105 protein-coding genes and 3 tRNA genes (1 of these 108 running past the window's edge) are annotated in these 112,408 nt (G+C 61.7%); 75 read left to right on the forward strand and 33 right to left on the reverse strand.

Translation table 11 applies throughout. The features are described from left to right. Positions 1–213: 213 nt before the first annotated feature. The gene (locus MJ639_RS01400; protein ID WP_243368054.1) at positions 214–2,367 is read left to right on the forward strand and encodes a molybdopterin-containing oxidoreductase family protein; all 2,154 of its coding nucleotides are present in this window, start codon (positions 214–216) and stop codon (positions 2,365–2,367) included. Between the two features lie 227 nt (positions 2,368–2,594). Next, positions 2,595–2,957 (forward strand): hypothetical protein, encoded by a 363-nt coding sequence (locus MJ639_RS01405; protein WP_243368056.1) that lies wholly within the window; start codon positions 2,595–2,597, stop codon positions 2,955–2,957. A 249-nt stretch (positions 2,958–3,206) separates the two neighbouring features. Here MJ639_RS01405 and purN read toward each other — a convergent pair whose 3' ends face one another. Both purN and purM read right to left on the reverse strand, forming a co-directional pair. Next, entirely contained in the window at positions 3,207–3,851 is a 645-nt protein-coding gene (purN, locus tag MJ639_RS01410; protein WP_243368058.1) for a phosphoribosylglycinamide formyltransferase, read from the reverse strand. Next, positions 3,851–4,918 carry a phosphoribosylformylglycinamidine cyclo-ligase gene (purM, locus tag MJ639_RS01415; RefSeq protein WP_243368060.1) on the reverse strand — a complete coding sequence of 356 codons (1,068 nt, stop codon included), beginning with the start codon at positions 4,916–4,918 and terminating at the stop codon, positions 3,851–3,853. Before purM ends, purN begins: the two co-directional genes overlap by 1 nt. Positions 4,919–5,160: 242 nt before the next feature. Between purM and MJ639_RS01420 the strand changes: the two genes are divergently transcribed. The 9 genes from MJ639_RS01420 to MJ639_RS01460 all read left to right on the forward strand — a co-directional run bounded on the left by MJ639_RS01420 (position 5,161) and on the right by MJ639_RS01460 (position 14,032). Then, positions 5,161–6,108, forward strand: a complete 948-nt coding sequence (locus MJ639_RS01420) for an alpha/beta hydrolase family protein (RefSeq protein ID WP_243368062.1) — start codon at positions 5,161–5,163, stop codon at positions 6,106–6,108. A 139-nt stretch (positions 6,109–6,247) separates the two neighbouring features. Beyond that, on the forward strand, positions 6,248–6,778 hold the full coding sequence (locus tag MJ639_RS01425; RefSeq protein ID WP_243368999.1) for a CDP-alcohol phosphatidyltransferase family protein: 531 nt from the start codon (positions 6,248–6,250) through the stop codon (positions 6,776–6,778). A gap of 31 nt (positions 6,779–6,809) precedes the next feature. Further along, positions 6,810–7,922 (forward strand): AI-2E family transporter, encoded by a 1,113-nt coding sequence (locus tag MJ639_RS01430; RefSeq protein ID WP_243368064.1) that lies wholly within the window; start codon positions 6,810–6,812, stop codon positions 7,920–7,922. Further along, positions 7,915–8,607 (forward strand): P-loop NTPase family protein, encoded by a 693-nt coding sequence (locus tag MJ639_RS01435; protein ID WP_243368066.1) that lies wholly within the window; start codon positions 7,915–7,917, stop codon positions 8,605–8,607. The genes MJ639_RS01430 and MJ639_RS01435 overlap by 8 nt, the downstream gene beginning before the upstream one ends. Positions 8,608–8,714: 107 nt before the next feature. Beyond that, positions 8,715–10,922, forward strand: a complete 2,208-nt coding sequence (locus MJ639_RS01440) for an RNA degradosome polyphosphate kinase (RefSeq protein WP_279306505.1) — start codon at positions 8,715–8,717, stop codon at positions 10,920–10,922. Between the two features lies 1 nt (position 10,923). Next, complete coding sequence (gene ppx, locus MJ639_RS01445; protein ID WP_243368070.1) at positions 10,924–12,447, forward strand: exopolyphosphatase; 1,524 nt, start codon at positions 10,924–10,926, stop codon at positions 12,445–12,447. A gap of 108 nt (positions 12,448–12,555) precedes the next feature. After that, complete coding sequence (locus tag MJ639_RS01450) at positions 12,556–12,702, forward strand: hypothetical protein (protein ID WP_243368072.1); 147 nt, start codon at positions 12,556–12,558, stop codon at positions 12,700–12,702. A 131-nt stretch (positions 12,703–12,833) separates the two neighbouring features. Next, on the forward strand, positions 12,834–13,178 hold the full coding sequence (locus MJ639_RS01455) for a 2OG-Fe(II) oxygenase (protein WP_243368074.1): 345 nt from the start codon (positions 12,834–12,836) through the stop codon (positions 13,176–13,178). Positions 13,179–13,309: 131 nt separating this feature from the next. Next, positions 13,310–14,032, forward strand: a complete 723-nt coding sequence (locus MJ639_RS01460) for a calcium-binding protein (protein ID WP_243368076.1) — start codon at positions 13,310–13,312, stop codon at positions 14,030–14,032. Between the two features lie 40 nt (positions 14,033–14,072). Here the strand turns inward: MJ639_RS01460 and rnd are convergent, their stop codons facing one another. From rnd to MJ639_RS01475, 3 genes are all read right to left on the reverse strand, one after another. After that, positions 14,073–15,227 carry a ribonuclease D gene (gene rnd, locus MJ639_RS01465; RefSeq protein WP_243368079.1) on the reverse strand — a complete coding sequence of 385 codons (1,155 nt, stop codon included), beginning with the start codon at positions 15,225–15,227 and terminating at the stop codon, positions 14,073–14,075. 410 nt (positions 15,228–15,637) lie between these two features. Beyond that, positions 15,638–16,036, reverse strand: a complete 399-nt coding sequence (locus MJ639_RS01470) for a hypothetical protein (RefSeq protein ID WP_243368081.1) — start codon at positions 16,034–16,036, stop codon at positions 15,638–15,640. A 69-nt stretch (positions 16,037–16,105) separates the two neighbouring features. After that, entirely contained in the window at positions 16,106–16,813 is a 708-nt protein-coding gene (locus MJ639_RS01475; protein WP_243368082.1) for an alpha/beta fold hydrolase, read from the reverse strand. 149 nt (positions 16,814–16,962) lie between these two features. Between MJ639_RS01475 and aspS the strand changes: the two genes are divergently transcribed. Together aspS and MJ639_RS01485 are read left to right on the forward strand one after the other, a co-directional pair. Beyond that, the gene (gene aspS, locus MJ639_RS01480) at positions 16,963–18,771 is read left to right on the forward strand and encodes an aspartate--tRNA ligase (RefSeq protein ID WP_243369000.1); all 1,809 of its coding nucleotides are present in this window, start codon (positions 16,963–16,965) and stop codon (positions 18,769–18,771) included. 163 nt (positions 18,772–18,934) lie between these two features. Beyond that, positions 18,935–21,238, forward strand: coding sequence for an NADP-dependent malic enzyme (locus tag MJ639_RS01485; protein WP_243368084.1), 2,304 nt, complete (start codon positions 18,935–18,937; stop codon positions 21,236–21,238). 68 nt (positions 21,239–21,306) lie between these two features. Here the strand turns inward: MJ639_RS01485 and MJ639_RS01490 are convergent, their stop codons facing one another. Then, positions 21,307–23,199 carry a hypothetical protein gene (locus MJ639_RS01490; RefSeq protein ID WP_243368085.1) on the reverse strand — a complete coding sequence of 631 codons (1,893 nt, stop codon included), beginning with the start codon at positions 23,197–23,199 and terminating at the stop codon, positions 21,307–21,309. Positions 23,200–23,287: 88 nt separating this feature from the next. Continuing rightward, entirely contained in the window at positions 23,288–23,614 is a 327-nt protein-coding gene (gene erpA / locus MJ639_RS01495) for an iron-sulfur cluster insertion protein ErpA (protein ID WP_243368087.1), read from the reverse strand. 143 nt (positions 23,615–23,757) lie between these two features. On the opposite strand from erpA, the gene MJ639_RS01500 reads away from it, so the two are divergent. The 14 genes from MJ639_RS01500 (at position 23,758) to MJ639_RS01565 (ending at position 37,907) form a co-directional block, all read left to right on the forward strand. Further along, positions 23,758–24,972, forward strand: a complete 1,215-nt coding sequence (locus tag MJ639_RS01500) for a deoxyguanosinetriphosphate triphosphohydrolase (protein ID WP_243368089.1) — start codon at positions 23,758–23,760, stop codon at positions 24,970–24,972. A gap of 48 nt (positions 24,973–25,020) precedes the next feature. Then, a complete protein-coding gene (gene argS, locus MJ639_RS01505) occupies positions 25,021–26,778 on the forward strand; it encodes an arginine--tRNA ligase (RefSeq protein WP_243368091.1) in 1,758 nt (585 codons plus the stop codon). 107 nt (positions 26,779–26,885) lie between these two features. Then, positions 26,886–28,364, forward strand: coding sequence for an SPOR domain-containing protein (locus tag MJ639_RS01510; RefSeq protein ID WP_243368093.1), 1,479 nt, complete (start codon positions 26,886–26,888; stop codon positions 28,362–28,364). A gap of 71 nt (positions 28,365–28,435) precedes the next feature. Further along, the gene (gene nagZ / locus MJ639_RS01515) at positions 28,436–29,455 is read left to right on the forward strand and encodes a beta-N-acetylhexosaminidase (RefSeq protein WP_243368094.1); all 1,020 of its coding nucleotides are present in this window, start codon (positions 28,436–28,438) and stop codon (positions 29,453–29,455) included. A gap of 40 nt (positions 29,456–29,495) precedes the next feature. Next, positions 29,496–30,305: a segregation and condensation protein A gene (locus tag MJ639_RS01520; RefSeq protein ID WP_243368096.1), complete on the forward strand. Its 810-nt coding sequence runs from the start codon at positions 29,496–29,498 to the stop codon at positions 30,303–30,305. After that, positions 30,302–31,036, forward strand: coding sequence for an SMC-Scp complex subunit ScpB (gene scpB / locus MJ639_RS01525; protein WP_423790737.1), 735 nt, complete (start codon positions 30,302–30,304; stop codon positions 31,034–31,036). The genes MJ639_RS01520 and scpB overlap by 4 nt, the downstream gene beginning before the upstream one ends. Next, a complete protein-coding gene (locus tag MJ639_RS01530; protein WP_243368099.1) occupies positions 31,033–32,157 on the forward strand; it encodes an ABC transporter ATP-binding protein in 1,125 nt (374 codons plus the stop codon). The genes scpB and MJ639_RS01530 overlap by 4 nt, the downstream gene beginning before the upstream one ends. 57 nt (positions 32,158–32,214) lie before the next feature. After that, on the forward strand, positions 32,215–32,454 hold the full coding sequence (locus MJ639_RS01535) for a twin-arginine translocase TatA/TatE family subunit (RefSeq protein ID WP_243368100.1): 240 nt from the start codon (positions 32,215–32,217) through the stop codon (positions 32,452–32,454). A 63-nt stretch (positions 32,455–32,517) separates the two neighbouring features. After that, positions 32,518–33,048 carry a Sec-independent protein translocase protein TatB gene (gene tatB / locus MJ639_RS01540; protein ID WP_243368102.1) on the forward strand — a complete coding sequence of 177 codons (531 nt, stop codon included), beginning with the start codon at positions 32,518–32,520 and terminating at the stop codon, positions 33,046–33,048. Next, the gene (gene tatC, locus MJ639_RS01545; protein ID WP_243368104.1) at positions 33,048–33,854 is read left to right on the forward strand and encodes a twin-arginine translocase subunit TatC; all 807 of its coding nucleotides are present in this window, start codon (positions 33,048–33,050) and stop codon (positions 33,852–33,854) included. The genes tatB and tatC overlap by 1 nt, the downstream gene beginning before the upstream one ends. A 90-nt stretch (positions 33,855–33,944) precedes the next feature. After that, the gene (gene serS / locus MJ639_RS01550; RefSeq protein WP_243368106.1) at positions 33,945–35,306 is read left to right on the forward strand and encodes a serine--tRNA ligase; all 1,362 of its coding nucleotides are present in this window, start codon (positions 33,945–33,947) and stop codon (positions 35,304–35,306) included. A gap of 1 nt (position 35,307) precedes the next feature. After that, on the forward strand, positions 35,308–36,069 hold the full coding sequence (gene surE, locus MJ639_RS01555) for a 5'/3'-nucleotidase SurE (protein WP_243368107.1): 762 nt from the start codon (positions 35,308–35,310) through the stop codon (positions 36,067–36,069). Positions 36,070–36,079: 10 nt separating this feature from the next. After that, a complete protein-coding gene (locus tag MJ639_RS01560; RefSeq protein ID WP_243368110.1) occupies positions 36,080–36,760 on the forward strand; it encodes a protein-L-isoaspartate O-methyltransferase family protein in 681 nt (226 codons plus the stop codon). A gap of 124 nt (positions 36,761–36,884) precedes the next feature. Continuing rightward, positions 36,885–37,907: a M23 family metallopeptidase gene (locus MJ639_RS01565; protein WP_341482608.1), complete on the forward strand. Its 1,023-nt coding sequence runs from the start codon at positions 36,885–36,887 to the stop codon at positions 37,905–37,907. 267 nt (positions 37,908–38,174) lie between these two features. On the opposite strand, the gene MJ639_RS01570 is transcribed toward MJ639_RS01565, so the two are convergent. Then, positions 38,175–39,050: an ATP-binding protein gene (locus MJ639_RS01570; RefSeq protein ID WP_243368113.1), complete on the reverse strand. Its 876-nt coding sequence runs from the start codon at positions 39,048–39,050 to the stop codon at positions 38,175–38,177. 273 nt (positions 39,051–39,323) lie between these two features. Between MJ639_RS01570 and yajC the strand changes: the two genes are divergently transcribed. The 5 genes from yajC (at position 39,324) to MJ639_RS01595 (ending at position 43,493) form a co-directional block, all read left to right on the forward strand. Continuing rightward, entirely contained in the window at positions 39,324–39,608 is a 285-nt protein-coding gene (gene yajC / locus MJ639_RS01575) for a preprotein translocase subunit YajC (protein ID WP_243369002.1), read from the forward strand. 91 nt (positions 39,609–39,699) lie between these two features. Beyond that, positions 39,700–41,307 (forward strand): protein translocase subunit SecD, encoded by a 1,608-nt coding sequence (gene secD / locus MJ639_RS01580; RefSeq protein WP_243368115.1) that lies wholly within the window; start codon positions 39,700–39,702, stop codon positions 41,305–41,307. A gap of 12 nt (positions 41,308–41,319) precedes the next feature. Next, positions 41,320–42,258, forward strand: a complete 939-nt coding sequence (gene secF / locus MJ639_RS01585; RefSeq protein ID WP_243368117.1) for a protein translocase subunit SecF — start codon at positions 41,320–41,322, stop codon at positions 42,256–42,258. Between the two features lie 4 nt (positions 42,259–42,262). Then, complete coding sequence (locus MJ639_RS01590; protein ID WP_243368118.1) at positions 42,263–42,649, forward strand: Mth938-like domain-containing protein; 387 nt, start codon at positions 42,263–42,265, stop codon at positions 42,647–42,649. A gap of 1 nt (position 42,650) precedes the next feature. Continuing rightward, positions 42,651–43,493 (forward strand): phytoene/squalene synthase family protein, encoded by an 843-nt coding sequence (locus MJ639_RS01595; RefSeq protein ID WP_243368120.1) that lies wholly within the window; start codon positions 42,651–42,653, stop codon positions 43,491–43,493. Between the two features lie 23 nt (positions 43,494–43,516). Here MJ639_RS01595 and MJ639_RS01600 read toward each other — a convergent pair whose 3' ends face one another. Beyond that, a complete protein-coding gene (locus MJ639_RS01600; protein WP_243368122.1) occupies positions 43,517–43,738 on the reverse strand; it encodes a hypothetical protein in 222 nt (73 codons plus the stop codon). A gap of 20 nt (positions 43,739–43,758) precedes the next feature. Next, complete coding sequence (trmFO, locus tag MJ639_RS01605; RefSeq protein ID WP_243368124.1) at positions 43,759–45,177, reverse strand: methylenetetrahydrofolate--tRNA-(uracil(54)-C(5))-methyltransferase (FADH(2)-oxidizing) TrmFO; 1,419 nt, start codon at positions 45,175–45,177, stop codon at positions 43,759–43,761. A gap of 84 nt (positions 45,178–45,261) precedes the next feature. Here trmFO and MJ639_RS01610 point away from each other — a divergent pair, with 84 nt between their 5' ends. After that, a complete protein-coding gene (locus tag MJ639_RS01610; RefSeq protein ID WP_243368126.1) occupies positions 45,262–46,020 on the forward strand; it encodes a glucose 1-dehydrogenase in 759 nt (252 codons plus the stop codon). Between the two features lie 118 nt (positions 46,021–46,138). On the opposite strand, the gene MJ639_RS01615 is transcribed toward MJ639_RS01610, so the two are convergent. Together MJ639_RS01615 and MJ639_RS01620 are read right to left on the reverse strand one after the other, a co-directional pair. Continuing rightward, on the reverse strand, positions 46,139–46,294 hold the full coding sequence (locus MJ639_RS01615; protein ID WP_239353705.1) for a DUF1127 domain-containing protein: 156 nt from the start codon (positions 46,292–46,294) through the stop codon (positions 46,139–46,141). A 347-nt stretch (positions 46,295–46,641) separates the two neighbouring features. Continuing rightward, positions 46,642–47,526 carry a calcium-binding protein gene (locus MJ639_RS01620; RefSeq protein ID WP_243368128.1) on the reverse strand — a complete coding sequence of 295 codons (885 nt, stop codon included), beginning with the start codon at positions 47,524–47,526 and terminating at the stop codon, positions 46,642–46,644. Between the two features lie 249 nt (positions 47,527–47,775). Here MJ639_RS01620 and MJ639_RS01625 point away from each other — a divergent pair, with 249 nt between their 5' ends. Next, positions 47,776–48,492 (forward strand): hypothetical protein, encoded by a 717-nt coding sequence (locus tag MJ639_RS01625; RefSeq protein ID WP_243368130.1) that lies wholly within the window; start codon positions 47,776–47,778, stop codon positions 48,490–48,492. A gap of 43 nt (positions 48,493–48,535) precedes the next feature. Next, complete coding sequence (locus MJ639_RS01630; RefSeq protein ID WP_243368133.1) at positions 48,536–48,853, forward strand: hypothetical protein; 318 nt, start codon at positions 48,536–48,538, stop codon at positions 48,851–48,853. 57 nt (positions 48,854–48,910) lie between these two features. Here MJ639_RS01630 and MJ639_RS01635 read toward each other — a convergent pair whose 3' ends face one another. Then, the gene (locus MJ639_RS01635) at positions 48,911–49,204 is read right to left on the reverse strand and encodes a porin (protein WP_243368135.1); all 294 of its coding nucleotides are present in this window, start codon (positions 49,202–49,204) and stop codon (positions 48,911–48,913) included. 175 nt (positions 49,205–49,379) lie between these two features. Between MJ639_RS01635 and MJ639_RS01640 the strand changes: the two genes are divergently transcribed. Next, a complete protein-coding gene (locus MJ639_RS01640; RefSeq protein WP_243368137.1) occupies positions 49,380–50,549 on the forward strand; it encodes a GGDEF domain-containing protein in 1,170 nt (389 codons plus the stop codon). A 7-nt stretch (positions 50,550–50,556) separates the two neighbouring features. On the opposite strand, the gene MJ639_RS01645 is transcribed toward MJ639_RS01640, so the two are convergent. The 3 genes from MJ639_RS01645 to uvrA form a co-directional block, all read right to left on the reverse strand. Further along, a complete protein-coding gene (locus tag MJ639_RS01645) occupies positions 50,557–51,366 on the reverse strand; it encodes a class I SAM-dependent methyltransferase (protein ID WP_243368139.1) in 810 nt (269 codons plus the stop codon). Positions 51,367–51,520: 154 nt separating this feature from the next. Beyond that, positions 51,521–53,650 (reverse strand): hybrid sensor histidine kinase/response regulator, encoded by a 2,130-nt coding sequence (locus MJ639_RS17865; protein ID WP_243368140.1) that lies wholly within the window; start codon positions 53,648–53,650, stop codon positions 51,521–51,523. 184 nt (positions 53,651–53,834) lie between these two features. Then, positions 53,835–56,801, reverse strand: coding sequence for an excinuclease ABC subunit UvrA (gene uvrA / locus MJ639_RS01655; RefSeq protein WP_243368142.1), 2,967 nt, complete (start codon positions 56,799–56,801; stop codon positions 53,835–53,837). Between the two features lie 273 nt (positions 56,802–57,074). Between uvrA and MJ639_RS01660 the strand changes: the two genes are divergently transcribed. From MJ639_RS01660 to MJ639_RS01680, 5 genes are all read left to right on the forward strand, one after another. Then, on the forward strand, positions 57,075–57,596 hold the full coding sequence (locus tag MJ639_RS01660; protein WP_243368145.1) for a single-stranded DNA-binding protein: 522 nt from the start codon (positions 57,075–57,077) through the stop codon (positions 57,594–57,596). Between the two features lie 54 nt (positions 57,597–57,650). Beyond that, on the forward strand, positions 57,651–58,043 hold the full coding sequence (locus MJ639_RS01665; RefSeq protein WP_243368147.1) for a hypothetical protein: 393 nt from the start codon (positions 57,651–57,653) through the stop codon (positions 58,041–58,043). A gap of 106 nt (positions 58,044–58,149) precedes the next feature. Then, entirely contained in the window at positions 58,150–59,262 is a 1,113-nt protein-coding gene (locus MJ639_RS01670) for a M20 family metallopeptidase (protein ID WP_243368149.1), read from the forward strand. Further along, entirely contained in the window at positions 59,262–59,720 is a 459-nt protein-coding gene (locus MJ639_RS01675; RefSeq protein WP_243368151.1) for a GNAT family N-acetyltransferase, read from the forward strand. Before MJ639_RS01670 ends, MJ639_RS01675 begins: the two co-directional genes overlap by 1 nt. Further along, positions 59,717–60,226: an RNA pyrophosphohydrolase gene (locus MJ639_RS01680; RefSeq protein ID WP_243368153.1), complete on the forward strand. Its 510-nt coding sequence runs from the start codon at positions 59,717–59,719 to the stop codon at positions 60,224–60,226. The genes MJ639_RS01675 and MJ639_RS01680 overlap by 4 nt, the downstream gene beginning before the upstream one ends. Positions 60,227–60,243: 17 nt before the next feature. Here the strand turns inward: MJ639_RS01680 and MJ639_RS01685 are convergent, their stop codons facing one another. Together MJ639_RS01685 and MJ639_RS01690 are read right to left on the reverse strand one after the other, a co-directional pair. Continuing rightward, a complete protein-coding gene (locus MJ639_RS01685; protein ID WP_243368155.1) occupies positions 60,244–60,435 on the reverse strand; it encodes a hypothetical protein in 192 nt (63 codons plus the stop codon). A 27-nt stretch (positions 60,436–60,462) separates the two neighbouring features. Then, entirely contained in the window at positions 60,463–61,101 is a 639-nt protein-coding gene (locus MJ639_RS01690) for a MarC family protein (protein ID WP_243368158.1), read from the reverse strand. A 69-nt stretch (positions 61,102–61,170) separates the two neighbouring features. Here MJ639_RS01690 and MJ639_RS01695 point away from each other — a divergent pair, with 69 nt between their 5' ends. From MJ639_RS01695 to gyrA, 3 genes are all read left to right on the forward strand, one after another. Beyond that, on the forward strand, positions 61,171–62,028 hold the full coding sequence (locus tag MJ639_RS01695; RefSeq protein ID WP_243368160.1) for a protein phosphatase 2C domain-containing protein: 858 nt from the start codon (positions 61,171–61,173) through the stop codon (positions 62,026–62,028). An 86-nt stretch (positions 62,029–62,114) separates the two neighbouring features. Then, positions 62,115–62,885 carry an SIMPL domain-containing protein gene (locus tag MJ639_RS01700; RefSeq protein WP_243368163.1) on the forward strand — a complete coding sequence of 257 codons (771 nt, stop codon included), beginning with the start codon at positions 62,115–62,117 and terminating at the stop codon, positions 62,883–62,885. Between the two features lie 1,115 nt (positions 62,886–64,000). Further along, a complete protein-coding gene (gene gyrA, locus MJ639_RS01705; protein WP_243369003.1) occupies positions 64,001–66,682 on the forward strand; it encodes a DNA gyrase subunit A in 2,682 nt (893 codons plus the stop codon). Between the two features lie 87 nt (positions 66,683–66,769). Here the strand turns inward: gyrA and MJ639_RS01710 are convergent, their stop codons facing one another. Both MJ639_RS01710 and MJ639_RS01715 read right to left on the reverse strand, forming a co-directional pair. Continuing rightward, positions 66,770–67,351 carry a hypothetical protein gene (locus MJ639_RS01710; protein WP_243368165.1) on the reverse strand — a complete coding sequence of 194 codons (582 nt, stop codon included), beginning with the start codon at positions 67,349–67,351 and terminating at the stop codon, positions 66,770–66,772. 241 nt (positions 67,352–67,592) lie between these two features. Then, positions 67,593–68,150, reverse strand: coding sequence for a hypothetical protein (locus tag MJ639_RS01715; protein WP_243368167.1), 558 nt, complete (start codon positions 68,148–68,150; stop codon positions 67,593–67,595). A gap of 86 nt (positions 68,151–68,236) precedes the next feature. Here MJ639_RS01715 and coaD point away from each other — a divergent pair, with 86 nt between their 5' ends. Genes coaD through MJ639_RS01735 form a run of 4 tightly spaced genes read left to right on the forward strand, consistent with a single transcriptional unit; the run spans position 68,237 to position 70,344 of the window. Further along, positions 68,237–68,737, forward strand: a complete 501-nt coding sequence (gene coaD, locus MJ639_RS01720) for a pantetheine-phosphate adenylyltransferase (protein WP_243368169.1) — start codon at positions 68,237–68,239, stop codon at positions 68,735–68,737. 30 nt (positions 68,738–68,767) lie between these two features. Continuing rightward, on the forward strand, positions 68,768–69,316 hold the full coding sequence (locus MJ639_RS01725) for a peptidylprolyl isomerase (RefSeq protein ID WP_243368172.1): 549 nt from the start codon (positions 68,768–68,770) through the stop codon (positions 69,314–69,316). A 4-nt stretch (positions 69,317–69,320) separates the two neighbouring features. Then, positions 69,321–69,827: a hypothetical protein gene (locus MJ639_RS01730; RefSeq protein ID WP_243368174.1), complete on the forward strand. Its 507-nt coding sequence runs from the start codon at positions 69,321–69,323 to the stop codon at positions 69,825–69,827. A 49-nt stretch (positions 69,828–69,876) separates the two neighbouring features. Further along, the gene (locus MJ639_RS01735; RefSeq protein WP_243368177.1) at positions 69,877–70,344 is read left to right on the forward strand and encodes a peptidylprolyl isomerase; all 468 of its coding nucleotides are present in this window, start codon (positions 69,877–69,879) and stop codon (positions 70,342–70,344) included. 65 nt (positions 70,345–70,409) lie between these two features. On the opposite strand, the gene MJ639_RS01740 is transcribed toward MJ639_RS01735, so the two are convergent. Continuing rightward, positions 70,410–70,868, reverse strand: a complete 459-nt coding sequence (locus MJ639_RS01740) for a hypothetical protein (protein WP_243368179.1) — start codon at positions 70,866–70,868, stop codon at positions 70,410–70,412. 180 nt (positions 70,869–71,048) lie between these two features. Here MJ639_RS01740 and queA point away from each other — a divergent pair, with 180 nt between their 5' ends. The 4 genes from queA to MJ639_RS01760 all read left to right on the forward strand — a co-directional run bounded on the left by queA (position 71,049) and on the right by MJ639_RS01760 (position 76,712). Further along, the gene (gene queA / locus MJ639_RS01745) at positions 71,049–72,125 is read left to right on the forward strand and encodes a tRNA preQ1(34) S-adenosylmethionine ribosyltransferase-isomerase QueA (protein WP_243368181.1); all 1,077 of its coding nucleotides are present in this window, start codon (positions 71,049–71,051) and stop codon (positions 72,123–72,125) included. Positions 72,126–72,183: 58 nt separating this feature from the next. Further along, on the forward strand, positions 72,184–73,365 hold the full coding sequence (gene tgt, locus MJ639_RS01750; protein WP_243368184.1) for a tRNA guanosine(34) transglycosylase Tgt: 1,182 nt from the start codon (positions 72,184–72,186) through the stop codon (positions 73,363–73,365). Between the two features lie 128 nt (positions 73,366–73,493). Beyond that, positions 73,494–73,569, forward strand: a tRNA-Lys gene (locus MJ639_RS01755). A gap of 275 nt (positions 73,570–73,844) precedes the next feature. After that, positions 73,845–76,712: a sensor domain-containing protein gene (locus MJ639_RS01760; protein WP_243368186.1), complete on the forward strand. Its 2,868-nt coding sequence runs from the start codon at positions 73,845–73,847 to the stop codon at positions 76,710–76,712. 16 nt (positions 76,713–76,728) lie between these two features. Here MJ639_RS01760 and MJ639_RS01765 read toward each other — a convergent pair whose 3' ends face one another. The 4 genes from MJ639_RS01765 to MJ639_RS01780 form a co-directional block, all read right to left on the reverse strand. Further along, on the reverse strand, positions 76,729–77,487 hold the full coding sequence (locus MJ639_RS01765; protein WP_243368188.1) for a LuxR C-terminal-related transcriptional regulator: 759 nt from the start codon (positions 77,485–77,487) through the stop codon (positions 76,729–76,731). A gap of 38 nt (positions 77,488–77,525) precedes the next feature. Further along, complete coding sequence (locus tag MJ639_RS01770) at positions 77,526–77,885, reverse strand: DUF1236 domain-containing protein (RefSeq protein WP_243368190.1); 360 nt, start codon at positions 77,883–77,885, stop codon at positions 77,526–77,528. Between the two features lie 94 nt (positions 77,886–77,979). After that, complete coding sequence (locus tag MJ639_RS01775) at positions 77,980–78,711, reverse strand: anti-sigma factor family protein (RefSeq protein ID WP_243368192.1); 732 nt, start codon at positions 78,709–78,711, stop codon at positions 77,980–77,982. Positions 78,712–78,743: 32 nt separating this feature from the next. Further along, positions 78,744–79,262: an RNA polymerase sigma factor gene (locus MJ639_RS01780; protein ID WP_243368194.1), complete on the reverse strand. Its 519-nt coding sequence runs from the start codon at positions 79,260–79,262 to the stop codon at positions 78,744–78,746. Between the two features lie 1,206 nt (positions 79,263–80,468). Between MJ639_RS01780 and MJ639_RS01785 the strand changes: the two genes are divergently transcribed. Then, positions 80,469–81,482: a S8 family serine peptidase gene (locus MJ639_RS01785; RefSeq protein ID WP_243368198.1), complete on the forward strand. Its 1,014-nt coding sequence runs from the start codon at positions 80,469–80,471 to the stop codon at positions 81,480–81,482. Positions 81,483–81,504: 22 nt separating this feature from the next. On the opposite strand, the gene pepT is transcribed toward MJ639_RS01785, so the two are convergent. After that, positions 81,505–82,740 (reverse strand): peptidase T, encoded by a 1,236-nt coding sequence (gene pepT / locus MJ639_RS01790; protein WP_243368201.1) that lies wholly within the window; start codon positions 82,738–82,740, stop codon positions 81,505–81,507. A gap of 205 nt (positions 82,741–82,945) precedes the next feature. On the opposite strand from pepT, the gene MJ639_RS01795 reads away from it, so the two are divergent. The 4 genes from MJ639_RS01795 to MJ639_RS01810 all read left to right on the forward strand — a co-directional run bounded on the left by MJ639_RS01795 (position 82,946) and on the right by MJ639_RS01810 (position 84,681). Then, complete coding sequence (locus MJ639_RS01795; protein ID WP_341482609.1) at positions 82,946–83,467, forward strand: transglycosylase SLT domain-containing protein; 522 nt, start codon at positions 82,946–82,948, stop codon at positions 83,465–83,467. 143 nt (positions 83,468–83,610) lie between these two features. Then, complete coding sequence (locus MJ639_RS01800; RefSeq protein WP_243368203.1) at positions 83,611–83,904, forward strand: hypothetical protein; 294 nt, start codon at positions 83,611–83,613, stop codon at positions 83,902–83,904. 86 nt (positions 83,905–83,990) lie between these two features. Next, positions 83,991–84,368, forward strand: a complete 378-nt coding sequence (locus MJ639_RS01805) for a response regulator (RefSeq protein WP_341482610.1) — start codon at positions 83,991–83,993, stop codon at positions 84,366–84,368. Positions 84,369–84,432: 64 nt separating this feature from the next. Continuing rightward, positions 84,433–84,681 carry a hypothetical protein gene (locus tag MJ639_RS01810; RefSeq protein ID WP_243368206.1) on the forward strand — a complete coding sequence of 83 codons (249 nt, stop codon included), beginning with the start codon at positions 84,433–84,435 and terminating at the stop codon, positions 84,679–84,681. Here MJ639_RS01810 and MJ639_RS01815 read toward each other — a convergent pair. Then, the gene (locus tag MJ639_RS01815) at positions 84,678–85,157 is read right to left on the reverse strand and encodes a YidB family protein (protein WP_243368207.1); all 480 of its coding nucleotides are present in this window, start codon (positions 85,155–85,157) and stop codon (positions 84,678–84,680) included. The two genes, MJ639_RS01810 and MJ639_RS01815, sit on opposite strands and share 4 nt — an antisense overlap. Before the next feature lie 240 nt (positions 85,158–85,397). On the opposite strand from MJ639_RS01815, the gene MJ639_RS01820 reads away from it, so the two are divergent. The 7 genes from MJ639_RS01820 (at position 85,398) to MJ639_RS01850 (ending at position 93,160) form a co-directional block, all read left to right on the forward strand. Then, complete coding sequence (locus tag MJ639_RS01820) at positions 85,398–86,111, forward strand: sigma-70 family RNA polymerase sigma factor (RefSeq protein WP_243368209.1); 714 nt, start codon at positions 85,398–85,400, stop codon at positions 86,109–86,111. A gap of 191 nt (positions 86,112–86,302) precedes the next feature. Further along, complete coding sequence (locus tag MJ639_RS01825) at positions 86,303–86,725, forward strand: hypothetical protein (protein ID WP_243368211.1); 423 nt, start codon at positions 86,303–86,305, stop codon at positions 86,723–86,725. A gap of 300 nt (positions 86,726–87,025) precedes the next feature. Next, positions 87,026–88,408 carry a M10 family metallopeptidase gene (locus tag MJ639_RS01830; protein ID WP_243368213.1) on the forward strand — a complete coding sequence of 461 codons (1,383 nt, stop codon included), beginning with the start codon at positions 87,026–87,028 and terminating at the stop codon, positions 88,406–88,408. Positions 88,409–88,528: 120 nt separating this feature from the next. Further along, complete coding sequence (locus MJ639_RS01835) at positions 88,529–90,181, forward strand: M10 family metallopeptidase (RefSeq protein ID WP_243368215.1); 1,653 nt, start codon at positions 88,529–88,531, stop codon at positions 90,179–90,181. A 132-nt stretch (positions 90,182–90,313) separates the two neighbouring features. Next, positions 90,314–92,029 carry an ArnT family glycosyltransferase gene (locus MJ639_RS01840; protein ID WP_243368218.1) on the forward strand — a complete coding sequence of 572 codons (1,716 nt, stop codon included), beginning with the start codon at positions 90,314–90,316 and terminating at the stop codon, positions 92,027–92,029. A 41-nt stretch (positions 92,030–92,070) separates the two neighbouring features. Continuing rightward, positions 92,071–92,802, forward strand: a complete 732-nt coding sequence (locus MJ639_RS01845; RefSeq protein WP_243368220.1) for a glycosyltransferase family 2 protein — start codon at positions 92,071–92,073, stop codon at positions 92,800–92,802. Positions 92,803–92,815: 13 nt separating this feature from the next. Beyond that, positions 92,816–93,160, forward strand: coding sequence for a lipid-A-disaccharide synthase N-terminal domain-containing protein (locus tag MJ639_RS01850; RefSeq protein ID WP_243368222.1), 345 nt, complete (start codon positions 92,816–92,818; stop codon positions 93,158–93,160). Here the strand turns inward: MJ639_RS01850 and metC are convergent. Then, positions 93,157–94,341 carry a cystathionine beta-lyase gene (gene metC, locus MJ639_RS01855; protein WP_243368224.1) on the reverse strand — a complete coding sequence of 395 codons (1,185 nt, stop codon included), beginning with the start codon at positions 94,339–94,341 and terminating at the stop codon, positions 93,157–93,159. The two genes, MJ639_RS01850 and metC, sit on opposite strands and share 4 nt — an antisense overlap. Before the next feature lie 226 nt (positions 94,342–94,567). Here metC and MJ639_RS01860 point away from each other — a divergent pair, with 226 nt between their 5' ends. The 5 genes from MJ639_RS01860 to MJ639_RS01880 all read left to right on the forward strand — a co-directional run bounded on the left by MJ639_RS01860 (position 94,568) and on the right by MJ639_RS01880 (position 99,762). After that, positions 94,568–95,587, forward strand: coding sequence for an amino acid ABC transporter substrate-binding protein (locus MJ639_RS01860; RefSeq protein ID WP_243368226.1), 1,020 nt, complete (start codon positions 94,568–94,570; stop codon positions 95,585–95,587). 152 nt (positions 95,588–95,739) lie between these two features. After that, entirely contained in the window at positions 95,740–96,942 is a 1,203-nt protein-coding gene (locus MJ639_RS01865) for an amino acid ABC transporter permease (protein WP_243368228.1), read from the forward strand. A 9-nt stretch (positions 96,943–96,951) separates the two neighbouring features. Next, a complete protein-coding gene (locus MJ639_RS01870) occupies positions 96,952–98,271 on the forward strand; it encodes an amino acid ABC transporter permease (protein WP_243368230.1) in 1,320 nt (439 codons plus the stop codon). 5 nt (positions 98,272–98,276) lie between these two features. Continuing rightward, positions 98,277–99,065 (forward strand): amino acid ABC transporter ATP-binding protein, encoded by a 789-nt coding sequence (locus MJ639_RS01875; RefSeq protein ID WP_423790738.1) that lies wholly within the window; start codon positions 98,277–98,279, stop codon positions 99,063–99,065. 94 nt (positions 99,066–99,159) lie between these two features. Continuing rightward, positions 99,160–99,762 carry a hypothetical protein gene (locus MJ639_RS01880; RefSeq protein ID WP_243368234.1) on the forward strand — a complete coding sequence of 201 codons (603 nt, stop codon included), beginning with the start codon at positions 99,160–99,162 and terminating at the stop codon, positions 99,760–99,762. Between the two features lie 26 nt (positions 99,763–99,788). Here MJ639_RS01880 and sseA read toward each other — a convergent pair whose 3' ends face one another. The 4 genes from sseA to MJ639_RS01900 form a co-directional block, all read right to left on the reverse strand. Further along, positions 99,789–100,646, reverse strand: coding sequence for a 3-mercaptopyruvate sulfurtransferase (gene sseA / locus MJ639_RS01885; protein ID WP_243368236.1), 858 nt, complete (start codon positions 100,644–100,646; stop codon positions 99,789–99,791). 40 nt (positions 100,647–100,686) lie between these two features. Continuing rightward, a complete protein-coding gene (locus MJ639_RS01890; protein ID WP_243368238.1) occupies positions 100,687–101,409 on the reverse strand; it encodes an alanyl-tRNA editing protein in 723 nt (240 codons plus the stop codon). Positions 101,410–101,492: 83 nt separating this feature from the next. Continuing rightward, on the reverse strand, positions 101,493–102,950 hold the full coding sequence (locus MJ639_RS01895) for a cryptochrome/photolyase family protein (RefSeq protein ID WP_243368240.1): 1,458 nt from the start codon (positions 102,948–102,950) through the stop codon (positions 101,493–101,495). A 137-nt stretch (positions 102,951–103,087) separates the two neighbouring features. Next, positions 103,088–103,162, reverse strand: a tRNA-Asn gene (locus tag MJ639_RS01900). Positions 103,163–103,361: 199 nt separating this feature from the next. Here MJ639_RS01900 and MJ639_RS01905 point away from each other — a divergent pair. The 5 genes from MJ639_RS01905 to MJ639_RS01925 all read left to right on the forward strand — a co-directional run bounded on the left by MJ639_RS01905 (position 103,362) and on the right by MJ639_RS01925 (position 109,218). After that, a tRNA-Cys gene (locus tag MJ639_RS01905) sits at positions 103,362–103,435 on the forward strand. 24 nt (positions 103,436–103,459) lie between these two features. Next, a complete protein-coding gene (locus MJ639_RS01910) occupies positions 103,460–104,122 on the forward strand; it encodes a protein-L-isoaspartate O-methyltransferase family protein (RefSeq protein WP_243368242.1) in 663 nt (220 codons plus the stop codon). A 243-nt stretch (positions 104,123–104,365) separates the two neighbouring features. Continuing rightward, a complete protein-coding gene (locus MJ639_RS01915; protein WP_243368244.1) occupies positions 104,366–105,742 on the forward strand; it encodes a TolC family outer membrane protein in 1,377 nt (458 codons plus the stop codon). Between the two features lie 155 nt (positions 105,743–105,897). Next, positions 105,898–106,410: a PopZ family protein gene (locus tag MJ639_RS17790; protein WP_279306467.1), complete on the forward strand. Its 513-nt coding sequence runs from the start codon at positions 105,898–105,900 to the stop codon at positions 106,408–106,410. A gap of 99 nt (positions 106,411–106,509) precedes the next feature. Beyond that, positions 106,510–109,218 (forward strand): valine--tRNA ligase, encoded by a 2,709-nt coding sequence (locus tag MJ639_RS01925; protein WP_243368246.1) that lies wholly within the window; start codon positions 106,510–106,512, stop codon positions 109,216–109,218. A gap of 219 nt (positions 109,219–109,437) precedes the next feature. On the opposite strand, the gene MJ639_RS01930 is transcribed toward MJ639_RS01925, so the two are convergent. After that, positions 109,438–110,784 (reverse strand): Nramp family divalent metal transporter, encoded by a 1,347-nt coding sequence (locus tag MJ639_RS01930; protein WP_243368248.1) that lies wholly within the window; start codon positions 110,782–110,784, stop codon positions 109,438–109,440. Positions 110,785–111,095: 311 nt separating this feature from the next. Here MJ639_RS01930 and MJ639_RS01935 point away from each other — a divergent pair, with 311 nt between their 5' ends. Continuing rightward, positions 111,096–112,408: the 5' portion of an acetyl/propionyl/methylcrotonyl-CoA carboxylase subunit alpha gene (locus MJ639_RS01935; protein ID WP_243368250.1), read on the forward strand. Its footprint extends 667 nt past the window's final position; the window shows 1,313 of its 1,980 coding nt (coding positions 1–1,313); it begins with the start codon at positions 111,096–111,098; its stop codon lies off the right edge, out of view.

Consider the following 112,408-nt stretch of genomic DNA (forward strand, 5'->3'; position numbering starts at 1 on the left):
GGGAGAGGGTGGCTGCGTCAGCAGCCGGGTGAGGGCAGGACCTTCATTCAGTAAATTCTTGAAATGGCCGGGCTCGTCCCGGCCATTTGCTTTTGAGCTGTTCCGCTATCTCGCGAGGCGATATTCCCTCACCCCGGCCCTCTCCCAAACGGGAGAGGGGGATGAAGAGGCGGCCTTTTCTTTGTCTTGCCCATCGGTCATGATGCGCCCGCCATGAACCAAGCTCCCCGCATCGAACGCCGTTCGTCCGTCTGTCCGCACGATTGCCCGTCTGCCTGCTCCCTCGATGTGGAAGTGGTCGACGGCAAGTCCATCGGGCGCGTGCATGGGGCGAAGACCAACACCTACACGGCGGGCGTGATCTGCGCGAAGGTCGCGCGCTATGCGGAGCGCATCCACCATCCGGAGCGGCTGCTCTATCCCATGAAGCGTACCGGTCCGAAGGGATCGGGCCAGTTCGAGCGCATTTCCTGGGACGAGGCGCTCGACATCGTGGCGCGCGAATTTCTCAAGGTCGAAGAAGAATTCGGTTCGCAAGCGGTTTGGCCCTATTACTACGCTGGCACCATGGGCTTCGTGATGCGCGACGGCATCAACCGCCTGCGGCACGTCAAAAAGTATTCCGGCCAATATTCCACCATCTGCACGCCCATGGGCTGGACCGGCTATGTGGCCGGCACCGGCAAGCTCGCGGGCTCCGATCCGCGCGAGATGGCGGTGTCCGATTGCGTGGTGATCTGGGGCACGAACCCGGTTCACACGCAGGTCAACGTAATGACCCATGCGATGCGTGCCAGAAAAGAGCGCGGCGCGAAAATCGTCGCCGTCGACATTTACATGAACGCCACCATGAAGCAGGCCGACATGGCGCTGCTCGTGAAGCCAGGCACCGACGGCGCGCTCGCCTGCGCGGTGATGCATGTGCTGTTCCGCGATCGTCTTGCGGATTGGGACTATCTGGAGCGCTACACGGACCATCCGCGCGAGCTGGAAGCGCATCTCAAGACCCGAGATCCCGTTTGGGCCTCCGCCATCACCGGCCTGTCGGTGGAAGAGATCGAGGCTTTCGCGAAACTCGTCGGTACCACCAAGCGCACTTTCTTCCGTCTCGGTTACGGCTTCGGACGTCAACGCAACGGCGTGGTGAACATGCATGCTGCCGCCTGCATTCCGGCGGTGACGGGTGCATGGCAACATGAGGGCGGTGGCGCGTTCCATTCCAACAGCGGCATTTACAAATGGAACAAGGCGCTGATCGAAGGGCATGAAACCATCGATCACTCCATCCGTAAACTCGATCAATCGCAGATCGGGCGCGTGCTCACGGGTGATGCCGAAGCGCTCTATAACGGCCCGCCGATCAAGGCGATGCTGATCCAGAACACCAATCCCGTATCCGTGGCTCCCGAGCAGGAACTGGTGAAGCAAGGCTTCGCCCGCGAGGATCTGTTCGTCTGCGTGCATGAGCAGTTCATGACCGAGACGGCGATGATGGCCGATATCGTTCTGCCCGCGACCATGTTCATGGAGCACGACGATCTTTATTCCGGCGGCGGTCATCAGCATTTCCAGGTCGGCCCGAAGCTCATCGATCCGCCCGGCGAGTGCCGGTCGAACCACGAGGTTTTCCGTGGCCTCGCCAAGCGCCTCGGCGCGGAGCATCGCGCCTTCGACATGGAGCCGCGCGAGATCATCGACTGGACGCTCCGCAATTCCGGCTGGGGCTCCCTCGAAGAGCTGGAGGCTGCGATCCACAAGGATGTGCAGCCGCCCTTCGAGGAGGCTCATTACCTGAAAGGCTTCGGCTATCCGGACGGCAAGTTCCGCTTCAAGCCGGATTGGACGTCGGTGCCGTCCTACAACAACGGCCCGATGGGGCCTTATGCGGATATGCCGGAATTCCCCGATCATTGGGGCGTCATCGAAGCCGCGACCGAGGAATACCCGTTCCGTCTCGCCACGAGTCCTGCGCGCAGCTTCCTGAACTCCACCTTCACCGAGACGCCTGGCTCCGTTGCCAAGGAGGGCAGGCCCGAGGTGATGATCCATCCGCTCGATGCCGAACGCCAAGGCATTGCCGATGGCGATTGGGTGAAGCTGAAGAACCATCGCGGCGAGGTCTTCATCCGCGCTAAACTTTTCGATGGCGTGCGACGCGGCGTGCTGATCGCGGAAGGCATCTGGCCCAACAAGGCGCACCCGATGGGACGCGGCATTAACACACTGACCGGTGGCGATCAGGTCGCGCCCTATGGGGGCGCCGCGTTCCACGACAACCGCGTGGCGCTGGAGAAGGTCGATGCCGATCTCGTGGTGGAGACGCCACTCGTGACTGTTCGCGAGCGGCTTGAGCCAATTCCCGGCTGACAACGAACATAACCTCATCCTGAGGAGCAGACGCAGTCTGCGTCTCGAAGGAGGTTCCAGTGCGCTCTGGATCCTCCTTCGAGACGGTCGCTCGCGCGACCTCCTCAGGATGAGGTCGCGTTGAATTGGTCAGACCTTTTTAATCCTGTTTTCGCGTAACCCTTGATCCTGCCGCTTCGAGCCTATTCTTAAGCTCCGACGTGACCTGTGTTTTTGGGGAACCTTCTATGATCTCGACCTTTCGCACGCTGCTGACGGCGGCCTTCATCGCTGCCGGCGCAACGACGGCCTTCGCCGCCTCTTCCAGCATGCCCACGCAATATGAGCCGGATCCGGCCCTGAAGACTGCCAGTATGTCCGATCTGCGCGCACGGGTGAGCCAGGCCTGCTCCATCGTCCAGGCCAAGCAGCAGAACGCCAGCGAGGCTTCCTTCGCGACGAAGTGCGGCTGCTATGCGGGCCGCACCATGCGTTCCCTGAACGCGGAAGAGGTGCAGGCCTATCGCAATACGGGCGTGTTCAACGACACCGCCCGCGAGAAGGCGCTCGCAGCTCTCGACGCCTGCCAGCTGCAGCGTCCGCGGATGTAATTGAATGAGGCGGTCATCCCGGACGGCGCAGCCGATCCGGGATCGCGTTCAGAATGTAGCGCCACTTCACCTCTCCCCAGTGGGGAGAGGTCGAGCGCAGCGAGGGTGAGGGGGATGAGACCTTTCCGGATAAAGCAGTAACCCCTCACCCGGACCTGACGGTCCGACCTCTCCCTCAGGGAGAGGTGATTAACGCCACTCTCGTCACACGATCCCGGGTTCTGCTCCGCAGCCCCGGGATGACGTGTTTCAGGAGGGCGAGCGCAACGCGCCTTCGCCGCTCCAGCCTTTCGAAAACACCACGCGACCGCCTTCAAGCCGCGCACTGCCGTCGCTGATCATGCGCAAAGCCTGCGGGTAGAGCAGATGCTCCTGCACGAGAATGCGCGCGGCGAGACTCTCTTCCGTGTCAGTGGGGATTACCGGTACGGCGGCCTGGGCGATGATCGGGCCCGCATCGAGTTCCGGCACCACGAAATGCACCGTGCAGCCGTGAACGAGAACGCCTTCCTCCAATGCCCGGCGATGCGTATGGACGCCCCGGAAGAGCGGCAACAGGGACGGGTGGATGTTGATCATCCTGCCTGCCCAGCGCTCCACGAACCAATCGGTGAGCACGCGCATGAAACCGGCGAGGCAGATGAACTCGATGCCGTGCTGCTGAAGCACCGCATCCATCGCCTGCTCGAAATCCTCGCGAGTCGGATGATCTTTATGATCGATGATCGCCGTCGCGATGCCTGCGGCTTTGGCGCGCTCAAGGCCTCCTGCATCGGGGCGGTTGGACAGTACGAGCGCGATCTCGGCGGGAAAACCGGAGACTGAGGCAGCCTCGATCAGCGAGACCATGTTGGACCCGCGCCCGGAAATCAGAACGGCGACGCGGCGGGTCATCAGATCTTCAGAGCGCCTGCGGTCTGCACGGGCTCTCCGCTCGTATGCGCGATGGTCTCACCGATGCGCACCGGGCTTTCGCCGGCCTGACGCAGACGCTCCATCACCGCATCCGCCTTGTCGGCGCTCGCCACCACGATCATGCCGATACCGCAATTGAAGGTGCGCAGCATCTCCGCTTCCGCAACGCCGCCAGTCTTGGCAAGCCAGCCGAACACAGGCGGAACGTCGATGGCGTTGAGGTCGAGACGCACGCCGACGCCGTCGGGCAGCACGCGCGGAATGTTGTCGGGGAAGCCGCCGCCGGTGATGTGGCAGAGCGCATTGATGCCGTCGCCGCCCTTCAGCACCTGGAGCAGGGCCTTCACATAGATCCGGGTCGGCTCAAGCAGGGCCTGGGCCAGCGTCTTGCTGGAAGCGAACGGGGCGGGTGCATCCCAGGCAAGGCCGGAATGCTCGACGATACGGCGCACCAGCGAGAAGCCGTTGGAATGGACACCGGAGGAGGGCAGGCCGATCAGCACGTCGCCCACCTTCACGTCCTTGGGGAGCAGCGTGCCGCGCTCGGCCGCGCCCACGGCAAAGCCCGCGAGGTCGTAATCGCCCTTGGCGTAGAGGCCCGGCATTTCCGCCGTCTCGCCGCCGATGAGGGCACATCCCGCCTGGAGACAGCCCTCGGCGATGCCCTTCACGATATGGACGCCGACATCGGGGGAGAGCTTTCCGGTGGCGAAGTAATCGAGGAAGAAGAGGGGCTCGGCGCCCTGGACGATGATGTCGTTCACGCACATGGCCACGAGGTCGATGCCGATCGTATCGTGGATGCCCGTATCGATGGCGATCTTCACCTTGGTGCCCACGCCGTCATTGGCGGCCACCAGGATCGGGTCCTTGAAGCCTGCGGCCTTCAGGTCGAAAAGGCCGCCGAAGCCGCCGATCTCCGCATCCGCGCCGGGGCGGCGGGTGGACCTCACGAGGGGTTTGATCTGGTCGACCATGGCATTGCCCGCGTCGATATCGACGCCCGCTTGGGCATAGGTCAGGCCGTTCGTCTGCTTCTCGGTCATGGCTCACCCCGTGTTGGGGTCGGAGTAAGGCGAAGGGGGCTGGGTGGCAAGGAGATTTCGTGATTTTGGAGCTGGGTCCCTCTTGCCATCCCCATGAACGCGGAGACAAAGTAACATCTCACAGCCTACCGCAGGAGCCGGGGCCAATGTCACTTTATCGGATTGGGGCCGCTGCGCTCATATTCCATGCGATTGTCAGCGGAGCCAGCGCCGCTCCTGAGTACAGGGTCGGAGTGCGCTCCATGACAACATCGGTGCCGACCCGGAGCCAACCGATCGAGCTCACGGTTTGGTATCCTACGGCTTCCGTAGGACAACCTGAGTTGATCGGTGAGAACAAGATTTTCAAGGGAGTATCTGCATTACGGAATGCACCCGTTGCCGATGGCCATTACCCCGTCATTGTGATGGCGCATGGCGGTTTCCGCGCTGCGCCATTCCATGCGGGCTGGGTCGCTTCCAACCTGGCATCTCGCGGGTACATTGTGGGCGTAGCGCGACCGCCCGCTCTCGGGCCGCGTGACGCGCAAGCGGCTGTTCAGGAAATCTGGCTGCGCCCTGCCGATCTCTCTGCCACGCTCACTGCAGTCGAGGGAGACCCAGAGCTTTCTGTGCGGATTAAGTCTAATAGCGCTGCTGTCGTAGGTTTCTTTCTCGGTGGCACATCTGCATTGGCGCTCGCTGGAGGGCGTCTCGATGCTCAAAACTACATGCGCTCATGTGACGACCCTGAAGCAGGGATAGATTGTGCGTGGTTTGCCAAAAATGGTGTCGATCTGAAGAAGGCCGATGTTTCTCAGCTGACCCGATCTCACCATGACCAACGGATCAAAGCTGTGGTTGCTATCGATCCCGAGCTGAGCAAGAGCTTTGCTCCTGAGAGCTTGACAAAGATCAAGATCCCTGTCGCCATCATCAACCTTGGGCGGCCGGATGAAAGAGTCCCAGCTCTTGATGCATCCAGCTTGGGAAAAGCTATTCCGGACACTCATTACGACATCGTGCCTGATGCTGTCTCCTACAGCGCATTCAGTGAGTGCACGCCAAAAGGGCCAGCTCTTCTTCGAGAGGAGGATGGCGATGACACGATTTGCCGGGATGGTGGCAGCCGATCGCGCGAAGAAATCCACGGCGAGATAGCCGGGAAGGTTGAGGCCGCACTCAATCGTGGTCTTTCGGCGAAGCCGTAATCAGAGTGGCCGCGCCGTTCTTGTCATGCGATCCCGGATCGGCTTCGCCGTCCGGGATGACGCTGTTTGGGGCATGCTTATCCCCAGCTCAGCCGCAGACATTGAACTCCACCACCCGACCCGGCATCATCTTCCCACGATGACCATCCCGAACCTCATTACCATCGCCCGGCTTATCATGGTCCCCATCGTGATCGTCATGATCATGCAGCATCGGTGGGGCGCGGCCTTCGTTCTGTTCGTTGTGGCGGGCGTCTCGGACGCGGTGGATGGGTTCATCGCCCGGCATTTCGACATGAAAAGCGAGTTCGGGGCCTATATCGACCCCATCGCCGACAAGGCGTTGCTGGTCTCGATCTATGTGGCGCTTGCCGTGGTGGGGGCCATCCCGAGCTGGCTTGCCATCGTGGTGGTGTCGCGGGACGCGATGATCGTCTCCGCCGTGCTTCTCTCCTGGGTCATGAGCCGTCCCGTGGAGATCAAGCCGATCATGCTGAGCAAGCTCAACACGGCGGCCCAGATCGGTTTTGCGGCCTTCGCGCTCGCCGCCAATGCCTATGGACTGAACCTGGGTGGGTTCGACGATCTCGTTATGTTCGCCGTGGCCACCTTGACCGTGGCGTCGGCTGGTGCCTATCTCGGAGGCTGGCTGCGGCACATGGCGGCTTAAGGCCTTTCTCGTTTCAGGGTATGGAGTACCGATGACGATCCAACGGCAGATCGGATTCTGGATTGCGGCGCTGGTCGTGGCGGTGCTGTTGCTGTTCATCCTTCGCGGCATCCTTCTGCCGTTCGTGGCGGGTTTCGCGCTGGCTTATCTGCTCGATCCCCTGGCGGACAAGCTCCAGAAGGTCGGCATCGGGCGCCTGGGGGCGAGCCTGCTGATCCTGGTGCTCTTCGTCCTCGTCTTCATCGTGACCCTCGTGATCCTGGTTCCTTTCGCGGTCCAGCAGGTCGGTGCTTTCGTGGAGCGAGTGCCGAGCTATGTGGCGAGGCTTCAGGAACTGGGGAACGAGCAGCTGAAACCTCTGCTCGACCGGCTCGGCGCCAACGGCACCCTGCCGGAGATGCAGACCTCCGTGGGCAACCTCATCAGCCAGGGCATTGCCTGGATCGCCACCTTCCTGCAGGGGATCTGGTCGGGCGGGCAGGCGCTGCTCGGCATCTTCTCGCTTCTCGTGGTGACGCCGGTCGTGGCCTTCTACATGCTCGTCGACTGGGACCGCATGGTGAAGACCATCGATTCCTGGATGCCCGTGCGCCAGCGGGAGACCATCCGATCCATCGCCCATGACATCGACCGCGCCATTGCGGGCTTCGTGCGCGGTCAGGCCCTGGTCTGCGTGATCCTCGGCACCTTCTATGCCGTGGGACTGACCGTGATCGGCCTCAACTTCGGCGCCCTGATCGGCATGACGGCAGGCCTTTTGAGCTTCATCCCCTATGTGGGCTCGCTCACCGGCCTCATCATTTCCATGGGTGTCGCCATCGTGCAGTTCTGGCCCGACTGGACCATGATTGCCGCGACGCTCGGCATCTTCGTGTTCGGCCAGTTCGTGGAAGGCAACATCCTGTCGCCGAAGCTGGTGGGCGATTCCGTCGGGCTTCATCCGGTCTGGCTCATGTTCGCGCTGCTCGCCTTCGGCGCGCTGTTCGGCTTCGTGGGCCTGCTGCTTGCCGTGCCGCTTGCAGCCGCCATGGGCGTGATCGCACGCTTTGCCCTGCGCCAGTATCTGGCAAGCCCGCTTTATCGCGGCACGGGGCCGGCGATCCTTCATCCTCGGGTCGAGGACAAGGCCAATCTCGATGCCTGATGCGCCCAAGCAGTTGGCCTTCGATCTGCCCCTCGATCCGCGCTACGGGGCGGAGGACTTTCTCGTCAGCCCCTCCAACGAGCAGGCCTATGGGCTGATCGAGAGCTGGCCGGAATGGCCCGATACGATCCTCCTGCTCGTCGGCCCGCCCGGCAGCGGCAAGAGCCATCTCGCTTCCATATGGGCCACCAACGCCCGCGCCTGGACCGTGGATGCCCGTGAGATCAGTCACGACAAGGTGCCCCATCTCGTCTCCAACGGGGCGCTCGCCATTGAGGACATGGACCGGGGCGAGCGGGACGAGGCGGCCCTGTTCCACCTCCTCAACCTGGCTCGCGAGAAGAAGACCGCGCTCCTCATCACCTGCGAGACACCGCCCGACCGCTGGGGCCTGACGACACCGGACCTGCTCTCCCGCCTGCGCCTCGCGCCGAGCGTGACCATCGAGGCGCCGGACGACGCCCTGCTCAAGGCGGTTCTGGTCAAACTGTTCGTGGACAGGCAGCTCGTGGTCGACACGTCGGTCGTGGACTATATCTCTCTTCGGATCGAACGCTCGCTCGCCAAGGCTTCGGAACTGGTGGCGCTTCTCGACAAGGAAGCGCTCAGCCGGGGTCGTCGCGTCTCGCGGGCGATTGCCGCCGAGATTCTCGGAGCCTCGCAGGAAACGGATGACATCGAGTGAAGCCTGATCCTACCGCCTTGTCGTCGAAGCGTCGTGAAACCGTCACGAAGCCCAGAGCAAAACGGACGCCGAACAAGGAAGCGGCGGAGATCGAAGTGCGCGACGCGATGGCTCTGAGGGATGTGGAGACGGTGAGCGAGGCGCCTCTGCCGAAGGCTCCGCCGGATATCGAGCTCGATGGCGCGGTGCTGCGCCAGTTCCCGCAGCGTTTCATCAATCGCGAACTCTCCTGGCTGCAGTTCAACCGGCGCGTCTTGGAGGAGGCCTCCAACCGCAATCATCCGCTTCTCGAAGAGCTGCGCTTCCTCTCGATCTCGGCCGAGAACCTGGACGAGTTCTTCATGGTTCGCGTAGCAGGCCTGCGGGGCCAGGTGCGCTCGGGCGTCGCTACCATGTCGCAGGACGGGCTCACTCCGCAGGAACAGCTCGCGAAGATTTCCGTCGAGGTCTCGAACCTCGCCTCCGACCAGCAGCGGCGCTGGCGTGAGCTGCGTGACATGGTGCTAGAGGAAGGCATCGTTCTCGTCGAGGGCTCCGGCCTGACGAAGGCGGAAGCCTCCTGGCTCGAAGACTACTTCCTCAACCACATCTTCCCGGTGCTCACGCCGCTCGCCATCGATCCGGCGCATCCGTTCCCGTTCATTCCCAATCTTGGCTCCTCCATCGCGCTCAAACTCGTGCGCCAGAGCGACGCGAAGGTGCTGAACGCGCTGATCCGCCTGCCATCCCGCGCGGATCGCTTCATCCGCCTGCCGGATTTCGCCGAGACCGGCGCCACCCGCTTCATCGCCCTCGAACAGATGATCGTGCTCTACACGAGCCGCCTGTTCCCCGGCTACGACGTGCAGGGGCAGGGCGCTTTCCGCGTCATCCGCGATTCCGATATCGAAGTGGAGGAAGAGGCCGAGGATCTGGTGCGTCTCTTCGAGACCGCGCTCAAGCAGCGCCGCCGCGGCAGCGTGATCCGCCTCGAAGTCGAGGCCGCCATGCCGGAAGACCTGCGCCTTTTCGTGGCGGAAGAAATGGAAGTGACCGCCGACGAGGTCTTCGTCGTCGAGGGCATGATGGGCCTGCGCGATCTCTCGCAGCTCGTCGCGCTCGAACGTCCGGACCTCAAGTTCAAGCCCTATAATCCGCGTTTTCCCGAGCGCATCCGCGAGCATAGCGGCGATTGCTTCGCCGCCATCCGCGAGAAGGACATCATCGTCCATCACCCGTATGAATCCTTCGACGCGGTGGTGCAGTTCCTGCGCCAGGCGGCGCGCGATCCGAACGTGGTGGCGATCAAGCAGACGCTCTATCGCACTTCCTCGGATTCACCCATCGTCGCGGCACTCGCCGAGGCGGCGGAAGCAGGCAAGTCCGTTACCGCGCTCGTGGAACTGAAGGCTCGCTTCGACGAAGAGGCGAATATCCGCTGGGCGCGCGACTTGGAGCGTGCGGGCGCGCAGGTGGTGTTCGGCTTCATCGAGCTGAAGACCCACGCCAAGCTCTCCATGGTGGTGCGTCGCGAGGGCAGCCAGCTCATCACCTATTGCCATGTGGGCACGGGCAACTACCACCCGATCACCGCGCGCATCTATACGGACCTGTCCTTCTTCACTGCTGATCCGGTGATCGGCCGCGATGTGTCGCGCATCTTCAACTACGTGACCGGCTATGCGGAGCCCGCGGAACTGGAGCGCATGGCGGTGTCGCCACTGACGCTGAAAAAGCGCCTGCTTCAGCACATCGCGGAGGAGGTCGAGCATGCCAAGGCAGGGCGGCCCGGTGCGATCTGGGGCAAGTGCAATTCGCTGGTGGATGCCGACATCATCGATGCGCTCTACGATGCGAGCGCTGCCGGCGTGCAGGTGGATCTCATCGTGCGCGGCATCTGCTGCCTGCGTCCCGGCATCAAAGGGCTATCCGAGAACATCCGCGTGAAGTCCATCGTCGGACGCTTTTTGGAGCACACGCGCATCTACGCCTTCGGCAATGGGCTCGGGCTGCCGAACCCCAAAGCGCATGTCTATATCTCGTCGGCCGATCTCATGTCGCGCAATCTCGACCGCCGCGTCGAGGCGCTTCTGCCCATCATCAATCCCACGGTTCACCAGCAGGTGCTCGACCAGATCATGCTCGCCAATCTTCTCGACAACGAGCAGAGCTGGAATGTTCTCCCCGACGGCACGAGCCAGCGTGTCACTCTGGACAAGGGCGAGGAACCGTTCAACGCCCACAAGTATTTCATGACGAATCCAAGCCTGTCCGGCCGCGGCAAGTCCCTCAAGACATCGAGCCCTAAGGCTCTCGCGAAACGGGGATTGCGCTGACATGCCCGCCATCAGCCGAGACGCTCAAGGCCGCCTCAAGATCGGCGATCCGGTCGCCATCATCGATATCGGCTCCAACTCCGTGCGCCTTGTCGCCTATGAGGGCATGTCCCGCGCGCTGACGCCGATCTACAACGAAAAGGTTCTCTGCGGTCTCGGCCGCCACGTGGCGACCACGGGCCAGCTCGATCAGGACGCTGTGGATCGGGCGCTGCGCGCGCTCGCCCGCTTCCGCGTGCTCTGTGAGACGATGCAGGTATCCGAGGTCTTCGTGCTGGCCACCGCCGCCGCGCGCGATGCCTCCAACGGCCCGGCTTTCCTCGAAGCCGCGGAGAAAGCCTGCGGGCGTCCGATCAGTCTTCTGTCAGGTGCGGAAGAAGCGCATTTCTCCGCGCTCGGCATCATCGCCGGCTTCCACGAGCCTGACGGCATCGTCGGCGATATGGGCGGCGGCAGCCTCGAACTCGTGGACGTGAAGGGTACGCAGGTGGGGCAGGGCACCACCATGCCTCTTGGTGGCCTCGCGCTTCAGGATGTCAGCGGCGGCTCGCTCAAGAAAGCGCAGAAGATCGTGCGCGCCGCTCTCGAACGCGCGCCGGAATATCTCGAAAACCTCCATGGCCGCACCTTCTACGCGGTCGGCGGCACGTGGCGCGCCTTGGCGAAGCTCCATCAAGCAGCGACCGATTATCCGCTCCACATCATGCATAGCTACATCCTCGATCCGAAGGACGGGCTCGACTTCCTGCATCTCGTGGAGGAAGCCGATGCCAAGACCCTGAAGGACATCGAGACCATTTCCGAGGCGCGCCGTCCGCTGCTCGCCTATGGCTCCATCGTGCTGGAAGAAATCATCCGTCTCGGCGAGCCGAAGGAGGTGGCGATCTCCGCCTTCGGCGTGCGCGAAGGCGTGCTCTTCGACAAGCTCGATGCCGAGACGCAGAAGCGCGATCCGCTGCTCTCCGCCGCGAGCGACCTGAACCTGCTGCGCTCCCGCTCGCCGCGCCATGGCGTGGAACTATGTGAGTGGACGGAAGGCTTCATGCAGAGCCTCGGCCTTACGGAGACTGAAATCGAAAGCCGCCTGCGCCGCGCAGCATGTCTTCTCGCCGATATCGGCTGGCGCGCGCATCCGGATTATCGCGGCGAACAGAGCCTCAACCTCATCGCCTATGGCGCCTTCGCGGGTCTCGACCATCCAGGCCGCGCCTATCTCGCGCTCTCCATTTTCTTCCGGCACGAAGGTCTCTCACCCGACAAGGTGGGCTCGCGCATCAAGTCGCTCGCCGGTCCGCGCTACCTGGAGCGCGCGCGCCTTCTCGCCGCGCTCATGCGCATTGCCTATCCGGTATCCGTCTCCATGGAAGGCATTCTTCCGCAGGCGCCCCTGCGCGTGCGGGGCGGCCAGGTGGTGCTTCAGCTTCCGTCCCACATGCAGGATCTCGCCAACGAGCGTCTTGCAGGCCGTATGAGGGCATTGGGCAAGCTCCTGAACCTGGAGCCGGTGATCGAGATCGTGGGCTGAAGGAGACTCTGAAGAGGTATAGATTTTCTAGAAGGCCAATGCAGCTTTAACCGCGCTCGATGCGAACCTCTCATGACATAAGAGAGAGGGAGAAAGCTGGAGTGAGCCATGAGCCTCATCAATCTGTCAGCCGTCCAGAATGCGCAGCATTCACAAGAGCCTTACGATCATCTTCTGGCATCAGGCTTCTTGAAGGAGGAAGTCATTGAGGAACTTCGGCGTGATTTCCTCAAATCGATAAGCCTGGCTACCTGACCGTCGATGAGGTCAAGCTCCATGGCCGCTTCAAGCAACTCATCGAGGAGCTCGAAGGTCCGGAACTGACGGAAGCCCTGTCGAAGAAGTTTGGGATCGACCTGAGCCCGTACCCGCGCCTCACCACGATCATGAGGCGCTCGCAGCCCAAATATGGCGCTATTCATACCGACGGCCCGTCCAAGGTCATGACCATGCTCGTCTACATGAACGATGAATGGCAACAGGACGATGGTGGACGTCTGCGTGTGCTCTACGATGGCAAGAATTTCGAGCCCTACAAGCTCGAGGTGCCGCCGGTGATGGGCACGATGTTCGCTTTCCTACGCTCAGACAATTCCTGGCACGGCCATCTGCCGTTCTCAGGCGAGCGCCGCGTCGTCCAGATTGCCTGGGTAAAGAGCCAAGCGGACGTGGATCGCAAGAAGAAGCACAACAAGCTCGCTCAGTTCTTCAAGGGCATCTTCGGGCGGTAAACGCTTTCCCTCGGAGCATCTTATCTGCTGCAGACCGGCATCCTGGCGGCATGATTGTGCTGTGCGTTTTCACACATGGACCCTTCTCAGAACGACCCTACAAAATAACGTAGCGAAACCGGAGAAGGCCTATGACAGACCTCACTACCTTCCGCCTCGATCCGCTGGACGATGCGATCTTCGACACGACCCATATCCGCGCCACCTTGGTGTCTCAGCCGGAGGCGAATACCCCGCGGGCTTCGGCCTTCATGGCACTTGCGACCGGCAGAACGATCAACGACAGCAATGCCAGCCATTTCATCGAAGGCACCGACGGAAGCGACACGATTTACGGCAATGGTGGCCATGACGAGATCATCGACGATCTCGGCAACGACAAGATCTATGGCGGATCCGGCAACGACACTCTCGATAGCGGTTTCGGCAGCGACTATCTCAATGGCGGCACGGGCAACGATGTGTTCCGCGCCCTTGAGGCGAACGATACGATCATCGGCGGAGCCGGCAACGATTTCATCGAGACCGGTTCGGGACGTGACACCGTCATCTTCAATGCTGCGCTCAACAGACTCAGCAATGTGGATCGCGTCGTCGACTACAGGCCGGCCTACGACTCGATCAAGCTCGAGAATGCCATCTTCACGAAGCTGACGAAGACGGGCGTTTTGGCTTCCAGCGCCTTCTGGGTCGGCAGCAGGGCGCACGATACGTCCGACCGGATCATTTATGACAAGGCGACGGGCGCACTCAGCTACGATCCGGATGGTTCCGCGACCAGGTATGGCCAGATCAAGTTTGCGCAGCTGCCGAAAAATCTCAGCATGCTCGCTTCGGAATTCATCGTGATGTAACGGGAAGGGGCGGTGCCGCCGGGTGCCGCCCCCTCTGTCGTCAGTCGATCGTCCGCAGCTTCACCCGCCCGCGTTCCAGCACGAGGCCGAGTTGGCCGTTCTTGAGGGCCAGCGCCTTCTCGCCGAACAGTGCGCGCCGCCAACCGTGGAGCGAGGGCACGTCCGCATTGTCGTTCTCGGCAATCGCTTCCAGCTCCTCGACGGTGGCGACGATCTTCGGCGCAACGCCTTCCTGTTCGGCCACCGCCTTCAGCAGAACCTTCAGGAGATCGACCACCGCGCCGGTATTGCCGCGACCACGGCTGCGTTCCGGCATCGGAATGGTGGCAGGATCGCGGGCGATGCCACGTTCCACCGCTTCCAGAATGTCGCCGCCTGTGCGGGAGCGCTCGAAACCGTTGGGGATCGAGCGGAGACGCCCCAAGGCCTCTACGGAGCGGGGAGCGGAGGTGGCGACGTCGATGAGAGCGTCATCCTTGAGGATGCGTCCGCGCGGCACGTCGCGGCTTTGCGCCTCGCGCTCGCGCCAGGCAGCGATCTCCATGAGAACCGCGATCTCCTTCGGCTTGCGCAGGCGGCCCGCGAGCCGACGCCAGGCATTGTCAGGATCGGCCTGATAGGTCTCGGGTGAGGTGAGGATGGACATCTCTTCGCCGAGCCAGTTGAGGCGGCCGTTCTTTTCGAGCTGCGCCATCAGCGCCTCATAGACCTTCACCAGATGGGTGACGTCGGAGAGCGCATAGGTGAGCTGGGCATCGGTGAGGGGGCGGCGCGACCAGTCGGTGAAGCGGGACGACTTGTCCACCTTCGCCTTGGCGAGGTCGTTTACCAGCTGCTCATAGGAAACCGAATCGCCGTAGCCGCAGACCATTGCGGCCACCTGCGTGTCGAAGAGGGGCTCCGGGACGATGCCACCGAGATTCCAGACGATTTCCAGGTCCTGCCGGGCCGAATGGAAGACCTTCACCACACCCTTGTTGGACATGAGCGCCATGAAGGGTTCAAGGCTGATCCCCTCGGCCAGGGGGTCGATGAGAAAGGCATCCGCAGGGTCAGGCCCTGCCATCTGGATCAGGCAGAGCTTCGGATAATAGGTGGTCTCGCGCAGGAACTCCGTGTCGACGGTGACGAACGGGTGCTGGCTCAGGCGGGAACAGGCGGCGGACAGCGCCTCTGTGGTCGTGATCAAATCCATGAAGACTTCTCATAACCTAAGCCTGCGGCCCAGGCGACCCCGTTCGATTCTTATACACGGCCGTGCGCGCTCCCCCCAGTGGAAAGCTAGGCTATTGACTCGTTTGCGCATCAATATAACGTTTAGAGATCGGCTGCTGATCTCAATGCGCAGTTTGGCGGGCCGATCGAGCAACGATGCTACAGAGGGAACATAAAATGAGCATCAATCCGACAACCGGCACTTTCCCTTTCCCGAAGAACGAAATCTTCCCGAATTTCCTGAAGGCGGAAACTTTCCCGATCTTCCCTTAAAACACGCCCTGGTCGCCTGCCGCGGGCTTGAGCCTGGAGTGAAGATCGTTCCAGGTGAAAGAGGGCAGATCATCGGCCCGATATAGATTTAAGGCCAGCATGAAGGTGCTGGCCTTTTTATTTTGCTCTTACTCTAAGCTTTTGAGCTTTCAGTCGCTCTTTCATCTGCCGCTCGGCTCGCTTCATCAGCCAATCCAAGATATTCCGGTCGACCACGAACCCGGTCTCCGCATCCTCCAGCCGCTCGATCCGGTCTACCCGGAAGCCGCGATAGCCGTCATCGGCCATGTCGATGCCGCCTAAGAGCATCTTTCCAGGGCCGACCTTGAGCTCACGCGCGATCACCCAGCGACGGGTCGGCTTGCCGGCCTGGTCTACGTAGTCGATCTCAAGCGCACCATCGAAGGGATAGACATGCCAATTCCCCTCGACCCGCTCCTCGTTGGGGGCGTTCGAGCCGTGCTTGAGCAGGGTTGTCGCATGGTTCTGAATCATAGGTGGGATATGGTAATTCACGCTTTGTTCTTCAAGGCTAAAAGCCTTTTAAGATAAGGATTTGAGCGTGATTTTTGCACCCTTGGGCGATCAGGCCGAGGAGGGTGGCGGCAGGGCTTCGATGAAAGCCTCTATCGACCTCGCGATGGGCTCCGGATGGGTCTCCAGGATCATATGATGGCCATCGATCCAGGCCACGTGGGCGTCTGGGCGCAGCTTCAGGAAACGGAAGACATGGGCCTGCGTGATAAGCCTGTCTTTCCGGCCATGGATGACCAGGATGGGCTGAGGCAGGCGGCTAACGGTTCGGCTGACATCGACTTCGAGGGGCAGCTTGGCCCTGTGCTTAGCGACCTTGGATGGCAGCTGCTTCAGGGCCATGCGCATCCGGCGGGGTATGTCACTTTTGCCCTTGCTCCCCATCATGATCCAGCCAACCAAGTCATAGGGGATGGCCCGAAACGGGATGAAGGGCAGGAGGTATTTCGCAGCCCTGAGGTAGGTGAGCTTCGGGAAGGAGGCGATGAAGATGACGCCCCTGACCTTTTCCGGACATCTCTCGGCCAGCATGGCGACGAGAGGGCCGCTAAAGGATTCACCAGCCAGCACAACCGGTCCGTCGGGCAGAAGGGCTGCAAATCGGACAGCAAGCCCTTCGTAGTCGAGGCTAACATCATCAGGCAGGGCGACGATCTGGACCTCAAGCGTGGGATCGAGGCAATCGGCCAGGCCTTGGCGCAATTCGGGGGATCCGTCGATTCCTGGAAAGACGATCAGCTTGGGTTTCTGGGCGGTCATCGAGGGCCTGGGTCAGCGGACTTTGGATATTCGAACTCTGTTACACCTTGCCGCGAAGGACAATCCTGTCGTTCGTCCTTGACTTCCCCGGTCTCCCATGGATGTTGCGCGTAACACCGAACCAGCAGGCTTTTTCCATGTCCGCCTCCATGCACCGTTACCGTTCCCACACCTGCGGCGCGCTCCGCGAATCCGATGTCGGCCAGGTTACCCGCCTTTCCGGCTGGTGCCACCGCATCCGTGACCATGGCGGCGTGCTGTTCATCGACCTGCGCGACCATTACGGCATGACGCAGTGCGTGATCGACCCGGATTCGCCGGCCTTCAAGCTGGCCGAGACGGCCCGGTCGGAATGGGTGATCCGCGTGGACGGCAAGGTGCGCAAGCGCCCGGCAGGCACCGAGAACGCCGAGTTGCCGACCGGCATGGTCGAGGTCTACATCACGGACATCGAGGTGCTTGGCCCTGCGGACGAGCTGCCGATGCCGGTCTTCGGCGACCAGGACTACCCGGAAGAGACGCGTCTCAAGTACCGCTATCTCGACCTGCGCCGCGAGAAGCTGCACAACAACATCATGAAGCGCGGCGCCATCGTTAACTCGCTGCGCGCCCGCATGCAGCAAAGCGGCTTCTTCGAGTTCACGACGCCGATCCTGACGGCTTCTTCGCCCGAAGGCGCGCGCGACTTCCTCGTGCCGTCCCGCATTCATCCCGGCCAGTTCTACGCGCTGCCGCAGGCTCCGCAGCAGTTCAAGCAGCTGATCATGATGTCCGGCTTCGACCGGTACTTCCAGATCGCGCCTTGCTTCCGCGACGAGGACCCGCGCGCCGACCGTCTGCCGGGCGAGTTCTATCAGCTCGACGTGGAGATGAGCTTCGTCACGCAGGAAGACATCTTCCAGACCATGGAGCCGGTGATCCGCGACACCTTCAAGGAATTCGCGGACGGCAAACCGGTGACGGACGTATTCCCGCGCATTCCGTATTTCGAGTCCATGCTGAAATATGGCTCCGACAAGCCCGACCTGCGCAACCCGCTCATCATCGCCGACGTGTCGGAAGTGTTCGAGCGTGAGGACGTGACCTTCAACGCGTTCAAGAACGTGGTGAAGGGCGGCGGCGTCGTGCGCGCCATCCCGGCGACGGGTGCCGCCACCCAGCCGCGCTCCTTCTTCGACAAGCTCAACGATTGGGCCCGCTCGGAAGGCGCACCCGGCCTCGGTTACATCGTGTACGAGGAAGAGGGCGGTCAGATCGTCGCCAAGGGCCCGATCGCCAAGTTCATTCCTGACGCTGCTCAGGCGGTCATCCGCGAGAAGGCCGGCATCAAGGCGGGCGACGCGGTGTTCTTCTCGGCAGGCAACGAAGACAAGGCCGCGTCTCTCGCCGGCAAGGCGCGCGTGCGCATCGGCGACGAGCTGGGCCTCGGCAACAAGGACCAGTTCGCGTTCTGCTGGATCGTCGACTTCCCGCAATACGAGTGGAACGAGGACGAGAAGAAGATCGACTTCTCCCACAACCCGTTCTCCATGGGCAACATGGACCACGACGAGTTCATGGCCCTCGATGCGTCGGACAAGGACAAGATCCTCAAGATCACGGCCTTCCAGTACGACATGGTCTGCAACGGCTACGAGATGGCCTCCGGTTCGATCCGTAACCACCGTCCCGACCGGATGGTGAAGGCATTCGAGATCGCGGGCTACGGCGAGCAGGAAGTCATGGATCGCTTCGGCGGCATGTATCGCGCATTCCAGTATGGCGCTCCTCCACATGGTGGCATGGCGGCGGGCGTGGACCGCATCGTGATGCTGCTCTGCGGCGCGCAGAACCTGCGTGAGATCACGCTCTTCCCCATGAACCAGAAGGCGGAAGACCTGCTGCTCGGCGCGCCCTCCGAGGCCACGCCCAAGCAGCTGCGCGAACTGCATATCCGCACGAACCTGCCGGAGAAATAAGCCCGGCGGCTTTGCGATTATCTTGTTTCGGCAGCGCTCATGCGCTGCCGAAACGTTTCAGGCCCGAGGCTCACTTCGCCGCTGGAGAAGAACATTGACGGCGGAGGACAGGGCGCTCACAAGGTCCATAGCAACAAAAACGGTTGGGTAAGGAGCGTCGGAGATGGGAGACAACATCTCGCAGGATCTCAAATCGGGAGCGATGTTCTACCATCAGCATCCGCGCCCCGGTAAGCTCGAGATCCAGCCCACCAAGCCCCTCGGCAACCAGCGCGACCTGGCGCTCGCCTATTCGCCCGGCGTGGCCGCCCCTTGCGAGGCGATTGCCGCCGATCCGAACGAGGCTGCCAATCTCACCTCCCGCCAGAACCTCGTGGCCGTGATCTCCAACGGCACTGCCGTGCTGGGACTAGGCGATATCGGCCCGCTCGCCTCCAAGCCCGTCATGGAAGGCAAGGCGGTGCTGTTCAAGAAGTTCTCCGGTATCGACGTGTTCGACATCGAGGTGGCCGAGAAGAACGTGGACAAGCTCGTCGAGGTGATCGCGGCGCTGGAGCCCACCTTCGGCGGCATCAACCTCGAAGACATCAAGGCTCCCGAATGCTTCGAGGTGGAGGAGCGGTTGAAGGCCCGCATGGGCATCCCGGTCTTCCACGACGACCAGCACGGCACCGCCATCATCGTAGGCGCGGCTGTTACCAACGCGCTGGAGCTTGCGGGCAAGAACATCGCTGATGTGAAGATCGTCACATCGGGTGCCGGTGCTGCCGCTCTCGCCTGTCTCAACCTGCTCGTGTCGCTCGGCGCCAAGCGCGAGAACATCTGGGTCACGGACATCGAAGGCGTGGTCCATGACGGCCGCAACGAGCTCATGGACCGCTGGAAGTCGGTCTATGCGCAGAAGACCGATGCGCGCACGCTCGCCGATGTGATCCCCGATGCGGACGTATTCCTAGGCTTGTCTGCCGGCGGTATCCTGAAGCCGGAGTTGCTTGCCAAGATGGCGCCGCGTCCGCTGATTATGGCGCTCGCCAATCCTTATCCAGAGATCATGCCGGAGGAAGCCGAGGCTGCGCGTCCCGACGCGATGATCTGCACGGGTCGCTCGGATTATCCGAACCAGGTCAACAACGTCCTGTGCTTCCCCTACATCTTCCGCGGTGCGCTCGATGTGGGCGCAACCACCATCAACGAGGAGATGAAGGCCGCCGCCGTGAAGGCCATTGCCGCTCTTGCCCGCGAAGCCCCGTCCGAAGTCGTGGCGCGCGCCTATGGCGGCGAGGCGCATCCCTTCGGTCGCAAGTCCCTCATTCCGAGCCCGTTCGATCCGCGCCTGATCCTGCGCATCGCGCCAGCCGTGGCGAAAGCCGCCATGGATTCCGGCGTCGCCAAGCGTCCGCTGGAGGATCTCGAAGCCTATGCCGACTCCCTCGGTCGCTTCGTGTTCCGCTCCGGCTTCATCATGAAGCCGCTCTTCTCGCAGGCGAAGTCCGATCCCAAGCGTGTGATCTATGCCGAAGGCGAGGACGAGCGCGTGCTGCGCGCGGTGCAGGTCATCGTCGAGGAGCGTCTGGCCAAGCCGATTCTGATCGGGCGTCCGAACGTGGTGGAGGCCCGCATCAAGCGCTTTGGCCTCTCCATGGAGATCGGCAAACACTTCGACCTCGTGAATCCGGAAGACGATCCGCGTTATCGCGATTATGTGGCCACCTATGTGGAAGCCGCTGGCCGCAAGGGCATCACGCCGGATGCGGCGAAGACGCTAGTGCGCACCAACTCCACCGTTATCGGCGCATTGGCCGTGAGGCGAGGGGATGCGGATGCGCTGATCTGCGGTCTCGAAGGGCGCTTCCAGTCCCGCGTGAAGCACATCAAGGACATCATCGGCCTTGCTCCCGGCGTGCACGAGATGGCGGCTCTGTCCCTCGTCATCACCTCGAAGGGCGCCTACTTCCTCGCCGACACGCATGTGCAGTTCAATCCGAATGCGGAAGAGATCGCCGACATGGCGATTGCCTGCGCGAGCCACGTGCGCCGCTTCGGCATGGAGCCCAAGATCGCGTTGCTCTCGCATGCGGATTTCGGCGCTTCCGATAGCCGCTCGGCGGTGAAGATGCGTGAGGCGCTCGCCTGCATCAACGAACGTGCGCCCGAACTCGAGGTCGACGGTGAGATGCAGGCCGATGCCGCGCTCTCCCAGATGATCCGCGACCGCGTGAATCCCGGCTCGCGCCTGAAGGGCGAGGCGAACGTGCTGATCATGCCGAACCTGGATGCCGCCAACATCGCCTTCCAGTTCACGAAGATGCTGGCGGATTCACTTCCCGTCGGCCCGATCCTCATCGGCCCGGCGAAGCCCGCGCATATCCTCACGCCGTCGGTGACGGCACGTGGCATCGTGAACCTCACCGCCATCGCCGTGGTGGAGGCCCAGGCCGCCGAGCAGGATCAGCCGACGCTGATCTGATCCTGACGAAAGGCTTTCCGAAATGAAAATGGCCGGGGCAAACCCGGCCATTTTGCATTAAGCGAGGTTCACTCCGTCTTCGCGGAGATGTTCAGCTTGTCGAGCATCTCATCGTGGTCGGAGGCCATCATGGCGTCCATCACGCCGAAGCCTGTGGGATTCTTGGGCGTGACGCTGATGGTGAGCTTGCCGGGCTTGTCGATGAAGCGGGAAACGGCATCGCTCAGGACCTTGGCATGCTCCTCATTGCCGACAAGAGCCGCGATGAGCATTCCGGCATCCCTTGAATAGGATTTGCGAAGCGCCTCGGGCGATTTTTTCTCCGCCTTGGCGGCCTTGGCGAGGTAGCGCCCGAACACGCCCTTGTCCTCCACCACGATATCGATGGACTTCGCCTTGGCCGCCATGAGAGCCTCGGCGGCCTTGGCCTTGTCCGTGCTGAAGACGTCCTTGCTCACATTGCCGATGAGGCCTGTGAAATTGAGGCTGCCGATATCCTGTCCATGAGACGAAGCTTCCTGAATGACGATCTCGTTCGTCGCCTCATTCCAGCTCGCGGCCATGGCGTAGGAGACATCGACATTCTTGTAACCCATCGCGAGGAGCTCCTTCAGAAACTCGTCATCGCTCTTCGCCGGCAGCGCCATGGCGAGGTTCTGGAGGCTCACACGGAAATTGGTGGGAACGCCGTTGATGGGTTTGTTTGCCGTAAACTCGAAGTCCTTGAAGGCCGCCTTGATGCGCTCAGGTTTTGCCTTCTGATTTTTCTTGGACTTGCTGGTCTCCGATTTGTCGGGGAAGTCCAAATCCACGCCGGACAGGCGCAACGTGCCAAGGGTCGGAACAAGTGTGCGCGCCGTGTCGGGATCGAGATCCGTGAGCGATTTGCCCTTCAGGTTCAGCATGCCGTTAAGGGTCGGCGCGATCGAGAAGCCGGTGAGGCTCAGCGTGTCCATCTGCATGCGGCCCTCGTTGTCCGAGAACGCCATGCCTTCCATTCTGAAATCGGCAGGCTGACCGCCTGTGGTGCCCGTATAGGCGATCCTCTCGATGCGCCCGATGAGCGGCGAGAGACCCTTCTCCTGCGGGATCTTCATGTCGATCCCCTTGGCCTCCATGAGACCGAGATCGAAGGAGGATAGCAGGTCGGCGACAGCGGCCATGACCTTGCCGTCCTCTTCCGGCGTCAGGTTCTCCTTGTCTCCCAACTCTACGAGGAGCGTCGAAGTCCCCATCCAGGAATCGAGCGTCGGGCGTGCCATGAAATCGCGGCCTTCAACGCGTGCGATCTTGAACGTGAAGCCCTTGCCGCCTTCGCTCACCTCGACATTGTCGATCGAGAAGGTCCCGTAAATGCGGCTCAGAGGAGCCAAGGTATTCTCGGCTTTGACTTCGTAGAGACGCATCAGCGCGGGAAGGTCGAAGTCGCTAACCGTGGCCTGGCCATAGCTGATCACGACATCGTCCTTGGGATTGTCGGAGCGGAGGGCCGCAGCCGAGGATGTCGTCGAGGCCACGCGACCTTCCACGATGTCGGAGGCCACCACGTTCTTGTAGATGTAGGACTGCGTTGACGAGCCGGTCTTCTGGCTGACGATGAGTTCGGGCGCCGATATCTGCTTGGCGCTGATCCGGGCGAGGCGCGCAGCCAGCGGCTCGCTGGAGGAGCCGGAGAAGATGGCCTCGATATCGGCGCGAGGAGACGTCACTCCGGAGAACTCGATGCGCTTGGCCTCGTAGCTCACACCGCCGAAACTGACCTTCACATTCTCGAGGGCGAAGCTGTCCGCGCTCTGGGCAAAAGCCGCGCTCCAGAGGGGGACGCGCACGCTTCCGATGCTCACATGGCCTTCCGCCTGCTCGACCACGAGGTTGCGAACGGCAGCCGGCTCGATCTGCAGGGCTGCGGCACCCGCAACGAGAGCAAGGGCGCATACGCCCGCGCGATGAAGAGTTTTCATGATGGTCCCCAGTCGAACAAAACTTTGTTTCGTCTTAACCTGGACCGGCCGCGACGGGGAGCGGCAAAGGGGAACAAAGAGCTGATTTTTACAAAGAAAATGACGTGCCGCAGCCGCAGGAGGCTGTGGCATGGGGGTTCTCTATCTTGAAGGACTGTCCGATCAGGTCGTCCACGAAGTCGATGACCGAGCCGTCCATGTACTGAATCGAAACCTCGTCCACGATCACGGTTGCCCCGTCCTTCTCGATGAGAAGGTCGTCGTCCTGCCGCGTCCGGTCCACGTCGAAGGCATATTGGAACCCGGAACAGCCGCCGCCATTGACGCTGATTCTCAGCATCGAGCCTTGCGGCTCGGAAGCCATGATCTCGTTGATGCGGCGGGCGGCACGTTCGGTGAGGGAAATTCCAGACATAGCGGGCTTCCAGTCCTCAGGAGGACATAAATCTTGCACAAGCTCTTGTATAAGCATGATTTTATCAGAAAACCGGATCCCACTTTTCTGAATCATGCTCTAAGACCAAAGTAAGTGCACCCTGACAAGGCTTCAACCCGAGGATGATCGTGCGGCCCTTTGGCGAGAGATGGCGAGCCCCCTATGCCTGCAATCCGTGGGCCAGCCGTGGGCGCCTGTATCCTGAGGCGGTTTCCCCGACTCGCAGCGATTTCCAGCGTGACCGGGACCGGATCATCCATTCCTCGGCCTTCCGGCGGCTGAAGCATAAGACCCAGGTCTTCGTCTATCACGAGGGCGACCATTTCCGGACGCGCCTGACGCACACCATCGAGGTCAGCCAGATCGCCCGCGCCTTGGCCCGCTCGCTCGGCCTCGACGAGGACCTGGCGGAGGCTCTGGCGCTCTCCCACGATCTCGGCCACACGCCGTTCGGCCATACGGGCGAGGATACGCTCGAAGAATGCATGGCGGCGTTCGGCGGCTTCGACCACAACGCCCAGGCCTTGCGGGTCGTCACACGCCTGGAGCGTCGCTATCCGGATTACGATGGGCTCAACCTGACCTGGGAGACCCTGGAAGGGTTGGTGAAGCATAACGGCCCGCTTCTGGAAGCGGACGGCAAGCCGACCCTGCGCTATGCCGCGCGCGGCGTGCCGCTCGCCATCACGGAATACAACGTCATCCAGGACCTGGAATTGGCCACCTTCGCCAGCGGTGAGGCCCAGGCCGCCGCCATCGCCGACGATATCGCCTATGATGCCCATGATATCGACGACGGGTTGAGGGCGGGTTTGTTCAGGATCGACGACTTGCGCGAGGTACCGCTCCTCAACGCGATCCTGTCCGAGATCGACGATCGCTGGCCGAACCTCGATCTTTCCCGGCGCATCCACGAGCTGACCCGGCGGGTCATTACCCGGTTCGTGGAGGATGTGGTGGCCGAGGGCGACAAGCGGATTGCGGCACTGAATCCTCAAAGCGCCAAGGACATCCGGAAGGCCGGGGAGACCGTGATCTGCTTCTCCGACGGAATGCGGGAGGCCGACGCTGCCATCAAGCGCTTCCTCTATGCCCGCATGTACCGCCATGCCGAGGTGATGCGCGTGCGCGCCCAGGCCGATGACGTGTTGCGAGACCTGTTCCGCCGCTTCAAGGCCGAGCCTGAGTTGATGCCGGAGGAATGGCAGGCGGACCTACCGAGGGATGACGAGCCGCGTCTGGCCCGACGGGTGGCAGATTACATTGCCGGCATGACGGACCGTTATGCGATCCTCGAACACCGACGTTTGTTTGACGTAACGCCGGACCTGCGCTAGGCGCACCAAAGCATTTCAGGGCGCGATGCCCTATCGAGACAAAGAACCATGAACATTTTCGCGTTGTTTGAGAAGCGGGTTGCCGATGCGCTGGACCGTCTGGCCGGTGAGGGGAAGATCCCATCGGGGCTGGACGTGAGCCGCGTCGTGGTCGAGCCGCGGCGCGATCCCTCCCATGGCGATCTCGCCACCAACGCCGCCATGGTGCTCTCCAAGGAAGCGCGCATGAACCCGCGCGCTCTCGCCGATCTGCTCGTGGCCGATCTCCAGGGCGATCCGCGCGTCACGAAAGTCGAAATCGCAGGCCCCGGCTTCATCAATATCCGCCTGACGCCTCAGGTGATGCACGAGGTGCTGGGCGCCGCTGTTGCTGAGGCCAATTTCGGCCGCAGCACGCAGGGCGCGGGCGAGCCAGTCAACGTGGAATACGTCTCCGCCAATCCGACCGGCCCGATGCATGTGGGCCATTGCCGTGGCGCGGTGTTCGGCGATGCGCTTGCCGGCCTTCTCGATTTCGCTGGCTACAAAGTCAGTCGCGAGTACTACATCAACGACGCGGGCGCACAGGTCGATGTGCTCGCCCGTTCCGCCTTCCTTCGCTACAAGGAGGCGCTCGGCCATGACATCGGCGAGATTCCGGAAGGCCTCTATCCGGGCGATTACCTCAAGCCCGTCGGCGAGCGCCTTGCCAAGGAGCATGGCGAGAGCCTTCTGAGCAAGCCTGAAGCCGAGTGGCTGCCGCTCGTGCGCGAGACCTCCATCAACGCCATGATGGACATGATCCGCGCCGATCTCGCGGTTCTCAACATCCATCACGACGTGTTCTTCTCCGAGCGCTCCCTGCAGCTCGGCGCGGAAGATCAGGTGAAGAAGCTGATCGAGGATATGCGCAGCCGCGATCTGGTCTACATGGGCCGCCTGCCGCCCCCCAAGGGCCAGAAGGACGAGGATTGGGAAGACCGCGAGCAGCTTCTGTTCCGCGCCACCGCCTTCGGTGACGAGGTGGATCGTCCGCTGCTCAAGTCCGACGGCTCCTACACCTATTTCGCCTCCGACATCGCCTATCACCGCTCGAAGTACGAGCGCGGCTTCGCGTCCATGATCGACGTGTGGGGCGCGGATCACGGCGGTTACGTGAAGCGCATGCAGGCCGCTACCAAGGCTGTCACCGACAGCAAGGGCGATCTCGATGTGAAGCTCTGCCAGCTCGTGAAGCTGTTGCGCAACGGCGAGCCGGTGAAGATGTCCAAGCGCTCCGGCGACTTCGTGACCCTGCGCGAGGTGGTGGACGAGGTGGGCCGCGATGCGACGCGTTTCATGATGATCTTCCGCAAGAACGACGCGACCCTGGACTTCGATCTGGCGAAGGTCGTCGAGCAATCCAAGGACAACCCGGTCTTCTACGTCCAGTACGCCCATGCCCGCTGCGCCTCGATCTTCCGTCAGGCGGCGGAGGCCTATCCGGGCGAGGACTTCTCCGCGGCCCAGCTTGCCAAGGCCGATTTCACGATTCTGGCCGATGAAGCGGAGACGGATCTCATCCATCGCATCGCCCAGTTTCCGCGCATGGTGGAGGCCGCCGCCGAGGCACACGAGCCGCACCGAGTTGCGTTCTACCTCTACGATCTCGCCAGCGCCTTCCATAGTTTATGGAATAAGGGCAAAGACTTGCCGCAATTACGCTTTGTTAATCTAACTGATAAAGATTCAACAAAAGCGAGGCTCGCTCTCGTGCACGCCCTCAAAGGGGTGCTCGCAGCCGGTCTTGCAATCCTGGGCGTCACGGCACCCGATGAAATGCGCTAACGTTTTCTCAAGCGGATCAACCGCTTAGGGAGATGTCTGCGCCGGATGCTGTCACGTCTTGCCGGCGGAGCGCTAGGGCTCCTGTCGCGTAACTGGAGGACCGGCGCATGAGCGAATCAGTGAAGCCCCGTTTTGCTGTCGATCTGAATGAGATCGAGCGGCACCTTGCCCAGGCGGGCTCCCCTCAGGCTCAGCCTGCCGCCCCGCGCAATAATGATCCGCTGGCCGAATTGGCCCGGATCGTAGGGCAGGACGACCCTTTCCAGGCCATTTTGGCCAATGATGGAGCCGCTCGCCCGCGTCAGCAGGCCTCGGCGATCGACGATCTTTTCGCGACCCGTGACACTATGACGCCGGCCCCCCGCCAGGCTCAGTCGCAGGCGCATGCGAGCGAGTTCGAAATCCCGGATTTCAATCTCGGCAGCTATCCCGCTCAGCCCGAGGCTCCCCGTGGCGCCGGTCAGGCTTACGCTTACCAGCAGCCTGCCCAGGCTCAGCATCAGGCGGCTTATGCGGATGAGTATTATGACGACGGCCAAGGCAACTATGCCGACGCCGATTATGCCCAGCCGGAGCGCCTGAACTATCCGCCGGTCGAGAAGCCCCGCTCCCGCAAGGGACTGGTTGCCATCGCTGCTGTGGTCGGTGCTGTCGTGATCGGTGGCGGCGCGGCCTACACGTTCACCGGTACGCCCGGTGGAGCGGACGGTGCGCCGGTTCTCGTTCAGGCGACGAAGGACCCCGTGAAGGTGCAGCCGCAGAATCCCGGCGGCGTCGAGATCCCCAATCAGAACAAGCAGATTTACGAGCGCGCTCAGCAGAACACCGAGACCAAGGTGGTGAACCGAGAGGAGCAACCCGTCGACGTGAAGCAGGCCGTTCGCTCCACTGGCGGAGCCGTGGCCGACGCAACCGGCGCAACGGTTCCCGGCGCGCATGCCCAGGCCCGCAATACATCTAACAGCCTGAATCTCGGTGAGCCGCGTAAGGTACGCACCGTCACGATCCGTCCTGACGGCACCGTGGCCGGCGCGCCTGCTGAAGCTGCTCCGGTTCCTGCCATGACCATGCCTGCCGCTGCCACTGCTCCGAACGTTCAGGTGGCCTCGGCCCAGACGACTGCTCCTCAGCCCAGGCCTGCCGCTGCGACGCCTGCTCCGGCTCCCGTGGCACCCGCGCCGACCCCGAAGCCCGCGCCTGTCGCCGCGACCCCGGCCGCTGCAACGCCTGTGGCTGCGACACCTGCTCCCGCTGCTCCCGTAGCGACGCCTGCACAGCAGCGGGTGGCTGCGGTCCAGCCGGCTGCCGCCGCTGCGCCTGCGGCTGCCGCTTCCGACACCAGCGTCGGCGGGTTCTCGGCCCAGCTCGGCGTGGCCGGCTCGGAAGCCGCTGCGAACTCCACCTTTGCCCAGCTCCAGCGCAAATATGCCGATCTCGACGGCATGCCGGCGCTGATCCGCAAGGCCGAGGTGAACGGCAACACGATCTACCGCGTCCGCGTCGGTCCGCTGTCGCGTGAAGAGGCCTCCTCGCTCTGCTCCAAGCTGCAGGGCCAGGGCGGCCAGTGCTTCGTGGCCAAGAACTAAAGGCGGTTTGGCCGGGACCTTGGCCGACAAGACTTCTTGACCCTTGTACTCAAGGGACGTAAGGCGCGGGCATGAAAACCCGCGCCTTTATTGCTGGCTGCTCCGGCCTCACGCTGACCCCTGACGAGATCGCCTTCTTCAAGGAGGCGGCTCCCTGGGGCTTCATCCTGTTCCGCCGGAACATCGAGAGCCCTGAACAGGTGAGGGCGCTCTGCGCCGCCTTGCGGGATACGGTCGGGCGCGAGGACGCCCCCATCCTGATCGACCAGGAAGGCGGCCGGGTTCAGCGCATGGGCCCGCCGAACTGGCCCAAATATCCCTCCGGCGCCGCCTACGGCGCTCTTCATGCCGACAATCCCCTGATGCAGCGGGAGCTCGCCCGCCTCGGTGCCCGCCTGATCGCGCATGACCTGCGCGCGGTGGGCGTGACTGTGGATTGCCTGCCGGTTCTCGACGTGCCGTCGCCGGGGGCTCACGACGTCATCGGCGACCGGGCCTACGGCAAGACGCCGGAGAAGGTGGCCGTGCTCGGGCGCGCCGCCGCTGAAGGGCTTCTTGCCGGCGGTGTCCTTCCAGTGATCAAGCACATGCCGGGCCATGGCCGGGCAGGGGCCGACAGCCATCAGGCCCTGCCGGTGGTCGATGCCTCCCGCGAGGAGCTGGAGCGCCACGATTTCGCGCCCTTCCGCATGCTCACCGACATGCCCCTCGCGATGACGGCCCATGTGGTCTACACGGCGATCGACCCCGAGCGTCCGGCCACGACCTCTCCCATCGTCATGCGGGACATCATTCGCGGCCATATCGGCTATGACGGCCTCGTTATGACGGACGATCTGGCCATGAAGGCCCTGTCCGGCTCCTTCCGGGACAAGACCGAGGCCGCGATCGCTGCTGGATGCGACATGGCCCTGCATTGCAACGGGGATATGGCTGAAATGATTGCCGTTGCTGAGGGAGCGCCGCTTCTGGAAGGCGTTGCCCTAAGGAGAGCCGAGGTCGCCCTTTCCCGTATCCGGCATGAGCCGGAGCCGCTCGATCCTGTGGATGCGCGTGGAAGACTCGATGCCGCGCTTGCGATGATCGCGTGAGAGCCCCAAGGTCGCCCCGCTGAGTTTTAGAGTATCGTTCATGGCCAAACCCTTACCCTTCGAGGATGTCGAGCCCACCGCCGAGCGCGGTGAAGGCGAGCCTGCGCTCCTCGTGGACGTGGACGGGTTCGAAGGCCCGCTCGACCTCCTGCTGGAACTTGCCCGCCGTCAGAAGGTGGATTTGCACCGCATTTCCATCTTGGCGCTGGCCGAGCAATACATCGCCTTCATCGAAGAAGCTCGCCGCATGCGCCTGGAGTTGGCGGCCGATTACCTCGTGATGGCGGCTTGGCTCGCCTATCTGAAATCCCGCCTCCTGCTGCCGGAACCGCCGAAGGGTGAGGAGCCGAGCGCCGAGGATCTGGCGACCGCTCTTGCCCTGCGCCTGCGCCGCCTGGAAGCCATCCGCGAAGTCGCCCAGAAGCTCGGCGAACGCTCGCTTCTGGGCCGGGACGTCTTTGCCCGTGGTGCGCCCGAGCCGGTGATCGTGAACCGGGATGCCCGCTACGAGGCCAGCCTCTACGACCTGCTGAAGGCCTATGCGCAGCAGCGGCAGGTGCAGTTCAACAGCAAGGTTTCCCTGCACAAGCGCAATGTCTGGTCGCTGATCGATGCCCGCGAGGCCCTGGAACGGCTCGTGGGTCACCTGAGCGGCGATTGGGTGACGCTCGATACCTATCTCGTGGAATTCATGGTCGAGCCCGCCATGCGGCCGACCGTTCTCGCCTCCGCCCTGTCCGCGACCCTGGAAATGGTCCGCGAGGGCAAGCTCACGGTGAGGCAGGATGAAGCCTTCGCTCCGGTCTGGGTCAAATCCGCTGACCAGGCCGAAACAGGAGCCCAATCATGATGAACGAAACCGACGAAATCGAAGACGTCGAGGCTCCGGAGGAAACCTCCGTCGAAAGCCGTGTCCCGGATCATAACGAGGCCATCCGCATCGCCGAGGCGCTTCTGTTCGCCTCCGCCGAGCCCCTTGGGCCCGAGGAACTCGCCGGACGCCTGCCGGAAGGCGCGGATATCCAGAAGATTCTGGAGGACCTGCAGGAGATCTATGCCCTGCGTGGCGTCAATCTCGTGCGCGTGGCGGGGAAGTGGGCGTTCCGCACGGCGAGCGACCTGTCCTTCGTGCTCTCCCGCGACGTGGTCGAGCAGCGCAAGCTCTCCCGCGCCGCCATGGAGACGCTTTCGATCATCGCCTATCACCAGCCGGTGACCCGCGCCGAGATCGAAGAAATCCGCGGCGTCGCCACCTCCAAGGGTACGCTGGACCTGCTGTTGGAGACCGGCTGGATCCGCCTTCGCGGCCGCCGCAAGGCGCCGGGCCGCCCGGTTACCTATGGCACTTCTCCCGCCTTCCTGGATCATTTCGGCCTGGACGCCATCGAGGACCTGCCGGGTCTCGAGGAACTGAAAGGCGCAGGCTTCATCGAAGGCCGTGTGCCCTCCGACATGTCCGTGCCGGTGCCCTCGGATGCGGAGGCCCTGCGCGAGGACGAGGATCCGCTGGATCAGGACGACCTGTTCCAGGAACCCCTCGACATGCACAAGACCGAGACGGGCGAGACCGGCGAGGAATGAGCGACAGGCCCGCCTTGTCCGCACGCGACCGTTTCCGTCTGCCCCGATGGGGGCAGCGCGGCACGGCGGGTGCGTCCATTCCGGCCCAGCTCTCCTTCGAGAACATCGTCCAGACCTACAATTCCACCCAGGCACTCAAGGGCGTGTCGCTCACCGTCGAGCCGGGCGAACTCGTCTGCCTGCTCGGCCATTCGGGCTGCGGCAAGACCACGCTTCTGCGCATCGCGGCGGGCGTTGAGGCTCCCACCTCCGGCCGGGTGCTGATGGATGGCCGCGAGGTCAGCGGGACCCAGGCTTTCATTGAGCCGGAGCGGCGCGGCATCGGCCTCATGTTCCAGGATTATGCGCTCTTCCCGCATATGACGATCCTGCAGAACGTGAAGTTCGGCCTCAAAGACCTCTCGGCCTCCGAGGCCGACATCGCGGCCCGCCGCGCTCTCTCACGCGTGGGCCTCGAGCATTATGCGAATGAATTTCCCCATACGCTCTCGGGCGGCGAGCAACAGCGTGTGGCTCTGGCGCGCTCCATCGCGCCCCGTCCCGGCGTGCTGCTCATGGACGAGCCGTTCTCGAACCTCGACCGGCGCATGCGCGATGCGATCCGCGACGAGACCGTCGCCATCCTGAGAGAAACCGGCGCGACCACCATCGTGGTCACGCACGATCCGGAAGAGGCCATGCGGATCGCGGATCGGATCGTTCTGATGAGCGCGGGCACCATCGTCCAGCAAGGGCCCGCCGAGGAGATCTACCACCAGCCGGTCAGTCTCTTCGCCGCGCGCTTCTTCTGCGACTTCAACGAGATCGAGGGCATTGTGAAGAACGGGCAGGTTTCCTGCCCGGTCGGGGTCTTTCCCGCGCCTGGCCTGGGGGATGGCCCCGCCATCGTCTGCGTGCGGCCGCAGGGGGTGAGGCTCAAGCCACCCGGCTTCTGCCTGCCGGGACGTGTGGTGTCACGTCGCTTTCTCGGCGAGGTCGATCTGGTGCATATCGACGTTCCCGGTCTCGACCGGCCGCTTCAGGCCCGCGTTCACGATCCCGTTGGGGTGAGGGAGGGGCAGGATGTGGGCATCGAGGTTGGTCCAAAGGATGTCCTTGTTTTCGCCGCGGCCGACGCATAGGTTGACCGCGAGTTCTTAATTCCAGTTTCGCGTCCTTAGGGGCGCAGGAGGATTGCCATGGGTGGCGCTAGTATTTGGCACTGGATCGTTGTGGGTCTGATCGTCGTTCTGCTGTTCGGACGCGGCAAGATCTCCGACATGATGGGCGATGTCGCCAAGGGCATCAAAGCCTTCAAGAAGGGCATGGCCGACGACGACACGGCAAAGCCTGTCCAGCCTTCCGAGCCTGTTCGCACCATCGATCATCAGGCTGGCACGCAGACGAATGCCACCACGACGGATCACAAGGTCGGTTGAGTTTTTGGATTGCAGCCGCTTTCCTGCGGCTGCGGTGAGTAACGGCAGAGTCGAGGCCACGCCATGTTGGACATGAGCTGGGGTGAGGTCATGGTGATCGGCGCCGTCGCGTTGATCGTGATCGGCCCGAAGGACCTGCCGCGCGCGCTTCGCACGGTGGGGCAGGTCACGGGCAAGCTGCGCCGCATGGCGGCGGAGTTCCAGGGCCAGTTCAACGACGCCATGCGCGAAGCCGATCTCGACGACGTCAAGAAGCAGCTCCAGGGCGTCAACGACAGCGTCTCCAGCATCAACAACACGAGCTTCAACCCGATCCAGACGATCCGAGACGAGTTGAAGACCGCCGTTGAGAAGCCGGTGGCCAGCACGTCCGAGGCACCTGCCGCGCAGCCGACCGGCGACGCCACGATCCAGGCCATCGTGGAGGGGCGGGCGCCCGAGTCCGCCGCTGATCCTCTGATCGACCTGCCGCCTCCGCCCATGGACGACCCGGCCGAGACCATCGCCGAGTCCCTGCGCCGCGAGGCGGAAATCGAAACCCAGAAAGCGGCTGCACTGGCAGAAGCCCCTGAGAAACCGGACGCGAAAGCCTGATGACCACCGCTCCCATTGAAGAGGATGAGGTCGAGGCATCGCGCGCGCCTCTGATCGAGCACCTGACCGAGCTGCGCTCGCGCCTGATCAAGGCGATGATCGCGTTCGTCGCCATGTTCTTCATCTGCTTCGCGGGCGCGAAGTACATCTACAACGCGCTCGTATGGCCTTACGTCTTTGCGGTCGGCTCGCCCGAAAAGGCGCATCTCGTCTATACGCACGGCCTCGAATATCTGTTCACGCAGATCCAGGTGGCGGCTTTCGGCGCCGGCTTCCTGGCCTTCCCGGTGATCGCCGTTCAGATCTACAAGTTCGTGGCTCCCGGCCTTTATAAGAACGAACGGCGGGCCTTCCTGCCTTATCTGGTTGCAACGCCGGTTCTCTTCGCGATCGGTGCGGCCTGCGTCTATTTCTTCGCGATGCCGCTGCTCATGCGCTTCTCGGTCGGCATGCAGCAGCTTGCGACGGACAATGCTCCGGCCATCGAGTTCCTGCCGAAGGTCAGCGAGTACCTGTCGCTGATCATGACCCTGATCTTTGCCTTCGGCATCTGCTTCCAGCTGCCCGTGGTCCTGACCCTGCTCGCCCGCGCCGGGATCATCGATTCCGAGTTCCTCAAGAGCAAGCGGCGCTATGCCATCGTGATCGTCTTCATCATCGCAGCGGTGCTGACGCCCCCGGACGTGATCAGCCAGTTCGCCCTTGCGGTCCCCACCTTGCTTCTTTACGAGGCGTCCATCTTCTCCGTCCGCATGGTGGAGAGGAAGCGCGCGGAAGCCGAGGCCGCGCGCGAGGCGGAAGGCTAGGCTCAAGAGCCTTTCAATCCTTGGCGTGAACAAAGGAGCGGTCTGTGCTAAGGGCAGGGCGCTTCATTTCAGCAGACCCGAGTCAGTCCCATGCACGACATCCGTTCCATCCGCGAGAACCCTGCGGCTTTCGATAAAGGCCTCCTGAACCGGGGCATGGAGCCCTTGTCCGCGAAGCTGATCGCCCTCGACGATGGCCGTAAGGCCGCCATCTCCGCGCTGCAGGCCGCCACCGAGCGCCGCAACGCCATGTCCAAGGAGATCGGCCAAGCCAAGGCGAAGAAGGACGAGGCCCGCGCGCAGGAGCTGATGGCCGAGGTCGCCAATATCAAGGAAACGATGCCCGCTCTCGAAGAAGCTGAGCGCTTCGCGGAGAAGGCTCTGTTCGATGCCCTGGCCGCGATCCCGAACATCCCGAAGGACGATGTGCCGGTCGGCTCCGACGAGAATGGCAACGTAGAGCGCCACCGCTTCGGCACCCCCCCGACGATCAACAGCGCCAAGCAGCATTTCGAGATCGGCGAGGCCCTCGGCCTCATGGATTTCGAAGCTGCCGCCAAACTTTCGGGCTCGCGCTTCGTGGTTCTGAAAGGCGGGCTTGCCCGTTTGGAGCGCGCGCTCGGGCAGTTCATGATCGACCTGCACATCAATGAGCATGGCTACACGGAAGTGAACCCGCCGCTGCTGGTGCGCGACGACACCATGTTCGGCACGGCGCAGTTGCCGAAATTTGAGGACGATCAGTTCTGGGCTTTCCCTGGCAATTCGCTCGAGCAGGCTGTTGCCGCCGCTTTCGACGGTCAGCCACGCGAAGCCGTGCAGAAGATCATCAAGGACACCCGCTATGGCATGATCCCGACGGCGGAGGTCACGCTCACCAATCTCGTGCGCGAGCAGATTCTCTCGGAAGAGGAGCTGCCCCTGCGCTTCACTGCGCTCACCCCGAGCTTCCGCGCCGAGGCAGGCTCCGCCGGTCGCGACACGCGCGGCATGATCCGCCAGCACCAGTTCGTGAAATGCGAGCTCGTGTCGATCACGACGCCGGAAACCTCCGCCGACGAACATGAGCGCATGCTCACCTGCGCGGAGAACGTGCTGAAGAAGCTGGAGCTGCCGTTCCGCACCATGACGCTCTGCACGGGCGACATGGGCTTCGCCTCAACCAAGACCTACGACATCGAAGTGTGGCTGCCGGGGCAGGGCATGTATCGCGAGATTTCGAGCTGCTCGGTCTGTTCGGACTTCCAGGCACGCCGCATGAATGCCCGCTATCGCACCCCGTCCGAGAAGTCGCCGCGCTTCGTGCATACGCTGAACGGTTCGGGCCTCGCGGTCGGCCGCACGCTCGTCGCGGTTCTTGAGAACTATCAGAACGAGGACGGCAGCGTCTCCGTGCCTGCCGTACTGCAGCCCTATATGGGCGGCATCACCCGCATCGAGCGTCAGGCCTGACATGCGCATTCTCTGCACCAACGATGACGGCATCCATGCTCCAGGGTTGAAGACCCTGGAGGCGATTGCGCGCGCGTTGTCCGACGATGTGTGGGTGGTCGCGCCCGAGACGGATCAGAGCGGCGTCGCGCATTCGCTCTCGCTCAACGATCCGCTGCGGCTGCGTGAAATCTCCGACCGGCATTTCGCCGTGAAGGGCACGCCGACCGATTGCGTGATCATGGGCGTGCGCGAGCTGATGCGCGAGCACAAGCCCGACCTCATTCTCTCTGGCGTCAATCGCGGGCAGAACGCGGCCGAGGACGTGACCTATTCCGGCACGGTCGCGGGCGCCATCGAAGGCACGCTGCTCGGCATTCCCTCCATCGCGCTCTCGCAGGCCTATGGACCGGGAAGCCGCAACAATCTCAAATGGCATTGTGCCGAGCATCACGGCCCGAAGGTCATCCGCAAGATCCTCGATGCGGGCATCGACAAGGGTATCCTCGTCAACATCAACTTTCCGGATGCTGAGCCGAACGACGTGCAAGGTACGTCCGTGGTCAATCAGGGGCAGCGCACCCAGGAGCTGCTGCGTCTCGATGCGCGCTTCGACGGGCGTGGTAATCCCTATTATTGGATCGCCTTCGAGCGCGGTCCCTTCACGCCGGGCAACGGCACGGATCTCTGGGCGCTTGCCAACAAGCGCATCTCGGTCACGCCGCTTCGCATCGACATGACCGACGAGCCGACGCTCACGCGCTACGCGCAAGCCTTCGATTGAGGCCGATGCGATGAGACAGGAGCCTTTCTTCTCCGAAGCGGAAGCCCGTGACGAGCAGGAGGCCATCGGCGTCGCATCCTTTCTTCTGTCCCTGCGCGCTAAAGGCATTCGCAGCACGGCGCTGCTGCGCGCCATGGAGCTCGTGCCCCGCGACGTCTTCGCGCCGCGTCGCTTCCGCGATCTCTCGCGCACGGATATCGCCCTGCCGCTTCCCTGCGGCCAGACCATGACGGCTCCCGGCACGGTGGCCCAGATGCTGCTGGCGCTCGACGTCAAACCGGGACAGCGCATTCTCGAAGTGGGAACGGGTACCGGCTACGTGACGGCGCTTCTCGCTCATCTTGGTGCCGAGGTGACGACAATCGAGCGGTTCAACACATTGGCTGAGAGCGCGGCGCAGCATCTCAAGATCGTCGAGGCGGGAAAGGTGCGCCTTGAGATCGGCGACGGACTTGCCGTGCGCGTGCGCGAGCGGTTCGACCGCGTTCTGCTCAACGGCACACGGCCTGAAATTCCGCAAAGCCTCATGTCTTTGCTGGGACCGGGCGGGCGTCTCGTCGGGGCGCTCACGCAGGAAGGCTCGCCATGCCTCGTGCAGATCGACCGGTCGCCGGATGGTGAGTGCAGTCAGAGCTTGGGAGCGCCGCTGCGCATCTCCCCACTCGTCACCGGCATTGCGGCGACACTCTGATCGAATCGAAAAATTTTTGCGACACGGTTACGACATTTTTCATGGCGTCAACCCTTGCTTAACCTGAACAGGGTTTTAATCGCCCCATCGAGTTGCGTGCGGTTGGGGTATTTGAGTTATGCGTATGCGTGTTGGTTCCGGGCATTGGGCTACGGTGTCGCGGATCGCTCTGGTGAGTTTGATCGGCTCTGCGGCGGCCGCTTGTAGCGGTGAGAGCGCGCGGTTTGCCGAGAACCCGTTCTCCAATCCTTTCGCCAATAGCGAGCGCGTTGCGCCCGGCACGCCCACGGCTGCTCCCCAGCCTGCTCCGTCCTATGCGGCGGCTCCCACTCCTTCCGTTCAGGCGCAGGCACTTCCCCCGGTGCAGGCACAGCCGCTGTCCCAGCCCTCGCGCATGGCATCGGCCCCCATTCAGCAGCAGCCGCGCCCCATGGCGATGACGCAACCGGCTTCGCAGCCGAAGGTGCGCTTCGTCGATCAGACCAAGGTCGCGACAGGCGAGCAGGCCGTTCCGTCTATGACCCCCAGTCGCGTTCGTCCAGGCATGCAGGCTCCGGTTCAGAAGCCCGCTCCGGTGCAGCAGGTCGCTTCCGCCGTCGACGAGCCGCTCGTGACCCCCGCCCGTCCTGTCGAGCCTCAGAAGGTTGCGGCCATCGAGCCCCAGCCCATGAAGCCCGCTCCGGTTGCGCCGCAGGCTGTGGCACCCGCTCCGGCTCCTGCGCCCGTTCCCGAAGCCAAGGCTCCGGTGGCCGAGCCCGAGGAAACCGCAAGCCTCTCCACCAGCAACTTCCGCTGGCCGGCCCGTGGCCGCGTGATCGCAGGCTTCGGCGCCAATGGCGGCAATGAGGGCATCAACATCGCCGTGCCGGAAGGTACGCCGGTGAAGGCTGCCGAGGCCGGCACCGTCACCTATGCAGGCAGCGAGGTGAAGGGCTACGGCAATCTCATCCTCGTTCGTCACGACAACGGCTTCGTCTCGGCCTATGCCCATAACGGTTCGCTCAGCGTGAAGCGCGGCGAGCAGGTAAAGCGCGGCCAGGTGATCGCCACCTCCGGCCAGACCGGCAACGTGACCTCGCCGCAGCTCCACTTCGAGATCCGCAAGGGCGCGACCCCGGTCGACCCGATGAAGCATCTCGCGGACTAAGTTTCGCGGCAAAAGTTTGGATTGGCGTTCGAGACCCGAAGCCGATCAAGGCGAGGGGACGGTGGAGCTCAGCCACCGTCCTTTTGTCGTTTGTGATCCGTGATGCGGAAACGTTTCCACTGTCATTCCCGCGTAGGCGGGAATCCATAAACAACGTGAGTGCAGAATAAGGCGGATGAGTTCCGCAGCATCCTCCTCGGAACTGTCGCGGATATGGATCCCCGCCTGCGCGGGGATGACGAGGAGGGTGTTGCTAGAGGGACGTCTTTAAATCGCCTTGCCCAACCGCCCCGCGAGATCCTGAATGAACTGCCATGCCGTGCGGCCGGAGCGCGCGCCGCGCGTGGTGGCCCATTCCAATGCCTCTGCGCGAATGGCATCGCGGTCGGCCTCGAGGCCGAGATGGTCCACATAGCCGAAGACCATGTCGAGATATTCGTCCTGGCTGCATTTGTGGAAACCGAGCCAGAGGCCGAAGCGGTCGGAGAGGGACACTTTCTCCTCGATGGCCTCGCCCGGATTGATGGCGGTCGAGCGCTCGTTGTCCATCATGTCGCGAGGGAGCAGGTGGCGGCGGTTCGATGTGGCGTAGAAGATCACGTTGTCCGGACGGCCCTCGATGCCGCCTTCAAGCACCGCCTTCAGGGACTTGTAGGAGGTGTCGTCCGCATCGAACGAAAGATCGTCGCAGAACACGATGAAGCGATGCGGGTCGGAGCGCAGAAGGCCCATGAGGTCCGGCAGGGTCTCGATATCCTCGCGGTGAATCTCGATGAGCTTGAGAGGCAGACTGCCCGCCGCCCTCAACGCGTTGATCTCCGCATGGACCGCCTTCGCCAGGGACGACTTTCCCATGCCCCTTGCGCCCCAGAGCAGGGCATTGTTGGCGGGCAGGCCCCTGGCGAAGCGCCCGGTATTCTCGGCAAGCTGGTCGCGGACCCGGTCGATGCCCCGGAGCAGGGTCATCTCGACCCGGTTTACTTTGGGCACCGGAGCGAGGCGGCGCCCAGCCGCATGCCAGACGAAGGCGTCGGCCGCCGCGAAATCGGCGTGAGCGCCACCCGCAGGGGCCAGCCGCTCCAGGGCGTCGGCAATGCGCTTCAGGAGGGTCATGGATTCGGGGGAGGTCAGGTCGGCTGGCATGTGTATCCGGCTTCAAGAAACGGTGATGAAGCCGTGTTTAGCGCGGAAATGGCCCGCCGGTCCATGGAAGAGGGCTTCCCGCCCGGCATGAGCCTTGGGAAAGGCCTCTAACTTCATTGATTTCGTGGAGTCGATGGGTATAGTCCGCCCACTTCTAATCCCGTTTGGCGCGGGTGGGCCTTCTATGACGCCCGCCTCGCGCCTTTATCCATGGAGAGCCGCTTGTTCATTTCACCCGCTTTCGCTCAAGCGACCACCGGTGCCGGGGGCAGCATGGAAGCCATCTTCCAGTTCGTCCCGTTCATCCTGATCTTCGTGATCATGTGGTTCCTGATCATCCGTCCGCAGCAGCGCCGCGTGAAGGCTCACCAGGAGATGATCAAGAACGTGCGCCGTGGCGACACGGTCGTCACTTCGGGCGGCATCATCGGCAAGGTGACGAAAGTGCTCGAGGATTCGGCCGATGTCGAAGTCGAGATTGCCGACAACGTGAAGGTGAAGGTGGCTCGCGCCATGATCTCCGAAGTCCGCACCAAGAGCGAGCCGGTCAAGGCTTAAAGAGTGAAAACCGGCTCTTGGGACAATTCCCAAGGGCCGGTTCGCCGCATCTTTCATGCGGCATGAGTGTCTGAGAAAGGTTGAGCTGACGATGCTGCGCTTCTCGAAGTCGAAAACCATCGCCACCATGGCGATCATCATCATCGGCCTGCTGCTGGCGGTGCCGAGCGCGATGTCGCCTGAGCAGCGCAAGGCGTATCTGGCCTCCGTTCCGAGCTGGGTGCCGTCCTGGCTCGTGCCCTCGCGCGCCATCGTGCTCGGCCTCGACCTGCAGGGCGGTTCTCACGTCCTCCTCCAGGTGGACGAAGCCGACCTCGTGCGCGGTCAGATCACCCTCATGCGCGACGACGTGCGCCGCGTCCTGCGCGATACCCGCGTCGCTTCCCAGAACGGTATTCAGACCATTCAGCGCGGCGTGCAGATCCGCGTGCCGAATGCTGCCGACCGCGAACGCCTGATGCCGCGCCTGCGCGAACTGGCGCAGCCCACCGGCAATGCGGTTCTCGGCCAGACCGGCAATGCCAGCATGGTCATCAACGAGACACCCGACGGCGCGATCTCGCTGACCCTGACCGATGCCGGTATCAACGAGCGCGTCCGCCGCGCCGTCGATCAATCCATCGAGGTTGTCCGCCGCCGTATCGACGCCACCGGCACGACGGAGCCGAGCATCCAGCGCCAAGGCGCGGACCGCGTTCTCGTCCAGGTTCCCGGCTTGCAGGATCCGCAACAGCTCAAGGCGCTGCTCGGTGAAACCGGTAATCTCGAGTTCCGCCTGCTCGCCCAGGCTGGTGCGACAGACGTTGATATGCTGCCGATGCAGGAGGCAGGAGACCAGCGCGTTCCGGTCGAGCGTCGTGTGATCGCCGAGGGCGGCGACCTGACGGATGCCCAGGCGGCCTTCGATCCGCAGACCCATCAGCCGATCGTCAATTTCCGCTTCAACATCCGCGGCGCGCAGCGCTTCGGCCAGGCGACGACGGAAAATCTCGGGCGTCAGCTTGCCATCGTGCTCGATAACCGCGTGATCTCCGCGCCGACGATCCAGTCGCCGATCACCGGCGGCTCGGGCCAGATCTCGGGCAGCTTCACTGTCGAGCAGGTGAACAATCTTGCCGTGCTGCTGCGCTCCGGCGCTCTGCCCGCCAAGCTCACCATCGTGGAAGAGCGCACCGTCGGCCCCGGTCTCGGACGTGACTCCATCGAAGCCGGCAAGATGGCGACTTACGTCGCCGGCATCTTCGTCATCATCTTCATGTTCGCCACTTACGGCGTGTTCGGCCTCATCGCCAACATCGCGCTGCTCGTCCATGTGGGCCTGATCTTCGGCCTCATGTCGGTGCTGGAGGCCACGCTGACGCTTCCCGGCATCGCGGGCATCGTGCTCACCATCGGCACGGCGGTCGACTCGAACGTGCTGATCTACGAGCGCATCCGCGAAGAAGTGAAGGCGGGCCGCTCAATCGTTTCCGGCGTTCAAGCCGGTTTCGACCGCGCTTTCGCGACCATCGTGGACTCGAACAGCACCATGGCCATTGCGGCCGTGATCCTGTTCTTCCTCGGCTCCGGTCCTGTTCGCGGCTTCGCGGTCGTGTTCATCCTCGGCATTCTCACGACGGTGATTACCGCTGTGACCCTGACGCGCATGATGATTGCGCTCTGGTATCAGTGGACGCGTCCCAAAGTCCTTCCGTTTTAAGGAGCGAGTATCGTGCGCCTCATCCGCCTCTGGCCCGAAAACTCCCACTTCGACTTCATGCGCTTCAGGCGCTTCTCGTTCCCGCTGTCGGCGCTGATCTCCATCGCCACGGCGATCATGCTCATGACGGTCGGCCTGAACTTCGGCATCGACTTCACGGGCGGCACGCTCATGGAGATCCAGGCCAAGTCCGGCCAGGCCAATGTCGCCCAGATCCGCCAGACCGCCGAAGGTTTCGGCTTCGGCGAGGTGGAGGTGCAGGAATTCGGCGCCGCCGGCGAAGTCTCCCTGCGTTTCGCGACGCAGCCGGGCGGCGAGGCCGGTCAGGCAGCCGTTGTGCAGAAGGCGCGCGACACCTTCAGCAACGAGTATGATTTCCGCCGCGTCGAGACGGTGGGCCCGCGCGTATCCGGTGAGCTTGTCCAATCCGGCACCATCGGCATCGTGCTCTCGGTTCTCGCTGTTCTGTTCTATCTCTGGTTCCGCTTCGAGCGCGAGCTGGCGGTGGCCTCGATCATCGGCACGCTCCACGACATCGTGCTCACCATCGGCTTCTTCGTGATCACGCGACACGAGTTCAACATGACCTCGATTGCGGCGATCCTCACCATCGTGGGTTACTCGCTCAACGAAACCGTGGTGGTGTTCGACCGTACCCGCGAGCTGATGCGCCGCTACAAGACCATGCCGACGGAAGAGCTTCTGAACCTCTCCATCAACCACACCATGTCCCGCACGATCATGACGGCGGCGACCACGGCGCTCTCGCTGCTGGCGCTGGTGCTGTTCGGCGGTCAGGCGATCCAGGGCTTCGCCCAGGTCATGCTCTACGGCGTGGTGATCTGTACCTACTCGGCCATCTGCATTTCGTCGCCCATGCTGATCTATATCGGCCTGCGCAGCTCCGAGAGCGTGAAGGTATCGGAAGGCAAGGCCGCAGCTGCGGAGTAAAGCCATGAGCGGTAGCCGCCTGTATGACGGTTTCGTCCCAGGACGCTTTCCGATCGATGCCTATGGCAACGGCGGCTTCCGCTTCGCGGACATGTCCCATCGCGGCTCAATCCTCGTGCTGCCGTCGGGCATCAAGGCCTGGCCCATCGGCTCCATCAAGGAGCTGACGGACGAGGCGGTCGAGCCGATCTTCGCCGAGGCCGATGAGATCGAGCTGCTGCTCGTCGGCACCGGCATCGACGTCGCCGCCATTCCCGGGAAGCTGCGCGAGCGTTTTCGCGAAGCCGGCATCGGCCTCGACGTAATGCAGACCGGGGCTGCCGCGCGGACCTACAACATCCTGTTGGCAGAAAACCGCAAGGTCGCCGCCGCTCTCATCGCGGTCGGCTGACATGGCCGATCCGCAATCCAACTTCGCCCATTGCGAAGCCCTCGTGCGCGAGGCCGATCCCGACCGCTATTTCGCGAGCCTTCTCGCGCCTGCCGACAAGCGGCCCTATCTCCACGCGCTCTACGCCTTCAATTTCGAGGTCGCCCGCGTTCGTGACTCCGTGCGCGAGCCCATGCTCGGAGAGATCCGCCTGCAATGGTGGCGCGATGCGCTGCAGGGCGAGGCGAGGGGCGATGTGCGGGCCAATCCCGTGGCGGCCGCGCTCGACGATGCCATCGTGAAATTCCGGCTGCCGAGACAATCGCTCGTCGACCTGATCGATGCGCGGATGTTCGATCTCTACGACGATCCGATGCCGAGCCTGAACGATCTCGAAGGCTATTGCGGTGAAACCTCGTCGAGTCTCATCCAGCTCTCCGCCATCATGCTCAATGACGGCAAGGATCCGGGTACTGCGGATGCGGCGGGTCATGCGGGCGTGGCCTATGCCATCGCGGGCCTCCTGCGTGCTTTCCCCATCCACGCGCGCCAGGGGCAGCTCTATCTGCCCGTCGATATCCTCGCGCGTCACGGCGTCGTGCGTGACGACATCGTCACCGGGCGCGGCGGACCGGGACTTGCGGGCGCGCTCGCCGACATGCGCGCCATCGCGCGCCGCCATCTCGATCAGGTGCGCACATTGCGCTCCACGATCCCATCGGCCGCAGAGCCTGCATTCCGCCCGCTCGCGCTGGTGGAGCCCTATCTCAAGGCGATGGAAAAGCGCGATTACGACCCGCTGAACACGCCGGTCGATCTTCCGCAATGGCGGAAGATCTGGGCGCTTTGGCGCGGGCCGTTCTAGGCCCTAAAGCACAAGGCAGATCGTCAGCCGTTTTCGCCGTGATCGACGTTGAGGTGCCTCTTGCCGTCGAAGCAATATTCGACATGGAGCTTGCCGTCATGCGTATAACGGCGCTCCTTGTACTCGTCCTTGTTATTAGGATCGCATTTCAACTCTTCCTTCGGCTTGGAAGGCAGCTGGGCATAAGCTGCCTGTCCCATTCCGAAAAGGGCGAGGAGGACGAAGAGAAACGGGCGCGAGGTCATATCAGCTACTCTTGAAATGCTTACTCCGCCGCAGCCGGAAGGCTGGCGGCGGAAAGCCAAGCGGCAAGATCCACACGCGCACGGTCCGTCAGCATCTTCTTCTTCGCCATCGATTTGGCCGAGCCACGCAGGCGCTTGCCGTCTTCCGACTTCGGCGTCGCGTCGAGCGGCGGGAAGAGACCGAAATTGACGTTCATCGGCTGGAACGAGCGCGGGCCTTCATCGATGGTCTCGATGTGTCCGCCTGTGATGTGGTTGATGAGCGCGCCGAGCGCCGTGGTGTGCGGCAGCGGCTGGATCGGATGGCCGAGGCGTTCCGCTGCGGCGAAGCGGCCCGTCATGAGACCGACGGCGGCGCTCTCCACATAACCTTCGCAACCGGTGATCTGGCCCGCGAAACGCAGGCGTGGCATCGCCTTCAGGCGCAGCGTCGGATCGAGAAGCTTCGGCGAGTTGAGATAGGTGTTGCGATGAATGCCGCCGAGGCGCGCAAATTCGGCGTTCTCGAGGCCGGGGATCATGCGAATGATGTCGCCCTGCGCGCCGTATTTCAGCTTGGTCTGGAAACCCACCATGTTGAACAGCGTGCCGAGCGCGTTGTCCTGGCGCAGCTGTACGATGGCGTAAGGCTTCACGTCGGGATCGCGCGGATTGGTAAGGCCGACGGGCTTCATGGGGCCGTGGCGCAAGGTCTCGCGTCCGCGCTCCGCCATGACCTCGATGGGAAGGCAGCCGTCGAAATAGGGAGTGTTGGCCTCCCATTCCTTGAACTCGGTCTTGTCGCCTGCGATCAGCGCATCGATGAAGGCGTCGTACTGCTCCTTCGTCATGGGGCAGTTGATGTAATCCTTGCCCGTGCCGCCGGGGCCGACCTTGTCGTAGCGCGACTGGAACCACGCGATGTCCATGTTGATGGACTCGCGATAGACGATCGGCGCGATGGCATCGAAGAAGGCGAGCGATGTCTCGCCGGTAAGCTTGAGGATCGCCTCGGCCAAGGCGGGCGAGGTGAGGGGGCCGGTGGCGATGATGACGGAAGACCATTCCTCCGGCGGAATGCTGGCGATTTCGCCGCGCTCGATGGTGACGAGTGGATGCGCTTCGAGCGCTGCCGTCACCGCATCGGAGAAGCCGTCGCGGTCGACGGCGAGCGCGCCGCCTGCAGGCACCTGGTTGGCATCGCCCTTGGCCATGATGAGCGAGCCCAGGGTGCGCATCTCCTGATGCAGCAGGCCGACGGCATTCGTCTCGGCGTCGTCAGAGCGGAAGGAGTTGGAGCAGACGAGCTCGGCGAGCCCTTGCGTCTTGTGCGCGTCGGTGCCGCGTACGGGACGCATCTCATGGAGAATGACGGGAACGCCGGCCTGCGCGATCTGCCAGGTGGCTTCCGAGCCTGCAAGGCCGCCGCCGATGACGTGAATGGGTTCGATCTTGCTCATGGTGTCTCTCTTCCAGGCGGTCTTGTTGACTCCCACGGGAGCCCTGGTCAAGTTGCGCGGGTTGCATCTGACAAAGGTGGCGCCATGCAATCCCAGCGACCCGTAGTCCTTATTACAGGCGGCAGCCGTGGCATAGGTGCGGCGACGGCGCAACTCGCCGCATCGCACGGCTATGACGTGGCCATCACCTATCGGTCCGAGAGCCAGGCCGCCGAGGAGGTCGTGGAGATCTGCCGGGCTGCCGGCGTGGAGGCTCTGGCCTTCCAGGGGGATGTCGCCGTCGAGGAGGATGTGCTGCGCCTGTTCGACGAGGTGGAGGAGAGGCTCGGGCCCCTCTCCCATGTGGTGAACAATGCCGGCATCACCGGCAGGTCGGGCAAGCTCGCCGAAACGGCCGCCGAGACGATCCGCGACTGCATCGACATCAACGTGACCGGGGCGATCCTCGTAGCCCGCGAGGCTGCCCGTCGCCTGTCCCAGAGCCGTGGCGGTAGCGGGGGCTCAATCGTCAACATCTCGTCCGTGGCGGCTGGCTTAGGCAGCCCCAACGAATATGTCTGGTATGCCGCCTCGAAGGGAGCCATCGACTCGCTGACCATTGGGCTGGCGCGGGAACTGGCGACGGAAGGTGTGCGGGTCAACGCCGTGGCTCCGGGCATGACAAGGACCGACATCCATGAGCGCAGTACCCAGGATGCCGGACGCCTGCAGCGGCTTCTGCCTTTTATTCCCATGAGACGGATCGGCGAGCCGCAGGAGATCGCGGAAGCGGTGCTGTTCCTGATGTCGGATGCGGCATCCTACATCACCGGAGCCATCCTGCCGGTGACAGGCGGGCGGTAAGCTACTGAAATCGCCAGTCTTTTGGCAAAGCGGCAGTATCCCGCCGAAAACCATGGTCTGAAAAAGAAAACGCCCGCTTGAGGCGGGCGAGAACCTTATGCTGCAGTGCAGCTAATTTTTAGGCGACAGCATGCTCGCGGGCGATGCTCTCGATCTGGAAGCGGGAGATGCCGAGATCGTCGAGCTCGCGGTCCGAAAGCAGGGAAAGCTCGCGGACGGTGTCGCGGTAACGCATGTAAGCGCGGACTTTGGAGAGAACGTAGGACACGAACATGAGAAGCTCCTATCAGTTAGCCGGCCCTATTGCCGGCGGCTTTTGTTCTTGCTGTGTGCAATGCAGCATATAGGCCCGTGCGCCGCAAAAGAGGAGCGGTAATAATGTAGGTCTGTTATGCTTTAGTAGCATACCACGTTACTGCCAGGTTAACGGGCCTGATTTGCGGGAATGGACTCGAAAAATAGGAATTTAAGGCTCCAATCAGGTGGCTGGGGTCTGGCATGCTGAAGCAGCCGAGCGTCTCTGAGGAGGTGCCAAAAGAGTACCGCCGAGGGCAACCGCAGAGGCAAGAAAAAGCCCCGGCGGTGCCGGGGCTTGATGGTGCTTCAGAATGCGGTGGGCTTTTAGAGCACGTAGAAATCAGCCTTCGTGATGCCCAGCCCGGCCTTCAACTGCGCAACCTTGATGGCAGCGGCAGAGCCTGTGCCGTCGGGATCGTAGAGCAGGGCGCCCGTGCCCTTGTTGTAGATGATCCGATCCGAGGAATCGTGAGCCTTGGTGCCGACCCAGAAGGCAGCGCTCGAGAGCCAACCGTTCGGCCCGACCTTCGTGAAGATCTTGTTGTCGAACATGATCGTGTCGTCGACAGGCCGGAAATCCGTGATCGTGTCGATATTGTAGCGTGAGGCCGTGGCATCGAACACGAAGTAGTCGCGCCCTGTGCTGCCTGTCAGCGTATCGTGGTCGAGGCCGCCGCTGAGATAGTCGCTGCCGGCGCCGCCGTTCAGGTTATCGCGCCCTGTGCCGCCATAGAGATCGTCATCGCCATTGAGGCCGAAGAGCCTGTCGGCGCCTGCATCACCGAACACGATGTCATGGCCGCCATAGGAATAGACGACATCGTTGCCGTTGCCGGCGCGGATCACGTCCTTGTAGTCGTTGCCGTAGAAGACATCGTGGCCGCCATTGAGCCTGACAGACCACGTGCTGTTGTCGAACGCGGAATAGCTGACGGAGATGTCGAGATCCTTGATCAGCAGAACGTCTTCACCGTAGTTCTCATACACGAGGTCGTGGATGACGACGCTATAGCCGGTGTCCGAATACCAGGCGGTGTAACGGTCGACGATGCTGCTCCCATCCACATCGAAGACGGCGGCATCGCCATCGTCGTAAGTGTTGACGACATCGATATAGGGGTTGGTGCCCACGAAGGACCAGCCGGAGGAGCTGGTGCTCGACATGTTGAAGCCGACGCCTGCCGCATTGAACGCTTGAAAGATTGCCATCTCGGCGCATCCCCGTTGAGTAACTTATGGCTTTCATCTTGCATGAATGAGTCTGAATGAAAGCTGCACAGTTTTCGAATTGGATTCTTGGCGTTAATTCTTTGTTAAAACCGCGCGGAAACTCGTTTCATGAACAGTCATTCATGAAAATGCTCCCAGTATTGCAGTGCCGTAATCCCTAGTAGGGTAGGAACAGGAGCTTCTGAACTGCGTTCTGTCTCCACGTTTACATTGAGTGGAGTTGAGACCATGAAGAAAATCGCGCTTGGTGCGGCTCTGCTGCTGTTGAGCAGCACAGCCTATGCCCAAACCACGACGAATTCGAACACCTCTTCCTCTTCGACATCCGATACGCAGATGCTCCGCAAGCAGCCTGCGAGCGGTGCTGCTCAGACGAATGTGACGACCCGCGAGCAAGGCAGCACGCGCGTTGGTGTCGGCGTGGAAACCCGTGAGCGTACGGGCGTGTCGGTTCACTCGCGCACAATCCGCGAGGTCGAAGAGCCGAGCGTTTCCGTAACCCGGCGCCGGACCGTGACAGCGATCGAAGAGCCGGCGACCGAGGTTCATCGCACGGTGATCAAGAAGAAGCCTGCAGCGAAGAAGGTGGTCTTGAAGAAAAAGAAGACCAATAAGGTCGCGGTTAAGAAGCGCCGCTATCAGGTGGTCGATGAGCCGGTGGAGGTTCGCCGCCGTACGGTTCGCCGCTATGAAGAGGTGAACGAGCCGAGCGTTTCCGTGACCCGCCGCACGAGCGTGCGCACACGCGACACCTCGCCGAGCGTAGGCGTCTCGGTCGAGCAGCGCCGGAATTCGACAGGCACGTCGAGCCGTGTGAACTCGTCTGATTCCGTCTCGACGACAGGCTCCGTTTCGACACGCAGCAATGCGACGTCCGATCAGGGCAATGCCGCAACTAGGAAGCTGCCGGTACCGCAGCAGGGCAGCGATGCGAAGACGCAATAAGCGTTCCGCATCACCTGTCTCAGTTCAAGAATGGAGTTCTGTGATGAAAAAGCTTTTCGTAACGCTCAGTGTGGCTCTTCTGGCCGCCGCATCCTTCTCCGGAGCCGCCGATGCCCGCCCCGGTAAAGGCAAGGGGCACGCCTATGGTCATTATAAGAATGGCAAGGCTCAGGCTTATGTCGTCAAACGCCGCAACAACAACGCTGCCATTGCAGCAGGCGTAACGGGCGCCATCGTCGGCGGTGTTCTGGGCGCGACGGCTCGTCCGGCCTATCGCACCTATGAGCGGCCGTCTTATCGGTATTACGAAGCTCCGCGCCGCAGCTATTACCGAGAGGAATATTACGATTACGGCTACTGAGCCGGAAAAGAAAAGGGCACCTTCGGGTGCCCTTTTTCATTCATCGCGTGTTCTGCACTATTGCTGGATTCCCTCTACACCGATCACGGCCCGCAGCGGCCCGTATTCGGTTTGCTTGCGCACATCCATCCGGATGCGTCCACTCGCTCGCGTCCCGATGGCGTCCGAGCGGCGGTCGCGCGTGGAGCCGACGATCGCTTCGGCTCGAACGCGTCCGCTCACCCGCACGCAGGCGGATGAATCTTGCAGCATCGCGAAGCCGGGTGGGCAGGGCGAGGCCGCTTGGGCGGTGCCGCCGATCAGGCTCGTTGCAATCGAGAGAATGAGGATCGCGCGTATCATGAGCCGCATCGTAGCCCCTCACGGCGCAGGCGCAAAGAGTTCGGCAGGCTTGGCCATTCCCGGCGCCTTCCTGCCAGGCTTCCAGCCGGGGCCAATTCGCGCAGCCGTGGGGCAGGGCGTCCGGCGGGTCTGGACTTTTCGGAGCCGATAGAAGATAGCGGAGGACATTCCCTTGCGTAAGGGAATGTCCTTTGTGCTTCCCGGCAATCTGGTCACACCCGTTGCAACGCTTCCGATGACGCTCGATTCCGCCACTCTCAGTGTTGCCTTCGTTCTGCTCGCCATGGTTCTGGGCGGATTGCTGGTGTTCGCGTGGGCGCTCAACCAGAAGGTACGGGCGCTGGCTTGGTGGGGAGCGGCCTTCTGCCTGATCGCGAGCGGAATCGCGGTCGTCAACCTGGGCAAGGCCTCCGTCTCCTACACAGCCCTGCTGGCTGGCAATTCTCTCGCGCTCCTGTCCTATGCCGCTCTTTTTGCGGGGTGCAGGCTCTTCAACGGCCGTGCAACGCCCATCGCCCTCGTGGGGGCGGGCGTGGCGATCTGGTGCGTGGCCTTTCCATTTATTTACGACAAGCCGGGATACAGGCTGGTCCTAATCGCTCTGGCGGCCGGCGCCTATGCCCTGCTTTCGGCCTGGGAGCTCTGGCGCCATGCCCGGCAGCCATTGGCTTCCCAGCGGGTGGCCATCGTGCTCCTGGTCCTGCTGGCGGTTCTCAACATCGCCCGAGCGGGGCTCGGTGTGACGCTGACCTCGATTGCCTGGATCGATGCCCTGGCCAGCCGCTGGTCCACCGAGATGGCGCTGTTCCTGGTTGTCTTCACGCCGACACTCGCCTTCATCTTCCTCTCGATGGCCAAGGAGAGCGTCGAGTTCGGATACAAGCAGGCGGCCTTCATCGATCCTTTGACAGGCATCCCGAACCGTCGCGCTTTCATGCAGCACGCGACACGGCTGATCCGCTCCACGAAAGGCAAAACGGTCAGTTGCCTCGTTTTCGATCTCGATAATTTCAAGCGCATCAATGACGGCTACGGTCACGATGTGGGCGACAATGTCCTCATCCTGTTCGGAGACATCCTGGAGCGGCATCTGCCCAAGCAATCCTTCGGGCGACTGGGCGGCGAGGAATTCGCGGCTATCCTTCCCGTGTCCATGCAGGAGGCGACCGGAAAGGCCGAGGCCGTGCGCCGCGCCTTCTCCAAAGCCAGCAAGGACATGATCGGCGCCGAGGTCACGGTGAGCGTCGGCTGCTCGGCCTCCAAAAGCGCGGCAGTGGAAACCCTGTTGCAGGAGGCGGATCTCGCCCTCTACCGTGCGAAGGATCATGGACGAAACGTCGTGGTCTCGGCCTGAGCTTTGCTCACCTTCGGGCGCGAACGACCAGAGCGCTCATGCGGTTTTCGAAGCTGCCGTTGCCGAAAAGTTTTGCGAGAGCCTCCGTCGCCTTCTCCGTCATCTCGTCCAGACGACCTGGAGCCCTGGCCTCCAGTTCCCCGCGCAGGGGCGTGCCTTGCGTGAGCCCCATGGCGGCATCGCGGGCTGAAGGCGCCTGACTTCTTTTCTCGACGCGCTCGATGCTGACAGATCCGAAGCCTGCACGCTGAAGTTCGTCTCTAAGACGGTTCTCATCGGAATGCCCGAACGGTGTGCGTTCGAAAAAACGGGGCGGGTCATTGGGAAATTGCGCGATGGCGTGGTCGGAAACCGCCTTGCTCATAGGGTTCGCGTCGAGCTTATCCCAGACACTGAACAGGAAGAAACCATCGGGCTTGAGCACGCGTAGGGCCTCCCTATAGGCCGCCTGCTTGTCAGGGAAGAACATCACGCCGAACTGGCAAACCACCGCATCGAAGGAGCCGTCCTCGAAGGGAAGAGTCTGCGCGTCCGTCTGTTGCCACGTTACCCGGGGAGATTGAAGTTTCGTCTGTGCCAGATCGAGCATGCCCGGATTGAGATCCGTCGCCACGATCTCGACCTCCGGCGGAAGGTGCTTGTCGAGCATGCGGGTCACGATGCCCGTACCGGCCGCCGTCTCCAGAACGCGGCCTCTGGAGAGGCCGTTCATGCGTGACGCGACGTCCTCGGCAAAAGGCTGAAACAGAAGAGAACCGAGATATTGTTCGTAAAGGCCAGGGATAGAGCCTGCAAAGGCAGCATCGGTGGCGCCCATGTTTTCCTCCACCGTGAATAAGCGCGCATCATCCCGCCAGCAGGCTGGAGGGGCAATGGCTCAAAAGGGGAGGGTTCGGGGCGTCTTTGTTACGTTGGAGAGAGCTTGAGGAGGTGCCGGACGGCAGATGATGATAGTGCACCCTGGTCGCCCATCACGCTGTCGCTTTCAGGGATGTCATGCGCAACGTCCGTTCGATACTCTCGACGAGCTCACCCATCTCATAGGGCTTGCGCAGGATCGAGAGGCCTTCATCCATCGCGGTTTGGGCCATGTTGCTGTAGCCGGTGGTCAACAGGATGGGGAGAGAAGGGTAACGCTCCCGGACAACCCGCGCCAAATCCACGCCGTTCATCTCTCCGGGCATGACGATGTCGCTGAAGACGAGATCGAAGAACATGCCCTGCCGCAGCAGGTTCAAGGCCGCTTGAACTGTTGCGGCATGGGTCACGTGGAAGCCCAGCTCTTCGAGGTTGGTGCGGGTGACGTCGGCAATATCCCTGTTGTCCTCTACGAGGAGGATATGCCCTTGTCCCTTCGCATCCTGCGGACGGCTGTGCGAGGCGGCATCGCCTGCCGGTATCTCCTGAGACCGCGGCAGATAGAGGGTCACCGTGGTGCCGCGTCCGACCTCGGCCAGGATAGTTGCGGTGCCTCCCGACTGGCGGGCAAAGCCGTAGACCTGGCTCAAGCCGAGGCCTGTACCCTTGCCCACCTCCTTCGTCGTGTAGAACGGCTCGAATACGTGCGGCAGCACATCCTCGGGGATGCCCAAACCGGTATCGGTGAGGCTCAGGGCCACAAAATCACCCTGCAGGCCGATCAGATCAGGATCGAAGAGGGTTGCATTCCACGCTTGAATGGTCAGGCGACCGCCTTCGGGCATGGCATCGCGCGCATTGACGGCGATGTTCAGGATCGCAAGTTCAAGCTCGTTCAAATCGACCTTCGTGTTCCAGAGGTCCGGCACTCTCATGTCGAGGATGATATCGCCGCGAAGGGACGAACGCAGGATATCCTCAAGGCTCGTCAGGTATTCACCGAGATTGACCACCGTGGCTTCGTGAGTCTGCTGGCGCGAGAACGAGAGCAATTGGCGAACCAGACTCGCGCCACGGGTCGCAGCGTGGTCGATGGCGTCGAGGGATCGCATCTGGCGATCATCGAAGGGAAAACGCTTGAGGCGATCGACATTGCCTTTCACGACCATGAGCAGGTTGTTGAAGTCATGGGCGACACCCCCCGTGAGATGTCCGATGGCCTCGAGGCGTTGTGCCTGCTTGAGAGCAGCCTCCGCCTTTTCGCGGCGGCTGACTTCCGCGTAGAAGTGCCGGGTCCGGCGCAGGGCATAGACGCTGACCAGGAAGAGAGCGAGGGCGGTCGGCACACCGAACGCGAACAGCCCGCGCAAGGAATCCCACAGCTCGTCCCAAATTTTGTTCTCCTCAATGCCGACTTGCACGTAGATCGGATAGTTCTGCACCTTCCGGTAACCCATCCGCCGCTCGATCCCGTCGATCTGGGATATGGCAGAGAACCGACCTGCTTCCGGACTATGCTGGATTGCTCTCATGAAACTGCTGGAAGAGCTAAGCTGCATCGGCGCGTCCGGGCCCCGGGCCGGATAGCGGGCCAGGAACTCGCCATCCGTGCGGATCATGCCCAGGGAATCCGCGAAACCTTGAGCGACGCGAAAGTAGAAGCTCTGAAAATGCTCAGGTCTCACCGAGATGGCGATGACGCCGTTGAAGGCCCCATCCGGACTGGGGCGGCGCTGGCTCACCACGAAGAATTGGAAGCCGCCGATCTTGGCGGTGATGATCTTGCCGATGAAGGTGCCGGCATCCCCATTCACATGTGCGGCGAAGTAGTCCCGGTCGGAGTTGTTGAGATCCGGCGGGACGGGAAAGATCGTGCTGGATACGAGAGGCCTGCCGTCCCGGTCGAAGGCCCAGATGGCCTCGATCTGAGGCAGGCTGTCTTGCGTCTTTCTGAGACGGGCTTGCAGGCGGCGCTCGTCGGCACGGATCTGCTCAGGGGACAGGTCGCGGAGAATCTCGTTGGTTTCCGCGATGGTTCTCTCAACCGTCTGGAAGGCTTTGAGGGTGTGCTCCTGCACCACGTCCAGGGCGCTGCCGATCCGCTCCTCGGTCCGTTCCTCGAGCCGCTGGTAATTCTCCCAACCTGAATAGGCGAAGAACAGGGCCGGTACGATGAGGCTCGCGACCACCAGAACGCGCAATGGCCAGAGAATATTTCGGTTTTTCGGCTTTTCCGAACTCACGAATCGAGCCCTACCTTGCATCACCCGTGAATAATGCCGCGTCGTGTGGCACGCGCGATCCTCAGGATATGCGAGATCGGCAGTGAACGCTGCCAGGATATGGGGCGGGGCCTGCAATAAAAAAGAGGATCGAAGCCGGATTGCTGACGCAGCCTCCGGTTCCGATCCTCTTCAAAATCCAGGTTTACTCCGCCGCTTCCTGCCGAGTGACTTTCTTCGGCTTCTTGGCCGCGCCTTTGTCCTCGGCGGCCTTCTTCAAGGGGCGACGTTCCAGCACTTCCTTGAGGAAGCGGCCGGTGTGGCTTTCCTTGGAATTGGCGATGTCCTCGGGCGTTCCCTGCGCTACGATCTGGCCACCACCGCTGCCGCCTTCGGGGCCCATGTCGATGACCCAATCGGCGGTCTTGATGACCTCGAGATTGTGCTCGATCACCACCACCGTGTTGCCTTGCTCCACCAGCTCGTGCAGCACCTCGAGCAGCTTCGCCACGTCGTGGAAATGCAGGCCCGTGGTCGGCTCGTCGAGGATGTAGAGCGTGCGGCCCGTGGCGCGCTTCGACAGCTCCTTGGAGAGCTTCACGCGCTGCGCCTCACCACCGGAGAGAGTGGTGGCCTGCTGGCCCACATGCACGTAGTCGAGGCCGACGCGGGCAAGCGTCTGCATCTTCTCGCGGATCGACGGCACGGCCTTGAACAGTTCGCGCGCTTCCTCCACCGTCATATCGAGCACGTCGGCGATGGACTTGTCGCGATACTTCACTTCCAGCGTCTCACGGTCGTAGCGCTTGCCCTTACAGACATCGCAGGTGACGTAGACGTCGGGCAGGAAGTGCATCTCGATCTTGATCACGCCGTCGCCGGAGCAGGCCTCGCAGCGACCGCCCTTCACGTTGAAGGAGAAGCGGCCCGCCTGATAGCCACGCGCCTTCGCCTCGGGCAATCCAGCGAACCATTCACGGATCGGCGTGAAGGCGCCGACATAAGTGGCCGGGTTCGAGCGCGGAGTGCGGCCGATGGGCGATTGGTCGATGTCGATGACCTTGTCGAGATGCTCCAGGCCCTCGATGCGGTCATGCGGAGCAGGGTGTTCCAGCGCGCCGTTGAGCTTGCGCGCCACGGCCTTGTAGAGCGTATCGATGACAAGCGTCGACTTGCCGCCGCCGGACACGCCTGTGATGCAGGTGAACGTGCCGAGCGGGATTTCCGCCTTCACGTTCTTCAGGTTGTTGCCCTTCGCGCCGACGACCTTCAGCATGCGCTTCGGATCGCGCTTGCGGCGCTGCGCCGGCACCTTCACGGACATCTCGCCCGTGAGATACTTGCCCGTGAGCGACTTGGGGTTCTTCATGACTTCGTCGGGCGTGCCCTCGGCGACGATCTGGCCACCATGGATACCCGCGCCAGGGCCGATATCGAATACGTAATCGGCCTGGAGGATCGCATCCTCGTCATGCTCCACCACGATCACGGTGTTGCCGAGATCGCGCAGGCGCTTGAGCGTGCCGAGCAGGCGCTCGTTGTCGCGCTGGTGCAGGCCGATGGACGGCTCGTCGAGCACGTAGAGAACGCCGGTGAGGCCCGAGCCGATCTGCGAGGCGAGACGAATGCGCTGGCTCTCGCCGCCGGACAGCGTGCCAGAGGCGCGGGCGAGGGTCAGGTATTCCAGGCCCACATCGACCAGGAAGGTCAGGCGGTCGCGGATCTCCTTCAGGATACGGCCAGCGATGTCGTTCTGCTTCTTGGTGAGCTTCTTTGACAGGTTGCCGAACCATTCATGCGCGTCTTTCACGGAGAGCGCCGTGGCATCGCCGATGTCGGAGCCTGCGATCTTCACCGCGAGCGCTTCGGCCTTCAATCGCTTGCCTCCGCATTCCTCGCACGGAGTCTCGCTCATGAAGCGGCCGATTTCCTCGCGCGCCCAATCGCTCTCGGTTTCCGTGTAGCGGCGCTCCAGGTTCGGGATCACGCCCTCGAAGGGCTTGCGAACCTCATAGGCGCGCATGCCGTCGTCATAGGCGAAGCGGATAGCCTTTTCCGTACCGTAGAGGATCGCCTCCTGCACTTCCTCGGACAGCTCGGTCCAGGGCTTCGTCATGGACGACTTGAAATGCCGCGTGATCGATTCCAGCGTCTGGCCGTAATAGGGCGAGGAAGACTTCGCCCACGGCATGATCGCGCCGCGCTTCAGCGACAGCGTCTCGTCCACCACAAGAGCCTCGTCGATGCGCATTTCATGGCCAATACCGCCGCAGGTGGGGCAGGCGCCGAAGGGGTTGTTGAACGAGAACAGACGCGGCTCGATTTCCGGAATGGTAAAGCCGGAAACAGGGCAGGCGAACTTGGAGGAGAAAACGATGCGCTTCGGCTTGCCCTTCTCGTCCTTCTCGTCCGCATATTCGATGACGGCGATGCCGTCGGTGAGCTCGAGCGCAGTCTCGAAGGATTCCGACAGGCGCGCGGCAATGTCGTCGCGCACCACGATACGGTCCACCACCACGTCGATGTCGTGCTTGAACTTCTTGTCGAGGGCAGGGGCCTCGTCGATGGCATAATACTCGCCGTCGATCTTCAGGCGCTGGAAGCCCTTCTTCTGGAACTCGGCGATTTCCTTGCGGTACTCGCCCTTTCGGCCACGCACGACGGGGGCCAGCAGATAAAGGCGGGTCTTCTCAGGAAGCTCCAGCACCCGATCCACCATCTGGCTCACGGTCTGGCTCTCAATGGGCAGGCCCGTGGCGGGGGAATAAGGAATGCCGACGCGCGCCCAGAGCAGACGCATATAGTCATAGATCTCGGTGACGGTGCCGACCGTCGAGCGCGGGTTCTTCGAGGTGGTCTTCTGCTCGATGGAAATGGCGGGCGAAAGACCGTCGATCTGGTCCACGTCCGGTTTCTGCATCATCTCCAGGAACTGGCGGGCGTAAGCGGAGAGGGATTCCACATAGCGGCGCTGTCCCTCGGCATAGATCGTGTCGAAGGCCAGCGACGACTTGCCCGAGCCGGACAGGCCCGTGAACACCACGAACTGGTCGCGCGGCACCATCAGGTCGACGTTCTTGAGATTGTGCTCCCGCGCGCCGCGCACGGAGATCACGCGCGCATTCGGGTCGCCCGCCTTGGCGCGGTTGAACAGCTCGTCGAGTTTAGCCATGGCTCAGCTTAAGCCTTCATATAAGGGGAAAACGGCCCCGTGGGCCGGCTCCGGGATATGTGATGTCTCCCCCGCAGATGCAATGCGGCGGATGATTCCAGGTGTGAAATCCTAGAACAAAGAGGGTACGGAGGGCAATGGGCTATCGAGCCCTGCGGCGTTTGCTTCTTGAGCCCTCTTGTTGGGGACAGTTTGGGGGAAAACCCGCTCTCCGGCTTGTTCTGCGCGCAGTCCGGCCCCACAACAGCCCTCAATCGAACAGGAGTGCGCCCGATGGCAGGCAGTGTGAACAAGGTGATATTGGTGGGCAATCTGGGGCGCGACCCGGAGGTGCGTCGCCTGAACAACGGCGAGCCGGTGGTGAACCTGCGCATTGCCACCTCGGAAACCTGGAAGGACAAGGCGACCGGCGAGCGCAAGGAAAAGACCGAGTGGCACTCGGTGGTGATCTTCAACGAGAACCTGGCCCGTGTGGCGGAGCAGTACCTGAAGAAGGGCTCGAAGGTTTATGTCGAGGGCCAGCTTCAGACGCGCAAGTGGACCGACCAGCAGGGCGTCGAGAAGTACTCGACCGAGGTGGTGCTGCAGCGCTTCCGCGGCGAGCTGACGATCCTGGACGGGCGTTCGGGCGGCTCCTCGTCGGAATATGGCGACGAGGAAGGCGGCGGCCAGATCAGCCGCGGCGGCGATTTCGGCCGCTCGTCCCCCATGGAACGCAGGCCCGCTCCTGCCCAGAACCAGGGCGGTGGCGGCGGATCGCGCTACAACGATCTCGACGACGACATTCCGTTCTAGAACGTGGGTTGAAGCATCAGTCCGTAGAGACTGATCTATAAGAATGGACCCCTCATGTTGAATGCTCTTAAGGCCCTTTTCAAAGGCCAAGGCGCTGGCGAACCTGTCAGCGCCTCAGCTTCCGCGCCTTCAGTTCAAGATCACTACAAGACCATCGCAGCAGCAGCCTTCAAGATGCCTCCTCAGGCGTGGGATCGGCTACGGGTTGAGATGGAGTTCACTCCCGACTCCATCGATGGAGCGGGCGAGGTCTGGTTCGCCGGTGCCACGCAGTCTGTTCCACTTTCTCTGGATCTGCTTGCCCCGGAGGATGAGATGCCTTTCATCCACGCGTGGCAGGCCATTCGCCAAGCCATGGCATCTCCTCAAGGAGAGACTTGGAGCAAAGGCATGCTCGAGCTGAGCTCCGGCGGCCGCTATGCTTTCGAGTATAAATACCCGGATTGAGGGAAGGGTTTTCCTTCTTCAATTCTCGTGACAGAGCCCCGCGAGGGTACTAAAGACCCTGAAGGCGGCATGAGCCGCCTTTTTCCTTATGTGATTTGATGCTGCCATGACCTCTCCTGCGCTCGATACCCTTTTCACTTGGATCCGCACCGAAAGCCCCACTCATGACGTGGCCGGCGTGAATCTGATGATGGATCTCGTGGTCGAGCAGATGAAAGATGCTCCGGTTGCCATCGAGCGCATCAAGGGCGAGTCGGGCCTTGGCGATGCGCTGATCCTGCGCGCAGGCCCGCAGACGGATGAGCCCGCCATCCTGATCATGTCGCATCTCGACACGGTGCACCCGGTGGGCACAATCCAGCACGACCTGCCGCTACGCATCGAGGGCGATCGTCTCTACGGCCCTGGCGTCTACGACATGAAGGCGAGCGCCTGGTTCAGCCTCGAGGCTTTCAAGGAAGTGGCACGCAAGGGCACAGCGGCGCGTCCGCTGATCTATCTCGTGACGCCGGACGAGGAGATCGGCTCGCCGATGACCCGCCCGATCATCGAGGATCTCGCCCGCCGCTCGGCCTATGTGCTCGTGACGGAACCGAGCCGCGACGGCGGCCAGATCGTCACCGCCCGCAAGGGCGTCGGCCGCTTCGACGTGCATGTGGAGGGCCGCCCGGCCCATGCGGGCTCGCGCCATGCGGAAGGCCGCAACGCCATTTATGAAGCGGCGCGCCAGATCCTCGCCATCGAGGCCATGACCGATTACGCGCGCGGCATCACGACCACGGTCGGCATGGTGTCCGGCGGCACAGCGGTGAACACCATCCCGCAGCATTGCAACTTCCCCGTGGACCTGCGCGTGGAGACGGTGGCCGATGGCGAGGCGCTGACCGAGGCGCTCCTTGGCTTGAAGCCTCACAATCCCGATTTCAAGATCACCGTGACCGGCGGCATGAACCGTCCGCCTTACGAGCGCACGGAAGGCACGTCGAAGCTGTTCGATCATGCCAAGGCTCTTGCCGCCGAGATCGGCTTCGATCTCGTTTCCGCGCCGCGCGTCGGTGGCGGCTCCGACGGTAATTTTACGGCGGCCTTGGGCGTGCCGACCCTCGACGGTCTCGGCATCGACGGCAACGGCGCGCATACGCTGCAGGAATACGGCGTCATCTCCACCATCGCGCCGCGCCAGGAGCTGATGAAGCGCCTGATGGAGACGCTGCGCTGATGATCAGCGATCTGCGCGATGTGCCGCATTTCGCGCAAGTCGTCGCAGAGCGCATCTGGCGCGCGTTCTGGAAAGACGAAGGCCATCCGCTGGAGCTGCTGACCGGTCTCGTTCAGGAGAGTTTCGAGAGCGGCCCCATTCCCACGGCCTTCGTGGCGCATGAGGGCGAACGCTTTCTCGGCACCGTCTCCGTCATCGCCAACGATGAAGAGAAGAGACCGCAATACACGCCGTGGGTCGCGGCACTCTGGGTTGAGCCGGAGGCGCGGCGCAACGGCATTGGCGCAGCTCTCGTACAAAAGGCGACGGAGTTTTCTTTCGGCACGGGCGCACCTCGCATCTATCTGCTGTCGCGCGAGCGCAGGCGCGCCTATTACGAAGGCCTGGGCTGGACCATGCTCGAAGCCGATATTCTGGAGCCGGGACTTCACGTGCTGATCAGGGATGCAGGCGCATGACGGATGCACTCTACCGGCCCAATGTCGGCATCGCGCTCTTCAACGCCTTCGGTCAGGTGCTGATCGCCAAGTCACTCGCGGATGGCGGACCAGAAATCGTCGTGCCGGGATACGAATGGCAGATGCCGCAAGGCGGGATCGACGAGGGCGAGGAGCCCCTGACGACCGCCTGGCGCGAGCTGCGCGAAGAGGCGAATGTCACCAATGCGGTCTATCTCGGCGAGACGCAGGACTGGTTCACCTATGATTTTCCGCCCTACGATGGCCCGCCCCATCGTCTCGCGCGGTTTCGCGGGCAGCGGCAGAAATGGTTCGCGTTCCGCTTCACGGGCCAGGACAGCGAGATCGACGTGACGCTGTCGCACGATGGCGCGCCGCAGGAATTCAGCGAATGGCGATGGGCGGATCTCGCGGAGGCGCCTTTGCGCGTGGCGCCGTTCAAGCGCGAGGTTTACGAACAGGTGGCGAAGGCCTTCGCGCCATTCGCCGTGCCTGTGCTTGGCTGAGGTGCGGTGACCGCACCTCAGGTCTCGTCATCCTTGAGCGGCTGCGCGATCTCGGGATGCTTCTGCACCAGCGCATCCCGCTCCTTGGCCAGGTTGTCCCAGGTGCGCGCCATTTCCAGAAGCTGCTCACGCTGCGGTCCCTCCGGCACCTGCTTGGCGAGGGCGCGGCATTCCTCGGCATGCTTGCGGTATTCGGATGCTTTCTTCACGTAAATCCTCCTTATCGGAGGATCTATCTATAGCGCTCCCGGCCGCAGCAAAGCCTCTGCGCCGTTGATCACGAACTGCACGGCAAGACCTGCCAGGATGACGCCGAGAAGGCGGCTCAGCACGATGTTGCCGGTGACGCCGAGCATGCGCGCCACGCGTTCCGCCGCCATGAACACGGCAAAGCACGAGAAGACGCCGAGCGCGATGAGAACGATCAGGAAGCCGAGATAGACCGGGTTGCCATCCGCCCGTCCGGCGAGAAGGATCGTCGCGGTGATCGCGCCGGGGCCTGCCATGAGCGGAATGGCGAGAGGGAAGGCGGCTACGTTGCGGATGTGATCCTCGGTGATGGCGATGTCGGCCGTGTGCTGCTTGCGTTCGTTGCGGCGCTCGAACACCATCTCGAAGGCGATCCAGAACAGCAGCAGGCCGCCCGAGATACGGAAGGCGGGAATGCCGACGCCGAGCAGCCTCAGCAGAAGCTCGCCGCCGAGGCCGAAGAAGGCCAGGATGCTGAACGCGATGATCGAGGCGCGGATCGCCACCCGTTTGCGCTCGGCCCCGTTCATGCCCCGCGTGAGCGAAATGAACATGGGCGCGAGGGCTGGAGGGTCGAGGGTCACGAGCAGGGTGACCAGGGCGGCGGAGATGAAGTCGAAAAGCATCGGCTGGACCTTGAATACAGCTTTGCTTTATGGCGTTCCTTGGTGGTTTTGGCGAGAGGCGCTGCTACGATGTTCACGACTTTGGACCGGATCAGCTGGCCGGGACACCCGGACAAGCCCAATGAGGACATCTGCGGCGTGAGTGGCGATTGGGCCTGGGTGATCGACACCTCGATCTTTCCCGGCACCGCACCGGTCGTCCATCCGAAGAGCGACGCCACATGGCTCGCTTCCTTCGCCGACGAGCGCCTGTCGGCCCTCGCGCCCCAGGCCGAGGACGGCCCGGCTTTACTCCGTCACGTCATGGAGGAGGCCCGCACCGCTTATCGGGCTCTTGCTCCGCAGGAGCGGCACGATGATTTCGTCTCCTGGCCGCTTGGCGCCATGACGCTCATCCGGCGGAACGGGAACACTCTCGACGCCTGGACCTTCGGCGATACCACGGCCTACCTTCGCCAGCCCGACGGGTCGGTTCTGACCCTGGGCGATGCTCCAAGCCTGCGCGATGCGGAATCCGCCAAGGCCGCCGAGCTGATGCAGGCATCAGGTTCCAGGCCCAACGACATTCTTTCCGAACCCGTTTTCCTCGCCTGGCTCGGCGAGCGCCGCGAGCGGCAGAAGAAGAGCGGCGTTCCTGCAGCTTTGCTCAGCCTCAACCCGGAGGCCGTCAGCCGCCTCAGGCATGAAAGCGCGCCGTGCGGGGAGGGCACCATGATCCTGCTCACCAGCGATGGTTTCTCGGCTCTCGTTGATCTCTACGGAGCCATGGATGCCAAGGCCATGATGGAAGCCGCTTCTGCCTCCGGGCTGGAGCCCCTGGTCCGCAAGGCGCGGGAGATCGAAACCAAGATCGACCCTGACGGAAAGCGCTATCCGCGCTTCAAGCAGAGCGATGATGCAACGGCGATTTTGTTGAGGGCAGGGTAGGAAGCGTGTCCGCAAAAAGGACTTAATTGAACCGCTATAACGTGCATAGGCTGTTCAGCCTTTCTTGCATACCGATAGGATCAAGCATGCACGTTCGTCGTCTCTTGCTCGCCCTGGCTGCCTCCGCCTGGATGAGTTCCGCTTTCGCACAGGCCGCGCCGCAGGAGGCGCGTCGCGACCCGCTCATGAGCGTGCTCGGCAAGGGGCGACATGAGATCAAGCCCGATTTGGCCCGTTTGGCGGTCACCGTGGCGACGGAAGGCAAGACGCTGGAGAGCGTCGGCAACCCCCACCAGGAGCGGGCGACCCGCGCCTTCAAGATCCTCGAGGATCTGAAAGCCCTTGGGCTTGAGGTCGAGAAAAGCAGTTTCAGGATAGACCAGCGCCATGTGCAGCGGCCCATCGCAGGCGGCCAGCGATACGAAACCGTCCTCGACGGCTATACGGCAACGACAACGTTTTCCTTGAAATCCTCTGCCATGGACAAGTTGAACGAGACCGTTACCAAGCTCGCCGACGGCAACCTATTCCAGATCCAATCGGTGCGTTTCCAGGCTACCCAGGAACGTGCGGCCCTCAACCAAGCCCGCCGCGCCGCCATGCTGGATGCGAAGGAGCAGGCCCTGGCTTATGCCGAGCCCGTTGAGCTGGAATTGAAGGAGATCGTCTCCATCACGGATGGTGATGCGGAGGCCCCGACTGTATATGCCGATGATTTGCCTGTGAGACGTGCTGCGCCTGCTCCTGCGGCTCCTTCGACGGTCCAGATCGTTCCGCCTGCGACCCTGGAATTTACAGCTTCCGTCAATGTGACGTGGCGCATTGGACCAGCAGGATCAGCGGCGCAGAGCCGTTAATGACGTGATCTCCAACCGCGTCATCCCGGGGCTGCGCAGCAGAACCCGGGATCGCGTGACGCGTATGGCGCTGGTTTCCCCTCTCCCGGGTGGGAGAGGGGCAGGGGTGAGGGAATGCCATATCCGGAAAGGTCATGCCCTCACCCGACGCGCTGACGCGCGTCGACCTCTCCCCGCCCGGGAGAGGTATTCCAGCGCCTTATCCGGCTCGCGATCCCGGCTCGGCGGCACCGTCCGGGAGGACGGCCTATGAGCCATGTTCCTCTTTTGTTCTTGACTTTGGTCCTAAGCTGGGCTATATCGGGGTTGTCCTGGCTCGATGAGGGGCGCGCTCGCGAGGCGTCGCATGTGTCGGAGCCGGGAACGGTCCCGGTTCGGTCTCGCAAGCCGGGCCGGGAGGCCCATCGTTGCAAGACACGATGTCCGCCTAAAAGAACCGTGCGCGAGGGGCCGTCAGGTTCTTCTCACATTCCATAGCGAACCGGACGACCTCTCGCGTCTCCCTCACCCCATCACCTCGGAGCAACACGCTCGCGGGGCCATTCCCCCATGCCTTTGCCCGCTCTTTGAAAGCGCTGGTCTTCTCATTTGAGCGCGTGCAGGAGCAGATAGGCCTCTATTCTCCGCGCTGTTCCGGTGCCTACCGCCAGCAGCGGCACTTCATCGCAAGGCTCCAGCGATAACCGGAGGCTTTGCCGATGGGCGGCAAAAATCCATCGGAAACAATGCTTTAGCTGGCTTGACGGAATCTGTTTCTCAGACCCTTGCCGCGACCTGAAAATACCTCGCGGCGGGAGAGGGGCTGCAAGGGTCCATATGCCTCACTCTAAGGCACTGGAATGAATATGCTTTTTCCTTCTCCCCTTCGCTCTGGATAACCTGCGAAAAACCTTGAAAAACATGCGGTTCTCGCCCATCTAAAGATCTGAATTTCAATTGGATTCGCGAGGCTGCCCGGCAGCTTGAAGAAAGCGGCATGAAGAGCCGCCATCTCGCGATGGGGCAGACCGATTTAAGAAAGACAAAACTTGACCGATCCGAACGATATCCGCTCCGGCGGCCCCGGCGGGGACCAACCGGCCAGCGACATCAAGCCGATTTCCATCGTCGACGAGATGAAGCGCTCTTATCTCGATTACGCCATGAGCGTGATCGTGAGCCGCGCTCTCCCCGACGCACGCGACGGCCTCAAGCCCGTGCATCGCCGCATCCTCTACTCGATGCACGAGAACGGCTACACGCCCGACAAGAAATACGTGAAGTCCGCCCGCATCGTCGGTGACGTGATGGGTCAATACCACCCGCACGGCGACAGCGCGATTTACGACGCCTTGGTGCGTATGGCGCAGGACTTCTCGCTGCGCCTCATGCTCGTGGACGGGCAGGGCAACTTCGGCTCCGTGGACGGCGATCCCCCGGCGGCGATGCGCTACACCGAGTCCCGCCTCGCCAAGGCGGCGATGCCGCTGCTCGACGATATCGACAAGGACACGGTCGATTTCACGCCTAACTACGACGAGTCGAAGGACGAGCCGTCGGTTCTGCCTGCGCGCTTCCCGAACCTCCTCGTCAACGGCGCCGGCGGCATCGCGGTCGGCATGGCCACCAACATGCCTCCCCACAATCTGGGCGAGGTCATCGACGGCTGCCTGGCCTATATCGACAATCCCGGCATCTCCGCCGAAGAGCTGATCGAGATCATTCCCGGTCCGGATTTCCCGACGGGCGCTCTGATCCTCGGCCGCTCTGGCGCGAAATCTGCCTACACCACGGGCCGCGGCTCCGTGGTCATGCGCGCCAAGTCCGAGGTCGAGGAGATTCGCAAGGATCGCGAGGCGCTGATCTTCACCGAGATCCCGTATCAGGTGAACAAGGCGTCGCTGATCGAGAAGATCGCCGAGCTCGTGCGCGAGAAGAAGATCGAGGGCATTGCCGACCTGCGCGATGAATCCGATCGCGACGGCATGCGCATCGTGGTCGAGATCAAGCGCGACGCCATGGCGGACGTGGTGCTCAACCAGCTCTACCGCTACACGCCGCTGCAGACGAGCTTCGGCTGCAACATGGTGGCCCTCAATGGTGGCCGTCCCGAGCAGATGACGCTGAAGGACCTGATCGGCGCCTTCGTGGACTTCCGTGAGGAGGTCGTCTCCCGCCGTACCAAGTACCTGCTCAACAAGGCGCGCGAGCGCGCCCACGTGTTGTGCGGTCTGGCGATCGCGGTGGCGAACATCGACGAGGTCATCCGCCTCATCCGCACGTCGCCCGATCCGAACACCGCACGCGAAGCCCTCATGGGCCGCGACTGGCCAGCGAAGGACATCGCGCCGCTGATCGCGCTGGTGGACGATCCGCGTCACAAGATCAACGATGACGGCACCTATCGTCTGTCAGAGACGCAGGCCCGCGCGATCCTCGATCTGCGCCTGCAGCGCCTGACCGCTCTCGGTCGCGACGAAATCGGCGACGAGCTGTCGAAGCTCGCAGCCGAGATCTCGGATTATCTCGAGATCCTGCGTTCGCGCGCCCGCATCATGTCCATCATCAAGGACGAGCTCGCCGAGATCCGCACCGCCTATGCCACGCCGCGCAAGACGCAGATCGTGGATTGGGATTCGGACCTGGACGATGAGGATCTCATCGCCCGCGAGGATATGGTCGTCACGGTTTCTCACGCCGGCTACATCAAGCGCGTGCCGCTCTCGACCTATCGGGCGCAGCGCCGCGGCGGCAAGGGCCGTTCCGCCATGACGACGAGGGACGAGGATTTCGTCACCCGTCTCTTCGTGGCGAACACCCATACGCCGGTGATCTTCTTCTCGTCCGAAGGCCAGGCCTACAAGGAGAAGGTGTGGCGCCTGCCGCTCGCTGCTCCGAACGCCAAGGGCAAGGCACTGGTGAACATGCTCCCGCTCTCTCAGGGCGAGCGCATCAACGCCATCATGCCGCTGCCCGAGGACGAGGCGTCCTGGGATAAGCTGGACGTGATGTTCGCGACGTCGCGCGGCACGGTTCGCCGCAACAAGCTGTCGGACTTCGTGCAGGTCAATCGCGGCGGCAAGATCGCCATGAAGCTCGATGAAGGCGACAGCATCATCGACGTGCAGATCTGCTCCGAGCACGACGACGTGCTGCTCACCACGGCCAACGGCCAGTGCATACGCTTCCCCGTGACGGATGTGCGCGTGTTCAAGGGCCGCGACTCCATGGGCGTGCGCGGCATCAACCTGGCCGAGGGCGACGACATCATCTCCATGGCGATCCTGCGCCACGTGGAGGCGACGGGCGAAGAGCGCGCCGCCTACCTCAAGATGCGCCGCGCCGTCATGGGCGAGCAGTCGTCCGATGCCGAAGCGAATGGCAGCGACGATGCGGAGGAGACCGAGAACGGCAACTTCTCGCTCTCGCAGGAGCGCTATGCCGAGATGAGCGCGCTGGAGCAGTGCATCCTGACGCTGTCTGAGAAGGGCTACGGCAAGCGCACGCTGTCCTACGAGTACCGCATCACCGGACGCGGCGGCAAAGGCATCACGGCCATGGCGGTCAACAACCGCAACGGCAAGCTCGTGGCCTCGTTCCCGGTCGAGAACTCCGACCAGATCATGCTCGTCACCGATGGCGGCCAGCTGATCCGCGTGCCGGTGGAAGGCATCCGCGTTGTGGGCCGCAACTCGCAGGGCGTCACCGTCTTCTCCACCAAGGACAAGGAGAAGGTGGTTTCGGTGGAGCACATCGAGGGTGAGGACGGCGAAGATGCCGAAGGCATCGATGATGCTGCCGAGGGCGGCGAGGAATAAAACTTCGCCTCCATCTTCCATCCAACAAAACTGAAAGGGCGCCTCGCGGCGCCCTTTTCCTTGCAAAGATAAAACGCAGTGAAAGTCTTATCGCTGGCCCAACTGCCGCACGTATTCGGACGCGAATTGCTCAGCGATCCGATCCGCATTCTTCGCGGAGGTCGTGTAGCGGATTTTCACGAAATTCTTTTTGGCCACCGTAACGAAGACGAAGGAATCCCGTGTCGTGTTCTTCTGCGTAATGCTCAGATGAGCCTTGGCATATGAAGCGGTATCCGCCTTGGTGACGACCTTTGCTTCTTGGTAGGTCCCGTTGGAGACGTGAGCCTTGATGTCGCTGAGAGCGGAATCTCGTTGCTCAGCCGCGAGCTGGCGGGGATCCTCCGATGCGAGGTCCTGTCCGAGATCGTAGATGTAAATGTCGGCCCAGCTCTCGCCTGGCATTTCATAGCGGACACTGAAGCCAAGGCCAGGGACGTTGTAATCCACCTTCTGGCCACGGGCCAGGCCAGCAATTTTGCTAGGGAAGGGGTATCCGTCGACCTGCGTTACCTGCGCCGGAATCGGGCTGCGTACCGGATCGGCCACAGCCTGGGATGTGAAGGCTGGGACTAGAATGAGACCGAGAGAGAAACTCCATGAGCCCAAAAGGCGCAAGAGACGAGACATCGAAACCCCCATTTCCCGCACAGAGTAACGTAACTCCGCTGTGAGTGGGAGTCCCTGCCGTCTAATCCTTTAGAGCGCCTTAGCCGAGAACGACGTAGGCGCTCGAGATGGCGGCCGGGGTCAGAACGGCGATTGCAGTGATCACGACGATTGCGATACGAGCCAGCATGGAATGTCTCCTTACCGTTGGTGAGGAGGTTATAGGTCCACGCTTCGACCGTGGCCGTGCGCTACCGCACCGCTACATATTCTTCAGGGCAAGGCCAGCCTGGATGGCGAAAGCCCGGGCTTCTTCCTCGGTCTTGGGACCAGCCGGAGCCTTGACCCGCACGCCGACGAGCCGGTCCTGGATCGCGGTGACGAAATAATGGAGGTCGTTCTTCTCGCCAGCATATTCCGTGGTGATGTGAGCGGATGCGAGAAGGGGAACCGGAAGTTCGGGAGCCTTCGCGACGCTCTCCCGCACCAGCTTGGGATTCATGGCGGAATTGTTCTTCTCGTCCATGATCTCGATGAAAGCCTCGCGAGCCTTGGCCAGATCCTGTTCGCTCGCAGGCTGAGATGCCGTGCCGCTGGCGTAGATCATCACCACAGCCTCGCTCTTCCCGCCGTCATACCCGACCACGAGAACCTGCTTGCCGCCCGGCCCTGGGATCTGCCATGCCGTGGAATAGCGCATGCCCATCAGACTGGACGGAACCTTCAGGCCATAGGTCGTCACCGTTTGTGCTGGAGCAGTCGTGGTGAGGGCAAACATGGCAAGGACGGCTAGGGCAAAGCGGCGTGCGGCAAGGATCATGACGGTATCCCCAGTCTGAAATGATGTAGCGCTTCCGTATAGCGAACCCATTGCGGGATCGATAGTCTCATTTATAACCTTGGCCCATGACACGAACCGCGCTCTATACCGGCAGCTTCGATCCCGTCACCAACGGCCATCTGGACGTTCTGCGTCAGGCGTGCAGCGTGGCCGACAGGATCGTCGTGGCGATCGGGGTCCATTCCTCGAAGGCTCCGGTCTTCACCCCGGAGGAGCGGGCAGAGATGCTGCGCGCCGTATGCGGTCCCATGCTCAAGGCCAAAGGCGTGGAGCTGGAGGTCGTGACCTTCAACGATCTCGCGGTGGATGCAGCAAGGCGTCATGGGGCGAGCCTTATCGTCCGTGGCCTGCGGGACGGCACTGATTTCGACTACGAGATCCAGATGTCGTCAATGAATGCCACCATGGCACCTGAAGTGCAGACCGTCTTCTTTGCGGCCTCGCCTCCGGTTCGCCCGATTACTGCCACGCTCGTCCGGCAGATCGCGAGCATGGGGGGCGACGTCTCGGCCTTCGTGCCGGGCCTTGTCGCCGAGCGCCTCCAGGCCCAATTCAAGCGGCCATAAAGTTTCAATCCTCAAGGGAGAACCAAGACCATGAAGCGTTTGCTCGCAGCCTCAGCGCTCGTGCTGGCCGGCCTCGTTCCGGCTTTTGCCCAGCAGGCCAATGATCCGCAGAACACAGTCTTTCTCGACACCAAGGACGGCCGCGTCACCATCCGCCTGCGCCCGGACCTTGCCCCTAAGCATGTCGAGCAGATCAAGGCGCTGACGAAGCAGGGCTTCTACAATGGCGTGGTCTTCCACCGGGTGATCGACGGCTTCATGGCTCAAACGGGCGATCCGACCGGCACCGGCACGGGCAAGTCCAGCCTGCCGAACGTCCCGGCCGAGTTCACACAGACCCAGTACAAGCGCGGCTCCGTCGGCATGGCTCGCTCGCAGAGCCCTGATTCCGCCAACAGCCAGTTCTTCATCTGCTACGATGGCTGCGGCCCGCTGACCGGCCAGTACACTCTCTTCGGCGAAGTGGTGTCCGGCATGGACGTGGTGGACAAGATCAAGAAGGGGAATGCCGCTGCTAACGGCATGGTCTCGAACCCCGACAAGATCGTGAAGATGCAGCTCGCCGCCGACGCGAAGTGATCCGATGCCTGTGGGGCTCTCACGAAAGGCGCAGCGGATTCTCAGTATTCTTCTGCTTCTCGCGGCCGGCTCATCCCCGCTGGCCGCTCAAGGATTGTCACCCCTCGACGATTTTGATGAAGAGAGGCAATACGAGCCGCCGCCGAGCCTGCCTGAGAGCCTCAACGGCATCGTGCGCCCCCAGGAGGATGCTCCCGAGGTCAGGCGCATCGACAGGATCGGCGATGTGTTTCGGGCCGTCCAAGCCTGCTGGCGGCCTCCGTCCGGGAGCGGCTATTCCGGTCAGGAACTGACGATCCGTCTGAGCTTCAAGCGCAGCGGCGAGGTCCTGGGGCAGCCCCGGATCACCTATTACAGGGCGGGCACTATCCCTGAACAGCGGGAGCCCTTCACGCGTTCCGTGCGGGACGCTTTCATGCGTTGCACGCCGCTTCCATTCACGGAAGGCTTGGGAGGCGCCGTCGCCGGACGCCCCTTCGTCTTCCGTTTCGTCGATTCTCAGCCTATGTGACTGGGCAGAGCAAGAAACATCACCGAACACGCCGCCTCAGGAGATAAAGATGGCAGATCCGGAAAACACACTCATCCTGGAAACCACGAAGGGCCGCGTGGTCATCGAGCTGCGCCCCGACCTGGCTCCCGGCCATGTCGAGCGCATCAAGACCCTGGCTCGCAAGGGTTTCTATGATGGAATCGCGTTCCACCGGGTGATCGAGGGCTTCATGGCCCAGACCGGCTGCCCTCATGGCACCGGAACCGGCGGCTCCGACCTGCCGGACCTGAAGGCCGAGTTCAACGCCGAGCCCCATGTGCGCGGCACCGTCTCGATGGCCCGCACGAACTTCCCGCATTCCGCCAACTCGCAGTTCTTCATCTGCTTCGACGATGCCCGCTTCCTCGATAAGCAGTACACCGTGTGGGGCAAGGTGACGGAAGGCATGGAGAACGTGGACAAGATCAAGCGCGGCGAGCCTGTGAAGGATCCGGATCGTATCGTGTCCATGAAAGTCGCCGCCGACGTGGCTTAAAGAGCGACAGCTTCGCTAAATCTCAGAACCTCCCGCCGTTGGCGGGAGGTTTTTTATTGGAAGGATCAGGCCTGAGCGGGCACCTGCGAAGCCTTCTTGGCAGCCAGCGCGCCACGTACGCCGTTGATGCTGAAGAGCAGGGCGAGGATCGCGATGACGATACCGCGACCGGGGGCAGATGCGAGCTTCATGCCGACTTCGAGGACGATCCAGGCGAGGCCGATGCAGGCGATGATGAGGTTCTGGCGCTTGTAGAGAAGCCAAGCCATCGTGCTCGCGACCACGATGGCCACGACATTGAGGCCAAGAGCGATCGCGAAATCAGCCCCGTCCAAGACTCCCATCAGATCCCGGCCGTTCGACAGCATGACGCCGATGACGATGGCATAGGAGACGGCGATATAGGCTAGGGCGACGGCACCGGCCTTGATGGCTTCGCTTTGGCCCTTCTCGGTGGTCACATCGGGCCATAGGCCGCGGAGAGGATTCGGCTTTGCTTGTGATTTGTTGTCGGCGTTGTCCATGAGAGGCTCCTTTGATTCTCTGTGAAACTATGTTTCATGGCATTGAGGGCTCTCGGCAAGCAATCGCGAGGGGCAGAAGGCTATAACCGTCCGATCTCCGGTGGATAGCAGCCATTGACGGGTAGCGGTCTTCGGGCCGATAACCGGCGCCCCGAAACACGGTCCTCAGAAAACGTCTCCATGCGCGTCGACCTCTTCGATTTCGATCTGCCCGAGCAGAACATCGCGCTCCGTCCGGTGGAGCCGCGTGATTCCGCGCGCATGCTGATCGTTGAGGCGGAAAGCGGGTTCGAGGACAGCGTTGTTCGTGACCTGCCTGACCTGCTGCAGCCGGGCGATGTACTGGTGCTCAACGACACTAAGGTCATTCCATCCCGGCTCTATGGTCTGCGCGTGCGCGAGGAGACGGCAGCACGCGTCGAGATCATGCTGCACAAGCGCGAGGGGGCAGATCGCTGGCGCGCCTTTGCGCGTCCGGCGAAGAAGCTCAATGTGGGCGACCGCATCCGCTTCGGTGAGGAAGCCGAAAGCACGGCCTGCGAACTCGTACGTCTCGATGCGGAGGTGATCGAGAAGGGCGAGGGCGGCGATGTGGCGCTTCGCTTTTCCTTCTCCGGCCCATTTCTCGATGAAGCCATTGCCCGTCTCGGCGAACTTCCCTTGCCGCCTTACATCGCTGGCAAGCGTGCAACGGACGAGAAAGACAGGACCGACTATCAGACGGTTTATGCCAAGGATGAAGGCGCGGTTGCTGCACCTACTGCCGGCCTGCATTTTACCGACGAGCTTTTCCGTCGTCTCGATGAGCGTGGCATCACACGCCATTTCGTGACGCTGCATGTGGGCGCGGGCACGTTTCTTCCCGTGAAAGCTGACGATACGGATGAGCACCGCATGCACGCGGAATGGGGCACGATCACCGAGGAGACCGCGCGGACGCTCAACGAGGCGCGAGAGCGGGGAGGGCGGATCGTGGCGGTCGGCACCACATCGCTGCGCCTGCTGGAGAGCGCCGCCCGCGACGACGGCACCATCGCGCCTTTCTCCGGCGACACTGCGATCTTCATCACGCCCGGCTACCGCTTCAAGGCGGTGGATGTGCTCATGACCAATTTCCACCTGCCGCGTTCGACGTTGTTCATGCTCGTTTCCGCCTTTGCTGGGCTGGAGCGCATGCGCGCGGCTTATGCCCATGCCATCGAGACTGGCTATCGCTTCTATTCCTACGGCGATGCGAGTTTGCTCTTTCGGCGCTGAGGCTCCATTTCAGTTCTTCATGCCCGCAAGGGCTTAAAGCCGATCCCAAGAGGACCGAATGACCACCGATCAGTTCAGCTTCACCGTGACCAAGACCGACGGAACGGCGCGTACCGGCGAGATCCGGATGCCGCGCGGTGTCATCCGCACGCCGGCGTTCATGCCGGTGGGGACGGCAGCCACGGTGAAGGCCATGTATCCCGATCAGGTGAAGGCGCTCGGTGCCGATGTGGTGCTCGGCAACACCTATCATCTCATGCTGCGTCCTGGCGCGGAGCGGGTGGCACGCCTGGGCGGCCTGCACCAGTTCATGAACTGGCCCTATCCGATCCTCACCGATTCCGGTGGCTTCCAGGTCATGTCGCTCGCAGCCCTGCGCAAGGTTGACGAGTCCGGCGTCACGTTCCAATCGCATATCGACGGCTCGAAGCATTTCATGTCGCCGGAACGCTCCATCGAGATCCAGGGGCTCCTCGGCTCCGACATTCAGATGCAACTCGATGAATGCGTGCGCTTGCCGTGCTCCGATGAAGAGGCTGAGCGCGCCATGCGCCTTTCCTTGCGTTGGGCGGAGCGCTGCCGCATTGCCTTCGGTGAGCAGCCAGGCAAGGCAATGTTCGGCATCGTGCAGGGCGGCGCGGTGGAACGCCTTCGCATCGAGAGCGCGCGGGAACTCGCGGCCATGGATTTGAAGGGCTATGCCATCGGCGGCCTTGCCGTAGGCGAGCCGCAGGAGGTGATGCTGCGCATGATCGAGACGGTCGAGCCGCACATGCCCAAGGAGAAGCCGCGCTACCTCATGGGTGTCGGTACGCCGGACGACATCGTGGAGGCGGTGCGCCGGGGCGTGGACATGTTCGACTGCGTGATGCCCACTCGCGCCGGACGTCACGGCCAGGTCTTCACCCGCCACGGCCGCATGAACCTGCGCAATGCCCGCTTCGCAGAGGATACGCGCCCTCTGGACGAAAGCTCGAAATGTACGGCCTCGAACACCTATAGCCGTGCCTATCTCCATCATCTCGTTCGCTCGAACGAAATTCTCGGCATGATGCTGCTCACCTGGAACAACCTGGCCTATTACCAGGAACTGATGGCCGGCCTTCGCAAGGCCATCGCCGAGGGGCGCCTTGAGGATCATATCGGCGAGGTCAAGGAAGGCTGGGCCAGGGGTGAGCGGGACGGCAAGGCCGAGATCGGCCACCACGCCGACAACATCGCCATGCCCGCCGAGGGCTGAGGCTCGCTTCCTTCCCGATCCGTGGAAAACCCACGCCGTGAGGGCCCGAATTGAGGATTTCGGATCCGAAGCCGGGCTTTTCGATTGACCCACCGCCTAAGAGCCCCTATTTCGGGCTCACCTCTCGAGAGCGCGTAGCTCAGCCGGTAGAGCATCTGACTTTTAATCAGAGGGTCCTGGGTTCGAGTCCCAGCGCGCTCACCACCTCTTTCTCAAAGGGCCACCGGCATCTGTCCTTTGAGTTGCTTTTCCTGATCACATCCTCAGGCGCCTGACCAATCCGGGAAGGCAAATCGATAAGCCAGGACCGACGCAGGTCTTGGGCCCAATACTACTAAATCATCATGGATCTGAGCCTTTGGCCTTCCGCAAGGCCATGTCACAGTCTTGCTCAGTTGCCTGTGCTTCAGGTTTTCTTTATCGCCGAAAGTTATCGTTGTTCAGTACAAGAACAATATTGCCTTTTTCTGCTTTCCACCATGTCGAAAACCGTAATCAATAGTAATTATATTACAGTGGCTCAGGATGCGCTCTTAGGGAAAGAGGCTTGCGCGATTGAGAAGGCGCATCAGAGCGACATCGAAGCTCTGCCCCATATGGTCTGGTCGGCTCGCGCCGATGGCTACAACGATTATCAAAACCATCGATGGTACGAGTTTACGGGCCTTTCTCCAGATACTGTTCATGAGAATGCGTGGATCGATCTCGTTCATCCGGAGGATCGGGCTGCTGTTCTGGATGTGTGGCAGAAAGCATTGGAAGCGGGATCCGAGTGCGAGATCGAGCATCGCCTGCGTCATCATTCGGGCGAGTATCGATGGGTGCTTGGCCGGGCGAACCCGATTTATGGTGCAGAGGGCCAACTGGAGCGTTGGATCGGGACTTACACCGACATTCATGATTGGAAGAAAGCCGAACAGGCTTTGGCGGAAAGCGAGGAGCGCTATCGTGCGCTTGTGGAAGCCACGACCGCGATGGTCTGGCGCGCTGGGCCCGATGGTTCGATTCTCAGAGGATGGGGTTGGGAGGAGTTTTCCGGTCAGGAGCCCGATCTCTACGAGGGGCATGGTTGGCTTGATGCGGTTCACCCCGACGATCGAGAGGCTTTGACGCGGGTCTGGCAGAAGGCACTGGATTCCGGAAAACCAGCTGAAACCGAATTTCGGGTCATGCATAAGGATGGCGAGTATCGCTGGGTCCTGTCGCGGGCCATGCCGATGAAATGCAAGGACGGCTCCATCCGTGAATGGGTGGGAACCATCTCCGACATCCATGAGCAAAAGCAGGCTCAGGAAGCTCTGAGGATTGGCGAGGAGCGGTTGCGCTTGGCGGCCGAAACGACGTCCTTGGGGATCTGGGATGCGGATCTGATCACGGGCTCCCTGGAATGGACGGGCGAGACACGGGAAATACTGGGATTGCATCCCGATACTCCGGCGCTGCTCGAAACATTCATGGCGCGGATCCATCCCGACGATCTTGTCACCTATGACAACAAGCTCTTCGTCGACGTGCCTGGCAAGGGACCCAGCTATCGTGGCACATTTCGCATCATTCGTGCGGATACGGGAGAGGTCCGGTGGATCTCCTCTCATGCCAGAATTGTCCTCGACGAGAACGGGCAGCCTATTCGCAAGATCGGAACGATCCGGGACGTGACGGAACGCAAGGTTTCAGAAGATGCATTGCGAGCCACCGAGGAGAGGTTGCGGCTGGCCATGCAGGCGGGCCGCATGATCGCCTGGGAGCACGATCTCGAAACCGATCACGTGACGCGGTCCGAAAATTCGTTAGAGCTTCTGGGTATCGGCTCGGGACAGTTGTCCGAGTTCCTGGAGAGGGTGCCTGTCGAAGCTCGGGTCGGTCGAGAGCGCTTCATCAACAGGATCAACAGGACAGGCTCCGATACCATGGAGTTTCAGTACCGGTTGCCTGATGGAAACATGCTCTGGCTGGCATCCCGCGGAGAATGGGCCGGCCCCAATCGCGTCGTGGGCGTCACATTCGACATCACCGATCGCAAGGCGGCGGAAGAAGAGGTCTGGCGCACGGCAAACCACGATGCGCTTACCGGCTTGCCAAATCGCGTCTTGTTCCAACGCTGCCTCGAGAAGGCGTTGAGCGAGGCTACGGCGAAAGGCACGAGTGTCAGCCTTCTCCTGATCGATCTCGATGACTTCAAGGATGTCAACGACACCCTGGGCCATGATGCCGGCGATGCGCTGCTGCAGGAGACTGCAAACCGCCTATCTGCGATGCTCCGCGATGCGGATACCGTGGCCAGACTCGGCGGCGATGAATTCGCCGTTCTTCTCGTCGAGCCATTGACCTTGAGTCACGCCGCGAAGTTCGCAGAAAACCTGATCAAGACCCTGCGCCTGCCATTCGCGTATGGCGGAAGGACGCTTGTGAGCCGCGCCAGCGTCGGCATTGCAGCCTATCCTGATCATGACCTCGCCCCGGCTGAGCTCATGAAGGATGCCGACATTGCTCTCTACCGGGCAAAAGCCGAGGGCCGGAACCGGGTGATGACGTATTCGCCCGAGATGCGGGCCGTGACCGAACAAAGGCTGGCCTTGGGCAGGGACATTCGGGATGCGATTTCCCGCAATCAGATGATGCCCTTCTACCAGCCGAAGGTCTGTCTCTCGACTGGAAGGATCGTTGGCTTGGAAGCCCTTGCCCGATGGCATCACTCGGAGAAAGGCATTCTCACTCCCAACGCCTTTGGCGCTGTCTTCGACAATCCGGAACTGGCTTCAGCCGTGGGCAAGAGACTCGTCGGCAAGATCGCGTCGGATATGCGCCGATGGCTCGACGCGGGCATCGACTTCGGCCGCATCGCCTTCAATCTCTCGTCCGTGGAGTTTAACCAACCGGATCTGGCCGACGAGATCCTTCGCATCCTCGGTCTCGTGAAGGTTCCCACGAAGCATTTCGAGATCGAGGTGACCGAGAAGGTGCTTCTTGATGGACGTTCGGGGCTGGTGTCCGATACGCTTGAGAAGTTCCACCGGCACGGCGTGCAGATTGCCCTCGACGATTTCGGCACCGGTTACGCGTCGCTCACTCATCTGAAGCGATATCCCGTGGATCATATCAAGATCGACCACAGCTTCGTGGCTGACCTTGAGCTCGATGAGGACGATGCGGCCATCGTCGCTGCTGTCATCGGCCTCGGCAACAGCTTGGGGCTTCAGGTGACGGCCGAGGGTGTCGAGACGGAGGGGCAGGTGCAGCGATTGCAGGAATTGGGATGTCACAGCGCTCAGGGATATTTCTATGCCACCCCGATGGCCGCATCCGAGGTCGCGCCATGGCTCAATGCCTGGAACAAGCCCGAGTAATCAGAACCGGATTACATCAGGCCTGACCCGCCTCAGGTGACGGGGCCTTGTCCGTTTCAGGAGAGGCAAGGTTGTTTGCTGCCCAGATCGCCGCTTGAGCGCGATTGGAGACGCCGATCTTCTTGAGGATCTTCTTGACGTGAACCTTCACCGTCGCCTCGGCCATGTTGAGGCGACGGGCAATGATCTTGTTGGGCGCGCCTTCCTTCAGCCAGTGCAGCACCTCAAGCTCGCGGCTCGACAGGGGCCTGCAGGGAGAGTTGCAGGCCGGTTTCTCAAAACTCCCCGAAGGCCATGCCAGATTGTGCGCACCCTCTCTCGTGATCAGCTGGATCATTTCTGACGGCACGACGGCTTCGCCAAGCATGACGAGCTCAATAGAGTTGATCAGGACGCCAGGGCTGCTGGACGTCAGGCAAAAGCCGTCGGCGCCGGCCTGCCGGGATGCCAGGACAGCATTGAAGTCGAACTGATCGGCAAGAACGATCACCCGAGCTTCGGGATGCCGACTTTTCAAGTTTGCGATGAATTCAAACGTGCCATCCCGACTGTATTTCACATCCAGAATGAAAAGGTCCGGTGAGGTCTCTCCCTGAAGCGAGAACTCGGAGGCGCTTTCAAAGGAGGCGTCGATTACGGCGAAGCGCGTATCGTCAAGAAGTTCTTCCACTCCCATGCGGAGCAAGGGAGCTGCGTAGATATGAACCTGGATCAGAGGTGATCCGGTGACGCCCGTTGGTGGCTTCTGTCCTTGAAGAACGTGAAGAGATGACATGGCAATCTTTCGGTTCTCAATGAAAAGCGCTGATCCATTCAGCGAAGAATGTAAATGATCTGATGAGATGCCGCGTCGACGATGACCCGATGCCCTCGAACGATGGCATAGCGATAGGATTCGTGCCGTGGGATCTCGTGGAATGTCGTTCCTTCGGGAAGGCGATCGCCAGGCTTGAGACGGATCTGCTCCTGAGCCTCCGCAGGCTTTGATTGGCTTCCGCTGGCAGACAGATGAGACCTGATCTTTCTGACCGCCGACACCGCCCCGCTGAGGGTTCCGGCTTCAGCATAAATTGCCCGTCCGGTCGGACGATCCGTCGTTTCGTCCGGCGTCGCAAGGGTCGCCATAGCTCCCAGTGAGAACCCAATGAACATCAGGATCAGTAGTATCCGCATCGTGGAACGCCTTCGCCTGTCAGATTGCAGAACGGATGGCGGGCCTGTTTATTCCAGTGGGCTGAAATTTTTTTCTCTGCGGATGCGGCGAATGTCAGTGCTGGCGCAGGCTTTCGTTCAGCGCTTCGGTTTCATCGGTTCCGAGGAGAGGCTCGCCCGCGCCGGCGCTTTGAAGGTAGTTCGCCATCAGGTCCGCCCCGTCGCTTGGAACATAGGCGCCGCTTTCCGCGGCTGCGACGGCGAATGCGATTTTCCAGCCCGATGAGTGGCATGCGACCGTATCGGATGCTCCCTGCGGCGTCTGAAGCTTGAATTCCCGGCAGAGCGCGCCGTCAGCCGTGCGGAATGTCGATATCGCGCGAAACTTTCCGAAGGGCAGATCGCGCTCTTGTCCTGAAAGGGTTTCATTGAGGGCGCTATTCACCTCCGGAGCGGAAAGGTATGCCATCGCATCGTGAGGCGGCGATTGGTGAGCTTCCCGCCCCACGAAATAACCGCCCGTTCCGATAGCGAGTGCGGCAAGACTGGCAGCAAGCGCCAAGCCGAAGTTCCATTTTCGGGCCGTGGGTGAGGTGTGCTTCCGTTCGGCGTCGAAGCGATCGACTTGGGCTTGGACGGCGGCCAGCAGTTGGGGAGGGACATCGAATGCTGCCTGTGCCGAATAGGCGGAACGGGCAAGGCGTCGGCTGCGAAGGAACTCGGAAATCCGCCTTGCGATCATGGGATCGACTGCCATGGCCTGTTCGACCGAAGCGGAGACTGCCTCGTCGAGTTCGCCGTCCGCGAAGGCCATCAGAATCTCATCGCTGAAATGTAGCTGTGCCATCGGCATCACCCCGCTATCGGTTCCGGACATCGTCAGGCGGCGGCCGTCATCTCGACGAGCCGCTTGCGGGCTCGTGCGAGACGGCTCATCACCGTACCGATGGGAACACCTAGAATCTCCGCTGCTTCCCGGTAGGCCAGATCCTCGATACAGACGAGCAGAAGCACCTCGCGCTGCTCCTCAGGCAATGCATCGATAACCTGCTGAACCTCGGCCAGCAGCAGCTTGTTCAGGATCGGCTCTTCGCCGGGATCGCCGATGATTTCCGCCTGCACGGTTATGTCCTCGCTCATTCCCTCGGTTTTCGATCGCCTGAGGTGATCGATCCAGCTGTTGCGGAGGATCCGGAAAACCCATGCATCGAAGCGCGTCCCCGGCGTCCAACTATCGGCGTGGGCAAGCGCCCGTTCACATGCATTCTGCACGAGATCGTCAGCCAAGGATGGCGAACGGCAGAGCACCAAGGCGAAGCGCCTCAGTCGTGGCAGAAGCGCCACGAGTTCCTGTCCGATGGCCACTGGCATTGCTGCTCCGCGTTGCCCTTTGTTCATGAAAACGGATCTCGTCCCACTTTATTCCCGCTCGACCTCACGACTTTCATTGAATCTTTCGGGAAAGAAATCGCTTCTGCATCGTTATAGGGGATGATCCATGTCGGCTTTGCCGCAGGGTTCGGTTCCGATGCGCTGAAAACAAGCAAAGTTTCGGCCCTCGGGCCGAGGGGATTGCAACAGAGTACCTGAATTCGTCCGGTTCAAGCGTGCCCTTGGGGCTGAGCATACCGGCAGGGGGCCTGGGGAGCTGTCATGGCATATGGGTGGCGATATCTCGCGGTGCTTGCAGGAGGCGTTGCGGTCGCTGCGCCCGTTCAACTTCATCTCAATCTTGGCTCCCCCACTGATTTCCAACTGGCATCATCTGTTGCTCACGCGAAGCCCAGTGGCGGAGGAAATGGGAATGCCGGCGGAAACGGCAACTCCGGGAACGGAAATAGCGGCAACAAAGGAAACAGCGGCAATAACGGTAATAATGGGAATGGTGGCTCCCAAGGAAACCAAGGGGGCAACAACGGCAACGGCGGGAGCCAAGGAAATGCCGGGGGCAGTAACGGCAATGGCGGTTCGCAGGGAAACGTTGGGGGCGGTAACGGCAAGAGCAGTGCGCCTGGCAATTCCGGAGGCGCGAGAGGAAACCCCGGAAACAGTAACGGTAACGGGGGAGCTCAAGGGAGCTCTGGATCGAATAATGGCAAGGGAGCCTCGCAAGGGAATTCTGGCGGCAGCACGAACAGCGCGGGTAGTCCCGCCGGCAGCAATTCCGGTCGGGGGCAGAGCGCTGGGAGTGCCGGCGGCAATGTAGGTTCTGGCGCGATCAATTCCGGAGGAGGCGCTTCCAAGAGCAGCAGCGCATCACGAGGATCTACCAACGGCAAGGCAGATCTAGCAGCCAGCCGAACCGGTCAGGCTCCGGGATTGTCAACGAGGCAGAGTAGCAGAACCGGCCAGGCCAAAGAGGCTAAAGGAGAGGCTACGGCAAACCGCGGGCAGGCTGCCAGAAACGCCAACACTGCAGCACTGAAAGACCAAGTCGAGCCTTTGGGCTCGCGGCTCAAGCCCCGGCGGGCATCGAACGCGATTGTTGTATCGGGCTTGAGTAAAGGTGATCTGACGAAGCTGGCGGCGTCGGGGTTGCATGTGGTGTCCCAGACACGCGGAACGATTGCGCCTCAGATCGTGAGGCTGAGTGTTCCCAAAGGAATGTCGCTCAAACAGGCGCAACGGGTTGTCCGTACGGCCAGCGCGAACGCGTCCGCTGATCTCGACACCTATTACTACACGGATGGAGCTGCTGCCGGATGTTCAGATCCCGGTTGCGAGGCTTCCATTCTCGTCGGCTGGACACCGCCTGCTGCAGAGGTTTGCGGGACGCCACCGCTGATCGGCCTCATCGATACCGGTATCGATCTCAGCCATGAAGCCTTGAAAGGTCAGTCGATCGAGGTGATCGATATATCCAAGGAAACCGAAGGCAGGTCTTCTCTCGATCATGGAACAGCCATTGCCGCCCTTCTGGTCGGCCAACCCGGTAGCGTGGCGCCTGGTCTGATCCCGCAAGCAAGGCTCGTTGCTGTCGATGCCTTTTCAAAGAGAAAGGAAACGGCCGATAATGCGACTGTCATCTCTCTCGTCACGGCCATCGAGGCCCTTGCCGAACGCGGCGTGAAGGTCATCAATCTCAGCCTGTCGGGACCGCCGAACGAGGTTCTCAAGAAAGCTGTCGAGGCTGCGCAGGAAAAGGGCATCGTGCTCGTCGCGGCTGTCGGCAACAACGGAGCAGGGGCCGAGCCGTCCTATCCGGCGGCCTATCCCGGAGTTGTCGCCGTCACGGCGGTGGATCGTCAGCTCAACGCCTATCGCCGTGCCACCCACGGCTCCTATGTGGAGTTCGCCGCTCCGGGCGTGGATGTCTGGACAGCTCAAGCCAAGGGTGGGAAGGCTGCAAGGAGTGGAACCTCCTATGCGGTGCCTTTCGTGTCGGCAGCGATGGCCATGCTGCGGGCAGGCAATCCCAACATGGATGCTAATGGCCTGCAGAAGCGTCTGCAGGAAACCACCCAGGACCTTGGCGATCCTGGGCGGGACATGACATTCGGATATGGCCTGATCCAGATGGCGAAGTTGTGCCCTGAACCGGATACTGCCCCCAGGCCTGTGGCCGCTGATGTATCGGCCACCGCAGCGATCCCGCAAGAGGTCGTCAAGGAGCCATAAGGCTCCCGATGCAGGACGCGCGTTAGGCTCGCTCCTCCCAGAGCTTCGCTAGCTCGACGATGGTCTTCACGGCCTTTTCCATGTCCTGGCTGCTCACGAATTCGATCGGGGAGTGGAAGGCGTGGCCCCCGGCGAAGATGTTGGGGCAGGGCAGGCCCATGAAGGAAAGGCGCGAACCGTCCGTGCCGCCGCGAATGCTGCCACGCACCGGCTCCATGCCGGCGCGGCGGATGGCTTCCTCGGCGTAATCGACGATCTCGGGGTGCTGGTCGAGCACCACCTTCATGTTGCGATACTGCTCCTTGACCGTGAAGGTATGGCTGGAGCCGGGATAGGCCTTCAGCACGTCCTTGGTAATGGTCTCCAAGAGCGCTTCCTTCTGCTTCAGGCCGTCTTCCGTGAAGTCGCGGATGATGAAGCTCAACTTCGCCTTCTCCATCACGCCTGAAACGCCGGTCGGATGGATGAAGCCTTCGCGACCCTGGGTCGTCTCCGGAGCCATGTTCTTCGGCAGGCGATCGATGATAGCGCCCGCAATGCGGATGGCGTTTTCCATCTTGCCATAGGCAAAGCCGGGATGCATCGCCACGCCCTTGATGACGATCTCCACGCCATCGGCTGAGAAGGTTTCGTCCTCGATGGTGCCGGCCGTTTCGCCATCCAGTGTGTAGCCGAAATCCGCTCCCAGCTTTTTGAGGTCGACTTTCTCGACGCCACGGCCAATCTCTTCGTCCGGCGTGAAGAGAATGCGGATCGCGCCGTGCTTGATATCCGGATTTTTGATCAGGAATTCGGCTGCGGTCATGATCTCGGCGATGCCGGCCTTGTCATCGGCGCCAAGCAGCGTCGTACCGTCCGAGGTAACGATGTCGTGGCCGATCAGGTCCTTGAGGACGGGATGCTCGGCAACGCGGATCACCTGACGCGGATCACCCGGGAGCTTGATGTCGCCACCCTGATAATTCCTGACGATCTGCGGCTTCACGTTCGTACCGGAGAAGTCGGGCGCCGTGTCCATGTGGGCGCAGAAGCAGATGACCGGAATGGTATTCTTCGGGCTGTTCGACGGAATGGTGCCATAGACGTAGCCGTGCTCGTCGAGATGCGCATCTGACACGCCGATCTCGAGCAATTCCTCGACCAGGAGGTGTCCCAGGTTCTTCTGTTTCTCGGTCGAGGGCTGAGAGGGAGACGAGGCGTCCGACTGGGTGTCGATGACGACATAGCGGAGGAAACGGTCGGTAACGCTGGAGGCCATGGGGCGTAATCCACAAGTTGCTGAGGGTGAGACTTGTACTCGCCCAAAGACGTCCCGTGAATGGTTTCTGGCCCCATTCCAAAGGGTTTGAACAGGGTTTCACCCGCTCAAGCCGAGCCTTTCTGACAGACCTTACGGCCAAGCTGACGCCTTATTGCCACGTTTGGCTTGAGAATGCCTCCCCCTATAAACAGAGGGGATGCCTATGATCGCTCGTATCGCCTTGGGCTGCGCCGTCGCCATGTGTGCCTTGCCGGCTGCCGCCTCCGACCGCGCCACCATCGACACTCTCGTGGCGCAGCATGCCAAGATGCATGGGGTGCCTGAAGCGCTGATCCATCGGGTCATCAGACGTGAAAGCGGCTACAATCCCCAAGCCAAGAGCAGGCTCTATTGGGGGCTCATGCAGATCCATTACAATACAGCCCGCGGTATGGGCTATACGGGTCCCGCATCCGGCCTGCTCGATGCGAATACCAATCTGACCTATGCCGTTCCTTACCTTGCTAATGCCTATCGGGTCGCAGGCGGCAATTTCGACCGCGCGGTCTCCCTCTATGCGGGAGGCTATTATTATGTGGCCAAGAGCAAGGGGATGCTGGGGCAGCTCCGCACGGCCATGAGCCGGCCTGTCTCCGCTGATCCAGAGACGACGGGCTCGATTGCGACGAGCGCATCTCCTGCGACCGTAAAGGCAGCAAACGTGGTGACGCCGCCCGAGCGCTGAATCCAACCGCATTCCATCGGCGACATTCATGCGCTGGCTTCGAGGCGCGGCCTCCTTTGCGCAGCGCATGAATGGGCTGGTCGTTGTGGAAATTGCGTCGTCTCGACACAATTCCATGACATGCCAATTGCGAGGAGGCCTTCATGATCCAACTGGGCAATGGTGAAGGCTATCCGGGCGGGCATGATCCCGCCGTGCCACCGCAGGAGGCGCCTATGTCCGAGGAAACGAACAACCCTCTCTACATTCTGGCAGCCATTACTCTCGGCATTCCGATCGTGGCCTTGATCCTGCTGGTCGCGACAAATCCCGGCGTGCAGGAAGGAATGCTCTCGATCCTGGCCATGTTCATCGTGCTGTCCGCTTTCGCGGTTGCCGCGATGTTCGAGATCAAACGGCTCGCTGATCAGCCGCCACAGGGTAAGGACCACCCTTAATGACTTCGTTGTGAACGGCGGGAACTCGCAGGGAACCAGGGTTCGGATCGCCCGTTTCCAGCATTATGAAGCCGCGCCGTGAGATCTTGCATCGACCCGTCGTGCTCCTTGTGGAGGACGAACTTCTCGTGCGTCTCACGCAGGTCGAAATCCTGCGCGATGCTAAGTTCTGGGTTGTCGAGGCACAGGACGCCGATGAAGCCTTCGACCTTCTCAGGCAGCGCCCGGACATCAATGTCGTGCTCACCGACGTGAATATGCCCGGCTCCATCGACGGTTTCGAATTCGCCCGTCTTGTTCGGCAGGGCTGGCCCGAAGTAGGTGTTCTCGTTATCTCCGGCAAGGTGGCGCCTAAAGATGGGGATCTCCCGGAAGGCACGCATTTCCTGCAGAAGCCGATCCGGTCCGATGCGCTTGTCGAGGCTTTAAAGCAAAGCATGGCTCCAAAGGCGCTCGAGGCGTGACGACAGACATCAATCGTACCCGGTTCTATACCTCCGACAGCCTATGCATCGCGGAGGAGCGCGTATGACCAGGCCCAAGGTCGCATTCGGAGGCCGGCACATTGCCTTGCCACGCTCGAAAGCTCTGAGGATCGGTCTCGGCGTTGCGCTGATGATTGGAGGGCTCGCTGGCTTCTTGCCCATCCTTGGCTTCTGGATGGTGCCGCTGGGGCTACTCGTCCTGTCCTTCGACCTTCCGGCCGCGCGCAGGCTGCGCCGCCGCACCGTTGTCTGGTGGGAGCGCCGCCGGCGTGCAAGGAAAGGTCTTCGTTAGGACGGCAGCCGCCCTTCGGGCGTGTATTGGTCTACAGCGTTGGGCAGCTCCCGCGACAGACGCGCGAGAATCTCCTCGCGGGAAAGGCCTGTCTGCTGCGTCAGTGTCTCCAGCACGTCTGGGCCGATCGCCTGCTCGAGCTGCGGCGGCTCGATTTCCTTGTTGGGGCCGGTGCTCACCCAGGAATCGGCGACATCACCTTGTCCGCTCTGACGGAAGCTGTCGAGAAGCTCACCGAGCCCGCCGTTCAACAATCCGCCGGCTCCCGCCGCTCCGCCAAGTCCACCCAGCAGACCGCCAAGTCCACCGAGGCCGCCTAGGCCACCGTCTCCTGACTGCTGCGGTTGACCGGGCTGACCGGGCGTGCCCGCCTGCTGACCACGCAGCATTTCTGCGATCTTGTCCCGGTTCTGATAACCGGCGATGGCGAGAAGGCCCAGAAGGGCTGTCATTGAAGGGAAACCGCGGCTGCTCATGGCATTGCTCCTGATAACCGATCAGGAACAGCGAAAGTGGGAAAAGGGTTCCTGATCGCAGTGATCAGGAGGGATATGGAGCTTGCGAGGCGGCTCTCAAGTTTTTCGAACCATGCATAGATGGCTCGGCCCTTCGGGAGTGAAATTCGACATTGGTCGAGGGCCGGAAACGGAAAAATCCTGAGGTCGAATTGTCGCCCGAGTATTTAAATGCGCAAGGCGTGCCCCAGATAACCGGACATGCCCGATAAGACAAAATCTTTTCCCCAGAACACCCCTGTGGTCGCCTCCGGAGCGGCCTTGAGCGCTGCCGTCCGTCTTCATCTCGGCAAGCAGCTGCGTTCCCTCTACGGAGACCCTGCAGAAGACAAGTTGCCCCGCGATCTGGCGAAGCTCGCCGAACGCGTGGCCCAGGTCATCCGCGCCCATACGGAGCCGGTTGACCAAGCCTTCATCGATGGCGTGATGGACGCGCTGCCGAACCTGCGCGCCTTTGCTCTCTCGCTTACCGGAAAGCTCGATCAGGCCGAGGATCTGGTGCAGGACACGGTCCTCAAGGCGCTCACGAAGCAGGAGACCTTCGAGGCCGGCACGAACCTGCAGGCATGGCTCTTCACCATTCTGCGCAACGGATTCTACTCGACCCACCGTAAGACGAGCCGCGAGGTCGAAGACGGCGATGGCGCCCATGCGGCGAGCATGGTGGCGATCCCGGACCAGGAGGACAAGCTCGCGCTTCAGGACCTCTCGACCGCGCTCGAGAAGTTGCCGCAGGAGCAGCGTGAGGCGATCATCCTCATCGGCGCCGAAGGCATGTCCTATGAGGATGCGGCGGAAGCTCTCGGCGTGAAAGTCGGTACCATCAAGAGCCGCGTGAACCGCGCCCGCAACCGGCTCGCGGAACTGATGGGCGTGGCCGCCGAGCGTCTGCACAACCACACCGCCGACGCCTGATCTCCAACAACACGAAACTGGCTGCGCATGAACGTGAGGCTATTTGCTTCACCTTCACGCGCAGCTTTCTTTCGTCTGCCTAAAATATCAGCGGCCAGGAAGGGCCGCATTCCTGAACTTTTCCATGAGCTTCATGGTTGAGCTGACAGCTGGTGGGTGCTCGCAAACGCTTCTCTGCCAAGGAGGGGAGCATGGAACACAGGCCTCTGTCTGAAATCGGCCACGTGGCCGATCTGAAGCCCTCGCAAATCCCTGTTTTGTCAAAACGCGAACGTCTGGACCGCTGGGCCGAGCTGCTCGAGCGGGAGCCGGATCGCATTTTGCATACGCTCGACGAGATCGAGTGGAAGCCCAAGGCAGCGCGACTTGCTATGCGCGCCGACAATTCCGCCCTGACGGTGGCTTTCAACGATCCGGTTCTGCGCACGGCAGGCTTGCTCAGCGACAAGTTCGGGGATGCGATAAACTTCTTCCAGATCTCCGAGCACGACGCGCATATCGTCCTCTGCTCGTGCCATGGGGGCGAGTTCATGCGTTCGGAAGAGGCGGCGCGGCGGGTGCGCGGCATCCGCTCTCCCAGCCTCTGGTCGCTGTATTTCGGCTGGCTTCGATAAGGGCCGGGCTCCGGTGTCCTCCAGACCTTCTCTAGAGAGGCGAACTCGCCGGGGCCTGCCATATGCGCGTGGGGAAGAGGCAGGGAAGATCTCAGGAAGCTTAAGTATTGGCTTGGCTGCATAAGTGTAATTATATCTATCGGAAATTTCACAACTTGAGTTATTAAGCTAAGTTGCTGCGCATATTTGCTTAAGTATCTGAATAAAGGTCTAGCAAAAATGCATTTCTACTACTTATGAGGTATCAAGAATCGCGATTCGCCATGCTCTAGTCCTCGGGTGGTTCAGTCGAGGATAAGTATGACATCTACTTTTACGGTCGCCCGCACGGGCAATCAGGATATCGACGGCATTCTTTCCAGCGTACGCTGGAGCAATTCCACTCTCACCTATAGTTTTCCAAAACAAGCATCGTTCTACGAAAGCACCTATGGCTCAGGAGAGCCGCATGACAGCTTCGGTGCATTGAATACGAGTCAGGTCAGGGCCGCACGCGAAGTCTTCGCTATGATGGCATCCGTGAGCAATTTGAGTTTCACGGAGATCACCGAAACCCAAGAGACCCACGCCACCTTGCGGCTGGCCAATGCAGATACGCCGCCGGCGGCATGGACCTATCTGCCGGACACGTCACCTGAAGGAGGCGATACGTGGTTCGGCCCTACCAATGGCTGGTTCGGGAATCCGGTCCGGGGCGGCTATGGATACTATGCCTTCATGCATGAGATGCTTCACGGCGTCGGGCTGAAGCACGGCAATGAAGACGGCGCTTTCGGCGCCATGACAACAGCGCGCGATTCTATGGAGTACTCCGTCATGACCTATCGCTCCTATGTGGGAGCGCCGGGCCAGTACGTGGAGAACGAGGAATGGGGCTACGCTCAGTCCTTGATGATGTATGACATCCTGGCCCTGCAGCATCTCTACGGGGCCGATTACACCACCAACAGCGGCAACACGGTCTACAAGTGGAATCCTGCAACAGGCCAGGAATTCATCAACGGCGTGGGCCAGGTAGCACCCGGCGGCAACCGCATCTTCATGACGGTCTGGGATGGCGGTGGTAACGACACCTACGATTTTGCAAACTATAAAACCAACCTCACCGTCGACCTGCGTCCCGGGCAGTGGTCCCGCCTATCCACCACGCAGATTGCCCAGCTCGGTGACGGTCAATATGCGCGTGGCAATGTTGCCAATGCCCTGACCTATAACAGGGACAATCGCTCCCTCATCGAGAACGCGATCGGAGGAATCGGAAACGACGTCATGATCGGCAATGTCATTGCCAACAACCTCAAGGGTGGAGCAGGGGCCGACAAGCTGTATGGCCTGCAGGGCAACGACTATCTTTCAGGTGGGTCGGGGAAGGATATCTTCGTCTTCAATACCACGCTGAGCCGCACGTCGAATGTCGATCGTCTTCTCGATTATTCCGTTGTTGACGATACGATCTATCTCGAGAACGCGATTTTCACGAAGATTGGAGCTGTCGGCAAGCTCGCCTCCGCCGCTTTCTGGGCTGCCGCAAAAGCTCATGATTCCAGCGATCGTATTCTTTACGACAAGGCTTTGGGTGGGCTCTATTACGATGCGGACGGAACGGGCAAAGCCGCTTCGGTCGCGATCGCTCAACTACCAAAGAACTTAAGCATGTCGGCCGCCGAATTCGTTATCGTCTAGGGGCGGGGCGGCATCTGCCGCCCCTCTATCCTTAAGAGCTGAGCCGTTAACTCGACGGGAGCCTTCAAACAGGTTCGCGCAAGCCAAGTATGAGATCTTATCCCTAGCGGAGGATCCTGCATGGCGCAGACGGCGAACGTTACCGCGAGTGGCAGCCAAAACATCGACGCTCTGTTCTCCGGAATCAGGTGGGATGCTGTAACGTTGAGCTACAGCTTTCCCGAAAGCCCTTCATATTACGAGCCCAATTATATCGGCGGTGAGCCTCACAAGAGTTTCTCGCCTCTGGCGCCGTTTCAGGTGAGTGCAGCGCGCAAGATTTTCGCGATGTTTGCATCGGTCGCCAATATCGACTTCACCGAAGTCCAGGAGAATGCGTTCAACCACGCGGATTTACGTTTGGCAGGAGCGGATATCGCGGCGCCTGCATGGGCCTATTATCCCAGCGCCAGCCCCGACGGTGGGGATGCATGGTTTCGTTCCGAGACGAGCTGGTTCAGCGATGTGCGCATGGGAAGCTACGGCTTCTATGTCTTCATTCACGAGATCGGCCATGTACTGGGCCTGAAGCATGGGCATGAGACGAGCAAGTTCGGCGCGTTGCCTGCCGCGCGTAACTCCATGGAATTCTCCATCATGACCTACTACTCCTATGTGGGAGCGTCCGGTGTCTTCCTGGAGAATGAGCAGTGGGGTTATGCGCAGTCGCTGATGATGGATGACATCGCGGCCCTGCAGCATATGTACGGTGCTGACTACACCACCAACGCCGGCAACACCGTCTATCAGTGGAATGTCGCATCGGGCGAGTCCATCATCAACGGTGTCAGGCAGGGACTCCCTGGCGGCAATCGCATCTTCATGACAGTGTGGGACGGCGGCGGCAACGACACCTACGATTTCACGAATTACAAAACCAATCTCACCGTCGACCTTCGTCCAGGATCATGGACGAAGCTGTCGTCGACGCAGATCGCGGAACTCGGCTACGAACAGCCTGCGCGCGGGAATGTCGCCAATGCTCTTCTTTATCAGAGCGATCTGCGTTCCCTGATTGAGAACGCCAAAGGCGGTTCAGGACATGACATCATTATCGGCAATATCACAGGCAACACGCTATGGGGAAATGCCGGTAATGATCTGCTCAATGGACTTCAAGGCGCCGACACTATGTACGGCGGTGCGGGCAATGATTCCTATCATCTGGACAATCCAAAAGACCGTGTGATCGAGACCGCCGCCGGCGGCACGGCAGACCGTGTGGTCTCCCCGTTCAGCTACGCGCTCGGTTCCTATCTCGAGAATCTGACCGGCACAGGCACGGCCTCGATCATGCTCACCGGAAATGCGTTGAATAACGCCATTACCGGCAATTCGGCCGCCAACCGCATCCGCGGTATGGGCGGGAATGACAAGCTCAACGGCGGACTCGGCAACGACACCCTTATCGGGGGCGCCGGGAAAGATGCCTTCATCTTCAACACACGTCCCAGTGTCAGCAATCTTGACCTTATCTTGGGCTTCTCCGTAGCCGATGATGTGATTTATCTCGATAACGCGGTGTTCCCGAAACTGGGAAAGACCGGCCAGCTTGCCGCCACGGCCTTCTGGATGGGCTCAAAAGCTCAGGACAGCTCCGACAGGATTGTCTACAATCCGGGTCTCGGGGCGCTTTCTTATGATCCGGATGGGACCGGCAAAGCGGCTCAGGTGATGATTGCCTGGCTCCCGAAAGGCCTCAAGATGACCCCCGGCGATCTTTGGGTCATTTGAGCAAAGGGACCCGGTAACGTCCCTGTTTAGCCGCTACTTTCCGTCAATTTGACTTCCCGGCGGGTTTGGAGGACACCTCCGCCTTTGCGGGGTTGCCCCGCCTTAATTCCTGTCGGCAAAGGCATGTCATTGATGGACGGTTCCGTCGCCCAGCAGCATCTGTCCCTGCGCCGCCTTTCGGCTGCGCAACTGGCGAGCTTCATCGAGCGTAGCCATGTAAGGTTGTGCGCCGTGCTCGTGCTGCTGTCGCTTGCCTGCTTCCTGCCTGGCTTCTCGACCCTCCAGCCCATGGACCGTGACGAGCCGCGCTATGCCCAGGCTTCCAAGCAGATGCTGGAAACCCAGGATTTCGTCGATGTGCGCTTCCAGGACGAGGCGCGCTACAAGAAGCCGGTCGGCATCTACTGGATGCAGAGCGCCACCGTGGCCATCGGCGATGCTCTAGGCATCCCTGAAGCCCATACGACCATCGCGCTTTATCGTTTGCCGTCCCTGTTCGGCGCCATTGCCACGGTTCTCCTGACCTATTGGGCCGCCCTGGCCTTTTTCGGCAGGCGAGGGGCGTTCCTGACGGCAGCCCTCATGGCCACCTGCGTCATCCTCATGGTGGAGGCACGGCTCGCGAAGACCGATGCCATGCTGGCGGCTTGCTCCGTCGCCGTCATGGGCGGGTTGGCGCGTGCCTATCTGAGCCGTGGCGCAGGGGTTCTGCCCCGGCGGGCCCTGCTGATCTTCTGGGCAGGCTTCGCTCTCGGCATCCTGATCAAGGGGCCGCTGATCCTGATGTTCGCAGGCCTCACGGCTGCCGTTCTATCCTACAGGGAGCGCTCTACCCGCTGGCTGCTTACCTTGCGGCCCTGGCTTGGCTTGGCTGTCACGCTGGCGGTGGTGCTGCCGTGGTTCATTGCCATCGCGATCAAAAGCGGTGGCGCATTCTATTCGCAGGCCGTGGGGCACGACATGCTGGGCAAGGTCGGCACCGCTCAGAAGTATCATTGGGCGCCGCCCGGCTTCTATCTGATATCGTTCTTCGCCACCTTCTGGCCGGGTGCGATCCTTGCCGCCATTGCGGTGCCCTTCGCTTGGATCCACCGCAAGGAGGAGCAGGTCGCCTTCGCGCTCGCTTGGATCGTGCCGTCCTGGATCGTCTTCGAGGCTGTGCCGACCAAGCTGCCCCATTACACCCTGCCGCTGCTGCCGGCAGTGGCCATCGTGACAATCATGGCGATCTCCCGCCATTTCGTCGGGCCTCACCGCCCCCTGGCGAAGCTGTCGACAATTCTCATTCCCTTTATCCCGGTAGGCCTGACCATCGGCCTCTCGGCGGCCAATTGGTCCTTCGACGGTACGCTGCCTTTCCGCGCGCTGCCTGCCCTGGTGGCCGCCTGCGCATTGGCTTTTTATGCCTGGTGGCTCTTCGTCAGGAATCGCCTGCTGAGCAGCCTCTGGGCGAGCTTTGTCGCCTCCGTCTGTTTGGCCATAGGGGTCTTTGGGTTCGCTCAGCTCGACCTCCGTTCCCTGAAGATATCGGATCGCTTGGCCGAGCAGGCTCAGAATTTCCGGGGCAAGACCATCATCGCCACCTTGGGATACCGGGAGCCCAGCCTGGTCTTCCTCACGAGCACCAATCTGCAGATGCTCGATACGGGAGCGGAAGCCTCTGCTTTGATGAAGCAGCATGGCTGCACCATGGTCTTTGTGGAAAAGCGCTTCGAGAAAGAGTTCCAGACAGAGAACGAACGTCTCGGAGTGAAGCCTGCGCTCTCGACCCGCGTCACGGGTTTCAATATCAACAGCGGACGGCGCGTGGATATCGGTGTCTATACCGTCTCGTCCGGCTGCATATGATTCCTTCTCTCAAGAGGGGGCCCGCTGCGGGCCCTTGATCGATGACCGACCTTACCCCGGCTCCGCGCCTCAGCGTCGTGGTGCCTGTCAAGAACGAAGCCTTGAACATCCTGCCCCTCGTGGAGGAGATCGAGCGCGCTTGCTCGGCCCTCACACCGTTCGAGGTGATCTACGTGGATGACGGCTCCACCGACGACACAGCCCAACAGGTGCTGGCCGCCCGCACGACCCGGCCCTGGCTGCGGCTGGTGCGGCATGAGGCAAGCTGCGGGCAGAGCGCGGCGGTGCGCACCGGCGTCCATGCCGCGCGAGGGCCGATCATCGCCACTCTCGATGGGGATGGGCAAAACGATCCGGCCTTTATTCCGCAAATGGTGGCGGCGCTCGACGATCAGTCCGTGGGGATCGTGGCCGGCCAGCGTCTCGGACGCAAAGGCACAGCCAAGCGCTGGCAGTCGAAGATCGCCAATGGCGTGCGTGGACGCGTTCTCAAGGACGGCACGCGCGACACCGGCTGCGGACTGAAGGCCTTCCGTCGAGACATCTATATGCGCCTGCCGTATTTCGACGCCCTCCATCGCTTCATGCCCGCGCTCGTCAAGCGGGAGGGCTATAAGATCGCCCATGTCGACGTGGTGGACCGTCCTCGCCATGCGGGCCAATCGAATTACGGTTTGTTCGACCGCCTGTGGGTTGGCATCCTCGATCTTGCGGGTGTGTGGTGGCTCATCCGCCGCCGTCGCCGTGTACCCGTTTCCCAAGAAATCCTTTAAGGCGAGTTCTCCGATGCTGATGCGCCTGTCTCACGATATCGGGCTGTATTTCTACGATATCGTTGTCACCCGCTTCGACCTCTGGGCCGCCTTCGGCGTCATCGCGCAGTTCGTTTTCGGCGCGCGCTTCATCGTGCAATGGATCGCGAGCGAGAAGGCCGAGAGGAGCGTCGTTCCCATGGCCTTCTGGTTCCTGTCCATCGCCGGCGGATTGATGACGCTGGTCTATGGCTTCGTGCGCCGCGACATCGTGATCATCTCCGGCCAGGCACTCTCGATCTTCATTTACGTGCGCAATCTCATGCTGATTGCGAAAGAGACGAGGAAGGCAAAGGCGGAAGCGGAAATGCAGACCTAATCCGTCTCCCGCAGGCGCTTGAAGCCCGCATCCAGGTCGCGTTTAAGGTCTTCCAGGTCCTCAAGGCCGATATGGAAGCGCAGGGCATGTCCGCCGGGCGCCCATTTGGTTGCTGTCCGATAAGTCGCGCAGTTGAATGGGATCACCAGGCTCTCAAAGCCGCCCCATGAATAGCCCATGCCGAAGAGAGCCAACCCGTCGAGCATGGCGGCGAGAGCCTTGTCCGAACACGGCTTGAGGATGACGGAGAAGAGACCGGACGATCCCTTGAAGTCCCGCTTCCAGATTTCGTGACCTTTGTAGGTGGGTAGCGCCGGGTGGAGCACCTGCGCCACTTCAGGGCGCTCTTCCAGCCACTGCGCCATTTCCAAGGCCTGCTTTTCATGCTCGCGCAGGCGCAGCGCCATGGTACGCAACCCGCGCAAGCCTAGGAAAACATCCTCCGGGCCAGGGCATGCGGCGAAGGCTTCGTAAGCAGCGCGCAGGTCCTTGAAGCAGCGTTCATTAGCCGAAACCATACCGAGCAGCAGGTCCGATCCGCCACTCAGGTACTTGGTGCCCGCCTCGATGGCGATGTCGACGCCGCGCTCATGGGGCGGGAAGAGCAGGGGAGTCGCCCAGGTGTTGTCCATGAGCACGACCGCGCCATGCCGATGCGCCACCTCCGCAATGGCGGGGATATCCTGCATCTCGAGAGATTGGGAACCAGGTGCTTCCGTAAAGACCGCCGCCGTGTTCGGGCGGATCAAATCGCTGATTCCAGCGCCGATTGACGGATCGTAATAGGTTGTTTCCACACCAAATTTCTTGAGCATTCCCTCGCAGAATTGCCGTGTGGGCAGGTAGACGGAATCGGTCATCAAAAGGTGGTCGCCAGCCTTGAGGCAGGACATGAGGGCGACCGTGACGGCCGCAAGGCCGGATGGGGCCAGCACGGTGCCCGCAGCTCCGGTGATATCCGTCCATGCTTTCTCGAGCGCCTCCGTCGTCGGTGTGCCCTTCGTCCCATAGGTATAGCGGCCCCGGCGATGCAGCAGATCGTCTGTCGTGGGGTAAAGAACCGTGGACCCGCGATAGATTGGGGTATTCACGAAACCGTGCTGCTCGGAGGGGTCTCGGCCGGCATAAACGAGGCGGGTGCGTTCTGCGAGGTCGGTCGACTTGGGAGGAAGTTTGGACATCGGCTCAAGGGCTTGCTGAAGGGGCTTTGATCTGATGCCGAGGGCGGCTTAACGTCAACCCTCAAGGAAAAAGCGTTCCATCAAGACTTGACCAGTGATCAATCATAGAATGTGATGGATACCGATGCCGCTTCGTTCGAGGCGGCGTGGAACGGCCTGACCGTGGCTCGGCTGGGGGAATAAAAGAACAGGCGAGCCGAATGGAACTTTGGGAGAATATATCAGCATGAAAAAGGCTCTCGTAGCGATTGCCTTCGGCCTGACGGCCAGCGTTTTCGCAACCGGCGCTTCCGCGCAGGCAACGCTCAACAGCGTGAAGCAGAAGGGCTTCCTGACCTGCGGCTCGAACACCGGCCTCGCCGGCTTCGGTCTGCCGGACGCCCAGGGCAACTGGACCGGCCTCGACGTGGATCTCTGCCGCGCCATCGCCGCCGCGATCTTCGACGATCCGACCAAGGTGCGCTACATCCCGCTCGCCGCCAAGGACCGCTTCACCGCGCTCCAGTCGGGTGAGGTGGACGTGCTGTCCCGTAACTCGACCATGACGATGTCGCGCGACACGCAGCTCGGCCTCGACTTCCCGGCCATCAACTACTTCGACGGCCAGGGCTTCATGGTCCGCAAGAAGCTCGGCGTTTCCTCCGCGAAGGAGCTGAACGGCGCTTCGATCTGCACCCAGCAGGGCACCACCACCGAGCTCAACCTCGCCGACTACTTCCGTGCGAACAACATGAAGTACGAAGTCGTGGCTTTCGCTACCTCGGACGAGACCTTCAAGGCCTATGACGCCGGCCGCTGCGACGCGTTCACCACGGACGCTTCGGGCCTCTACGCCGAACGTCTGCGCGCTTCGGCTCCGGACGATCATATCGTTCTGCCCGAGATCATCTCGAAGGAGCCCCTCGGCCCGGCAGTCCGTCACGGCGACAACCAGTGGGGTGATATCGTCCGCTGGACGCACAACGCCATGCTGAATGCTGAAGAGCTCGGCGTGACCAAGGCGAACGTCGACCAGATGAAGACCTCCGACAACCCGGAGATCAAGCGTCTGCTCGGCACCGAGGGCAAGTTCGGTGAGGCCGTCGGCCTGACCAACGACTGGGCTGTCCGCATCATCAAGCACGTGGGCAACTACGGCGAAGTGTTCGAGAAGAACGTCGGCGAAGGCTCCAAGCTGAAGATCAAGCGCGGCCAGAACGCTCTCTGGACGAAGGGCGGCCTGCAGTACGGCATCCCGGTTCGCTAATCGAGCCTTTGAAAGTTTGGGGCGCCCGGGTTTCTGGGCGCTCCTGCTCCTTTATAACGATAAAAAACTGCCGGTCGTTCATGGCAGCAACAATTGCATGAACACGGGGGAGGACGGCCTCGATAAACAGCCGTCAAAGGGAATACAGTTCAGTGCAGACCGTTGTCAGTCAGACATCGCCACCCAAAAAGTCGTTTCTCTACGACCCGAAGGTCCGTGGGATTTTCTACCAGGTCCTTCTCGTCGTCATCGTCAGCTACCTTTTCTATGTGGCTGCGACCAATGCCATCGAGAACCTGCAACGGGCGAAGATCGCCTCCGGGTTCGGCTTCCTCGACAATACCGCAGGCTTCGACATCAGCCAGGCGCTGATCCAGTTCAGCGCGGCAGGCTCCAGTTATGGTGATGCCTTCATCGTCGGCCTGCTCAATACCCTGATCGTTTCCGCCATCGGCATCTTCTTCACCACGATCCTGGGCTTCCTGATCGGTATCGCGCGCCTCTCCAAGAACTGGATGGTGGCGAAGGTCGCCATGGTCTACGTGGAGACGCTGCGCAATATCCCGCTGCTCGTGCAACTGCTGTTCTGGTACATCGCCGTTCTCGGACCGCTGCCGCAGCCGCGCAATTCCATTGAGATGGGGGCGGGCTTTTTCGTCAATTCGCGCGGCCTCTTCATGGCCCGTCCGATCTATGCGGCGGATGCGTGGGCAATCCCGGCCGCATTGGTCATCGGTCTGATCGGTACCTTCCTCTATCGCCGCTGGGCCAGCGCCCGGCAGGCGGCAACCGGCCAGCAATCGCCCGTCGGGCTCGTGACCCTCGGTCTCGTCGTCGGCCTGCCGATCCTGACCTGGATCGTGCTCGCCATCGTCGGCGCCAATCCGATCAGCTTCGAGCTGCCGCGCAAGGGCACGTTCAACCTGACAGGCGGCATGCAGATCCTCCCCGAATTCGTGGCCCTGCTGCTCGGCCTCGTCACCTACACGGCAGCGTTCATCGCCGAGGTGGTGCGCGCCGGCATCCTGGCCGTCTCGAAGGGACAGACGGAAGCCGCCGGCTCGCTGGGCCTGAAGCCGGCACAGACGCTGCGCCTCGTGGTGATCCCGCAGGCCATGCGCGTCATCGTTCCGCCGCTGACGAGCCAGTATCTCAACCTGACGAAGAACTCGTCGCTGGCCGTGGCCATCGGTTATCCCGATCTCGTGCAGGTGTTCATGGGCACCGTACTCAACCAGACAGGCCAGGCCATCGAAGTCGTCGTCATCACCATGGCCGTGTATCTCACGATCAGCCTCGTGACCTCGGCCCTGATGAACATCTATAACCGCCGTGTGGCGATCGTCGAACGGTAAGGACATCCGATGAGCACCACCGTCGATATCCCTCGCTTCGTGCAGGCCAAGCAGGTGGAGGCGCTGCCTCCGCCGAATCTGGCACGCGGCCCCGTCGCCTGGATCAGGGAAAACCTGTTCTCCGGCCCCTTCAACACCATCCTGACGCTGGTGGTGTTCTACCTCCTTTATGTCAGCGTTCCGCCGCTGATGAAGTTCCTCTTCATCGATGCGGTCTGGAGCGGCACGGACCGTGCCGCCTGCCGTGCCGACATGGGTGGTCGCGAGACGGGAGCCTGCTGGGCCTTCATTCGCGACAAGATCAGCTACTTCACCTACGGCTCCTACACGGTGTCGGAACGCTGGAGGGTCGATATCTTCTTCGCGCTTCTGGCCATCGGCGTGGGCTGGCTCCTGTGGTTGCGCGCGCCGCGCCGTGACCTGGGTGCCATCTACTTCTTCTGGCTCTTCCCGGTTTTCTCCTACATCCTACTGACAGGCGGCAATGCCGATTTCAGCGGCCGGTTTTGGATTGGGTTCCTGATCCTGGGCGCACTCCTCGTCGCACTCCTCGCCTTCCTGGCGGTGATCCTGAAAGCCTCCCTGCGCACGGCGCTGATCATCGGCGGCGGCATCGTCGGCGTGATCGGCATCACGCTCGCGCTGATGGACATGGATTTCGGCCTTCGCCACGTGCCGACGGCTCTCTGGGGCGGCATTCTCGTGACGCTGCTGGTGGCGACGGTCGGCATTGTCTTCTCGCTGCCGTTCGGCATCCTGCTGGCGCTCGGCCGCCGGTCCAAGCTGCCCATCGTGCGGATGGCCTCGGTGATCTTCATCGAGTTCGTGCGCGGCGTGCCGCTGATCACCGTGCTCATCATGGCCAACACCATGCTGCCGCTCTTCCTGCCCGGCGACATGACGGTTGACCGCCTGATGCGCCCGCTGATCGGCACGGCGTTCTTCGCCTCCGCTTACATGGCAGAGGTGGTGCGCGGCGGTCTTCAGGCCATGCCGAAGGGACAATATGAGGGCGCCCAGTCACTGGGCCTCAGCTATCCGCAGATGATGATCCTCATCATCCTGCCGCAGGCTCTGCGCATCGTGATCCCGGGCATCGTGAACACCTTCATCGGCCTGTTCAAGGACACGTCCCTCGTGGCGATCGTGGGCATTTTCGATCTCGTGAAGACCATCGAGGCCTCGCGCATCGATCCCAATTGGGCGGCCCCCAGCATCAGTCTGACGGGCTATGCCTTCGCAGCTCTGTTCTATTTCATCTTCTGCTTCGGCATGTCGCGGTACTCGCTCGGTGTCGAGCGGCGCCTCGCCTCAGGTCATAAGCGCTAAAATTCATGGCAACCACAATGACAGCACAAACCATTCAGACCGCCGCAATCGACCCGAAGGCCGAAGCCGCCATCCAGCTGATCGACGTGCACAAGTGGTACGGCGAGTTCCACGTCCTGCGCGACATCAATCTCAGCGTTCGGCGCGGCGAGCGCATCGTGATCTGCGGGCCCTCGGGCTCCGGCAAGTCCACGATGATCCGCTGCATCAACCGTCTCGAAGAGCACCAGAAGGGCCGCATCATCGTCGATGGCACGGAACTCACGAACGATCTCAAGCGCATCGACGAAGTGCGTAAGGACGTCGGCATGGTGTTCCAGCACTTCAACCTCTTCCCGCATCTCACGATCCTCGAGAACTGCACGCTCGCGCCGATCTGGGTGAAGAAGATGCCCAAGAAGGAAGCGGAAGAGATCGCCATGCATTACCTGAAGCGGGTGAAGATCCCCGAGCAGGCGAACAAGTATCCGGGCCAGCTCTCGGGCGGCCAGCAGCAGCGCGTGGCGATTGCCCGCTCTCTCTGCATGAGCCCCAAGATCATGCTGTTCGATGAGCCCACCTCCGCGCTCGATCCCGAGATGGTGAAGGAAGTGCTCGACACCATGGTCGGCCTCGCGGAAGAGGGCATGACCATGCTCTGCGTGACCCACGAAATGGGCTTCGCCCGCCAGGTCGCCGACCGCGTGATTTTCATGGATTACGGGCAGATCGTGGAAATGAACACGCCCGACGAGTTCTTCAAGAACCCGCAGCATGAGCGCACCAAGCTCTTCCTCTCGCAGATCCTCCACTGACTTCAAGGGGTGAAGTTATCTTCGTGAAAGTCTATCGCTTTGACGCGATAGACTTTCATGTACGGTCGGCATGCTAAATGTTTTCGGATCTGTGATGGCGCTGGATTTCGTCTTTCTTTGGCTCACCGGACCGGGCGGATTGTTGCTGATTGGCATGGGGATCATTGTTCCTTTCCTCTTCTGGCCCTTGCTCCTGGGCACTCATTATCGGGCAATCGGTTTGATGCCTTTGACCGTTGCCTATGTGAGCGCGCTGACCGGATTGATTGTGATGTCTCTGGTCTATGGGTATGTCGAGTTTTCAGCGCGGGTCGAAAAAGGCATACTGTCGGAAACGCAACGTTGGTCCGTTGTCCCAGGCTGGACTCTCTACAGCACGTTTCTGTCTTTGATCATCGTCCTGCCGGCTCTAGGTCTGATTGCGGTTCCATTTGGCGCTTGGCTGCTTAGGAATCGCCGACTTCATCTCAAAAGTATCATCATCAGCCTGACGGTGTTCAGTGTCGGGTTAGCCACATTGTTTTGGGCTTTTCCAGCGAACGATTGGCACCGGACGCATCGTCTGGAATCGTTCGGGGATTGGCTTGCGGATACTTTTATCCATCTCACATTCATCGGAGCGCCATTCCTGGCGAGCCTCTCTATTTTTGCACCACGGCGCAAAGACGAAGAGGCCCTGAAAGGAGCGGTTCCGTAGAGTCCGATCTCGATGCTTGATATCGTTCAGGCCTGCGTCTTCGCCGGGCCCGTTCCCAGGGGGAGATCTTCCCGCGCTCCCCAATCGGCCCAGGCGCCGTCATAGATCGCCTTCATCGGCCGACCTGCCACTTCGAGCGCAACGCCGACGATCGCCGCCGAGACGCCCGAGCCGCAGGTCGTGATGACCGGCTTTTCAGGGTCGATGCCAGCTTCCTTCAAGGCCTGTTCGATACCCGCCTTGTCCTTCAGCTTGCCGTTCTCGACGATGGCGCCGAAGGGCAGGTTGAGGCTGCCGGGAATGTGCCCGGAGCGAAGACCCGGACGCGGCTCCGGCGCCTCGCCGCGGAAGCGGTCCGCCGGGCGCGCGTCGACCACCTGAGCGGCATTCGTGCGAAGGGCATCCTGAACGGCATCGGCATCGGCCACGACGCTCGGATTGAAGGATGGCTTGAAGACTTTCGGCTCGCGCCTCCGCTCGGGCCCGGTTTCGATGGGACGTCCCTCCGCCTTCCAAGCGGGGAACCCGCCTTCGAGGATCGAGACGTTCTTCGCGCCGAAAACCTGGAAGGTCCAACGAACTCGTGGCGCGGAGAAAAGTCCCGCGCCGTCATAGACGACGATGGTGGTGTTCTCGTCGATACCCATTTCACCTGCGATCTTCGCGAAGGCCTCGGGCGAGGGCAGCATATGGGGCAGGGAGGATGAGGTGTCTCTCACGGTGTCGATATCGAAACGCAGCGCACCGGGAATATGGCCTTCCAGAAACTCCGCACCGGGGTCACGGTTCTGGGTTGGCAGATACCAGGAGCCGTCGATGATGACGACATTTGGATCCTCCAGATGCTCCTGCAGCCGCGCGGTTGAAACGAAGAGCTGAGACATGGGCATGTTCCCGATGATTATTGGCCTGAAGATAGAGCGCTCAGTCGATCAGGGACAGGCGAACGCGCCGGTTCTGCTTGCCCTTTTTCTCGATGTCGGTGATCGAGGCTTGGCCGATCTCGCCTGTCCGGCGCACATGGGTGCCGCCACACGGCTGTAGGTCGATGCCTTCGATCTCGACCAGGCGCACACGGCCCGAGCCACGCGGCGGCTTCACCGACATGGTCTTCACGAGGCCCGGATTGGCATCGAGCTCCTCGTCCGTGATCCATCGCTCCGTGACAGGCGCATCGCGCGCGATCAGGGCGTTGAGCTTGTCGGTCAGCTCGGTTTTATCGAGGCCAGCATCGGGAATGTCGAAATCGAGTCGCCCATCGCCGTCGCCAATCGCGCCGCCGGTGACCGGGTAGGGCAGCACGACGCTCAGGAGATGGAGAGCCGTATGAACGCGCATACGCTTGAAGCGGCGCTCCCAATCGAGCTGCAATTCAACGCTTTCACCGGGAGCGAAGCGCGAGGCCGCGTCGGCTCCCACGAGATGCACGATCTGCGAGCGGTCGGTGCCATAGACCGTATTCGTGACTTCGATGCGCTCGCCATTCGCACGGACGATAGCACCCACATCGCCCGGTTGCCCGCCGCCCTGGGCGTAGAAGACAGTGCGGTCGAGAATAATACCGCCTTCGGGTGTTACGCTAAGCACGGTGGCGGTGCAGGAACGTGCATAGGCATCGTCACGAAACAGAAGCGCAGTCGCTGTCATGGCTGTTCCAGTTGGAGCGAAAGAAAACATAGGGGCTGATGCTGACGGTAAGCCGCGCGGCGGGTCAAGCCGTTCTCTTGGTCTCATGAATCGAAATCGCGCAGGCTCCTGAAGGCGGTGAGTGCGCGCTCACGCGCCGGGCCGTGCGGAACAATCGGGGCAGGGTAGGTTTTTCCCAACTCCATGCCTGCGGCTTTCAAAACGGCGGCGGGCGCTTCCCAGGGTTTGTGAATGAAGGCTTCAGGGAGGTTGGCGAGTTCCGGCACATGAGCGCGCACGTAATTACCACTCGGATCGAATTTTTCGCCCTGCGTGACGGGATTGAAGATGCGATGGAACGGAGACGAATCCGGGCCTGATCCCGCAATCCATTGCCAGCTGAAGGCGTTGTTCGCCGGATCAGCATCAACCAGCGTATCCCAGAACCACGCCTCGCCCTGACGCCAATCGGTCAGCAGGTGCTTTACGAGGAAGGAAGCCACGATCATGCGCACGCGGTTGTGCATCCAGCCTGTGCGCCAGAGCTGGCGCATGCCCGCATCCACGATCGGGTATCCCGTCAGGCCCTTCTGCCAGGCATTGAGAGTTTTCGGATCGTCGACCCACGGAAATTTTTCGAAACGCGGGGCGTGAGATTTTTCCGGCAGGTGTGGATAAATGTGCAGAAGTTGATGGCTGAAATCGCGCCACACCACCTCGCTCAGGAATTTCTGTGCGTCCTGGCGCAATTCCGGTCGCTCGGCCGTGAGATTCTGGACTGCATGCCAGACCTGGCGCGGGCTGATCTCGCCGAATCTCAGGTGTGGCGACAGCCGGGAGGTCGATTCTTTCCCCGGCGCATCCCGCCCTTGCGCATAGCCCGAAAGGTTCGTCTCGAGAAAATCCCGCAGCTTTTCCTGCGCTGCTTTCTCGCCTGGGCGCCATGCGTCTTTGAATGCAGCGGCCCAATCCGGCTTTGTCGGTTTGAGGCCCAGATCGTCTAGATGCGTGCCTTCGTCGAGAAGGGTCTGAGGCCAGGAGCCCCCAGCCATCTTCTTGGGGGCGCGGAGGGGCGCATCGACCGGCCTTGCCGTCACGGCCCGCAAATAGGGTGTGAACACCTGAAAAGGCTTGCCGGCCTGATTCATCACCTGCCAGGGCTCGTTGAGAAGCCTGCCATTGAAACTCTGGACCGAGATTCCGCCATCCGTCAGGCGTTTCTTGATCGCCGTGTCGAGAGCAATTTCAGCCGCGCTGTAGCGCCTGTTCCAGAAAACGGCCGATGCGCCGGTGGCCATGACAGCTTTTTCGATGGCCTTCTGAGCAGGGCCCCGCAGGATCAACAGGTTGGAGCCTGCCCGCCTCAACGAATCGTCCAAGGCTCCAAGAGAGCCGTGGAGCCACCACCGCGCGGCGCCGCCCAAAGGGCGCAACCCATCCATCAGCTCTTCCATGACGACAAGGCACAGAACCGGCGCCCCTGTCGCGACGGCCGCGGAAAGGGCAGGGTTGTCGCTCAGGCGATGATCGTCGCGAAACCAGACAAGAACAGGGGAGGCCACGCCCATTTCTCCACAAGACCCGCTGAAGGCTGCGGTGCTCAATGGCGGGCTATGCAGCACGAAACCGGCCCAAGGCCAAGCCGCACAGGAAGGATTTGAGGAGAAGAAACCTGGATTTTCAGGGAATTTGGGAAAGTTGGCTCCGGCGGTAGGATTCGAACCTACGACCAACGGATTAACAGTCCGCTGCGCTACCGCTGCGCCACGCCGGAATAAGCCATACCTTCAGGAGACTTTCGTCTCTTCTCGTCGGGCTGCCGGGGCAGCTCTCGTCGACGACGGTGCGTGGCATATAACACGAGATTGGCGGGGTGCAAGCCCCTTTCGTCAGTGATCTCACAAAACCGGCTGTTGCTCTTTGAAGGGGCGCTTGCTATGAGGCTCCCGCCGCGTTCGCGGTACGCCCCGGATGGCCTCGTGGCGGAGTGGTTACGCAGAGGACTGCAAATCCTTGCACCCCGGTTCGATTCCGGGCGAGGCCTCCAAGTCGAATTCTAAAGGCAATCTCCATGGTCGATTTCTCGCAAGCGCGCCGGATGATGGTTGATAGCCAGCTGCGCACTTTCGATGTGAACGACATTCCGCTGCTCGACGCCATGGACAGCGTTCCGCGCGAAATGTTCGTGCTCCCTGGCCGCGAAGAGCTCGCCTATATCGATCAGGACATTCTGATCAGCGATGGCGCCGTCCGCCGCTATATGCTTTCGCCGATGAACCTTGGTCGCATGATCCAGGCTCTTGGTGTCGAGGCTGGCGAAAAAGCCCTCGATGTCGCCTGCGGCCGTGGCTATGCCTCCGCCGTTCTCCGCAAGCTCGGCGCCAATGTGACTGCCCTCGATGCGGATGAGGTCCTGAGCGCCGCCGCCCGGAAAAGCCTCGTTGCTGCCGGCGCCGCCGGTGTGGACGTGGTGAGCGGCCCCCTCGAGGCGGGCTATGCGAAGAATGCCCCTTATGACGTGATCCTCATCAACGGCGCCGTGGATGTTCGCCCCGACGCTCTTCTGCAGCAGTTGGCCGAAAATGGCCGTCTGGTGTGCGTGAAGGGTCGTGGACGGGCTGCCCGGGCGACGCTTTATGTGCGTTCCGGCGATGCTTTCGGCGAACGCACCCTGTTCGATGCGGCGGCCCCGGTGCTGGCCCCGTTTGTCCAGGAGCCGGGCTTCACGTTCTAAACCTTTCTAAATTCTTAAAATCCCTCGCAAATAGTGTCGCTTTTTTGCGCCACCTCTCGGCTAAAATTCAGCGATGCACCGCGCCTTGTTGCCGACTCGTTTGTCATGGGTATTGTTGCGCTTTAAATGATGTGAGTCTTGTGAATCGATTTCGGTCGCAAGCTTTAGTTCTGATATGTCGTTAGGCAGGTGGGCGTGAACCGGAAGCAATTCAGCAGCAAATATCGCATGCTCCTAGGGGTCATGACCTCCGTTTTCGTGCTGACGGGGGTGAACGCCGTTTCGGCCGAGACCCTGGAGAGCGCCCTGGCGAAGGCCTACGGAAACAACCCTAACCTGAATGCTCAGCGCGCCGGCGTCCGCGCCGCCGACGAGAATATCGCTCAGGCAAAAGCCGGCTATCGCCCGCAGATCACGGCCACCGCCGATGTGGGCCGCACCTACACGCAATATGACAGCCGCGGCCCAGGCAACCCCTTCACCCGCGAGCCTAATGCGCCGGAAGGCCAACAGCTCACGCCTCGCGGCTATGGGCTTGAAGCCACCCAGATGATTTTCGACGGTTTCCGGACCGACAACTCTGTCCGCCGCGCGGAGTCGAATGTCCTGGCCTCCCGCGAGGACCTGACGACCGTCGAGCAGAATACACTTTTCAGCACGGCCAGCGCCTATATGAACGTGCTGCGCGATACGGCCATTCTCGATCTCCAGCGCAACAACGTCGAGGTGATCGACGAGCAGCTGCGCCAGACGCGGGACCGCTTCAATGTGGGCGAGGTGACCCGCACCGACGTGGCGCAGGCTGAATCGCGCCTCGCGGCCGCCCGGTCCCAGGCCAGCCAGGCCGAGGCCAATCTGAGGGCCAGCATTGCCCAGTATCGCCAGTTTGTTGGTGTCGAACCGCAGCAATTGGCTCCGGGGCGGCCCCTTGACAAGCTTACGCCGCGCAACGTGAACGATGCTCTGAAGTCCGCGCTCAATGAGCATCCGGCCATCAAGGCGGCGCAGCACGCCGTCGATGCGGCTGAGTTCCAGGTCAAGATTGCCCAGGGCGCCCTTGCGCCGCAGGTTGGCGTCCGGGCTTCCGTCGGCCAGCGCTTCGCCGTGCGTGGGACGCCGAACGACGAACAATTCGCCGCGAGCGCCGTCGCATCGGTTTCCGTGCCGATCTATGAAGGTGGTCAGGCCTATGCCGCGACCCGTCAGGCCAAGGAGCAGGCCGGGCAGGCCCAGCTTCAGGCCGACTGGGTCCGCGATCAGGTGCGTGCCGCCGTCCTGTCGTCATGGGGAGCTCTCGAGGCTGCCCGCGCGCAGATCGAAGCGGCCCAGGCACAGATCGATGCTGCCGAGACGGCTCTCAGCGGCGTACGCGAGGAGGCTCGCGTGGGCCAGCGTACGACACTCGACGTCCTGAACGCTCAGCAGGAACTCCTGACCGCCCGCGTGAATCTGATCCAGGCTCAACGCGACCGCGTGGTCGGCTCCTACAGCCTTGTTCAGGCTATGGGGCGCCTCAATTCCCGCGTCCTGGGACTGGCAGTGAATCATTACAATCCCAAGATTCACTACGAGCAAGTCAAAGATCTTTGGATTGGTCTGACCACTCCTGATGGTCGTTGATAAGTTTCGGGGTCAGGACGAATTGGTTCTGGCCCCGCTTGTTTTCTATAGTTTTGCGTAAAATACTAAGAACATTCTCAAGAATGAGATTCTAAAACTCTATTTTATTGGGTGGGGCTATGGGTTCGATGAACCTGAAGGTCAATGAACCATCGATGGAAGATATTTTAGCTTCCATCCGCCGTATTATTTCAGACGATCATGAGCCGGCGCCGGCCTTCCGTGATCCTCAGCCGTCTCCGCTGAGATCGGTTCTCGACATTGCCGAGAAGCACGTGTCGTCGGGTTTCTACCCGGAGCCTCTGGCCGAGTCCGAGATCGCTGCGGCCGAAGATGAGCCTCTGGTGCAAAGCGATCCCTACGAGGAGGAGCGCCCGGTTGTCTCGCTCGTCGAGAGTTCTGAGCCGCCTGCCTCCGCTGCGCAGTCCCTTGGGCAGCCCTGCGAGCGCAATCCCGGTGAAGCACTGATGTCACGGATGACGGAAACCTCCGTCGCCGATGCCTTTGGCCGCCTCGGCGCCGCCCGTGTGGCAAGCCAGCCTCAGACGGTCGAAGACCTGATGAAGGAGATGCTCCGGCCCATGCTCAAGGCATGGCTCGACGAGAACCTGCCTGATCTCGTGGAACGGCTCGTGAAGGCCGAGATCGAGCGCGTAACCCGGGGCTGAAACCGAACTTTTTCGTCCATCGGTTGACTTCCCTCGATCCGTCCGGTTTGTAGCCCTCTTGCTCGCGCGTTTGGCGCGCCAACTGGCCGGTATCGCATCATGATGGACAAGACGTTCGACCCCGCTTCCGTCGAAGCACGCATCGCCACCCGCTGGGAGGAGGCCGAGGCCTTCAAGGCCGGCCGGCCCGATCGCAAGGGCGCGGACCCTTACACCATTGTCATTCCGCCACCGAACGTAACGGGCTCGCTCCATATGGGGCATGCGCTCAACAACACGATCCAGGACATCCTCTGCCGCTTCGAGCGCATGCGCGGCAAGGATGTGCTCTGGCAGCCGGGCATGGACCATGCGGGTATCGCCACGCAGATGGTGGTCGAGCGCCAGCTGATGGAGAAGCAGATTCACCGCCGAGACCTCGGTCGCGAGGAATTCATCAAGCGCGTCTGGGAGTGGAAGGACGAATCCGGTGGGCGGATCAAGTCTCAGCTCCAGCGCCTCGGCGCTTCCTGCGACTGGTCGCGCGAGCGCTTCACCATGGACGAGGGCCTATCCCAGGCCGTGCTGAAGGTCTTCATCGATCTCTACAAGCAGGGCTTGATCTACAAGGACAAGCGCCTCGTGAACTGGGACCCCAAGTTCCAGACCGCGATCTCCGATCTTGAGGTGATGCAGGTCGAGGTGAAGGGCAATCTCTGGCATATCCGCTACGCCATCGAAGGCATGCCCGACCGCTCCATCACGGTGGCCACCACGCGTCCTGAGACGATGCTCGGCGACGTTGCGGTTGCCGTGCATCCCGAGGATGAGCGCTACAAGGATCTCATCGGCAAGTTCGCGATCCTGCCTCTCGTGGGCCGCCGCATCCCGATTGTCGCCGATGAATATTCCGACCCGGAGAAGGGCACAGGCGCAGTGAAGATCACGCCTGCGCACGACTTCAACGATTTCGAAGTCGGCAAACGCCACAAGCTGCCGCTCATCAATATTTTCGGCACGGAAGCGCAGCTCACGCTTGCCGGCAACGAAGCCTTCCTCGAAGGCATTCAGCAGAGCGATGATCTCAAGGCCGTTATGACTCTCGATGGCCTCGACCGCTTTGAGGCGCGCAAGCGCATCATCGCCATGCTCGAAGAGCGCGAGATCCTCGTCCAGATCGAACCGAACACCCACATGGTGCCGCACGGCGATCGCTCGAACGTGGTGATCGAGCCGTATCTGACAGACCAATGGTATGTGAACGTGAAGCCGCTGGCGGATCGTGCGCTCGCCGCCGTTCGCAATGGCAAGACCAAGTTCGTGCCCGAGAACTGGGAGAAGACCTACTTCCAGTGGCTCGAGAACATCGAGCCGTGGTGCATCTCGCGCCAGCTCTGGTGGGGCCATCAGATCCCGGCCTGGTACGACGATCAGGGCAATATCTTCGTCGCGCATTCGGAAGAGGATGCGAAGGCTGAGGCTCGCGCCAAGCATGGCAAGGATGTGCCGCTCAAGCGCGACGAGGACGTGCTCGACACCTGGTTCTCCTCCGCCCTGTGGCCGTTCTCGACACTGGGCTGGCCTGAGAAGACGCCGGAGCTCGGACGTTATTACCCGACCAACACGCTCGTCACCGGCTTCGACATCATCTTCTTCTGGGTCGCCCGCATGATGATGATGGGCCTGCACTTCATGGATGAAGTGCCCTTCGATACAGTCTACATCCACGCCCTCGTCCGCGACGAGAAGGGTGCGAAGATGTCGAAGTCGAAAGGCAATGTCATCGATCCGCTCGATGTGGTGGAGCAGTATGGCGCGGATGCGCTGCGCATGACGCTGACTTCGATGGCGGCTCAGGGCCGCGACATCAAGCTGTCGGTTCAGCGCGTCGAGAATTACCGCAATTTCGCGACCAAGATCTGGAACGCCGCGCGCTTTGCCGAGATGAACGGCTGCAAGCGCGTCGCGGGCTTCGATCCGAAGGCCGTGAAGGAGACGCTCAACAAGTGGGCGCTCAGCGAATGCGCGAAGGCGATCAACGAGGTCGCCGCCGGCATCCAGGCCTACAAGTTCAATGAGGCCGCGGGCGCGGCCTACCGCTTCGTGTGGAACGTGTTCTGCGACTGGACGCTGGAGCTCTCCAAGCCTGTGCTTCAGGGCGCTGACACGCCTGCGAAGGATGAAACCCGCGCGACGATCGCGTTCATTCTGGACGAGATCTGCAAGCTCCTGCATCCCATCATGCCCTTCCTCACGGAGGAGCTGTGGGAGGTGAAGGGTCAGGAAGGGCCGAAGCGTGAGCAGATTCTGGCGCTGACGCCCTGGTCGAACCTCGATCACCTCATCGATACGCAGGCCGAGGCCGAGATCGGCTGGGTGGTGGATCTCGTCAACGAGATCCGCTCCGCCCGTTCCGAGACCAATGTGCCGGCCGGCGCGCAGATTCCGCTCGTCCTCGTCGCGTCTTCCGCCGACGTGAAGGGCCGTGCGGATCGCTGGGGCGATATCGTGAAGCGTCTTGCACGTCTCTCCGACATCTCCTTCGCCGACGCAGCGCCGAAGAGCTCCATCCAGCTTATCATCCGTGGCGAAGTGGCGGCCCTGCCGCTCGAAGGCGTGATCGATCTCGATGCCGAGCGCGCACGTCTCGCCAAGGAAATCCAGAAGCTCGACGCGGAAGTGTCCAAGATCGACGCAAAGCTCGGGAACGCGGATTTCATCAAGCGCGCGCCGGAAGAGGTTGTCGACGAGCAGCGCGAGCGCCGCGAGGAAGCGGTTACGCGCAAGGCGAAGATGGAAGAGGCGCTGAGCCGCTTGAAAGACGCCTGAGCCTTCTGAGGCATCTCAATTATAAATAAATATGCCCGGCCTTGTGCCGGGCATTTTCTTTGGTGGATTACATTTCTCTAACCTCATCCTGAGGAGCGAGCTTGCTCGCGTCTCGAAGGAGGTTCCAGAGTGCACTGGACACTCCTTCGAGACGGTCGCTACGCGACATCCTCAGGATGAGGGTAAAGATGGACCCAGGCTTGAATGCTTGCTCAGCCTCTAACCAGTCACGAAGTCCACCAGCAGCTTCACATTCAGCACCACAATTACGGCAGCGATCACGCCTGCAAAGGCCGTGAGCCAGCGCGGTGTCACGAGTTCGCCCATCTTCTGCTTGGAGGCCGTCATCGTCACCAGCGGGATGACCGCGAAGGGGAGTTGAAGGCTGAGGATGACCTGACTGAGGATCAGCAGTTTCGCCGTGCCGCTCTCGCCATAGGCGATGGTGACGGCAGCGGCGGGAACGATGGCGATGCCCCGAGTGATGAGGCGGCGCATCCAGGGCGCCATCTTGAAGTTGATGAAGCCCTCCATGACGATCTGGCCGGCCATGGTTGCCGTCACCGTGGAGTTCAGGCCACAGCAGAGCAGGGACAGGCCGAACAGCATGGGCGCAATGGCGCTGCCGAGGATCGGCTGGAGCAGGGTATGCGCCTCGCCGAGCTCGGCGACCTCGCTGCGGCCTGTGCTGTAGAAGGCAGCCGCTGCGAGGATCAAAAGCGATGCGTTGATGGTGAGCGCGAACATGAGCGCGATGGTGGAGTCGAGCGTGGCGAAACGCATCGCCTCGCGCTTCTCCGCCAGCGTCTCGCCATAAGCGCGTGTCTGCACGATGCCGGAATGCAGGTAGAGATTATGCGGCATCACCGTCGCGCCGAGGATGCCGAGCGCGAGATAAAGCATGTCCGGGTTGGTGACGATTTCCGTTGTCGGCGCAAAGCCGGTGATCACCGCCCCCCAGTTCGGATCGGCCATGGCGATCTGGATGCCGAAGCAGACGGCGATCACGCCGAGCAGGGTGATGATGAAGGCCTCGACCCAGCGGAAGCCGAGATTCTGCAGATAGAGGATCAGGAAGACGTCGAGCGCCGTGATGACGACGCCGATCTCCAGCGGGACGCCGAAGAGCAGGTTGAGGCCGATCGCCGTGCCGATCACCTCCGCGAGGTCGGTGGCGCAGATAGCGAGTTCCGCCAGAACCCAAAGACCCCATGCGACGGGGCGCGGATAGGCATCCCGGCAGGCCTGGGCGAGGTCGCGACCCGTCGCGACGGCAAGGCGCGCGCAAAGCGACTGCAGAACGATTGCCATGATGTTCGAGATCAGCGCCACCGAGAGCAGGGCATAGCCGTATTTCGAACCGCCCGCGATCGAGGTCGCCCAGTTGCCGGGGTCCATATAGCCTACGGCCACGAGATAGCCCGGCCCCAAAAAGGCCGCTGCCCGCCGCCAGGTTGAACCAGGGCGCACCTTGATCGAGCGATTCACCTCCGGAAGAGAGGGCAGACTCACATCCTGACGCCATGCTGCCTTGCGCACGAGGGAGACGGGGGCTGATTGGTCCATGAGCTCTTTCTGCAGTTGCAAGTCATTTGCAAGAAGAAGGTAGCGTGACTTTCTTAAACAGACAAGAGGGTGTCGCGGAACATTCTGGCGGTTGGGGGTGACTACGCGAAAGGGATAGGCTGGACCATCAGCCTTCTGCGAAAGGAAATGGCGGAAGCGCCAATTGCTGGCGATGGAAGGAATTTCGCCCGACTTTTTCGCTTGGTGAGCAAGACGAAAAGAGGAGCTGTTCTCGCGTGACAAGCGGCCTAGGTTTTGCTCTAGCTCTTCACAAAACGAACCGGAATTCGGAAAAATCCATAGGGATGGCCATGCTCGAGAGTGTCCTCATCGCCAATCGCGGCGAGATTGCCTGCCGGATCATCCGCACCGCCAAGCGGCTGGGAATGCGCACCATCGCGGTCTACTCGGAAGCCGATGCCGATGCGCTCTTCGTGCGGATGGCGGACGAGGCCTACCTGATCGGTCCCGCGCCTGCCCGCGAGAGCTATCTGAAGATCGACACGATCATCGAAGTCGCCAAGCGTGCGAAAGCAGCTTCCATCCATCCAGGCTACGGCTTCCTCTCCGAGCGCGCTGAATTTGCCGAAGCATGCGCTGCCAATGGCATCGTCTTTGTCGGCCCGCCGGCCTCTGCCATCAAGGCCATGGGCCTCAAGGATGCGGCGAAGGCGCTCGTGCAGCAGGCGAACGTGCCTGTGGTGCCGGGCTATCACGGCTCGAAGCAAGAGCCCGACTTCCTGCGCCAGAAGGCTTACGAGATCGGTTATCCGGTTCTGATCAAGGCGGTTGCAGGCGGCGGCGGCAAGGGCATGCGGCGCGTCGAGAAGGCGGCGGATTTCGATGCCGCGTTGGAGAGCGCGCAGCGCGAGGCCCAAAACGCCTTCGGCGATCCGCGCGTGTTGGTGGAGAAATACATTCTCTCACCGCGCCATATCGAGATTCAGGTTTTTGCCGATGCGCACGGCAACGTGGTGCATCTCTTCGAACGCGATTGCTCGCTCCAGCGCCGCCATCAGAAGGTGATCGAAGAAGCGCCAGCTCCCGGCATGACGCCGGAGATGCGCCAGGCCATGGGCCAAGCGGCTGTCGAGGCGGCGCGCGCTGTCGGCTATGTGGGCGCGGGCACGGTGGAGTTCATCGCAGACGGACGCGAAGGCCTTCGCGCTGATCGCTTCTATTTCATGGAAATGAACACGCGCCTCCAGGTGGAGCATCCGGTGACGGAGGCGATCACAGGGCTTGATCTCGTGGAACTGCAATTCCGCGCCGCCTCTGGCGAGAAGCTGCCGTTCACGCAAGACGATCTCACGATCAACGGTCATGCGGTCGAGGCACGTCTCTATGCGGAGGATCCTGAAAAGGAATTCCTGCCCTCCACCGGCAAGCTGTGGGCACTCGAATTCCTTGAAGGCGAGGGCATTCGCATCGATACCGGCGTGGAGGCGGGGGCCGAGGTGACGCCTTACTACGATCCGATGATCGCGAAAGTGATCGCCCATGGTGAGACGCGCGAAGAAGCTCTGTCCATGCTTGCCGATGCGCTCGGCCAAACAATTGTCGCTGGGCCTAAGACCAATGTCGCTTTCCTGAAGAAGCTCTGCGAAGCGAATGAGTTCAGGGC

This window comes from Microvirga solisilvae, assembly GCF_022808595.1.
Lineage (GTDB): Bacteria > Pseudomonadota > Alphaproteobacteria > Rhizobiales > Beijerinckiaceae > Microvirga > Microvirga solisilvae.

What these genes read in the sequence shown, in the direction of transcription:
- MJ639_RS01400 (WP_243368054.1), top strand. Translation starts at nt 214, where the DNA reads ATGAACCAAGCTCCCCGCATCGAACGCCGTTCGTCCGTCTGTCCGCAC.
- MJ639_RS01405 (WP_243368056.1), top strand. Translation starts at nt 2,595, where the DNA reads ATGATCTCGACCTTTCGCACGCTGCTGACGGCGGCCTTCATCGCTGCC.
- purN (WP_243368058.1), bottom strand. Translation starts at nt 3,851, where the DNA reads ATGACCCGCCGCGTCGCCGTTCTGATTTCCGGGCGCGGGTCCAACATG.
- purM (WP_243368060.1), bottom strand. Translation starts at nt 4,918, where the DNA reads ATGACCGAGAAGCAGACGAACGGCCTGACCTATGCCCAAGCGGGCGTC.
- MJ639_RS01420 (WP_243368062.1), top strand. Translation starts at nt 5,161, where the DNA reads ATGACAACATCGGTGCCGACCCGGAGCCAACCGATCGAGCTCACGGTT.
- MJ639_RS01425 (WP_243368999.1), top strand. Translation starts at nt 6,248, where the DNA reads ATGACCATCCCGAACCTCATTACCATCGCCCGGCTTATCATGGTCCCC.
- MJ639_RS01430 (WP_243368064.1), top strand. Translation starts at nt 6,810, where the DNA reads ATGACGATCCAACGGCAGATCGGATTCTGGATTGCGGCGCTGGTCGTG.
- MJ639_RS01435 (WP_243368066.1), top strand. Translation starts at nt 7,915, where the DNA reads ATGCCTGATGCGCCCAAGCAGTTGGCCTTCGATCTGCCCCTCGATCCG.
- MJ639_RS01440 (WP_279306505.1), top strand. Translation starts at nt 8,715, where the DNA reads ATGGCTCTGAGGGATGTGGAGACGGTGAGCGAGGCGCCTCTGCCGAAG.
- ppx (WP_243368070.1), top strand. Translation starts at nt 10,924, where the DNA reads ATGCCCGCCATCAGCCGAGACGCTCAAGGCCGCCTCAAGATCGGCGAT.
- MJ639_RS01450 (WP_243368072.1), top strand. Translation starts at nt 12,556, where the DNA reads ATGAGCCTCATCAATCTGTCAGCCGTCCAGAATGCGCAGCATTCACAA.
- MJ639_RS01455 (WP_243368074.1), top strand. Translation starts at nt 12,834, where the DNA reads ATGAGGCGCTCGCAGCCCAAATATGGCGCTATTCATACCGACGGCCCG.
- MJ639_RS01460 (WP_243368076.1), top strand. Translation starts at nt 13,310, where the DNA reads ATGACAGACCTCACTACCTTCCGCCTCGATCCGCTGGACGATGCGATC.
- rnd (WP_243368079.1), bottom strand. Translation starts at nt 15,227, where the DNA reads ATGGATTTGATCACGACCACAGAGGCGCTGTCCGCCGCCTGTTCCCGC.
- MJ639_RS01475 (WP_243368082.1), bottom strand. Translation starts at nt 16,813, where the DNA reads ATGACCGCCCAGAAACCCAAGCTGATCGTCTTTCCAGGAATCGACGGA.
- aspS (WP_243369000.1), top strand. Translation starts at nt 16,963, where the DNA reads ATGCACCGTTACCGTTCCCACACCTGCGGCGCGCTCCGCGAATCCGAT.
- MJ639_RS01485 (WP_243368084.1), top strand. Translation starts at nt 18,935, where the DNA reads ATGGGAGACAACATCTCGCAGGATCTCAAATCGGGAGCGATGTTCTAC.
- MJ639_RS01490 (WP_243368085.1), bottom strand. Translation starts at nt 23,199, where the DNA reads ATGAAAACTCTTCATCGCGCGGGCGTATGCGCCCTTGCTCTCGTTGCG.
- erpA (WP_243368087.1), bottom strand. Translation starts at nt 23,614, where the DNA reads ATGTCTGGAATTTCCCTCACCGAACGTGCCGCCCGCCGCATCAACGAG.
- MJ639_RS01500 (WP_243368089.1), top strand. Translation starts at nt 23,758, where the DNA reads ATGATCGTGCGGCCCTTTGGCGAGAGATGGCGAGCCCCCTATGCCTGC.
- argS (WP_243368091.1), top strand. Translation starts at nt 25,021, where the DNA reads ATGAACATTTTCGCGTTGTTTGAGAAGCGGGTTGCCGATGCGCTGGAC.
- MJ639_RS01510 (WP_243368093.1), top strand. Translation starts at nt 26,886, where the DNA reads ATGAGCGAATCAGTGAAGCCCCGTTTTGCTGTCGATCTGAATGAGATC.
- nagZ (WP_243368094.1), top strand. Translation starts at nt 28,436, where the DNA reads ATGAAAACCCGCGCCTTTATTGCTGGCTGCTCCGGCCTCACGCTGACC.
- MJ639_RS01520 (WP_243368096.1), top strand. Translation starts at nt 29,496, where the DNA reads ATGGCCAAACCCTTACCCTTCGAGGATGTCGAGCCCACCGCCGAGCGC.
- scpB (WP_423790737.1), top strand. Translation starts at nt 30,302, where the DNA reads ATGATGAACGAAACCGACGAAATCGAAGACGTCGAGGCTCCGGAGGAA.
- MJ639_RS01530 (WP_243368099.1), top strand. Translation starts at nt 31,033, where the DNA reads ATGAGCGACAGGCCCGCCTTGTCCGCACGCGACCGTTTCCGTCTGCCC.
- MJ639_RS01535 (WP_243368100.1), top strand. Translation starts at nt 32,215, where the DNA reads ATGGGTGGCGCTAGTATTTGGCACTGGATCGTTGTGGGTCTGATCGTC.
- tatB (WP_243368102.1), top strand. Translation starts at nt 32,518, where the DNA reads ATGTTGGACATGAGCTGGGGTGAGGTCATGGTGATCGGCGCCGTCGCG.
- tatC (WP_243368104.1), top strand. Translation starts at nt 33,048, where the DNA reads ATGACCACCGCTCCCATTGAAGAGGATGAGGTCGAGGCATCGCGCGCG.
- serS (WP_243368106.1), top strand. Translation starts at nt 33,945, where the DNA reads ATGCACGACATCCGTTCCATCCGCGAGAACCCTGCGGCTTTCGATAAA.
- surE (WP_243368107.1), top strand. Translation starts at nt 35,308, where the DNA reads ATGCGCATTCTCTGCACCAACGATGACGGCATCCATGCTCCAGGGTTG.
- MJ639_RS01560 (WP_243368110.1), top strand. Translation starts at nt 36,080, where the DNA reads ATGAGACAGGAGCCTTTCTTCTCCGAAGCGGAAGCCCGTGACGAGCAG.
- MJ639_RS01565 (WP_341482608.1), top strand. Translation starts at nt 36,885, where the DNA reads ATGCGTGTTGGTTCCGGGCATTGGGCTACGGTGTCGCGGATCGCTCTG.
- MJ639_RS01570 (WP_243368113.1), bottom strand. Translation starts at nt 39,050, where the DNA reads ATGCCAGCCGACCTGACCTCCCCCGAATCCATGACCCTCCTGAAGCGC.
- yajC (WP_243369002.1), top strand. Translation starts at nt 39,324, where the DNA reads ATGGAAGCCATCTTCCAGTTCGTCCCGTTCATCCTGATCTTCGTGATC.
- secD (WP_243368115.1), top strand. Translation starts at nt 39,700, where the DNA reads ATGCTGCGCTTCTCGAAGTCGAAAACCATCGCCACCATGGCGATCATC.
- MJ639_RS01590 (WP_243368118.1), top strand. Translation starts at nt 42,263, where the DNA reads ATGAGCGGTAGCCGCCTGTATGACGGTTTCGTCCCAGGACGCTTTCCG.
- MJ639_RS01595 (WP_243368120.1), top strand. Translation starts at nt 42,651, where the DNA reads ATGGCCGATCCGCAATCCAACTTCGCCCATTGCGAAGCCCTCGTGCGC.
- MJ639_RS01600 (WP_243368122.1), bottom strand. Translation starts at nt 43,738, where the DNA reads ATGACCTCGCGCCCGTTTCTCTTCGTCCTCCTCGCCCTTTTCGGAATG.
- trmFO (WP_243368124.1), bottom strand. Translation starts at nt 45,177, where the DNA reads ATGAGCAAGATCGAACCCATTCACGTCATCGGCGGCGGCCTTGCAGGC.
- MJ639_RS01610 (WP_243368126.1), top strand. Translation starts at nt 45,262, where the DNA reads ATGCAATCCCAGCGACCCGTAGTCCTTATTACAGGCGGCAGCCGTGGC.
- MJ639_RS01615 (WP_239353705.1), bottom strand. Translation starts at nt 46,294, where the DNA reads ATGTTCGTGTCCTACGTTCTCTCCAAAGTCCGCGCTTACATGCGTTAC.
- MJ639_RS01620 (WP_243368128.1), bottom strand. Translation starts at nt 47,526, where the DNA reads ATGGCAATCTTTCAAGCGTTCAATGCGGCAGGCGTCGGCTTCAACATG.
- MJ639_RS01625 (WP_243368130.1), top strand. Translation starts at nt 47,776, where the DNA reads ATGAAGAAAATCGCGCTTGGTGCGGCTCTGCTGCTGTTGAGCAGCACA.
- MJ639_RS01630 (WP_243368133.1), top strand. Translation starts at nt 48,536, where the DNA reads ATGAAAAAGCTTTTCGTAACGCTCAGTGTGGCTCTTCTGGCCGCCGCA.
- MJ639_RS01635 (WP_243368135.1), bottom strand. Translation starts at nt 49,204, where the DNA reads ATGCGGCTCATGATACGCGCGATCCTCATTCTCTCGATTGCAACGAGC.
- MJ639_RS01640 (WP_243368137.1), top strand. Translation starts at nt 49,380, where the DNA reads ATGTCCTTTGTGCTTCCCGGCAATCTGGTCACACCCGTTGCAACGCTT.
- MJ639_RS01645 (WP_243368139.1), bottom strand. Translation starts at nt 51,366, where the DNA reads ATGGGCGCCACCGATGCTGCCTTTGCAGGCTCTATCCCTGGCCTTTAC.
- uvrA (WP_243368142.1), bottom strand. Translation starts at nt 56,801, where the DNA reads ATGGCTAAACTCGACGAGCTGTTCAACCGCGCCAAGGCGGGCGACCCG.
- MJ639_RS01660 (WP_243368145.1), top strand. Translation starts at nt 57,075, where the DNA reads ATGGCAGGCAGTGTGAACAAGGTGATATTGGTGGGCAATCTGGGGCGC.
- MJ639_RS01665 (WP_243368147.1), top strand. Translation starts at nt 57,651, where the DNA reads ATGTTGAATGCTCTTAAGGCCCTTTTCAAAGGCCAAGGCGCTGGCGAA.
- MJ639_RS01670 (WP_243368149.1), top strand. Translation starts at nt 58,150, where the DNA reads ATGACCTCTCCTGCGCTCGATACCCTTTTCACTTGGATCCGCACCGAA.
- MJ639_RS01675 (WP_243368151.1), top strand. Translation starts at nt 59,262, where the DNA reads ATGATCAGCGATCTGCGCGATGTGCCGCATTTCGCGCAAGTCGTCGCA.
- MJ639_RS01680 (WP_243368153.1), top strand. Translation starts at nt 59,717, where the DNA reads ATGACGGATGCACTCTACCGGCCCAATGTCGGCATCGCGCTCTTCAAC.
- MJ639_RS01690 (WP_243368158.1), bottom strand. Translation starts at nt 61,101, where the DNA reads ATGCTTTTCGACTTCATCTCCGCCGCCCTGGTCACCCTGCTCGTGACC.
- MJ639_RS01695 (WP_243368160.1), top strand. Translation starts at nt 61,171, where the DNA reads ATGTTCACGACTTTGGACCGGATCAGCTGGCCGGGACACCCGGACAAG.
- MJ639_RS01700 (WP_243368163.1), top strand. Translation starts at nt 62,115, where the DNA reads ATGCACGTTCGTCGTCTCTTGCTCGCCCTGGCTGCCTCCGCCTGGATG.
- gyrA (WP_243369003.1), top strand. Translation starts at nt 64,001, where the DNA reads ATGAAGCGCTCTTATCTCGATTACGCCATGAGCGTGATCGTGAGCCGC.
- MJ639_RS01710 (WP_243368165.1), bottom strand. Translation starts at nt 67,351, where the DNA reads ATGTCTCGTCTCTTGCGCCTTTTGGGCTCATGGAGTTTCTCTCTCGGT.
- MJ639_RS01715 (WP_243368167.1), bottom strand. Translation starts at nt 68,150, where the DNA reads ATGATCCTTGCCGCACGCCGCTTTGCCCTAGCCGTCCTTGCCATGTTT.
- coaD (WP_243368169.1), top strand. Translation starts at nt 68,237, where the DNA reads ATGACACGAACCGCGCTCTATACCGGCAGCTTCGATCCCGTCACCAAC.
- MJ639_RS01725 (WP_243368172.1), top strand. Translation starts at nt 68,768, where the DNA reads ATGAAGCGTTTGCTCGCAGCCTCAGCGCTCGTGCTGGCCGGCCTCGTT.
- MJ639_RS01730 (WP_243368174.1), top strand. Translation starts at nt 69,321, where the DNA reads ATGCCTGTGGGGCTCTCACGAAAGGCGCAGCGGATTCTCAGTATTCTT.
- MJ639_RS01735 (WP_243368177.1), top strand. Translation starts at nt 69,877, where the DNA reads ATGGCAGATCCGGAAAACACACTCATCCTGGAAACCACGAAGGGCCGC.
- MJ639_RS01740 (WP_243368179.1), bottom strand. Translation starts at nt 70,868, where the DNA reads ATGGACAACGCCGACAACAAATCACAAGCAAAGCCGAATCCTCTCCGC.
- queA (WP_243368181.1), top strand. Translation starts at nt 71,049, where the DNA reads ATGCGCGTCGACCTCTTCGATTTCGATCTGCCCGAGCAGAACATCGCG.
- tgt (WP_243368184.1), top strand. Translation starts at nt 72,184, where the DNA reads ATGACCACCGATCAGTTCAGCTTCACCGTGACCAAGACCGACGGAACG.
- MJ639_RS01760 (WP_243368186.1), top strand. Translation starts at nt 73,845, where the DNA reads ATGTCGAAAACCGTAATCAATAGTAATTATATTACAGTGGCTCAGGAT.
- MJ639_RS01765 (WP_243368188.1), bottom strand. Translation starts at nt 77,487, where the DNA reads ATGTCATCTCTTCACGTTCTTCAAGGACAGAAGCCACCAACGGGCGTC.
- MJ639_RS01770 (WP_243368190.1), bottom strand. Translation starts at nt 77,885, where the DNA reads ATGCGGATACTACTGATCCTGATGTTCATTGGGTTCTCACTGGGAGCT.
- MJ639_RS01775 (WP_243368192.1), bottom strand. Translation starts at nt 78,711, where the DNA reads ATGGCACAGCTACATTTCAGCGATGAGATTCTGATGGCCTTCGCGGAC.
- MJ639_RS01780 (WP_243368194.1), bottom strand. Translation starts at nt 79,262, where the DNA reads ATGAACAAAGGGCAACGCGGAGCAGCAATGCCAGTGGCCATCGGACAG.
- MJ639_RS01785 (WP_243368198.1), top strand. Translation starts at nt 80,469, where the DNA reads ATGTCGCTCAAACAGGCGCAACGGGTTGTCCGTACGGCCAGCGCGAAC.
- pepT (WP_243368201.1), bottom strand. Translation starts at nt 82,740, where the DNA reads ATGGCCTCCAGCGTTACCGACCGTTTCCTCCGCTATGTCGTCATCGAC.
- MJ639_RS01795 (WP_341482609.1), top strand. Translation starts at nt 82,946, where the DNA reads ATGATCGCTCGTATCGCCTTGGGCTGCGCCGTCGCCATGTGTGCCTTG.
- MJ639_RS01800 (WP_243368203.1), top strand. Translation starts at nt 83,611, where the DNA reads ATGATCCAACTGGGCAATGGTGAAGGCTATCCGGGCGGGCATGATCCC.
- MJ639_RS01810 (WP_243368206.1), top strand. Translation starts at nt 84,433, where the DNA reads ATGACCAGGCCCAAGGTCGCATTCGGAGGCCGGCACATTGCCTTGCCA.
- MJ639_RS01815 (WP_243368207.1), bottom strand. Translation starts at nt 85,157, where the DNA reads ATGAGCAGCCGCGGTTTCCCTTCAATGACAGCCCTTCTGGGCCTTCTC.
- MJ639_RS01820 (WP_243368209.1), top strand. Translation starts at nt 85,398, where the DNA reads ATGCCCGATAAGACAAAATCTTTTCCCCAGAACACCCCTGTGGTCGCC.
- MJ639_RS01825 (WP_243368211.1), top strand. Translation starts at nt 86,303, where the DNA reads ATGGAACACAGGCCTCTGTCTGAAATCGGCCACGTGGCCGATCTGAAG.
- MJ639_RS01830 (WP_243368213.1), top strand. Translation starts at nt 87,026, where the DNA reads ATGACATCTACTTTTACGGTCGCCCGCACGGGCAATCAGGATATCGAC.
- MJ639_RS01835 (WP_243368215.1), top strand. Translation starts at nt 88,529, where the DNA reads ATGGCGCAGACGGCGAACGTTACCGCGAGTGGCAGCCAAAACATCGAC.
- MJ639_RS01840 (WP_243368218.1), top strand. Translation starts at nt 90,314, where the DNA reads ATGGACGGTTCCGTCGCCCAGCAGCATCTGTCCCTGCGCCGCCTTTCG.
- MJ639_RS01845 (WP_243368220.1), top strand. Translation starts at nt 92,071, where the DNA reads ATGACCGACCTTACCCCGGCTCCGCGCCTCAGCGTCGTGGTGCCTGTC.
- MJ639_RS01850 (WP_243368222.1), top strand. Translation starts at nt 92,816, where the DNA reads ATGCTGATGCGCCTGTCTCACGATATCGGGCTGTATTTCTACGATATC.
- metC (WP_243368224.1), bottom strand. Translation starts at nt 94,341, where the DNA reads ATGTCCAAACTTCCTCCCAAGTCGACCGACCTCGCAGAACGCACCCGC.
- MJ639_RS01860 (WP_243368226.1), top strand. Translation starts at nt 94,568, where the DNA reads ATGAAAAAGGCTCTCGTAGCGATTGCCTTCGGCCTGACGGCCAGCGTT.
- MJ639_RS01870 (WP_243368230.1), top strand. Translation starts at nt 96,952, where the DNA reads ATGAGCACCACCGTCGATATCCCTCGCTTCGTGCAGGCCAAGCAGGTG.
- MJ639_RS01875 (WP_423790738.1), top strand. Translation starts at nt 98,277, where the DNA reads ATGGCAACCACAATGACAGCACAAACCATTCAGACCGCCGCAATCGAC.
- MJ639_RS01880 (WP_243368234.1), top strand. Translation starts at nt 99,160, where the DNA reads ATGGCGCTGGATTTCGTCTTTCTTTGGCTCACCGGACCGGGCGGATTG.
- sseA (WP_243368236.1), bottom strand. Translation starts at nt 100,646, where the DNA reads ATGTCTCAGCTCTTCGTTTCAACCGCGCGGCTGCAGGAGCATCTGGAG.
- MJ639_RS01890 (WP_243368238.1), bottom strand. Translation starts at nt 101,409, where the DNA reads ATGACAGCGACTGCGCTTCTGTTTCGTGACGATGCCTATGCACGTTCC.
- MJ639_RS01910 (WP_243368242.1), top strand. Translation starts at nt 103,460, where the DNA reads ATGGTCGATTTCTCGCAAGCGCGCCGGATGATGGTTGATAGCCAGCTG.
- MJ639_RS01915 (WP_243368244.1), top strand. Translation starts at nt 104,366, where the DNA reads ATGACCTCCGTTTTCGTGCTGACGGGGGTGAACGCCGTTTCGGCCGAG.
- MJ639_RS17790 (WP_279306467.1), top strand. Translation starts at nt 105,898, where the DNA reads ATGGAAGATATTTTAGCTTCCATCCGCCGTATTATTTCAGACGATCAT.
- MJ639_RS01925 (WP_243368246.1), top strand. Translation starts at nt 106,510, where the DNA reads ATGATGGACAAGACGTTCGACCCCGCTTCCGTCGAAGCACGCATCGCC.
- MJ639_RS01930 (WP_243368248.1), bottom strand. Translation starts at nt 110,784, where the DNA reads ATGGACCAATCAGCCCCCGTCTCCCTCGTGCGCAAGGCAGCATGGCGT.